Source organism: Pseudomonas hamedanensis, from assembly GCF_014268595.2.
Lineage (GTDB): Bacteria > Pseudomonadota > Gammaproteobacteria > Pseudomonadales > Pseudomonadaceae > Aquipseudomonas > Aquipseudomonas hamedanensis.
In genome coordinates this window covers 5,379,202-5,494,544 of record NZ_CP077091.1, presented here as the reverse complement: position 1 = coordinate 5,494,544, position 115,343 = coordinate 5,379,202, and the positions used below count along the sequence as shown (strand labels likewise).

105 protein-coding genes and 1 tRNA gene (2 of these 106 only partly in view) are annotated in these 115,343 nt (G+C 59.4%); 66 read left to right on the top strand and 40 right to left on the bottom strand.

What is annotated here, in order from left to right; genetic code table 11:
* Together ftsZ and lpxC are read left to right on the top strand one after the other, a co-directional pair.
* On the top strand, positions 1–424 hold the 3' end of the coding sequence (gene ftsZ / locus HU739_RS24005; protein ID WP_016986475.1) for a cell division protein FtsZ. Its footprint begins 773 nt before the window's first position; the window shows 424 of its 1,197 coding nt (coding positions 774–1,197); the start codon falls outside the window, past its left edge; its stop codon occupies positions 422–424.
* A gap of 112 nt (positions 425–536) precedes the next feature.
* Positions 537–1,448 carry a UDP-3-O-acyl-N-acetylglucosamine deacetylase gene (lpxC, locus tag HU739_RS24000; RefSeq protein WP_007939852.1) on the top strand — a complete coding sequence of 304 codons (912 nt, stop codon included), beginning with the start codon at positions 537–539 and terminating at the stop codon, positions 1,446–1,448.
* Positions 1,449–1,624: 176 nt separating this feature from the next.
* On the opposite strand, the gene HU739_RS23995 is transcribed toward lpxC, so the two are convergent.
* The 7 genes from HU739_RS23995 to HU739_RS23965 all read right to left on the bottom strand — a co-directional run bounded on the left by HU739_RS23995 (position 1,625) and on the right by HU739_RS23965 (position 11,590).
* On the bottom strand, positions 1,625–3,133 hold the full coding sequence (locus tag HU739_RS23995) for a sensor domain-containing diguanylate cyclase (RefSeq protein ID WP_186549017.1): 1,509 nt from the start codon (positions 3,131–3,133) through the stop codon (positions 1,625–1,627).
* A 124-nt stretch (positions 3,134–3,257) separates the two neighbouring features.
* Positions 3,258–4,574, bottom strand: coding sequence for an OprD family porin (locus HU739_RS23990; RefSeq protein WP_186549020.1), 1,317 nt, complete (start codon positions 4,572–4,574; stop codon positions 3,258–3,260).
* Positions 4,575–4,770: 196 nt separating this feature from the next.
* Positions 4,771–4,992, bottom strand: coding sequence for a hypothetical protein (locus HU739_RS23985; protein ID WP_186549022.1), 222 nt, complete (start codon positions 4,990–4,992; stop codon positions 4,771–4,773).
* A gap of 300 nt (positions 4,993–5,292) precedes the next feature.
* Entirely contained in the window at positions 5,293–6,657 is a 1,365-nt protein-coding gene (locus tag HU739_RS23980) for a heavy metal sensor histidine kinase (RefSeq protein ID WP_186549024.1), read from the bottom strand.
* On the bottom strand, positions 6,647–7,324 hold the full coding sequence (locus tag HU739_RS23975) for a heavy metal response regulator transcription factor (RefSeq protein ID WP_186549026.1): 678 nt from the start codon (positions 7,322–7,324) through the stop codon (positions 6,647–6,649). The genes HU739_RS23980 and HU739_RS23975 overlap by 11 nt, the downstream gene beginning before the upstream one ends.
* A gap of 7 nt (positions 7,325–7,331) precedes the next feature.
* On the bottom strand, positions 7,332–10,433 hold the full coding sequence (locus HU739_RS23970) for a multidrug efflux RND transporter permease subunit (protein ID WP_186549028.1): 3,102 nt from the start codon (positions 10,431–10,433) through the stop codon (positions 7,332–7,334).
* Entirely contained in the window at positions 10,430–11,590 is a 1,161-nt protein-coding gene (locus HU739_RS23965; RefSeq protein ID WP_186549031.1) for an efflux RND transporter periplasmic adaptor subunit, read from the bottom strand. The genes HU739_RS23970 and HU739_RS23965 overlap by 4 nt, the downstream gene beginning before the upstream one ends.
* A gap of 191 nt (positions 11,591–11,781) precedes the next feature.
* On the opposite strand from HU739_RS23965, the gene HU739_RS23960 reads away from it, so the two are divergent.
* From HU739_RS23960 to HU739_RS23950, 3 genes are all read left to right on the top strand, one after another.
* Positions 11,782–12,411, top strand: coding sequence for a nucleotidyltransferase domain-containing protein (locus HU739_RS23960; protein WP_186549033.1), 630 nt, complete (start codon positions 11,782–11,784; stop codon positions 12,409–12,411).
* The gene (locus tag HU739_RS23955; protein ID WP_186549035.1) at positions 12,374–12,793 is read left to right on the top strand and encodes a hypothetical protein; all 420 of its coding nucleotides are present in this window, start codon (positions 12,374–12,376) and stop codon (positions 12,791–12,793) included. The genes HU739_RS23960 and HU739_RS23955 overlap by 38 nt, the downstream gene beginning before the upstream one ends.
* Before the next feature lie 139 nt (positions 12,794–12,932).
* Complete coding sequence (locus HU739_RS23950; RefSeq protein WP_186549037.1) at positions 12,933–13,172, top strand: hypothetical protein; 240 nt, start codon at positions 12,933–12,935, stop codon at positions 13,170–13,172.
* Between the two features lie 136 nt (positions 13,173–13,308).
* Here HU739_RS23950 and HU739_RS23945 read toward each other — a convergent pair whose 3' ends face one another.
* From HU739_RS23945 to norR, 5 genes are all read right to left on the bottom strand, one after another.
* Entirely contained in the window at positions 13,309–14,058 is a 750-nt protein-coding gene (locus tag HU739_RS23945) for a YkgJ family cysteine cluster protein (protein ID WP_186549039.1), read from the bottom strand.
* Positions 14,059–14,141: 83 nt separating this feature from the next.
* The gene (locus HU739_RS23940; protein WP_186549042.1) at positions 14,142–14,468 is read right to left on the bottom strand and encodes a hypothetical protein; all 327 of its coding nucleotides are present in this window, start codon (positions 14,466–14,468) and stop codon (positions 14,142–14,144) included.
* Between the two features lie 150 nt (positions 14,469–14,618).
* Entirely contained in the window at positions 14,619–15,077 is a 459-nt protein-coding gene (locus HU739_RS23935) for a GNAT family N-acetyltransferase (RefSeq protein ID WP_186549162.1), read from the bottom strand.
* Positions 15,078–15,104: 27 nt separating this feature from the next.
* Entirely contained in the window at positions 15,105–16,007 is a 903-nt protein-coding gene (locus HU739_RS23930) for a chemotaxis protein CheV (protein ID WP_133338371.1), read from the bottom strand.
* A 239-nt stretch (positions 16,008–16,246) separates the two neighbouring features.
* Positions 16,247–17,806 (bottom strand): nitric oxide reductase transcriptional regulator NorR, encoded by a 1,560-nt coding sequence (gene norR, locus HU739_RS23925; RefSeq protein WP_186549044.1) that lies wholly within the window; start codon positions 17,804–17,806, stop codon positions 16,247–16,249.
* A 163-nt stretch (positions 17,807–17,969) separates the two neighbouring features.
* Here norR and hmpA point away from each other — a divergent pair, with 163 nt between their 5' ends.
* From hmpA to cyoE, 7 genes are all read left to right on the top strand, one after another.
* Entirely contained in the window at positions 17,970–19,151 is a 1,182-nt protein-coding gene (gene hmpA, locus HU739_RS23920) for an NO-inducible flavohemoprotein (RefSeq protein ID WP_186549046.1), read from the top strand.
* A 253-nt stretch (positions 19,152–19,404) separates the two neighbouring features.
* Complete coding sequence (locus HU739_RS23915; protein WP_186549048.1) at positions 19,405–19,914, top strand: disulfide bond formation protein B; 510 nt, start codon at positions 19,405–19,407, stop codon at positions 19,912–19,914.
* Positions 19,915–20,740: 826 nt separating this feature from the next.
* A complete protein-coding gene (cyoA, locus tag HU739_RS23910) occupies positions 20,741–21,682 on the top strand; it encodes a ubiquinol oxidase subunit II (RefSeq protein WP_024014231.1) in 942 nt (313 codons plus the stop codon).
* 3 nt (positions 21,683–21,685) lie between these two features.
* Entirely contained in the window at positions 21,686–23,716 is a 2,031-nt protein-coding gene (gene cyoB, locus HU739_RS23905; protein WP_186549050.1) for a cytochrome o ubiquinol oxidase subunit I, read from the top strand.
* A gap of 3 nt (positions 23,717–23,719) precedes the next feature.
* Positions 23,720–24,343, top strand: a complete 624-nt coding sequence (gene cyoC, locus HU739_RS23900) for a cytochrome o ubiquinol oxidase subunit III (protein WP_090286077.1) — start codon at positions 23,720–23,722, stop codon at positions 24,341–24,343.
* Positions 24,343–24,678, top strand: a complete 336-nt coding sequence (gene cyoD, locus HU739_RS23895; RefSeq protein WP_011335842.1) for a cytochrome o ubiquinol oxidase subunit IV — start codon at positions 24,343–24,345, stop codon at positions 24,676–24,678. Before cyoC ends, cyoD begins: the two co-directional genes overlap by 1 nt.
* A 10-nt stretch (positions 24,679–24,688) precedes the next feature.
* Positions 24,689–25,576 (top strand): heme o synthase, encoded by an 888-nt coding sequence (gene cyoE, locus HU739_RS23890; protein WP_186530385.1) that lies wholly within the window; start codon positions 24,689–24,691, stop codon positions 25,574–25,576.
* 144 nt (positions 25,577–25,720) lie between these two features.
* Here the strand turns inward: cyoE and HU739_RS23885 are convergent, their stop codons facing one another.
* Positions 25,721–26,905, bottom strand: a complete 1,185-nt coding sequence (locus tag HU739_RS23885; RefSeq protein WP_186549053.1) for an AAA family ATPase — start codon at positions 26,903–26,905, stop codon at positions 25,721–25,723.
* 340 nt (positions 26,906–27,245) lie between these two features.
* On the opposite strand from HU739_RS23885, the gene HU739_RS23880 reads away from it, so the two are divergent.
* Positions 27,246–27,737, top strand: a complete 492-nt coding sequence (locus HU739_RS23880) for a RidA family protein (protein WP_186530381.1) — start codon at positions 27,246–27,248, stop codon at positions 27,735–27,737.
* Positions 27,738–27,810: 73 nt separating this feature from the next.
* Here the strand turns inward: HU739_RS23880 and HU739_RS23875 are convergent, their stop codons facing one another.
* A complete protein-coding gene (locus HU739_RS23875; RefSeq protein WP_186549055.1) occupies positions 27,811–28,512 on the bottom strand; it encodes a hypothetical protein in 702 nt (233 codons plus the stop codon).
* A gap of 134 nt (positions 28,513–28,646) precedes the next feature.
* The gene (locus tag HU739_RS23870; RefSeq protein WP_186549057.1) at positions 28,647–29,573 is read right to left on the bottom strand and encodes a LysR family transcriptional regulator; all 927 of its coding nucleotides are present in this window, start codon (positions 29,571–29,573) and stop codon (positions 28,647–28,649) included.
* Positions 29,574–29,675: 102 nt separating this feature from the next.
* Here HU739_RS23870 and HU739_RS23865 point away from each other — a divergent pair, with 102 nt between their 5' ends.
* Entirely contained in the window at positions 29,676–30,857 is a 1,182-nt protein-coding gene (locus HU739_RS23865) for an aspartate aminotransferase family protein (RefSeq protein ID WP_186549059.1), read from the top strand.
* Here HU739_RS23865 and HU739_RS23860 read toward each other — a convergent pair whose 3' ends face one another.
* The 3 genes from HU739_RS23860 to HU739_RS23850 all read right to left on the bottom strand — a co-directional run bounded on the left by HU739_RS23860 (position 30,858) and on the right by HU739_RS23850 (position 33,924).
* The gene (locus tag HU739_RS23860) at positions 30,858–31,049 is read right to left on the bottom strand and encodes a type II toxin-antitoxin system Phd/YefM family antitoxin (protein ID WP_186549061.1); all 192 of its coding nucleotides are present in this window, start codon (positions 31,047–31,049) and stop codon (positions 30,858–30,860) included. It lies immediately after the preceding gene.
* Between the two features lie 166 nt (positions 31,050–31,215).
* Positions 31,216–33,135, bottom strand: a complete 1,920-nt coding sequence (locus tag HU739_RS23855) for an alkaline phosphatase D family protein (protein ID WP_186549063.1) — start codon at positions 33,133–33,135, stop codon at positions 31,216–31,218.
* A gap of 69 nt (positions 33,136–33,204) precedes the next feature.
* Complete coding sequence (locus HU739_RS23850; RefSeq protein ID WP_186549065.1) at positions 33,205–33,924, bottom strand: hypothetical protein; 720 nt, start codon at positions 33,922–33,924, stop codon at positions 33,205–33,207.
* Between the two features lie 226 nt (positions 33,925–34,150).
* Between HU739_RS23850 and HU739_RS23845 the strand changes: the two genes are divergently transcribed.
* Together HU739_RS23845 and HU739_RS23840 are read left to right on the top strand one after the other, a co-directional pair.
* Positions 34,151–34,906: a hypothetical protein gene (locus HU739_RS23845; RefSeq protein WP_186549067.1), complete on the top strand. Its 756-nt coding sequence runs from the start codon at positions 34,151–34,153 to the stop codon at positions 34,904–34,906.
* Between the two features lie 34 nt (positions 34,907–34,940).
* Positions 34,941–35,309, top strand: coding sequence for a PH domain-containing protein (locus HU739_RS23840; RefSeq protein WP_090286060.1), 369 nt, complete (start codon positions 34,941–34,943; stop codon positions 35,307–35,309).
* Between the two features lie 18 nt (positions 35,310–35,327).
* Here the strand turns inward: HU739_RS23840 and HU739_RS23835 are convergent, their stop codons facing one another.
* Positions 35,328–35,657, bottom strand: a complete 330-nt coding sequence (locus HU739_RS23835) for a hypothetical protein (protein WP_186549069.1) — start codon at positions 35,655–35,657, stop codon at positions 35,328–35,330.
* A 231-nt stretch (positions 35,658–35,888) separates the two neighbouring features.
* On the opposite strand from HU739_RS23835, the gene HU739_RS23830 reads away from it, so the two are divergent.
* Entirely contained in the window at positions 35,889–36,149 is a 261-nt protein-coding gene (locus HU739_RS23830; protein WP_186549071.1) for a DUF6429 family protein, read from the top strand.
* A gap of 340 nt (positions 36,150–36,489) precedes the next feature.
* Here HU739_RS23830 and HU739_RS23825 read toward each other — a convergent pair whose 3' ends face one another.
* Complete coding sequence (locus tag HU739_RS23825) at positions 36,490–36,699, bottom strand: hypothetical protein (protein ID WP_034128036.1); 210 nt, start codon at positions 36,697–36,699, stop codon at positions 36,490–36,492.
* 525 nt (positions 36,700–37,224) lie between these two features.
* Here HU739_RS23825 and HU739_RS23820 point away from each other — a divergent pair.
* The 3 genes from HU739_RS23820 to HU739_RS23810 all read left to right on the top strand — a co-directional run bounded on the left by HU739_RS23820 (position 37,225) and on the right by HU739_RS23810 (position 39,880).
* Complete coding sequence (locus HU739_RS23820) at positions 37,225–38,676, top strand: amidase family protein (protein ID WP_186549073.1); 1,452 nt, start codon at positions 37,225–37,227, stop codon at positions 38,674–38,676.
* Between the two features lie 75 nt (positions 38,677–38,751).
* A complete protein-coding gene (locus HU739_RS23815; protein ID WP_186549077.1) occupies positions 38,752–39,243 on the top strand; it encodes a DUF302 domain-containing protein in 492 nt (163 codons plus the stop codon).
* A gap of 64 nt (positions 39,244–39,307) precedes the next feature.
* Positions 39,308–39,880, top strand: coding sequence for a TetR/AcrR family transcriptional regulator (locus HU739_RS23810; RefSeq protein WP_186549081.1), 573 nt, complete (start codon positions 39,308–39,310; stop codon positions 39,878–39,880).
* 204 nt (positions 39,881–40,084) lie between these two features.
* Here HU739_RS23810 and HU739_RS23805 read toward each other — a convergent pair whose 3' ends face one another.
* The 4 genes from HU739_RS23805 to HU739_RS23790 all read right to left on the bottom strand — a co-directional run bounded on the left by HU739_RS23805 (position 40,085) and on the right by HU739_RS23790 (position 43,903).
* Entirely contained in the window at positions 40,085–40,360 is a 276-nt protein-coding gene (locus HU739_RS23805) for a hypothetical protein (protein WP_034128033.1), read from the bottom strand.
* Entirely contained in the window at positions 40,357–41,337 is a 981-nt protein-coding gene (locus HU739_RS23800) for an integrase domain-containing protein (protein ID WP_186549083.1), read from the bottom strand. Before HU739_RS23800 ends, HU739_RS23805 begins: the two co-directional genes overlap by 4 nt.
* 989 nt (positions 41,338–42,326) lie before the next feature.
* On the bottom strand, positions 42,327–43,655 hold the full coding sequence (locus HU739_RS23795) for a tyrosine-type recombinase/integrase (RefSeq protein ID WP_186549085.1): 1,329 nt from the start codon (positions 43,653–43,655) through the stop codon (positions 42,327–42,329).
* Between the two features lie 163 nt (positions 43,656–43,818).
* Positions 43,819–43,903 (bottom strand) — tRNA-Leu (locus tag HU739_RS23790).
* Positions 43,904–44,011: 108 nt separating this feature from the next.
* On the opposite strand from HU739_RS23790, the gene queA reads away from it, so the two are divergent.
* The 6 genes from queA (at position 44,012) to HU739_RS23760 (ending at position 50,116) form a co-directional block, all read left to right on the top strand.
* Positions 44,012–45,076 (top strand): tRNA preQ1(34) S-adenosylmethionine ribosyltransferase-isomerase QueA, encoded by a 1,065-nt coding sequence (gene queA / locus HU739_RS23785; RefSeq protein WP_186549087.1) that lies wholly within the window; start codon positions 44,012–44,014, stop codon positions 45,074–45,076.
* A 14-nt stretch (positions 45,077–45,090) separates the two neighbouring features.
* Positions 45,091–46,206 carry a tRNA guanosine(34) transglycosylase Tgt gene (gene tgt, locus HU739_RS23780; protein ID WP_160768392.1) on the top strand — a complete coding sequence of 372 codons (1,116 nt, stop codon included), beginning with the start codon at positions 45,091–45,093 and terminating at the stop codon, positions 46,204–46,206.
* Between the two features lie 43 nt (positions 46,207–46,249).
* Positions 46,250–46,588, top strand: coding sequence for a preprotein translocase subunit YajC (yajC, locus tag HU739_RS23775; RefSeq protein WP_016773317.1), 339 nt, complete (start codon positions 46,250–46,252; stop codon positions 46,586–46,588).
* A gap of 65 nt (positions 46,589–46,653) precedes the next feature.
* Positions 46,654–48,522 carry a protein translocase subunit SecD gene (gene secD, locus HU739_RS23770; protein ID WP_186549089.1) on the top strand — a complete coding sequence of 623 codons (1,869 nt, stop codon included), beginning with the start codon at positions 46,654–46,656 and terminating at the stop codon, positions 48,520–48,522.
* A gap of 9 nt (positions 48,523–48,531) precedes the next feature.
* A complete protein-coding gene (gene secF / locus HU739_RS23765) occupies positions 48,532–49,446 on the top strand; it encodes a protein translocase subunit SecF (RefSeq protein ID WP_186549091.1) in 915 nt (304 codons plus the stop codon).
* Positions 49,447–49,567: 121 nt separating this feature from the next.
* Positions 49,568–50,116, top strand: coding sequence for a glycine zipper 2TM domain-containing protein (locus tag HU739_RS23760; RefSeq protein ID WP_186549093.1), 549 nt, complete (start codon positions 49,568–49,570; stop codon positions 50,114–50,116).
* 245 nt (positions 50,117–50,361) lie between these two features.
* On the opposite strand, the gene suhB is transcribed toward HU739_RS23760, so the two are convergent.
* The gene (gene suhB / locus HU739_RS23755) at positions 50,362–51,180 is read right to left on the bottom strand and encodes a type III secretion system regulator SuhB (protein ID WP_016773320.1); all 819 of its coding nucleotides are present in this window, start codon (positions 51,178–51,180) and stop codon (positions 50,362–50,364) included.
* Positions 51,181–51,325: 145 nt separating this feature from the next.
* On the opposite strand from suhB, the gene trmJ reads away from it, so the two are divergent.
* From trmJ to HU739_RS23650, 21 genes are all read left to right on the top strand, one after another.
* Entirely contained in the window at positions 51,326–52,096 is a 771-nt protein-coding gene (trmJ, locus tag HU739_RS23750) for a tRNA (cytosine(32)/uridine(32)-2'-O)-methyltransferase TrmJ (RefSeq protein WP_126366138.1), read from the top strand.
* A 3-nt stretch (positions 52,097–52,099) separates the two neighbouring features.
* Positions 52,100–52,876 carry a serine O-acetyltransferase gene (gene cysE, locus HU739_RS23745; protein WP_186549095.1) on the top strand — a complete coding sequence of 259 codons (777 nt, stop codon included), beginning with the start codon at positions 52,100–52,102 and terminating at the stop codon, positions 52,874–52,876.
* 239 nt (positions 52,877–53,115) lie between these two features.
* Positions 53,116–53,607, top strand: a complete 492-nt coding sequence (gene iscR, locus HU739_RS23740; protein ID WP_186530338.1) for a Fe-S cluster assembly transcriptional regulator IscR — start codon at positions 53,116–53,118, stop codon at positions 53,605–53,607.
* A gap of 50 nt (positions 53,608–53,657) precedes the next feature.
* Complete coding sequence (locus HU739_RS23735; RefSeq protein WP_186549097.1) at positions 53,658–54,872, top strand: IscS subfamily cysteine desulfurase; 1,215 nt, start codon at positions 53,658–53,660, stop codon at positions 54,870–54,872.
* Between the two features lie 101 nt (positions 54,873–54,973).
* On the top strand, positions 54,974–55,360 hold the full coding sequence (gene iscU, locus HU739_RS23730) for a Fe-S cluster assembly scaffold IscU (RefSeq protein WP_003227907.1): 387 nt from the start codon (positions 54,974–54,976) through the stop codon (positions 55,358–55,360).
* Between the two features lie 23 nt (positions 55,361–55,383).
* Complete coding sequence (gene iscA / locus HU739_RS23725; protein ID WP_186549099.1) at positions 55,384–55,707, top strand: iron-sulfur cluster assembly protein IscA; 324 nt, start codon at positions 55,384–55,386, stop codon at positions 55,705–55,707.
* Between the two features lie 8 nt (positions 55,708–55,715).
* A complete protein-coding gene (gene hscB, locus HU739_RS23720; protein ID WP_016773325.1) occupies positions 55,716–56,237 on the top strand; it encodes a co-chaperone HscB in 522 nt (173 codons plus the stop codon).
* A gap of 51 nt (positions 56,238–56,288) precedes the next feature.
* Entirely contained in the window at positions 56,289–58,154 is a 1,866-nt protein-coding gene (hscA, locus tag HU739_RS23715) for a Fe-S protein assembly chaperone HscA (RefSeq protein ID WP_024014218.1), read from the top strand.
* Entirely contained in the window at positions 58,154–58,495 is a 342-nt protein-coding gene (fdx, locus tag HU739_RS23710) for an ISC system 2Fe-2S type ferredoxin (protein WP_041071821.1), read from the top strand. The genes hscA and fdx overlap by 1 nt, the downstream gene beginning before the upstream one ends.
* 14 nt (positions 58,496–58,509) lie before the next feature.
* Positions 58,510–58,710, top strand: a complete 201-nt coding sequence (iscX, locus tag HU739_RS23705) for a Fe-S cluster assembly protein IscX (protein ID WP_186549101.1) — start codon at positions 58,510–58,512, stop codon at positions 58,708–58,710.
* Between the two features lie 87 nt (positions 58,711–58,797).
* Positions 58,798–59,223, top strand: coding sequence for a nucleoside-diphosphate kinase (gene ndk / locus HU739_RS23700; protein WP_016773329.1), 426 nt, complete (start codon positions 58,798–58,800; stop codon positions 59,221–59,223).
* Between the two features lie 28 nt (positions 59,224–59,251).
* Positions 59,252–60,400 carry a 23S rRNA (adenine(2503)-C(2))-methyltransferase RlmN gene (gene rlmN / locus HU739_RS23695; RefSeq protein WP_186549103.1) on the top strand — a complete coding sequence of 383 codons (1,149 nt, stop codon included), beginning with the start codon at positions 59,252–59,254 and terminating at the stop codon, positions 60,398–60,400.
* 12 nt (positions 60,401–60,412) lie between these two features.
* On the top strand, positions 60,413–61,171 hold the full coding sequence (pilW, locus tag HU739_RS23690; RefSeq protein ID WP_186549106.1) for a type IV pilus biogenesis/stability protein PilW: 759 nt from the start codon (positions 60,413–60,415) through the stop codon (positions 61,169–61,171).
* Positions 61,171–62,211 carry a RodZ domain-containing protein gene (locus HU739_RS23685; RefSeq protein WP_186549108.1) on the top strand — a complete coding sequence of 347 codons (1,041 nt, stop codon included), beginning with the start codon at positions 61,171–61,173 and terminating at the stop codon, positions 62,209–62,211. Before pilW ends, HU739_RS23685 begins: the two co-directional genes overlap by 1 nt.
* Before the next feature lie 3 nt (positions 62,212–62,214).
* Positions 62,215–63,324 carry a flavodoxin-dependent (E)-4-hydroxy-3-methylbut-2-enyl-diphosphate synthase gene (gene ispG / locus HU739_RS23680; protein WP_003185136.1) on the top strand — a complete coding sequence of 370 codons (1,110 nt, stop codon included), beginning with the start codon at positions 62,215–62,217 and terminating at the stop codon, positions 63,322–63,324.
* Between the two features lie 22 nt (positions 63,325–63,346).
* On the top strand, positions 63,347–64,636 hold the full coding sequence (hisS, locus tag HU739_RS23675; protein WP_186549110.1) for a histidine--tRNA ligase: 1,290 nt from the start codon (positions 63,347–63,349) through the stop codon (positions 64,634–64,636).
* A 41-nt stretch (positions 64,637–64,677) separates the two neighbouring features.
* Positions 64,678–65,319 (top strand): tetratricopeptide repeat protein, encoded by a 642-nt coding sequence (locus HU739_RS23670; RefSeq protein ID WP_186549112.1) that lies wholly within the window; start codon positions 64,678–64,680, stop codon positions 65,317–65,319.
* Positions 65,312–66,463, top strand: a complete 1,152-nt coding sequence (gene bamB / locus HU739_RS23665) for an outer membrane protein assembly factor BamB (protein WP_186549114.1) — start codon at positions 65,312–65,314, stop codon at positions 66,461–66,463. Before HU739_RS23670 ends, bamB begins: the two co-directional genes overlap by 8 nt.
* Before the next feature lie 135 nt (positions 66,464–66,598).
* Entirely contained in the window at positions 66,599–68,071 is a 1,473-nt protein-coding gene (gene der, locus HU739_RS23660; protein ID WP_186549116.1) for a ribosome biogenesis GTPase Der, read from the top strand.
* Between the two features lie 291 nt (positions 68,072–68,362).
* Positions 68,363–69,511 carry a pyridoxal phosphate-dependent aminotransferase gene (locus HU739_RS23655; protein WP_186549119.1) on the top strand — a complete coding sequence of 383 codons (1,149 nt, stop codon included), beginning with the start codon at positions 68,363–68,365 and terminating at the stop codon, positions 69,509–69,511.
* Complete coding sequence (locus HU739_RS23650) at positions 69,499–70,290, top strand: amidohydrolase (RefSeq protein WP_186549121.1); 792 nt, start codon at positions 69,499–69,501, stop codon at positions 70,288–70,290. The genes HU739_RS23655 and HU739_RS23650 overlap by 13 nt, the downstream gene beginning before the upstream one ends.
* Positions 70,291–70,468: 178 nt before the next feature.
* Here HU739_RS23650 and leuA read toward each other — a convergent pair whose 3' ends face one another.
* From leuA to xseA, 3 genes are all read right to left on the bottom strand, one after another.
* Positions 70,469–72,148 (bottom strand): 2-isopropylmalate synthase, encoded by a 1,680-nt coding sequence (leuA, locus tag HU739_RS23645; RefSeq protein WP_186549123.1) that lies wholly within the window; start codon positions 72,146–72,148, stop codon positions 70,469–70,471.
* Between the two features lie 478 nt (positions 72,149–72,626).
* Entirely contained in the window at positions 72,627–73,448 is an 822-nt protein-coding gene (locus tag HU739_RS23640; protein WP_186549125.1) for a peptidoglycan DD-metalloendopeptidase family protein, read from the bottom strand.
* 3 nt (positions 73,449–73,451) lie between these two features.
* The gene (gene xseA, locus HU739_RS23635; RefSeq protein ID WP_186549127.1) at positions 73,452–74,831 is read right to left on the bottom strand and encodes an exodeoxyribonuclease VII large subunit; all 1,380 of its coding nucleotides are present in this window, start codon (positions 74,829–74,831) and stop codon (positions 73,452–73,454) included.
* A 178-nt stretch (positions 74,832–75,009) separates the two neighbouring features.
* Here xseA and HU739_RS23630 point away from each other — a divergent pair, with 178 nt between their 5' ends.
* The 4 genes from HU739_RS23630 to guaA all read left to right on the top strand — a co-directional run bounded on the left by HU739_RS23630 (position 75,010) and on the right by guaA (position 79,695).
* Positions 75,010–75,777 carry a sulfite exporter TauE/SafE family protein gene (locus HU739_RS23630; protein ID WP_186549129.1) on the top strand — a complete coding sequence of 256 codons (768 nt, stop codon included), beginning with the start codon at positions 75,010–75,012 and terminating at the stop codon, positions 75,775–75,777.
* Positions 75,778–75,913: 136 nt separating this feature from the next.
* Entirely contained in the window at positions 75,914–76,462 is a 549-nt protein-coding gene (locus tag HU739_RS23625) for a sugar ABC transporter ATPase (RefSeq protein WP_186549131.1), read from the top strand.
* 105 nt (positions 76,463–76,567) lie between these two features.
* Positions 76,568–78,037: an IMP dehydrogenase gene (gene guaB / locus HU739_RS23620; protein WP_186530299.1), complete on the top strand. Its 1,470-nt coding sequence runs from the start codon at positions 76,568–76,570 to the stop codon at positions 78,035–78,037.
* Between the two features lie 80 nt (positions 78,038–78,117).
* Positions 78,118–79,695, top strand: coding sequence for a glutamine-hydrolyzing GMP synthase (gene guaA, locus HU739_RS23615; RefSeq protein WP_123530493.1), 1,578 nt, complete (start codon positions 78,118–78,120; stop codon positions 79,693–79,695).
* Between the two features lie 88 nt (positions 79,696–79,783).
* On the opposite strand, the gene HU739_RS23610 is transcribed toward guaA, so the two are convergent.
* Both HU739_RS23610 and treR read right to left on the bottom strand, forming a co-directional pair.
* A complete protein-coding gene (locus HU739_RS23610) occupies positions 79,784–82,870 on the bottom strand; it encodes a membrane-targeted effector domain-containing toxin (RefSeq protein ID WP_186549134.1) in 3,087 nt (1,028 codons plus the stop codon).
* A 100-nt stretch (positions 82,871–82,970) separates the two neighbouring features.
* Positions 82,971–83,675, bottom strand: a complete 705-nt coding sequence (gene treR / locus HU739_RS23605) for a trehalose operon repressor (protein ID WP_186549136.1) — start codon at positions 83,673–83,675, stop codon at positions 82,971–82,973.
* Positions 83,676–83,910: 235 nt separating this feature from the next.
* On the opposite strand from treR, the gene treP reads away from it, so the two are divergent.
* From treP to tadA, 7 genes are all read left to right on the top strand, one after another.
* Positions 83,911–85,353, top strand: a complete 1,443-nt coding sequence (treP, locus tag HU739_RS23600) for a PTS system trehalose-specific EIIBC component (RefSeq protein WP_186549138.1) — start codon at positions 83,911–83,913, stop codon at positions 85,351–85,353.
* Between the two features lie 22 nt (positions 85,354–85,375).
* A complete protein-coding gene (gene treC / locus HU739_RS23595) occupies positions 85,376–87,022 on the top strand; it encodes an alpha,alpha-phosphotrehalase (protein ID WP_186549140.1) in 1,647 nt (548 codons plus the stop codon).
* Between the two features lie 104 nt (positions 87,023–87,126).
* Entirely contained in the window at positions 87,127–88,350 is a 1,224-nt protein-coding gene (locus tag HU739_RS23590; RefSeq protein WP_186549142.1) for a maltoporin, read from the top strand.
* A gap of 62 nt (positions 88,351–88,412) precedes the next feature.
* On the top strand, positions 88,413–90,935 hold the full coding sequence (gene ptsP / locus HU739_RS23585; RefSeq protein WP_186549144.1) for a phosphoenolpyruvate--protein phosphotransferase: 2,523 nt from the start codon (positions 88,413–88,415) through the stop codon (positions 90,933–90,935).
* Between the two features lie 2 nt (positions 90,936–90,937).
* Complete coding sequence (locus tag HU739_RS23580; RefSeq protein WP_186549164.1) at positions 90,938–91,228, top strand: PTS transporter subunit EIIB; 291 nt, start codon at positions 90,938–90,940, stop codon at positions 91,226–91,228.
* 117 nt (positions 91,229–91,345) lie between these two features.
* Complete coding sequence (locus tag HU739_RS23575; protein ID WP_186549146.1) at positions 91,346–92,722, top strand: multicopper oxidase family protein; 1,377 nt, start codon at positions 91,346–91,348, stop codon at positions 92,720–92,722.
* Entirely contained in the window at positions 92,722–93,219 is a 498-nt protein-coding gene (tadA, locus tag HU739_RS23570) for a tRNA adenosine(34) deaminase TadA (protein WP_186549148.1), read from the top strand. Before HU739_RS23575 ends, tadA begins: the two co-directional genes overlap by 1 nt.
* A gap of 508 nt (positions 93,220–93,727) precedes the next feature.
* Here the strand turns inward: tadA and cmoB are convergent.
* The 8 genes from cmoB to HU739_RS23530 form a co-directional block, all read right to left on the bottom strand.
* On the bottom strand, positions 93,728–94,684 hold the full coding sequence (gene cmoB, locus HU739_RS23565; protein WP_186552369.1) for a tRNA 5-methoxyuridine(34)/uridine 5-oxyacetic acid(34) synthase CmoB: 957 nt from the start codon (positions 94,682–94,684) through the stop codon (positions 93,728–93,730).
* The gene (gene cmoA, locus HU739_RS23560) at positions 94,681–95,460 is read right to left on the bottom strand and encodes a carboxy-S-adenosyl-L-methionine synthase CmoA (RefSeq protein ID WP_186552370.1); all 780 of its coding nucleotides are present in this window, start codon (positions 95,458–95,460) and stop codon (positions 94,681–94,683) included. Before cmoA ends, cmoB begins: the two co-directional genes overlap by 4 nt.
* Before the next feature lie 241 nt (positions 95,461–95,701).
* Positions 95,702–96,094, bottom strand: a complete 393-nt coding sequence (locus tag HU739_RS23555) for a protease inhibitor I42 family protein (protein WP_186552371.1) — start codon at positions 96,092–96,094, stop codon at positions 95,702–95,704.
* 617 nt (positions 96,095–96,711) lie between these two features.
* Positions 96,712–99,126, bottom strand: a complete 2,415-nt coding sequence (gene lon, locus HU739_RS23550; RefSeq protein WP_225922768.1) for an endopeptidase La — start codon at positions 99,124–99,126, stop codon at positions 96,712–96,714.
* Positions 99,127–99,808: 682 nt separating this feature from the next.
* Positions 99,809–100,183 (bottom strand): DUF6124 family protein, encoded by a 375-nt coding sequence (locus HU739_RS23545; protein ID WP_186552372.1) that lies wholly within the window; start codon positions 100,181–100,183, stop codon positions 99,809–99,811.
* Between the two features lie 354 nt (positions 100,184–100,537).
* Complete coding sequence (locus HU739_RS23540; RefSeq protein WP_186552373.1) at positions 100,538–100,990, bottom strand: hypothetical protein; 453 nt, start codon at positions 100,988–100,990, stop codon at positions 100,538–100,540.
* A 326-nt stretch (positions 100,991–101,316) separates the two neighbouring features.
* Positions 101,317–103,728, bottom strand: a complete 2,412-nt coding sequence (locus HU739_RS23535) for a glucose/quinate/shikimate family membrane-bound PQQ-dependent dehydrogenase (RefSeq protein ID WP_186552374.1) — start codon at positions 103,726–103,728, stop codon at positions 101,317–101,319.
* Positions 103,729–103,946: 218 nt separating this feature from the next.
* A complete protein-coding gene (locus tag HU739_RS23530) occupies positions 103,947–105,308 on the bottom strand; it encodes a carbohydrate porin (RefSeq protein ID WP_186552375.1) in 1,362 nt (453 codons plus the stop codon).
* A 334-nt stretch (positions 105,309–105,642) separates the two neighbouring features.
* Here HU739_RS23530 and HU739_RS23525 point away from each other — a divergent pair, with 334 nt between their 5' ends.
* Complete coding sequence (locus HU739_RS23525; RefSeq protein ID WP_016773359.1) at positions 105,643–105,873, top strand: VF530 family protein; 231 nt, start codon at positions 105,643–105,645, stop codon at positions 105,871–105,873.
* Position 105,874: 1 nt separating this feature from the next.
* Positions 105,875–106,507 carry a Pr6Pr family membrane protein gene (locus HU739_RS23520; RefSeq protein ID WP_186552376.1) on the top strand — a complete coding sequence of 211 codons (633 nt, stop codon included), beginning with the start codon at positions 105,875–105,877 and terminating at the stop codon, positions 106,505–106,507.
* Positions 106,508–106,600: 93 nt separating this feature from the next.
* Here the strand turns inward: HU739_RS23520 and HU739_RS23515 are convergent, their stop codons facing one another.
* Both HU739_RS23515 and HU739_RS23510 read right to left on the bottom strand, forming a co-directional pair.
* Positions 106,601–107,386, bottom strand: a complete 786-nt coding sequence (locus HU739_RS23515) for a siderophore-interacting protein (protein ID WP_186552377.1) — start codon at positions 107,384–107,386, stop codon at positions 106,601–106,603.
* On the bottom strand, positions 107,383–107,958 hold the full coding sequence (locus HU739_RS23510; RefSeq protein WP_186552378.1) for a PadR family transcriptional regulator: 576 nt from the start codon (positions 107,956–107,958) through the stop codon (positions 107,383–107,385). The genes HU739_RS23515 and HU739_RS23510 overlap by 4 nt, the downstream gene beginning before the upstream one ends.
* 497 nt (positions 107,959–108,455) lie before the next feature.
* Here HU739_RS23510 and HU739_RS23505 point away from each other — a divergent pair, with 497 nt between their 5' ends.
* The 6 genes from HU739_RS23505 to HU739_RS23480 form a co-directional block, all read left to right on the top strand.
* Complete coding sequence (locus HU739_RS23505; protein WP_186552379.1) at positions 108,456–108,941, top strand: CS1 type fimbrial major subunit; 486 nt, start codon at positions 108,456–108,458, stop codon at positions 108,939–108,941.
* 109 nt (positions 108,942–109,050) lie between these two features.
* Positions 109,051–111,573: a CS1-pili formation C-terminal domain-containing protein gene (locus HU739_RS23500; protein WP_186552380.1), complete on the top strand. Its 2,523-nt coding sequence runs from the start codon at positions 109,051–109,053 to the stop codon at positions 111,571–111,573.
* Between the two features lie 4 nt (positions 111,574–111,577).
* A complete protein-coding gene (locus HU739_RS23495) occupies positions 111,578–112,792 on the top strand; it encodes a hypothetical protein (protein WP_186552381.1) in 1,215 nt (404 codons plus the stop codon).
* 44 nt (positions 112,793–112,836) lie between these two features.
* Entirely contained in the window at positions 112,837–113,580 is a 744-nt protein-coding gene (locus HU739_RS23490) for a molecular chaperone (protein ID WP_186552382.1), read from the top strand.
* Positions 113,581–113,670: 90 nt separating this feature from the next.
* Positions 113,671–114,174 (top strand): CS1 type fimbrial major subunit, encoded by a 504-nt coding sequence (locus HU739_RS23485; protein ID WP_186552383.1) that lies wholly within the window; start codon positions 113,671–113,673, stop codon positions 114,172–114,174.
* 5 nt (positions 114,175–114,179) lie between these two features.
* Positions 114,180–115,343, top strand: the 5' portion of a protein-coding gene (locus tag HU739_RS23480) for a cupredoxin domain-containing protein (RefSeq protein WP_225922766.1). 87 nt of this gene lie beyond the right edge of the window; 1,164 of the gene's 1,251 nt are visible here — the first part of the coding sequence; its start codon is at positions 114,180–114,182; the stop codon falls past the right edge of the window.

Genomic DNA, 115,343 nt, shown 5'->3' with positions numbered 1-115,343 from the left:
ACGCGGCATCCTGGTCAACATCACCGCCGGTCCTGACCTGTCCCTGGGTGAGTACTCCGACGTTGGTTCGATCATCGAGGCCTTCGCTTCCGAGCACGCCATGGTCAAGGTCGGCACCGTGATCGATCCGGACATGCGCGACGAGCTGCACGTCACTGTGGTTGCCACCGGTCTGGGCGCGAAAATCGAGAAGCCTGTGAAGGTCATCGACAACACCGTTCACACCTCCATGGCTTCGGCTCAGGTGCAACAACCGGCTCCGGCCCGTCAGGAAGCGCCAGCGGTGAACTACCGCGATCTGGACCGTCCGACCGTCATGCGCAACCAGGCTCAGGCCGGTGCTGCGGCTGCCGCGAAGATGAATCCGCAAGATGACCTGGACTACCTGGACATCCCGGCTTTCCTGCGTCGTCAGGCCGATTGATGGAATGTATCAGGGCTATGAAGGTGATTGGTGTTCAGCAAAGGCATGGTCTGCTATCATCGCCAGCCTTTGTTGATACCAGTTCGCAATTTGCGCTGAAGCGGCCCAAGCCATGATTAAACAACGCACACTGAAAAATATTATCCGTGCCACAGGTGTAGGCCTGCATTCCGGTGAGAAGGTCTACCTGACCCTCAAGCCTGCGCCTGTCGACACTGGCATTGTGTTTTGTCGCGCTGACCTCGACCCTGTGGTGCAGATTCCTGCCCGCGCGGAAAACGTCGGTGAAACCACTATGTCGACGACGCTGGTCAACGGCGACGTCAAAGTGGACACGGTAGAGCACTTGCTCTCGGCCATGGCTGGCCTGGGCATCGATAACGCCTACGTCGAGCTCTCCGCGTCCGAAGTCCCGATCATGGATGGCAGCGCTGGACCCTTCGTATTCCTGATTCAATCGGCAGGCCTGGAAGAACAGGACGCCGCCAAGAAATTCATCCGCATCCTGCGTGAAGTGACAGTGGAAGACGGCGACAAGCGCGCCACTTTCGTCCCTTTCGAAGGCTTCAAGGTGAGTTTCGAGATCGATTTCGATCACCCGGTATTCCGGGACCGCACCCAGAGTGCAAGCGTGGATTTTTCCAGCACTTCGTTCGTAAAAGAAGTCAGCCGCGCCCGTACCTTTGGTTTCATGAGTGATATCGAGTACCTGCGCAAGCACAACCTCGCACTCGGCGGCAGCGTTGAAAACGCGATCGTGGTCGACGCGGATGGCGTGTTGAACGAAGACGGTCTTCGTTATGAAGACGAATTCGTCAAACACAAGATCCTCGATGCGATTGGCGACCTGTACCTGCTGGGCAACAGCCTGATTGGTGAGTTCAAAGGCTTCAAGTCCGGTCATGCACTGAACAACCAGCTGCTGCGCAAGTTGATTGAGCAGACAGATGCCTGGGAAGTGGTGACGTTCGAAGACGCCAGCACCGCACCGATCTCTTACATGCGCCCGGTTGCGGCCGTGTAAGTAAAAAACCTCTCTAGTTTTTTGAAGGCCATCCTCGGATGGCCTTTTTTTATACCTGTGGTTTTTGTGTTGATTGGGATGACGCTATCGCGAGCAGGCTCACTCCTACAGGGAAATGCATTCCAAGTGTAGGAGTGAGCCTGCTCGCGATAGGGCCGGTGAGGTCACCGCATCTCTCAAACCGACACCACGACCCGATTCCGCCCGCCTTCCTTGGCCTGATACAACGCCTTGTCCGCCGTAAACAGCAACTGCTCCAAGGTCATTTCGCTGGCCGATGTCCACGTCGCGATGCCGATACTCACGGTCATCGCCCGCTCAGCCCCATCGACCCACGGCAAGTTCTCCACGGCCTGACGAATCTGCTCGGCAATCTGTTGCGCGCCGGCACTGTCGGTTTCGGCGAGAATCACCGAAAACTCCTCGCCGCCGTAACGCGCCACCAGATCCGCCGGGCGCCGGACGTTTTCGCCGATGACCCGGGCCAGCGTCTTCAACGCCTGATCGCCAGCCTGATGGCCGTGCCGGTCGTTGAACGCCTTGAAGTGGTCGGCATCGATCATCATCACCGACAGCGGCTGGCCCGAGCGCTGGGCGCGGAACCACTCGTGACGCAACGTCTGATCGAGCATGCGCCGATTGGCTACGCCGGTCAGGTCGTCGGTGGCGGCCAGTTGCGCCAGTTCGCGCTCGGCGCGCTGGCGTCGGCGCAACTCGCGGGCCAGCAGCCAGGTCAGCCACAGCAGGCCCATGCACAGCACGCCGGTGGCGCCGCTGATCAGCAGGGCCGTGCGCCGCCACGTGCCGAACACTTCAGCGCTCGACAGCGCGACCATCACCGTTAACGGCAGATTGCCGACCCGTGAGTAGGTGTAGAGCCGGCGTTGTTCATCCATGCTGGACGTACTGGTGAAACTGCCGCTGCCATCGCGGTCGTTGAGAATCCGTATAACGTTGGGCCGATTGCCGAAGCTCTTGCCTACCGAGTCGCTCTGCAGGTACGGCTTCTGTGCGAGCAGAACGCCATCGCTGTTGATGATGTTGAGCGTACTGTCGGTGCCGATGTCGAGGCTTTTGAACAGGTCGTCGAAGTAATCGAGTTTCAACGAAGCGACGGCTACGCCAAGGAACTCACCGGTCTGCGAAGCAATGCGCCGGCTGAAGCTGATCCGCCACTGGTCAGCCTCGTCGCAGTCGCAACGGGTCTTGAACGGTCGGCTGATAAACATGCCCATGTCGCGGTTGAACGCATGGGCGAGAAAATAATCCCGGTCAGCGAAGTTGCCCGGTTTCGGTTCGATGCGCGAGGAGTCGGCGATCACCTCGCCGTGCTTGTCGAGCAACAGGATGTCGCCTTTGAAGCGTGCGGTGGTGGAGCGATCGAACAACGCCAGATGGCGGATCTGTGGCGAGACGTTTTGCAGTTCATCACGCTGGGCGGCGGCGATCAGGCCTTGCAGCGTCAGGTCGTACAGTTCGACGGTACGCAGCACATCGGCGTCGATCAGTTGCGCAATGGTGGTGGCGCGACGGGTGGCGGCGTCCTGTGCACTGGCGCGCTCGCGGATCAGCAGGAAGGTGACGATGCACACCATCGCAATCACGGTTAGCAGGCTGCCGCCGATCAACAACAGTTCGGGGCGACCGGTCTGGCCTGTGATGGACGGGGTGCGGTTGGCGATCATGATGGGGGGTTCGGTTGGAGTGGTTTCATAAGCTTAGTAGGTGCTGACGCCGGACAACCTTGTGGGAGCGGGCTTGCTCCCACAGGTACATCGCTCTGTCTGATAGCGTGGCGCAGCGCCGATCTTAGAAGACGTTGATCGGGTAGTCGATGATCACGCGGTATTCATCGGTATCTGAATCAATCGCGCCATAACCGTTGCCGCCACGGTTGGTCGCCCATTGCAGGCGCACCGCCAGGTCCTTTGCCTGGCCGCTTTGCACGACGTACTGCAAATCGACGTCGCGTTCCCAGTGTTTGGCGTTGCGGCCATCGGCGCTGTACCAGTTGGCATAGCCTTGACTGTCTGGATCAGCTTTGGTCAGGTCCAGCGTACCGCGCGAATAGGACAGCGCCGAGGTCAGCCCGGGCACGCCGACGCCAGCGAAGTCATAGGCATATTTGAGCTTCCACGAGCGCTCGTTCGGCCCGTTGAAGTCCGAGTATTGCTGGGAGTTGTCCAGATAAACGCTGTCGCCCTGGCTGATGTAGTCGAACGGCGTGTTGCCATTGACCCGCTGGTAGGCGGCGGTGACGCTGTGGTGGCCGATGCCGACGGTGAAATGCAGGCTGTAGGTGTTATTGTCGATCTCGCCGAGCAGCGCATCGCCGGTGTCCTGCGTGTGATAGACGTGCAGGCCTGGGTTGAGGCTGATCAGGTCGTTCAGTTGCCAGGTGTAGTCGAGGTCGTAATAGTACTGGTGCCAGATGTCTTTCAATTCGGACGCATATAGGCTGCTGGTCAAACCTTCGACGCCGCTCCAGGCCACGCCGGCCCAGTTCAAGTGCTGGCTCTCGGCGCCGTCCGCAAGCGTGCCGTACGAAGTGCCGATACGCGTATGCCCGCTCTGGTTGTAGGGTTTGGTGAAGCTGGCCTGGCCACCTTCGATCAGCCAGCCATCGAAGCTATGGTTGCTCAGGCTGACGCCGCGAAAAGTCTGCGGCAGCATGCGCGTGTCGCCGCCGGCGATCACCGGGTTGGTGAGGAACAGATCGCCGGCCTTCAACTCGGTGTCGAACGCACGCATCTTTAACGTCGCGCCCGCGGTGGAAAACGACCCCGGCGCTTTGCCGTTGCCATCGCTGATTGGCAGGATGCTCGAGCCGTCCGTGCCGCCGCCACCGTCGAGCTTCAGCCCGAGCATGGCGTGGGCATCCAGACCGAAGCCGACCGTGCCTTCGGTGTAGCCCGATTGAAACACGCCGAGAAAGCCCTGGCCCCACTCGATGTTATCGTCCGCCTTCTGCAGGCGGTTGCGATTCATATAGTAGTTGCGGGCGTTGAGGTTGAGGCTTGAGCCGGCGACGAAACCTTGCGCGGGGGATTCATCGGCGTGGGCGATGGGTGCAATCGTTGCGGCTATTGCAATGAACAGCGGAGTAAAACGGACTGGGTAACGCACGTGCAGTAGAGCTCCTTGGGTCAGCTGACACCTCAATGACTTGAGGTGTTGATGTTTCTTGTTGTTACAGACGAACCGGACGGCTTTCAGACCACAACGAAAAAAGGCCGCTGAACGGCAGCGGCCTGGAATGACGACGGTTGAACGGGAAGAGCCAAACAACCGCGTCGAGGGAAACGTTGGTGTGTTGCGCGATTCAGCTGTCGGTCTCGCTGGCTTGCGCCTGGGAAGTCGCAGCCTGCGGGGCTTGCGTGGCGTTTTGCGCCTTGGCCATCACCTCGGCCTGATGCTGGTCGAACGCCTGGGCGCGAGCGACATTGTGCGCCACGAACGCTTGCGATTCTTCAGCCATCGCCATTGGCGAAAGGATCAATGAGGACAAAACGAACGCGCTGGCAATACCCATACTGTTGGACATCTGGAAAACCTTCTTGCTTGGCAAGTGCTGTTTGGTGCGGGCAAAGATAAGGTTGCCGGGGCTGGTGAAACAGCGTGATTTTCATAAATGACTGTTACAGCACAAGCAAAGATCGGCACGGGGAACAACCCGGTCTGTGCGTAATGGTGGGCTGTGGCGAGGGGATTTATCCCCGTTGGGCTGCGAAGCGGCCCCAAGAATTCCAGCCTCAAAGATTCCTTAGACCTTGTGTACAGGATTTGCGACTGCTGCGCAGCCGAGCGGGGATAAATCCCCTCGCCACAGCGCTTGGCTGAGCATTCAGACCGGAAGGTGAATGCCAAAGGTATTCATGCCGCGGTCACTGCGCACAAACACATCCCCGCCATGCATCAGCGCAATCGCCTTGACGATCGCCAGTCCCAGGCCGTGGTTGTTGCCACTGTTGCTGCGCGACGCATCGACCCGATAAAAGCGCTCGAACAATCGCGGCAAATGCTCATTGGCAATCGGTGCGCCGGGGTTGGCGACACCGATACTCACTTGACGTTCCTGCACCTCGATCAGCACTTCGATCACCTGACCCGGCTCGGTATGCTGCACCGCGTTGCTGAGCAAATTGATCAACGCCCGGCGCAAATGCGCGACCTCGATCTGTACCTGCGCATCGCCGCTGACCTGCACTTGGACCTGCGCGTCCTCAAGGATGAAATCCAGATACTCCAGCGTCGTGGCTACCTCCTCAGCCAGTGACGTCGAGGTGAGTTTGGTCGCTTTGTTACCCTGGTCGGCACTGGCGAGAAACAGCATGTCATTGACGATCGAGCGCAGCCGCTCCAGCTCTTCAAGATTGGATTGCAGCACTTCGAAATAATGTTCGGCAGAACGGCCGCGGGTCAGCGCCACCTGGGTCTGGCCGATCAGATTGGTCAGCGGCGAGCGCAGTTCGTGGGCGACGTCGGCGTTGAACGATTCCAGCCGCGACCAGGCCAGTTCGACCCGCTCCAGCGTCGAGTTGAACGACTCGACAAACTGCTTGAGTTCCGGCGGCAACGGCGACAGACGCAAGCGCCCGGCTCTTAGCGGTGGCGCCAGCCGCTGGGCCTCTTGAGACAATTTGATCAGCGGCTGGAGGCCAATGCGCGCCACCCAGTAACCCAGCGCCGAGGCCAGCAGCACTCCGACAATCGCCAGGCTGATCAGGGCGATGAGTAGTTGATGCTGGGTCTGATGCAGCGTCTCGGTGTTGATACCGATCATGAAGCGCAGCGGCGGGCGCTGGTCCTTGGCCGGGAACTGACTGACCAGCACTTTCAGCGGGTAAGGCTGATCGGGCAGGTGCAGGTCATGCGTACCCAGCGGACCGTTGGCGGCAGCGCGGATCTGCGCAGTGAAATGGCCGTATTCATAGCGCGGATCGCCGCTGCTGATCCAGAAACTGATGCGCTTGTCTTCTTCGCCCAGCAGCTTGAGTTTGTTGTTGATCTTCACCCAATGCTCCGGCGTGCCGTAACGGCCGACGGTGGATTCGAGCACACTGTAGCGCGCGTCGAGCTCGGCTTCCGGCAGCAAACCCAGACCTTTGTCGACCTGTTGATAAAGCGCACCGCCAATCAACACAAACACCAGCAGCGCCACCAGCGTGAACATGCCGCTTAAACGCAAGGCAATCGAGTTACTGGACACCACGGCTCTCCAGCACATAACCCATGCCGCGAATGGTGTGCAGCAGTTTCTCGTCGAACGGCCCGTCTAGCTTGGCGCGCAGGCGTTTGATCGCGACCTCGACGACGTTGGCATCGCTGTCGAAATTGATGTCCCAGACCATTTCGGCAATAGCGGTTTTCGAGAGGATTTCGCCCTGGCGGCGGGCGAGGACACTGAGCAGGGAGAATTCCTTGGCGGTCAGGTCCAGGCGCGTGCCGGCGCGGGTGGCTTTGCGGCTGATCAGATCGATCCAGAGGTCGGCGATGGTCACTTGTACCGGTTCGTGGCCACCGCTGCGCCGGGTCAGCGCTTGCAGGCGGGCGACCAGTTCGAGGAAAGAAAACGGTTTGCCGAGGTAATCGTCGGCGCCGTCGCGCAGGCCTTTGATGCGGTCTTCGACGCGCTCGCGGGCAGTGAGCATGATCACCGGAGTCTGCTTGCGTGCGCGCAATGCCCGCAGCACGCCGAAGCCATCGAGGCCTGGCAGCATGACGTCGAGGACGATCACCGCGTAATCGCACTCCAGCGCCAGATGCAGACCTTCAACGCCATCGCGGGCGCGGTCCACGGTGTAGCCCTGTTCGGTCAGGCCACGGTGCAGATAGTCCGCGGTTTTTTCTTCGTCTTCGATAATCAGAACGCGCATGACCGCCTCAGTCTGTGGTCGCCAATGCCGGTGCAGGCAAAGGTTTTGGCCGGTGAAACAGCCGCTCGAGCCATAAGTATATGACCGGCGTGGTGAACAGCGTCAGCATCTGGCTGACCAGCAAGCCGCCGACCACGGCAATACCCAGTGGCTGGCGCAGTTCGGCGCCGGTGCCGTAGCCGAGCATCAGCGGCAACGCGCCGAGCAGGGCGGCGAGGGTGGTCATGATGATCGGCCGGAACCGCGTGATGCAGGCCTCGAAAATCGCCTCCTGCGGTGACAGCCCACGCTGGCGCTGCGCCTCCAACGCAAAGTCGATCATCAGGATGCCGTTCTTCTTGACGATGCCGATCAGCAGCACCAGCCCGATCAGCGCCATGATCGAAAAATCCTGGCCGCAGAGCCACAGCATGATCACCGCGCCCAGGCCTGCCGCCGGCAATGTCGAGATGATCGTCAGCGGATGCACGAAGCTTTCATAAAGCACGCCGAGAATGATGTACACCGCCACCAGCGCCGCCAGAATCAGCCACGGCTGGCTGGCCAGCGAACTCTGGAATGCCTGCGCTGCGCCCTGGAAGTTGCCGCTGATCGCGGTGGGCATGCCGATCTCGGCCTTGGCCTGATTGAGCAGAATCACTGCATCGCCCAATGCCACGCCGGGGGCGAGGTTGAACGACAGGTTGGCGGCGGGGAACATGCCGTCGTGGGCAATCGATAACGGGCCGATGGTCGGCGCGTCGAACCTTGCCAGCGCCGACAGCGGCACCATTTCCCCGCTGAGCGGTGAGCGCAGGTAGAAATAGTTGAGGCTTTCGGCCTTGCCGCGCTGTTTGGTATCCAGCTCCAGAATCACGTTGTACTGATTGACCTGAGTCTGGAATTCGTTGATCTGCCGTTGACCGAACGCATCGTACAGCGCCTCGTCGACATCGCTGGCGGTCAGGCCGAAACGCGCCGCGGCGCTGCGATCGATGTTGATGTGGGTGATGCTGCCGCCCAGTTGCAAGTCATTGGAAATGTCGCGAAACGCCGGGTTGCTGCGCAGTTTTTCGGTCAGGCGCTGGGTCCAGGTCGCCAGCGTTGCGCCGTCGTTACTCTTGAGTACGTATTGGTACTGCGCGCGGCTCGGGCCGGAGCTGAGGTTGATGTCTTGCCCTGCGCGCAGGTACAGAACGATGCCGGGGACTTTCATCAGTTGCGGGCGGATGCGGTCGATGAACTGGCTGGCGGAAACATCGCGGTCGCCGCGTTTTTTCAGGGCAATCCAGAAGCGGCCGTTGGCGATGGTCTGGTTACTGCCGGAGACACCGACCGAATGGGAAAACGCCTGCACCGCCGGATCGGCGGCGACGATTTCGGCCATCGCCAAGTGTTTTTTCACCATGTCGCCGTAGGAAATATCTGCAGCGGCTTCGGTGGTGCCAAGGACAAAACCGGTGTCCTGCACCGGAAAGAAACCCTTGGGGATAAAGATGTAGCCGCCGACAGCCAGCGCCAGCGATAAACCGAACACACCGATCATCAGCTTCTGATGGGCGAGCGCACGGCGCAGACCTTTTTCGTACCAGCCGAGCAAGCGTTCGCTGAAGCCGGGTTTGGCGTGGGCGTAATGCACTGGTTTGCGCATGAACAGTGCGGCAAGAGTGGGCGCCAGCGTCAGCGACACCACCACGGAAATCATGATGGTCGAGGTCGCGGTTAGGGCGAACTCCTTGAACAGTCGGCCGACCACACCGCCCATGAACAGCAGCGGAATAAACGCCGCCACCAGCGAGAAACTGATCGATACCACGGTAAAACCGATCTCGCCGGCCCCTTTGATCGCCGCCTCGCGCATGCCGTCGCCGGCCTCCAGATGGCGGTGGATGTTTTCCACCACGACAATCGCGTCATCCACCACGAAGCCGACTGCGACGACAATCGCCACCAGCGTCAAATTGTTCAGGCTGAAGCCGAGCACGTACATCAACGCAAAACTGGCGATCAGCGACACACCGAGCACCGCCGAGACAATCAGCGTTGCCGACAACTGGCGCAGGAACAGCGCCATCACCGCGACCACCAGCAGGATCGCGATCAACAAAGTGATTTCCACCTCATGCAGCGAAGCGCGGATGGTTTGCGTGCGATCGATCAGGGTTTTCACTTCCACCGAGGCCGGCAGCATCGCTTCGAGGCCGGGCAGGGCCGCTTGAATGCGGTCGACGGTCTCGACGATGTTGGCGCCGGGCTGGCGCGAGATCACCAGGTTCACCCCCGGCCGACCACCAGCCCAGGCCTGCACGTAGGCGTCTTCTGCGCCATTGACGACTTTAGCGACATCGCGCAGGTGAACCGGGGCGCCATCCTTGTAGGAAACGATGAGTTGGCTGTAGTCCTCGGGATGGAACAACTGGTCGTTGGTCGACAGTGTGGAAATACTCGATTCACCGTACAGCGCACCTTTCGCCAGGTTGAGGCTGGTCTGCTGGATTGCCAGTCTGATGTCAGCGAGGGTCAGCCCAATTGCCGCGAGTTTGTCCGCCGACGCCTGCACCCGAATCGCCGGACGTTGCTGACCGGTGATGTTGATTTGGCCTACGCCGTCGATCTGACTGATCTGACGGGCGAGCAGGGTTTCCACCAGGTCACTGAGTTCGGTGCCGGGCATCTGTGTCGAGCTGACGCTGAGGATCAGCACCGGGCTGTCGGCCGGGTTGACCTTCTTCCAGGTTGGCAGCGTCGGCATGTCCTTGGGCAATTTGCCGGCGGCGGTATTGATCGCTGCCTGCACTTCTTGGGCGGCGGTGTCGATGCTTTTGTCGAGGGTGAACTGCAGGGTCAGCAGGGTTGAGCCCAAAGCACTGCTCGAGGTCATCTGCGTCATGCCGGGGATGGCGCTGAATTGCACCTCCAGTGGCGTGGCCACCGACGAGGCCATGGTGTCGGGGCTGGCACCGGGCAACTGCGCCGAGACCTGAATCGTTGGAAATTCCGCTTCCGGCAGCGGGGCAATCGGCAGGCGCGGGAAGGCAACCGCTCCGACCAGCACCAAGGCAATCGTCAGCAGAATCGTCGCCACCGGGTGATCGATGCACCACGTCGAGATGCCCTTGTGCGGGGTCATGGCTTCGGCTCCGCCTGCACCACTTGCGGCGGCTCGGTCATGACTTGCACAGTCGAACCCGGTTTGAGCCGCGACTGGCCGTCAGTGACCAGCACGTCACCGGCGTTGACGCCCTTGATGATGTCCTGACCGCTGCCCTGATAAACCATCTGCACCGGTACGGCTTCAACCTTGTCGCCGTTCACGCGATACACAAAATGTTGCTCCAGGCCGCGTTGTACGACGGTGGGCGGAACGACCAGAGCATCTTTATCCACAGCCGTCTGAATCTTTACCGTCACCAGCAAACCGGGCCAGAGCTTTTGGCTGGCATTGGCGAATTCAGCCTTGGCGCGAAGGGTGCCGGTGTTGGCGTTGATCTGGTTGTCGATCAGGGTCAGATGACCTTCGCCGAGCAGGTTGGCGGTTTCGCCATCCGTGTCGGCGCCGATGTAAGCCTTGACCGGCGCTTTCTGTGGGTCGTTGAGCAAGCCTTGCAGGGTCGGCAGCATTTGCTGCGGCAGGGAAAACTCGACGGCGATCGGGTCGATCTGGGTCACGGTAAACAGGCCCAGGGTGTCGGTCATGCGCAGGAAATTGCCTTCATCAACGGTACGAATACCGACGCGGCCGGTGACCGGGGAGCGAATCTGCGTGTAGGACAGTTGCACTTGAGCGGCGTCGATGGCGGCCTGATTACCTTGAGCCGTGGCCTTGAGTTGATTGACCAGGGCTTGTTGCTGGTCGTAGGTCTGCTTTGAAACGCCGTCGTCGACGCTGAGCAGCTTGTAACGCTTGAGGTTGAGCAGGGCAACTTGCAGTTGCGCCTGGCTTTCGCCCAGTTGCGCGCGGGCCTGATCGAGGCTGGCGCGGATCGAGCGGTCGTCGATGGTGGCGAGCAGGTCGCCTGCTTTGACCAGTTGGCCTTCCTTGGCGAGTATTTTGGTCAAGATCCCGTCGATCTGCGGACGCACCACAACGCTATGCAGCGAAAGCACCGAGCCGATGCCGCTGGTGTAGCGGGCGACGTCTTTGGCGCTGACCGTCACTACCCGCACCGGGATGGCGGTCGGACTGGCCAGTTTGGCCGGGGCGGGTTTGAGCGCGTACCACAGGCCGGCGGCGGCCAGCAGGATCAGGAAAGTGGCGAGCAGGATTTTGTTTTTCTGAATGGACATGCGCGGCGCCGAAGTCTGGAGTTTGGGCAGATTGACCAGTTATAAACCGGTCAGGCGGTCGGCAGGGTGACGGCTGGCTGTCAGGATTGTCAGTTTCCGACGTTAATTGCAGTGGCTACGATTACCGTTGAGTTGATAAGTCCCTAAAAGGGACCTATCGTTCCTGTTTTGGGACTCTTCGGTTTGCGCCAGTGGAAAACCTTTCTTTAAGCGAAGCTCTGTTCACCGCCACCCAGCAAAAAGTGTTGGGACTGTTGTTCGGCAAGCCTGACCAGACGTTCTACGCCAACGAAATTGTGCGCTGGGCACAGGTTGGCAAAGGCGGCCTGATGCGTGAACTCGATCGATTGCAACGAGCCGGGATTCTCAGCATGACGCGAGTGGGTAACCAGACCCATTACCAGGCCAACCCCGCATGTCCTATCTACGCGGAGCTTCTGGGCATCACGCGCAAGACATTCGGTTTTGCCGAGCCTCTTCGTCAGGCATTAGAACCGTTTGCCGAACATATCACGTGGGCGTTCGTGTATGGCTCCATCGCCAAAAACTCGGCGAACACACTCAGTGACATAGATCTCATGCTGATTGGCGAAGGCCTGCACTACAGTGAGTTGATGGAGCGATTCATGCCGTTGGAGGAGCAATTGGGGCGTCCCATCAACCCGACGCTATACACCCCGCAAGACTGGGCCAGGAAGCTGGCGGCACAGAACAGTTTTGTCATGCGAGTGATGCAGCAGGAAAAAATCGATCTGTCAGGGGCAAACCCTTTGGAGTCCAAGGATGGGCAGCAACGAGAGTCTGGAGAATCTTCTACGTAGCGGTGTACTGAAAGCGGAGCCACCTGACCGCAAGGAGTGTGAGGGGCTGATGCGCTCGGCTCTGGATAGGCTCAAGGATGCGCACACCTGCACACTGTCGTTTTCCAGCCGGTTCGATTTGGCCTACAACGCCGCTCACGCGCTGGCGCTGACAGCTCTTCGCTTGAGTGGCTATCGATCGGACAAGCGCTATCTGGTATTCCAGTGTCTGATCCATACCACTCAAAGCAGCAAGGTTCAGGTGCGATTGTTTGCGCTGTGCCATGAGCGGCGCAATCTCGCCGAATACGAAGGCTATATGGATGAAGATGACGCGCTTCTTGAGCAGTTGCTGGAGAGCACCTCGCAATTGTTGAGTGACGTTCAACAACGCATGAACTGAAATATCATCACGCAGTGACAATGCTTGGCAGCCGTTCAGCGCATCCCGCAAATCTCCAGGTGCCGAGCCATGGCGCACAGGTATACTGCGCGCCTTTGCGGCTCACTGATCGGGCCGACTTTTTGTTCCCGGAGCTTTTATGACTTCCCCGACCCAACCGTCGGTTGACGACGCTGTGAGCGACGTCCCGGCTGAAGTGGCTGACGCCAGCGAAACCAAAGCCGATATCCCCGCGTTCAAGTTCCCCTTCAAACCGGGCGAGCTGGCGTCGGCGAAAGGCTCGAATCAGCCGTGGTACAAGAATGGTGCGAAGAACGGCCACACCAAGACCCCGGGGATGGCACCGCCGGGGACGCGTCGGTCGATGGGTAAGCGCTGATATTCGCAAGTGACCGTGTCTTTGCTGGCCTCTTCGCGAGCAGGCTCGCTACCACAGGTTTTTGTGCTCGCCGCAGATCCAATGTGGGAGCGAGCTTGCTCGCGAAGGCGGCAGCCGCTACACCACGAATGTCAGATCAAGCCGCGCGCAATGAAATAAACGCATAGGTCAGCGCCGGCTCAGTCACCACCTGCCCACCCGCGGCCAGCACTTGCCCCGCTACATCATCGCCGGATAAATGAAACAGCCAGTCGCTCTGTTCAGGCGTCAGCGGCTGCGCGGTCACTTGATCAATCACCGTGGCAAACGCATCCATGTTCGGCAAGTACGCGGTAAACCCGTCCCCCTTGAGCGCCGTGGTACGAATCCCCAGCCTTGCACAGATCGCATCCTTGAGCTGAATGTCATCCCGGTCCGCCTGCCGTGAGCGCTGGATCAGCGTCAGCAGTTCCTGATCGACCAGCTCGCCGCCAACGATCAACGCCGGCCCCTGTTCCCAGGACTCGGGCGGGCAATCCTTGGCTGCGGGGTTGAGCGGGATGTGCGGATTGATTTCCGCCGGGTAAATCCGGCACACCAAGGGGCGCCGTGCATAGATCCGGCAGCGTTTGTCGTCGTCAAGATTCCGGCAGGGGCCGACGTTGTAGGCTGCGAAGGTGATTGCTACATGCGCATCTGTGGCCCCACTGCGCACCACCACCGAACGGCGTTCGGCATGTTCGCGTTGCTGCGCCTGCAAGCCCAGGCCATTGCCGAGAAACGCCTCGACCAGGACGATCACCTGACCGCCATCCGCAGCCCACATACGGGCTTCGGTCAAGGTCAGCGGGACATGGTGGTCGGTGCAGCACTTGCCGCAGCCTACGCAGGAAAACGTCGTATTCATTGAGCGATCTGTCTTCAATCAAGGTATGAAACGGTGGCGGAAAACCACCGCACAGACGCGGATCGAAGCAAGTTATGCGCCACTCAACGGGTTTTCGCGGTTGGACGGATCGAGTCCCACTCGGTAACGAAGGCGGTTTTTGACTGTTTGTTGTACAGGCACAGTTCGCTGCCTTGCTGGCCTTTCATGTGTTTCTGCGGGTACTGGCCTTGCAACAGCACGGCGGTGTAGCCGACGCGATCATCGAATTGCGCGGGTGTGCCGACCGGTTTGACGTTTTTCAGGTTGCTGGCCTTGGTGCAGCTGGCGAGCACGGTTTTGTCGTACGCGGCCCAGGCGTCTGGGCTGGAGGCATGGGCCTGGGGGGCGAGGGCGGTGAGGGCGAGCAGGGCCAGGGTGACGGTTTTCATGGTAAGGGCATCCTTGGTCGTGAGTGGCCAGGGTTGGAGTATGCCTGAGGGTTGGAAGTTGCCTGTGCCGGCGTCATCGCGAGCAGGCTCACTCCTACATTTGAAATGCGTTCCAACTGTAGGAGTGAGCCTGCTCGCGATGGCGCTGGATCATTCAGCGACCATCTCCCGTCGAACCACGTACATCCCGACACTTTCATACAACCGCTGCGCCCGCAGGTTGTTCTCCAGCACTCTCAAATCAACAAACCCTTCGCGCCGTTGCTCGAACACCTTGAAGGCATGCAGCAGTAACACCCGTCCAAGCCCGCGGCCCTGCCAGCGCGGATGCACCACCAGATTCTTGATATACGAACTGGTCCAGCACTGCGCTACACCAACGACGCCCCCGGCATCGCAAGCAACGAAACACAACGCCGGATCGTATTCAGGATCGCTGAGAAACCACTGCTGCCAATCGTCCAGCCGCGGCACACGACCGCCGCCGTCGCGCTGCCCGAGTTGCATCAACTGATGCACCGCTGGCGCCAGTTCAGCGCAGTAAACGGACAATTCGATACCTGACGGCCATTGCGCATCCGGCACGCCTGCATCCAGGTCGCGCCGCATCAGAAAGCAAAACGTCTCGGCCAAGACTCAGTGACCGTTGGCCGCGACGTGTTTGGCCGCTTCGATCAATCGTTGGGTCAATTCCGGCGAGGAGAACTTGGTCAGCACGGCGTTGGCCCCGGCCAGCCGGGCTTTTTCGCTGTTCATCGCGCTGTCTAGCGAGGTGTGCAGCAGCACGTACAAATGGGCGAAATCCGGGGTTTCACGCAGGGTGCGGGTGAAGGCGTAGCCGTCCATCTCGGACATTTCGATGTCAGAGACAATCAAGTTGATCTGCTGCGCGGTGCCTTGCAGGTCGAGCAGGCAGTCGATGGCTTCCTTGGCGCTGCGCGCGGTGTGGCATTGCAGGCCGAGGTTGCGCAGGGTGTGCACCGATTGCTGCAGCGCCACCTGGCTGTCATCGACCACCAGAATCCGCGCATTGCCGAGGACTTCGGCGTCTTCCATGGACAGGTCGGTCGGGGCCATTTCGATCTGCGCCGGGGCGATGCTGTGGATGACTTTTTCGATATCCAGCACTTGCACCAGTGTGCCATCTACCGAGGTCACGCCAGTGATGTAAGCGCGCGAGCCGCCGGAGCCGAAGGGCGGCGGCTTGATGTCGGTGGTCAGGCAATGGACGATCTTGCTAACCGCCTGCACATGCAGGCCCTGCTTGGAACGGCTGACGTCGGTAACGATCAGGCAGCCGCCGTTCGGGTCTTCCAGCGGGCGCTCGCCGATGGCGCGGCTCAGGTCGATCACGGACAACGATGCACCGCGCAGGGAGGCGATGCCTTTAACATGCGGGTGCGACTCCGGCAGCTTGGTCAGCGGCGGGCAGGGGATGATTTCACTGACTTTCAGCAGGTTGATCGCCATCAGCTTGCCGCTGCGCAAGGTAAACAGCAGAAGCGAAAGTGAATCTGCGCGGGCTTTGGTGGAGGACATAAGAACCTTCTGTGGAAAAAGGTGATGGGCGAGGATGGAAATCGCCAGAAACCATTGATGCCGGGTTATCGGCGTCAAAAGGTGGGGCTTTAGGTCAGTTGTCGGCAGGAAAAAAACATCTGTGGCGAGGGGATTTATCCCCGTTGGGTCGCGTAGCGGCCCCAAAAGAGGGACTGCTGCGCAGTCCAGCGGGGATAAATCCCCTCGCCACAGGTCATCAAGCGAGCTGTAAGGTGGGGTTATTTCATTCCTAACCGCTTGGCCATCCGCCCAAGGTTCGCTCGATCCACGCCCAGTTCGCGCGCCGCACTGGCCCAATTATCCTGATTACGCTCCAGCGCTGCGCTGATCAAGCGCCGCTGGAACTCATCGGTGGCACTGCGCAGATCCCCGCTGATCATTGGCATCTCGTCAGGCAGACCCGCTGGAGCCGGCTCAGCCAGGTTATCCACAACCTCACGCGGCAGATCCAGATCTGTCGCGCTCAAGCTGAGAATCTTCGGTCGCACTTTGCAATTGCCCAGCGCCTTCAATGCACTGCGCCCGATCAGGTGTTCCAGTTCGCGTACATTGCCCGGCCATGCGTAGGCGAGCAGCGCCTCCTGGGCGTCGGCGGTCAGGCGCAGGCTGTTGAGGCCCATGCGCGAGCGATTCTGCTCAAGGAAAAAACCGCTGAGCAACAAGACATCGCGCCCGCGATCGCGCAGCGCCGGCACTCGCAGCGGGTACACGCTCAAACGGTGATAGAAGTCGGCACGGTAACGCCCGCTGCGCACCTCTTCGGCCAGATCGCGGTTGGTTGCCGCAATCAAGCGCACATCGACCTGATGCTCCTTGTCCGAGCCCAGTCGCTGCAACTGGCCGCTTTGCAGCACGCGGAGCAATTTAGCCTGCACGGTCAGCGACAATTCGCCGACTTCATCGAGAAACAAGGTGCCGCCATTGGCCAGTTCGAACTTGCCGCGGCGGTCGCTGGTGGCGCCGGTGAAGGCGCCGCGCACATGGCCGAACAACTCGCTTTCTACCAGCGTGTCGGGCAGGGCGGCGCAGTTGAGGCTGATGATCGGCTGGTTGGCGCGCGGCGAGGCGGCATGGATGGCTTGGGCGACGAGTTCTTTGCCGACGCCCGTTTCACCGGTGATCAACACGGTCAAGTCGCTGCCACCGACCAGATTGATTTCTTCGATCAGGTGTTTGTGCGCCTTGCTTTGGCCGATCATCTCGCGGTGCTGCTGGCCGCTGGCCTGGCGATAAACCTCGGCGCGTTGATGCTCGTCTTCGGCGCGAATCGCCAGGCGCTCGATGCGCTCGGCGGCGTTGACCGTGGCCGCGGCGAGGCTGGCGAAGGCTTGCAAAGCATCGAGTTCGATCGGTTCGAAACGCTCCGGGTCCAGCGCATCGAGAGTGATCAGGCCCCACAGCTTTTCATCGACAAATAAAGGACAGCCGAGGCAGTCGTGCACTTCAAGGTGCTCGTCGAGCCCCTCGACCAGGCCGTCATAAGGGTCGGGCAAGTCGCTGTCGGCGGCGAAACGCGTCGGCCCGGCACCGGCCAGAAGAGTCTCGAAACGCGGGTGCTCGCTGACCTTGAAGCGCCGGCCCAGAGTGTCGGTGCTTAAACCGTCGACCGCCAGCGGCACCAGGGATTCGCCATCCAGACGCAATAACGCCGCCGCATCGCAGGGCAACAGCGCGCGCATGGCTTCCAGCAGACGCCGGTAGCGCTCGCCCTCGGGCAGCTCACGGGACAGGTCAGCGACCAGGGGCAGCAAGGTGGTAAGTAACGATTTGGCGATCATGGGCTGCTAGTCAAAAAGACACGATGTAGTCGAGATGACTATACGGCGTATCGAGTCGATATGACTACTCCATACTTAACCTGTTGATATACAAAGATTATTTAGTTGGCACGAAACCTGATACCGCTAAAGCAACTTTTCAAGAAAGCGCAGGAGTCACCTTATGCTTAGCGTTCAGGATCGTGCCATCATCAAATCCACCGTGCCTCTGCTCGAAAGCGGCGGTGAGGCGTTGATCACTCATTTCTACCGGATGATGCTGTCCGAGTACCCCGAAGTGCGCCCTCTGTTCAACCAGGCTCACCAGGCCAGTGGCGACCAGCCACGGGCGTTGGCCAACGGCGTCTTGATGTACGCCCGTCACATTGATCAGCTCGACCAGTTGGGCGATCTGGTGGCGAAGATCATCAACAAGCATGTGGCCCTGCAGATCCTGCCAGAGCATTATCCAATTGTCGGTGCCTGCCTGCTGCGCGCCATTTCCGAAGTACTTGGCGACGAGATCGCCACACCCGAAGTGATGAGCGCCTGGGGCGCGGCGTACGGGCAATTGGCCGACATCCTGATCGGTGCGGAAAGCGCCATTTATGACCAGAAGGAACAGGCCGTCGGCGGCTGGCGCGGTGCGCGGGAATTCATCGTCGCGGCCAAAGTGCAGGAAAGCGCTGAAATCACCTCGTTCTATTTCGAGCCGGCGGACAAAGGCCCGATTCTCGCGGCTGAACCGGGTCAGTACATCGGCATGCAACTGTTCCTCGACGGCGAAGAAATCCGCCGCAATTATTCGTTGTCTGCATTGGCGAACAACGGTCAATACCGGATCAGCGTCAAGCGCGAGCCGGGTGGTCGCGCATCGAATTACTTGCATGATCAACTGCACGTGGGTGACAGCATCCAACTGTTCCCGCCGTCGGGCGAATTCACCCTGGCCGCCAGTGACAAACCGCTGGTGCTGATCAGCGGTGGCGTCGGCATCACTCCGACTCTGGCGATGCTCGAAGCGGCGCTGGCGACCGAGCGCCCTGTGCACTTTATCCACTGCGCGCGCAACGGCAGCGTTCACGCGTTCCGTGATTGGGTCGACGGCCTGGCGGCGCGTCATCCACAGCTCAAGCGCTTTTATTGCTACGCCGAAGACGATGGCGCGAGCCCGGCAGCGGACAGCGTCGGTTTGCTCAGTCGGGAACAGCTCGGTGAGTGGCTGCCGGCGCAGCGGGATGTCGATGCGTACTTCCTTGGGCCGAAAGGGTTTATGGGCGCGATCAAGCGACATCTGAACGCGCTGGGCGTGCCGGAACAGCAAAGTCGCTACGAGTTCTTTGGACCAGCGGCGGCGTTGGAATGATCTGAGACCGAGTTGTCTCGTTCGCGAGCAAGCCCGCTCCCACAGTGGATTGGCGTCGAGCACAAGTCTTGTGTAAGGCGCGGTCCAATGTGGGAGCGGGCTTGCTCGCGAAGCAGGCGCCTCGGATCGGAATCATGAGCGCTGCCGCAAGGTTAATCATTCCTTAACCGCTCTATCGTTTATTGCCCCGGTGTAGACTTGCGACAATTTCAGCCGCCGGCCGGCTGGACCATGGACTAACAAGGGAAAGGCAATGAGCGAGGAAACGATTCGATTGGGCCGTGAGCGGCGTTATCTGGTGTTGCTGGGAATTATCTGCCTGGCGCTGATCGGTGGCGCGCTGTACATGCAGATCGTGCTTGGCGAAGCTCCCTGCCCGCTGTGCATTCTGCAGCGGTATGCGTTGCTGCTGATCGCCGTGTTCGCGTTCATCGGCGCGGCGATGCGCAGCCGTCGCAGCATCACCGTGTTCGAAACGCTGGTGGTGATTTGCGCGATTGCCGGGGCCGGTGTCGCCGGGCACCACGTGTACACCCAGTTCTATCCGGCGGTCAGTTGCGGCGTCGATGTGCTGCAGCCGATTGTTGACGATCTGCCGCTGGCGAAAGTCTTCCCGCTGGGTTTCCAGGTCGACGGTTTCTGCTCGACGCCGTACCCGCCGATCCTCGGCCTGTCGCTGGCGCAATGGGCGCTGGTGGCGTTTGTGCTGGTGGTGATTCTGGTGCCGCTGCTGACCTCGCGTAATCGAAAAGCGCTGCGCTGAGTCAACTTTTCAGCAGAGGTGCCGATAAACAAAACGCCCCGATTTTCCGTGATGAAAATCGAGGCGTTTTGCATTTCAGAGCGTTGGTGAAAGCGCCGTGACGAACGGCAATGAAGTGTGCGGCAAGTGTGCGACATGTTGTCACACGCGAGCTGTCACAGGGGCTGGCGAAGCGCTCGATTGCTCACCTGTTACATAAAAACATTGGCCAGTTTCGACGTTTTCGGGCTTTAGGACGCATGTCCCGGATCAGGCAGTTTTAACAGCCTCGGGCAATCGGCCAAAACCCTTGGATCATCGGGCTTTGCGCCAATCATGCAGTCGTAGCAGGGTGGCGGAGCTGTCTGATTTGAGGCGGTTACACCTACAAATTTTGACGTTTTTGTTGAGAAACGATTTCGATAACATGGGCGACTTTTGCAAAAATGGCGAGGGATTGTTGCTCTGAGTGATAAAAATTATTTCGGGATAAGACATGGTGTATAGGGCGCTACCTATCTACAATCGCCCGCACTGAATTCCCGGCACTGTTCAGCCTTTATTAAGGAACTGATCAGGAGGTCGGGTGTCGAGCGAGCCGCGAGGCTTTCGAGACACCCAGGTGTCGGTGCCTTCCAACTTTCCGCACCAAATGGAATTGGTCTGTAACAAGGCCTTTGACCACGAATTCGAATAAGAACTGAACGCTGTCCCAAGGTTTTGTCGAGCGGCTGACGCGCGACGGGCGGCCCTTATTCAATCCAAAGAAAATGCCAACCCTTGGCAGGGTGAAGTGTTGGCGATCAAAACCCAACTGCATTGCGCAAGCTGCTTTAGAGGTCGTGAGATGAGTAAAAACAGGTACCCCAGATTACTAGGCCTAGTGCCGCTGCTCGGCACGTTGCTGCTGGGAGGCTGCAACATGACCTTGCTCAATCCAACGGGCCAGGTCGGCCTGGAACAGCGCAACCTGATCATCACCGCCACGCTGCTGATGCTGTTGGTCGTCGTGCCGGTCATCGTCATGACCTTCCTGTTTGCCTGGAAGTACCGCGCTTCGAACAAGAACGCTGTCTACACGCCGAAGTGGTCGCACTCGACCAAGATCGAAGTGGCCGTATGGACCATCCCGGTGCTGATCATCATCGCCCTGGGCTACATCACTTACATCTCGACTCACGAGCTGGACCCGTATCGTCCGATCGAGTCTGACGTCAAGCCTGTGACCATCGAAGTCGTTGCGCTGGACTGGAAGTGGCTGTTCATCTACCCGGAACAAGGCATTGCCACGGTCAACAAGATCGTGTTCCCGGCGCACACCCCGATCAACTTCAAGATCACCTCTGACGCTGTGATGAACTCGTTCTTCATCCCGGGTCTGGGCGGCCAGATCTACGCGATGGCGGGCATGCAGACCAAGCTGCACCTGATCGCCGACCGCAACGCTGAAATGGACGGTATCTCCGCCAACTACAGCGGTGCCGGTTTCACCGGTATGAAATTCAAGGCTATCTCCACCACTCAGGAAGATTTCGACGCCTGGGTAAGTGAAGTCAAGAAGTCACCTAAACAGCTTGATCAAGCTGAATACGCGGCCCTTGCCAAACCGAGCCAGAACAACCCAGTCGAGCTCTACTCGTCGGTCACGCCGAACCAGTTCCAGATCATCGTCGACAAGTACGAAGGTATGAAGCCGGGCAAGCCGCTGAAGCACGAGAAGAAAGAGAAAGAAGTGGCGGCCACGGATATTGACGCGGGTTCGCATTCAGCTGCCGGGGCAGAGGAGTAAACGATGTTTGGTAAATTAAGTTGGGAAGCAGTCCCATTCCACGAGCCGATCGTGATGGTGACCATCGCCATGATCGCCCTCGGTGGTCTGGCGCTGTTCGCTGCGATCACTTATTTCAAGAAGTGGACGTACCTGTGGACCGAGTGGCTGACTTCGGTCGACCACAAGAAGATCGGCGTGATGTACATCATCGTCGCCATGGTCATGCTGCTGCGCGGCTTTGCCGACGCGATCATGATGCGTACCCAGTTGGCCATGGCCACCGAGGGTTCGCCTGGCTACCTGCCACCTGAACACTATGACCAGATCTTCACCGCTCACGGTGTGATCATGATCATCTTCATGGCGATGCCATTCTTCACCGGCCTGATGAACCTTGCAGTGCCGCTGCAGATCGGCGCGCGTGACGTTGCGTTCCCGTTCCTGAACTCCCTGAGCTTCTGGCTGCTGGTTTCCGGCGTTGTGCTGATCAACCTGTCCCTGGGCGTCGGCGAATTCGCCAAGACCGGCTGGGTTGCCTATCCACCGCTGTCGGGTCTGCAATACAGCCCTGGCGTGGGCATGGACTACTACATCTGGGCGCTACAGCTATCCGGGTTGGGTACAACGCTGACGGGGGTCAACTTCCTCGCCACCGTGCTGAAAATGCGTACCCCTGGCATGAAGCTGATGGACATGCCGATCTTCACCTGGACCTGCACCTGGGCCAACGTTCTGATCGTGGCTTCGTTCCCGATCCTGACCGCGACCCTGGCACTGCTGACCCTTGACCGTTACATGGATTTCCACATTTTCACCAATGAACTTGGTGGCAATCCGATGATGTACGTCAACCTGTTCTGGGCGTGGGGCCACCCTGAGGTTTACATCCTGATCCTGCCGGCCTTCGGCATCTTCTCGGAAGTGATCTCGGCCTTCACCGGCAAGAAGCTGTTCGGCCACCACTCGATGATCTACGCCTCGGGCGCGATCTCGGTGCTGGGCTTCATGGTATGGCTGCACCACTTCTTCACCATGGGTTCGGGTGCAAGCGTCAACGCCTTCTTCGGTCTGGCGACGATGCTGATTTCCATCCCGACGGGTGTGAAGCTGTTCAACTGGCTGTTCACCATCTACCAGGGCCGTCTGCGTTTCACCAGCCAGGTGCTGTGGACCCTGGGCTTCATGGTGACCTTCGCCATCGGCGGCATGACCGGCGTACTGCTGGCCATCCCGGGTGCTGACTTCGTGCTGCACAACAGCCTGTTCGTGATCGCGCACTTCCACAACGTGATCATCGGCGGTGCGGTATTCGGTTACATCGCAGGCTTTGCGTTCTACTTCCCGAAAGCGTTCGGCTTCAAGCTGCACGAAGGCTGGGGCAAAGCAGCGTTCTGGTTCTGGATCTCGGGCTTCTTCGTCGCGTTCATGCCGCTCTACGCACTGGGCTTCATGGGCATGACCCGTCGTCTGAACGCCACCACGAACCCTGAGTGGGTACCGTACCTGTACGTTGCCATGTTCGGTGCGGTGATGATCGCTGTCGGTATCGCCTGCCAACTGATCCAGCTGTACGTCAGTGTGCGTGACCGCAACAAGCCAGAGAACATGTGCGAACACGGCGACCCGTGGAATGCACACACCCTGGAATGGTCGACCTCGTCGCCACCACCGTTCTACAACTTCGCTGTGCTGCCTAAGGCCGATTGCATCGACCCGTTCACCGAAGCCAAGGAAAACGGTACCGCGTACCAGCGTCCGGCCAAGTACGAGCCGATCCACATGCCGAACAACACCGCCACTGGCGTGGTGATGGGCGCGCTGTTGACCGTCTTCGGTTTCGCGATGATCTGGCACATCTGGTGGCTGGCAATCGCGAGCCTGGTGGGCACCGTCGTTTACTTCGTGATCCACGCTGCACGTGACGACCAGGGCTATATGGTTCCGGTTGAAACGATCGAGCGTATCGAAGCCGAGCAGCACAAGCGTCTGGTCGCGGCAGGGAAAATCCCGGCCAATGCCACCCGTGTTGAAACCTCGTTGGAACAGGCTTAAACCATGTCGAACTTAGTGACCAATGTTGGACACGCCCATGGTGACCATGGGCACGATGACCATCACCACGACTCGGGCGAGATGACCGTATACGGTTTCTGGCTCTACCTGATGACCGACTGCATTCTGTTTGCGTCGATTTTCGCGGTGTACGCAGTACTGGTAAACAACGTTGCCGGTGGCCCGTCGGGCCACGACATCTTCGAACTGCCTTACGTGCTGGGCGAAACCGCTCTGCTGTTGTTCAGTTCGATCACCTACGGCTTCGCCATGCTGGCGTTGTACAAAGGCAAGAAGCAGGCGGTCCTGGGCTGGTTGTTCATGACCTTCCTGCTCGGCGCGGGCTTCATTGCCATGGAGATCAACGAGTTCCACCTGCTGATCTCCGAGGGCTTCGGTCCTAGCCGTTCGGGCTTCCTGTCGGCGTTCTTCACCCTGGTCGGTACTCACGGTCTGCACGTTTCGGCCGGTCTGATCTGGATGGGCGTCATGATGTACCAGGTCAACAAGCATGGCCTGACGGCGACCAACAAGACCCGTCTGAGCTGCCTGAGCCTGTTCTGGCACTTCCTGGACGTGGTGTGGATCTGCGTATTCACCGTTGTTTACCTGATGGGGACCCTGTAATGGCTAATGCACACTCCCATGACAGCCACGATGCTGGCCACGGCAGCGTAAAGTCGTACGCCATCGGCTTCATCCTGTCGGTGATCCTGACTGTGATCCCGTTCGGCCTGGTGATGTACCCGACCCTGCCGAAGTCCACCACGCTGGCGATCGTTCTGCTGTTCGCAGTGATCCAGGTGATCGTTCACCTGTATTACTTCCTGCACCTGGACCGTTCCATTGCACAGCGTAACAACGTGATCGCGTTCGTCTTCACGGCGATTGTGATCGTGCTGCTGGTTGGCCTGTCGCTGTGGATCATGTTCAGCATCCACACGTACATGATGGCGAAGTGAGGTAGACCCGATGTCGCTCAAGCACTTTATCCAAATCACCAAACCGGGGATCATTTTCGGTAACGTGCTTTCTGTGGCAGGCGGGTTCTTCCTGGCCTCGAAAGGGCATGTCGATCTGGCGGTGTTTCTGGCCGCCATGATCGGTACTTCCCTGGTCGTGGCCTCCGGTTGCGTGTTCAACAACTGCATCGACCGCGACATCGACCTGAAGATGGAACGCACCAAGAACCGTGTGCTGGTCCAGGGCCTGATCTCCCTGAAACTGGCACTGGTTTACGCGACCATTCTGGGTGTTCTCGGCGTTGCGTTGTTGTACAAGGTGGCCAACCCGTTGGCCGCGCTGTTCGCAATCATCGGCTTCGTGATCTACGTCGGCTTCTACAGCCTGTACCTCAAGCGCAAGTCGGTTCACGGCACGCTGGTGGGCAGTCTGTCGGGCGCCATGCCGCCAGTGATCGGTTACGTTGCCGTGACCAACAGCTTCGACATGGCCGCACTGACCCTGCTGGTGATGTTCAGCCTGTGGCAGATGCCGCATTCCTACGCCATCGCGATCTTCCGCTTCAACGATTACCTGGCCGCATCGATTCCGGTGTTGCCAGTGAAGCGCGGGATTCAAGTGGCCAAGAAGCACATCCTGCTCTACATCCTGGCGTTCCTCGTGGCGACCTTGATGCTGACCTTCAGCGGCTACGCCGGCATGAGCTACCTCGCCGTCGCCGCGGCCATGGGCATGTACTGGTTGTACATGGCCTGGACCGGCTACAAGGCAGTGGATGACACAGTCTGGGCACGCAAGCTGTTCGTGTTCTCGATCTTCACCATCACTGCGTTGAGCGTCATGATGTCCCTGGACTTCAAGGTGCCGGGCGAGCTGCTGCTGACGTACGCGCCGTAAGGTTGCAGGCTTCATGAAAAACCCCGCACATTGAGAGATGTGCGGGGTTTTTTGTTGGCTGGCTTTAGGACGTGCCGATTTGCTTGCTTCTTGGTCCAGCAGCTTGTCGCGGTGGCTTGATGGGTGTGTAAGCTAATCCCACATTTATGCAGGTGGTGAGACAGTCACCCGTCTCATGAACTCATCAAACAGCGGAACGGTGAATGCTATGAGCGCATATTCCGGACTGTAGATCATGCCCTTTTTGATCAGGCTATCGCGTACCGGGCCCAGGCTCGTAGCGTTTCGCCCCAGCGCTTTAGCTACATCGGCAGAGCGTTGTGGTCCTTCTCCCAACTCGGCAAGACAACGCATGTATTCCCTTTCAGCCGGCGTGGTGCGATCAAAGCGGACCCTGAAAAAAGACTCGTCAAGTTTACGGATGCTTTCCTCTGTCGCTGCCTGCGCATCTGCCTCGGTTATGGACTGTTCTTTGGCAATGTTCCAAGCGGTATAGCCCCACTCCTGCAAAAAATAGGGATAGCCGTGGGTTTTCTCAAAAATCTCGCGCAATGCGCCGTCAGAGATGCTCGCGCCTTCTTCTTCAACAGGATCACGTAAGGCTTTCCAGGCATCTATCTCTAATAGAGCGCCCAGACGAGGAAACTCGAATAGTCGCTCAGCATAACTTTTGGCATCGCCCGCTTGCCCCGCAAGCTGCGGGAGACCCGCACCAAAAAGGATCAGAGGCAGAGCAGCCTGATTAACTGCGTGGATGCCGCGGATAAGCGCGCCCAGCTCGTCTTTGGAAAGATACTGTAATTCATCAATCAAAATGGCGACGGGTGTCCCTGCGTCCCTTGCCGCCTCCGCTGTTGCTATCAGGACGTCACGCAGATCATCTTCCAGATTGCCACTGTCGGCATAGCCAGCTTCGGAGTCTCCGCCAAGCGTAACTTCGGCCCCACCCGCTGCAATAGTGATATTGCCGATAAAGCTACGAAGTATGCGTATCCCTCTTTTGACCGCCTCGACCGTGCTCTGCACTCGGTCCAAACGCAATAGCACGCGGCGTAATACCGGAATCAGAAGCTGTTTCAACTCAGCTCCATCGTGAGCCTCCTGCATTTCGGCGAGATAACCCAATGCTAAAGCCCGGTCTTTGATCTGATTCAGGAGTACCGTTTTTCCGACACCGCGTAAGCCTAATATCATCAAGGATTTGGCGTGCTTGCCGCGCTTCGTGCGCGCCAATGCAGTATCTGCCGTTTCCAGTACTTCCGATCGCCCCGCTAACTCCGGTGGGGAAACACCTGCTCCGGGGTTGAATGGGTTGGTATTCTTGTCCACAGCTTGATCTCATATGGAAATATTCATACTTATAGTGATAAATCGCTATAACTGCAAATAAGTAGCTAAAGTACTTAGCACCAAGGCTGATTGCTTGGTTCGTTTCCCTATGACACTAGGTTTGCTGTCGGATGGAGACAATCGTAGCGATGTGCCCGCTCGACTGGCTTTAGTGTGGCGGGAGAGCCGAAGTGCTTTAAAACCGGCCTCTGTATAGGCTGGTTGCTCAGTGCAGGTAAAAGACCTAAATTTGGATCCAGGTATGTCATCTGCACGTCCGCGATCCTGATGCGGGCTACAACTGGCTAAACAATTGGCTTAACTCAAAAGGCTGGGCGCAATGACCGAACGGATGACCTGCGATGAGCGCTTTATCGCCCTGGCCGAAGAACTGAACTACGACATCTATGGCGAGAACACCGCCGGTGGCAATTACGCGCCGCTGATTCGTCATCACGATGAGCTGTACATCAGCGGCATGGTGCCGCGGGTCAATGGCAAGATTCTGTACCCAGGTCGGGTAGGGCTGGAGTTGAGTCTCAAGGACGCGCAAGCTGCCGCGAGCATCAGTGCAATGCGTTGTCTGGCGCTAATTGTCGATGCGGTGGGCTCGCTGGACAAGATCCGTGCATTGTTGCGGGTCACGGTGTATGTGAAATCGACCGCAGATTTCGTTGACCTGAGCGAAGTGGCCAATGGCGCTTCGGATGTGTTCAGCCATGTACTGGGGGACGCCGGGCGGCATACGCGCACGACCATTGGTGTGTATCAGTTGCCGAAGAATGCGGCGATTGAAGTGGACATGATTGCGGCGTTGCATCCATCGGCTTGAGGTCGTAGCGGCTCAAACAAAAAGCCCCGCCTGATCACTCAGCGCGGGGCTTTTTCGTGAAGCGCTCGTCAAATTACTGCGCCGCGATGCTGTACCCGTCAAACGCGGTCTGCTGTTGCAGCGCGGTGATGATGTTCTTGCGGTTCACCGCCTGTTCCGTGCCGGCGTTATCGACGAAGGTTTCGCTTTCCAGCTCGGCTTCATCGCCTTCGCCCACGAAGGTGAAGCCCAGAAATTCCAGCGCCTCACGGTCGACGTTCAGACGCGAACGCGGGGTGCGCATTGGCAGGGTTACGCTGGCGCCGTCCTTGCTGATAGTGAAAGTTTCCACTTCTTTCTTCTTCGCAGCCTTGCTCTTGCCGCCGCTCGGATTGCTGATCGCCTGATGGGTCTGGTTCAGCACTTTCAGCGCCAGACCATAAACGATTTCCTGAAACGCCGGATCGTCCTTGAAGCTGGACAGAATGCGGCCGATCGAGAACTTGCTGCTCAGATCCTCCAGCGCGGCGATGTCCGCTGCCTCTGCATCCTTCAGACGCTTGAGTTCGCCCATCAGCTCGTACGCCTTATCGTCATCAAAGCTGTCATGCGCCTGGCGGATCGCCGCACGCAACTCGCGGATCTGGTCGCTTTCGCGGGTCGACTGGAACGCGTCCAGGACCATCTCGCTGATGATTTTGGCTTGTGGCAGGTGTTGTGAAAGATTGATGGAGTTTTCGTATTCCGCTTTGGACGACTGGGTGACTACGGATTCAGCGGTGTTGAAATCGGACATTGAAATTTCACTACTTTTTAACTTGGGTTGAGACGAGAAAGCACGAGGTCTTTTTCAGGCCGACTAATTTAGGGGAGCGGGGCGGCGTTGTCACGGAGCAACGGTCTGGTGGTCGGGTTTTTTCAATGGCCCGGTCATTTCCCGTTCATGGCATCTTGCGGCTTGCCCCATGTGCGCATCGCAAACTCGACAAACCGTCTCAGCTTCGGCAGTCGATAGCGATCCTGCGCATACAGCAGGTGCATCGGCCGGCTCGGTGGTTGGTAATCGGCCATGACCTTGACCAGTTTGCCGTCGCGCAGATCCTGTTCCACCAGCGCATCGGGCAACATCATGATCCCCATGCCATTGCGTGCTGCCTGGTGCAAGCCGGCAGAGCTGTTGATCAGCATCGGCCCGCTCACGTCGACGAGCACTTCGCCTTCCGGGCCGCTGAGGCGCCAGCGTTTTTCCACCGATTGCCAATCGTCGCCGGCAGGGTAGGCGAAGGACAGGCAATCGTGTTGCTGCAGGTCCTGTGGCGTGTGCGGCATGCCGCGTCGCGCGATGTACTGCGGGGAGGCGCAGACCGTCAGGGTGTAGTCGATCAAGGGCCGGGCGATCAGGTTGGATTGGTCGAAATTGCCCAACCGGAACGCGACATCGAGGCCGTTCTCCAGCAGATCCGGGCGGCGGTTGGTCAACACCACGTCCAGTTTTACTTGCGGATACAGCAAGGCATATTCGCTGAGTGCTGGGGTCAGTCGTTCGACGCCAAAGGTCAGCGGCGCGGCAATACGCAGCAAGCCGCGCGGCTCGTCCAGCGCTTGTTCGGCAAGGCGCTCGGAGTCGGCCACCAAGCCAAGCACTTCCAGGCAACGCTGATAATAGACACTGCCGAATTCGGTCAGGCGCTGGCGGCGCGTGGTGCGTTGCAACAGTTGTACGCCGAGCCGTTGCTCCAGCGCGCGCAGGTGATTGCCGACCATCGTTGTCGACATTTCGCACTCCGAGGCGGCTGCCGTCATGCTCCCGGTTTCGACCACTTTGACGTAGACGCCCATCGACTGGAACAGGTCCATTATCAAGCTCAGCTTTTAAATGATTGAAGTTTTCGTGAGTTTATCCAGCTCAGGTGGCTAACCATACTGCAAACACACCGACCTGCACTGGAGTTTCGCGTCATGACCGTCGCCCTGATGAACACCTACCAACCCCTGGCCCTGAGTTTCACCAAAGGCCTGGGCACGCGCCTGTGGGATCAGGCGGGGCGTGAATATCTGGATGCGGTGGCCGGTGTTGCCGTGACCAACGTCGGCCACTCGCATCCGCGCATTGTTTCGGCGATCAGCGAGCAGGCGGGATTGCTGCTGCACACCTCCAATTTGTACAGCATCGACTGGCAGCAACAACTGGCCAAACGGCTGACGGCGTTGTCGGGCATGCAGCGGGCATTCTTCAACAACTCCGGCGCCGAAGCCAACGAGACAGCACTGAAACTGGCGCGACTGTACGGCTGGCGCAAAGGCATCGAGCAGCCGCTGGTGGTGGTCATGGCCAACGCTTTTCATGGCCGCACCCTCGGCACTTTATCCGCCAGCGATGGCCCGGCGGTGCGCCTGGGTTTCAACGAACTGCCGGGGGATTTCGTCAAAGTGCCGTTCGGCGATCTCGCTGCGCTGGAGCAAGTACAGCGCAAACACGGGGCGCGCATCGTGGCGATTCTGGTCGAACCGATCCAGGGCGAAAGCGGCGTACAAATCGCACCGCCCGGCTACCTCAAAGCCTTGCGTGAACTGTGCAATCGCCACGGGTGGCTGCTGATGCTCGATGAAATTCAGACCGGTATTGGCCGCACCGGGCGGTGGTTTGCCTTTCAACACGAAGGCATCGTTCCCGATGTCATGACCCTGGCCAAAGGCTTGGGCAACGGCGTGCCGATCGGCGCCTGTCTGGCACGCGGCCACGCGGCGGATCTGTTCACCCCAGGCAGCCACGGCAGCACTTTCGGCGGTAATCCACTGGCTTGCCGGGTCGGCTGCACGGTGCTGGATATCATTGAAGAACAAGGTCTGCTGGAGAATGCGCGGGTGCAGGGCGAGCGGCTGTTGGAACGCCTGCGCGCGGAACTGGCGGACAATCCGAATGTGCTGGCGACTCGTGGGCAGGGATTGATGATCGGCGTCGAGCTGAAACAACCGGTACGCGACCTGACGCTGATTGCGGCGCGGGATCATGGCTTGTTGATCAACGTGACTCGGGGCAAGACGATACGGTTGCTGCCACCGTTGACGATTGATGAGCGGGAGGTGGGGATGATTGTCAGAGGGGTTGGGCGTGCGTTGTCTTCAGCTCCATCTGTGTAATCACTGCTGCGGAGTGTCTGGTAAGTGCAGCGAGTTGGCCGATCGCAAAAGTGACTCATAATCAGCCAGACCTATCATCACAACCGGTTCGGCGCTGCGCCTGGTAATCAGCACCGGTTCGCGATCATTGGTTACTTGGTCCATCGATATTGTCAGGCGGGCTTTGGCTTTGCTGAAGGTGGTGGTTTGCATGATGTAGGTCTGCGGTTGGTACACAGTGAGGTCGACTGTGATTGCGCCCAGTATCACTCAAGCACTTCGGAGACGTTTCCGAGAGACTTGTAATCCTTATCAGCTGTAATTGTCAGCAGGTGGAATGCCCGTTGTCAGGCACCCCACCTATGCCCGGAACGTGGCATCAATCCCGCTCATCCCCCAACTCCGGCGCCAACATCCTCGTCTTTATCGCCCCATTCGAATTGTGCTGAACAATCTCGCTCGGCTGCCCCTGTTCATTGAAAAACACCTGTCCAATCCCCGCCGAATTCCACAGCCGTTCCCCGGCCTCAGCGTGTTCCGGGGTGTACGGGACAATGCGCATCAGTCGGCGTTTGGTGAACCAGTTCAACGGTGAACGCGGTGAGTAGAGCCAGCGGTTGAGGCGGTCGAACCATTCCAGCAGCGTCGGTGGAAACTCGTTCTTGATACCGCTGCTGGTGATCTGCCAGATTCGCGGGCCGGCCTTGCGGTGTCGGATCAGGACTTCGTAGACAAAGGAATAATGCACATCGCCTGACAGCACCACGTAGTTCCCCGGTGTACGCGAGTGTCGGAAAATATTCAGGATCACCTGTGCCGCGCCGCGATGGGCCATCCAGTTTTCCGCATCGACCAGCAGTGGATAACCGCACCAGCTGAAAACCTTTTGCACGGTTTCAATCAGCTTCACACCAAAGATCGGCGCCGGCGAAACGATAATTGCTGATGGGTGATCGAGCAGTTCCTGCTGCAATTCGCTCAAGGCTTCCCAGTCGAGCAGGCCCGACGGTTGCTTGAGGGCCATTTCGCTGCGCCAGCGCCGGGTGCGCGTGTCAATCACCACCAATGCCGGACTGCTCGGCAGCACGAAATGCCACTGCTGAAAACGCAGCAACTGATCAATCAGATCATCCTGCACCGGCATGTCCAGATAGCCGTCATCGCCGCTGGCGCTCAGCTGCACGGTTTGCGCCAATACATTCTTGAAAGCATCCGGGTTATTGCCCCAGCCCTGACACAACAAATAAGCAATCAGCGCATTGCCGATGATGCGCTTGGAGAACGGATGGCCGTAGGCGGTTTCCTCCCACTGCGCGGATAGATTCCAGTCATCGGTGATGTCGTGATCATCGAAAATCATCAGACTCGGCAGATGCGCCAGTGCCCGGGCGACGTTGCCAAGGCCAGCCTTGAAAACATCGATGCGCGTCTGTTCGAGGGTGTAACGCTTGAGGCGTTCGGGTGTCAGCGTTGGCGCGATCGGGTTGATTAGCGTCCAGGGTGTCGGCGACCAGACCAGCATGTACATCGCCATGACTTCGGCGAACGTCACCAAGTGGTTGTCAGCGCTGCTGCTGGTGAAAATCGGCTTACGCGCGCCGCCGAAAAATCGCTCGCGCAAAGTCTCGTTGCTTTCCAGCGCCGGTAACAAATCCGCACGGTGGTAGTAACTGGCCGGGTGCTCGTAGAGCTTGGCGCTGTCGCTGACCACGGCACCGTCAAGGTGCTCATCGAACAGACCCAGGCGCTCGATCAAGGCATGAATCGCCCGCAACATCGGCCCGGCGACATCGTCGGCGTAGACCTGATCGCCACTCATCATCAGCAGCGCCGGACGTTGTTGCGCGTCGGTTTCGGCGGCCAGCAATTGATCGACGCAGAGCAAACCATCGGTGGCCGGGTGATGCGGCTTGCGGCAGGAGCCGTGCAGCAGTTGATCGATCCGTGAACGCACCACAAGGTTGGCTGAGGTGGCGCCGGCGTAAAGCAGATGCGGCGCCCATTCCGCGATGCCGTTGCTGCCGTCGATCAGCAGGTCGTAGTCGATAAGAGTGTCGCAGGGCAGGGCGCTTTCCAGTTGAACGTCGATCAAATGCACGAACGCGCGACGACCTACGGGAATGACCGTGCATTTCCCCGCATTGAGGGGAATGTCTCCTACACCTTGCAGGCGCAAGGTCAGCGACAATTCACGCGTGCCCACCAGCCACAGCACCACGCGCGTCGGCTCCAGTCGCCGCAGCAGCGGGCCGGCGACAACGGCGGGCAATGGGGTCAAGTCATCAAGTGTTCGGGACATCCGCTTCAAGCTCTGGGTGCACAGCCGGCGATGATAACGCAGCCGGCGCCCGGAACGCTTAAGCGAGGCTTAAGTCGAGGTTTTCTGCAGATTCAACGCCAACAATCGCCACTCGCCTGACGACGCTTGCTCCTGCACCGAGCAGTCGAAACGGTAGGTGACATCGTCGCCATTCATGTTGCGCGCGGTCACGCTGTTGCTGAAGCTGTAGACCTGATCCTTGAAGCGCCTGGTAGTCAGCAACTGGCTGTCAGCGAAACGCGCCGAGGCCGGGAAGCGCAAAGCGCTGGTCACCAACGGGCTGCACATGACATAGGCGAGCATCGACTTGTCGCTGTCCGCATCGTGGCCGAGCTTTTTACTCAGAGCGGTAAGCGCTTTGCGACCCTCGGCATCACTTTGCTCCAGCACGGTTTGCTCCGCGATCGACTTCGGCGCTCGGCTGGCGTAATTCGGTAACAGGGCTGACTCGGGAGGCGACGGTTGATTATCAGGCTCGATAGGCGAAAAAGTCGGCACGGCAGCAAGTTGAGCGGCGCTCGATTCGCTTTCAGGCAGCAGAGAAGTCGGCTCGACGTTCTGTGCCACGATGCTCTCGGGATGCTCGTCTTTATACGCGGAGGGAAACAGCGACAGCGTGATCGACAGCACCACCAGACCCACAATGAAACCACCTGCCGCGCCAACGATATTGCCGTAGAAAATATTCCAGCTACCGCGGTTCTTCACCACCCAGCGCCACATGAAACCCCAGACAGCGACGAACGCCAGAAAACGCAGAAACTCCATTTGATCCTTTCCTTACCTTTCAACAATCCAGGCGCGATGCGAGACGAACATGAGCGCCGACGATGCGCGGCAAGATAGCAAAACGGACGCGTCGTCCGGTTACGGTTGCGGAAAATAATTCGCTGCCAGAAACATCAACGTGACCATCCCGGCGGCAATGAGTGGACGGCACGATAGCAAAATAGTAGCGTCGCGCCACTTTCTTCATCTGCGTAATGGACTACACATGCACACGTTCTCGTCAGTCTCGCGTCTGATTTGCGCGATCATCTTCTCTGCCCTTACCACCCCGGCTTTTGCCTACTGGGAAGAAACTCCCGAAGTCGCTTGGAAGGGCTACCTCTCCGATTGTCACAATTATCAGGACGCGTTGAGCAAGGTTCAAAACGGGGCCATGACTGCCAGGGACGCGATGATCCGAATCGATAGCTTGAACCGCACTGTTTTCGTCCATCGCGATCAACTCGCTCAGGCAAGCCTCGACTCTCCCGATTATGCCCGTTGTGAAAACGTCATTGCCCAAGCGACCGAAATCTGGAACAGGGAACATGACGTCCAGGACAAAGAGATTCAACAGCGATACTTCGAGGCTCAGGCCGAGCACGTAAAGTCACCGGAATACCAGCGCGCTCGCGCTCTCGGCTTTAGCGACGTCGGCGGACTGGGCAAGCTCAAAGAGCTCGCCGAGGATTCGGAAACGGATGGCGAAGCGTATCTGAAGACACTGATGATCACGGTCGATTGGGGGTGCGGCCGACATTTTCGCGCCGTGCGATACGTCAAACCCTACGTGATCTACACCGCCCATCCCGATGAGGGCAGCTGCGCAGTCTATAAAGAGGTCGCGGTGCTGGGCGCAGACGCGGTGGAGCAAGGCGAGACCATCGATCGCGACGCTATTTTCCAGTACATGGGATGGAAAAAACTGACCGGGCCGGGCGGGTTTCCGCTCGACATCCGCGTCGTCAAAATGCGCAAGTAATCCGCAGGTTTTTCTTCAGCCAGAGGACGGACAGATGATTGACTTCAACAACAAAGGCTTCTTCAAACTCAAGCAGAACGATGAATACGCCGAGCGCGTTACCGCGCTCTTGCTGGAAGGCGAACAAGTCATCGACGCCTACAAAGCCATGCGCGACGGCGTGGTGTTCACCAACAAACGCATTATCGCCGTCAACGTCCAGGGCATCACCGGCAGCAAGAAGGATTTCACCTCGCTGCCCTACAAGAACATCGTCGCCTACTCGGTAGAAACCTCAGGCACGTTCGATCTGGATTCGGAACTGGAAATCTACTTTTCGTCGCTGGGGAAAGTGAAATTCGAATTCACCGGCAAGACCTCGATGGTGGAAATCTCGAAGTACATTTCCAGCTATCTACTCTAAGAACCCACCGCGCGGCACTCAAAGAATGTCGCGCAAATACCCCTTCAGCGCGAGGAGCGGCTGACCCAGTTGCTCCAGCGAGCGCGCCTGACCAAACTCCGCCGACAACTTGTGCAACTCCCGCCCCAACGGCTTCTCGACTCCGCCCAGCGCATCCATCGCCAGGTTCAGGCATTCGTTCAGCTTGAACTGAATGGTCTGGACATCGCCGCGTTTGACCAGCAACTCGAACACATCCTTCTGGTAGTCGCCCATGACCATGTCATCGCGCAGGATCGGGCTCAGGCCCTCTTCTTCGTAGGCGAGTTTGAGGGAGAAGAGGGCGACGGTTTCCAGTGAGGTTTCCATGGGTGTCTTGTCGTGTGAAGTGGAGGACTTGGAACCAATGCACGTACGAAAGACCAGTGGAGGTCTGCCGCGCGAGCGCGATTATACGGGCGGTGAATGCATTCAGGGCAACGAGCAATCGGTCAGCTTGCGTGGTTGCGGGATCTACACTCACAGCCGCTGGCGCAGCATTGACATCCACTTTGATACGGCGCTTTGATGACAAAGGCCTGAACATCAGCGGAGACCATCATGGAATACGACACAAAACTGATTGACGACGCCGTCCTTGCCCTCTTGGCGGCTTACAGCTTCAACGACGGCAATGCCTGGAAAGGGTACGACTTCGAAATCATGAACCGTTTGCACGAGCAGGATTTGATCAGTGATCCGGTTAACAGGAACAAGTCGATCTGGCTGACGGAAGAAGGGCTGGAGCGGGGGCGGGAGATAGCTGAGCGGATGTTTGGAGCTAAGGCTGAGGCGGGAAAGGCATCAGACTCTGAGAGCTGACCTGGAAAGCCCGCACGGCAAAATACCACTTTCTTCCAGACGAAAAAAAGGCCCTGCTTTCGCAAGACCTTTTTCTCTGTGTTGGTGGTGCCCGAGGGAGACTCGAATAATAGCATAAATGTATAATTAACATAGTTTTTTGCATGTGTACACTTCCACGTTGTACCGTGAAGTGTACATCCTACCTGCCTCCATTAAGGACTGGTATGGATGGAAGCTTGATAGGATTTCTCCATCCAATTTCCGACGAGCTGTGAAGAATATCTACAAAAAACTGGTTACGGATAGACTCCCTGGTCTACCAAAAAATGCCGAACCGACACATGGCGAACTTTCGCGATTAGTCGGGCGTCATGAGCACAGCAAGCGTTATCTTGATGAACTCCTCGTTTCGATCGATCGTGTTCAGGGCGCCCCGAACATTGTCGGCGACGTCCGCCGATCCGCGCATCTCTACCCAGTTCGAAAGCTCCATGATGGCGGCCTCCAGGGCGAGCTGGTTTTCGTTGATCTTAAATAGCAGGGAAGGGAGTAAGTCTGAGTTTGGCATTGTGCAATCCTCCGTGAAATTTTCAGCGTAGCAGGGGGATTACTGACCTCGGTAGGGAGTTGCGCATGGTCGGAAGGACGCCGGGAGGAGGGTGCATCCACAGTCGATTGCTGCCAGTCACGAAGGGCCGCAGTCGACCCAAAGCGGTCAGTCGTGACAGTTAAAAAGCGACCGATTGCTGCCTGTAACATTGGGCAGAATTCGACCATAGCAGACGGTCAAAGGGCCGATACGAGCCCGACCAATAATCGCAGAAGCCGTTGAAAATGGCGCTGACGCGCTCAACGTTTGTCTTTTCAACCTCAGACGCAATCGATAGATCAACAGCTTGGTCTGCACCTCACCTTTTGCACCAAAGGCTAAACCTCCTTTTCGCGGTGAATTGAACCCTAGGCATTCGAGCCTTGTCAGGCATCTCTCTTTGGATTACGATCGTAATGTAGAATTACAGTCGTAATTCAAAGAGGTCTCCGTCGCTTGAAAACAGGGACGGTTCCGATTGATTCAGTCACGTGAGGATTCGTCATGCAGGAAATATCCGAAATTCAAAAAAGTGATGAGGCTGAGGGCTTCGCTGTACTCGGCGTCGCAGCGGCAGCTCAGGCCATTCGCAAAGGTGAAATTTCATCTGAAAAGTATGCAAGCGCTCTACTTCAGAGAGCCCAAGACCATTCCGACTTACAGTCCTTTATTACGATAGATAAGGAAGCTGTGCTCGAGTCCGCAAGGGCTGCGGATAAGGAGCGTGCACGAGGTACGTCGGCTCCTCTGCTCGGCGTTCCAATTGCGATTAAAGACAGCTATCTCACCCAAGGCCTGCGAACGACTCTAGGTGTATCTACCCTCGAAAAGTTTGTGCCAGAGCAAGACGCCGACATTGTCAAAACAATGAAAGACGCCGGCGGTATTGTTTTTGGCAAGAACAACCTCGTCGAAATGTCCTTCGGCTTGACCGGTAACAACGGCCCTTACGGTCAAGTGAAGAACCCTCATAGCAAGACTCATGTGTCGGGTGGCTCTTCCAGCGGAGCAGGCGCGTCCGTTTCTGCGCGTCTCGTGCCAGCGGCCTTCGGCGGCGATACGATTGGTTCCATTCGAGTACCCGCATCTCTTTGCGGGGTAGTCGGCTTCAAGCCGACTACAGGGCGTTGGCCCCGTGATGGCGTCGCGCCTATCTCCCATACCCTCGACACTACAGGCGTATTTGCCCGTAATGTAGAAGACTGCATTCTGATCGACGAGGTTATAGTCAAGAATGAGGCTCCGAGTAATTTTGATCAGACTAATCTGGTTGGGGCGAGGTTCGCATATGCGCCTCGACAATATTTTGAGCTCATAGCTCCAGATGTTGAGGCGCAATTCAAAGAAACTGTTCGTCGGCTGCGCGATGCCGGCGCTGAAGTTGTTGAAGTCGATCTAGGAAATGACTTTTCCTCACTCGCACTGACGGCGACTTGGAATATTTTCTTCCGCGAGACCCAAGAGGCGGTCACAGGCTTCCTGCGTCAAAACAACATCCCGGCCACCTTCGAGGAAATTTACTCGGGACTGAAACCTGGTCTGAAAGAAGTATGGGGGCAACTTGTTCTTAAGAATGGACCAGGATTTCTCCCTGCGGAGACTTATGACGCCGCCTTGGTTGAGCGCTTGGAAATCAAGCGCCGTTTCGACCAAGCATTTCTGAGCAGCGGGGCTGAGGGCCTGATCTTTCCAACAACCCCGTGCACAGCACCATTGATCGAACATCAAGAACAGTTCTTCATCTCTGGTCAGGAAGTCAGTTATCTAGTGCTGGCTAACCACACCATTCCCGCGAGCGCTGCAGGTATCCCAGGCATCAGCCTTCCAATCGGCGTGTCCAAAGACGGCCTGCCTATTGGTCTTGAAATTGATGGCCCTTATGGTCGAGATCGATCCCTGCTCCACGTTGCGCGTCGAGTCGAAGCGGCCGTTGGCGTGCTGACCTCGCCGATCTGATTTTTGAGCGATCGCATTCAAGTGATCAGGCGTAACGAGCCTATGTAGCTCTATCACTCTATAGGATCAGTAAAAATGGAAAATCAAACTTCCTTCATGAAAACGATTGCTGTCGAGCATGTCACGATTCAATCGAGCAACTCATTCGCCGTCGTCAAGGCCAAACTTGAACGGTTAATCCCTCGGATCGACGACGGCATTTTCACGCTGCTACGGTATGGAGAAACCATCCGCGCATTGAAAGAGCTTGAAGCTCTACCAGCGTTGTCCATCTTTGGAGTTAGAGATCACGGCGCGTTGCTGGGAATCGCCGGGCTCCAACGTCACGCGATTCAATACGACATTGGAAATCCACTCACGGCATCCAAAATGTCGCGGCATCATATCTCCGCCTCGTTGTACGCCCCCATTCGCGTGCTTTTACGCGAAGACGCAAATGGAGTGGTCGCCTTCGAGTACGACCGTCCGCTCTCCGTTTTTGGCCAATTCGGTAATAACAAGGTCGACGCGGTTGCGCGTAAACTTGATGAGGACTTGCAAGCGGCACTGGTAGCCGCAGTATCGTAAACAGAAGGAACGCGGAAATGGGTGTGCTGCCCGGTTCCAGGTATCCGATGATAGGTAAATTAAAATGCGCTTTGATAAAGGCCATAAAGAAAACACGCGGAAACGCATCATTGACATTGCGTCTAGACGCTTTCGCAAAGATGGGATTTCTGCATCTGGTTTGGCCGGCATCATGGCTGAATCGGGGTTGACGAAAGGTGCCTTTTATCCGCATTTTGATTCGAAGGATGCCTTGGTCCGGGAAGCACTCGCTAACGCATTGGCTGAGCAGCTTGGAAATATGGTTAATGCCGCTGCCGGGTCGATTGGTATTGAAGATGCCATTCGGCGATACCTGAACACATCACACCTGAAGGGATACGAGGAAGGATGTCCTTCTGCAGCTTTACTGCCTGAAATAGGTCGCCAGCCAGATCTGACAAAGGAAGCCTATGAAGAGGGCCTGGTCGCGTATGTTCGAAGCCTCGCAGCGTTATTCCCAAATCCAAAGTCTGAACACAATCAAAAACGGGCGACGGCGGTTTTCAGCCTTATGGCCGGCACGCTTCAAATTGCCAGGGCAGTAGCTGATCCACTGCTAGCTGAAGAAATTTTAGAGGGTGGGGTGCAAGCAGCACTGATATTAGTCGAAGCTTGATAAGCACGCGTGACCATTTCACCTGTTGCCCAGTCCTGTTTGGTTGAAATGTGCTGTCACGATTGGCAGGCGACATGCACGGGCTTGCATAGCGGTTTTCGACCTAAGCCTCGAAACCTTAGCGCTGACTGCCAGGGTATGATTTCGTATTCGTTCTAATATGAAAGAGCAAATGTCCGTTCTTGGCCGTTTTCTGACCTTCGCTTAGGGGGTGAACTGCCAGGATTTTCCTAGACGATGAGTGAGTAATTGCATGGTCAGCAAATAGTAATAGCGCGTCGATTCAGTGCGCTTGTTTAGATGGTGATTCAAAAACCATGCAAGGTGTTTTCTCTGCCAGGTCCATGGGTTGTCGCATTGCCAGCGCTCAGCGATCGCTGTTTGGATAGTCTTCGCCTGACGCAGGTGGCGTTGGCGTGTGGTGTGTGACCCGGTCAAGACGCCCGCCAGGAACAGCTCCATATCGAATGCCGTGTTCATGCTCGACCACCAATGTAAGCCGATACCACGCCGATACGGCCGTGCCCCAGCTCATAGCTGATTTGTACTCGGGCCTCCTGATCGAGGTGTCGGTTGAGCTGATAGCAATGGCCACCGTTGATAGGCGCGGGATGATGGGTGATTTGCTCGTAACGTTCGCACGCATAGGCTGCCCGCAATTCGTGGAAGCCTTTGAGGTTGTACTGATGGAGGATGTCCCGTGCAGGGCCGACGATTCCCTGCAAGAAATCGAGGTAGCGTTCGTTCGGTGCAAGCAGGTTGCGGCTATCGTCGGGCGAGACCTTTTCGGCAAACCTCAGTGCGTCACGAATATGATCATTCTCCCTGATCCAGCGAGGTGCTGACACGCCTGAACGGCCACCTTTGGTACCGTCCTGGATGTTGATCTTGCCGTATTGTTCGGCCTCATGCTTCAAGCGCGGAAGGTCGGCCAAAATCGCCTCGCGTAAGCGCATGCCTGTGGCTCGGGCCAGCTGCACGATGGCGGCGGCGCGCGGCAGTTGGTGTTCGCAGAGCGCCTCGACGATCCGCTTCACCTGTTCACGATCCTGGCCTTGCGGGGTTGCTGTGCGGACGGTTGTGCGCTGCAGTCCTAAAGCCTTGCTCGGACTCGACACCTTCACATACTGATCACCTCGCAGCGCGGCCATGGTCCGATTCACACTGGATAATCGGTTTTGCGCAGTCGCGATAGAGAGCTCACCTTGTTCAACTTGCTGGCGCAGATACCCGGCGTAGTCCAGCAAGGTCTGCCGATCAATTTGTCGCGCATCGTTAAACCCTGGTCCATCCTCCGACCGACACCAGCGTACAAACGCCTGCCAGCGATCACTGTGCGCCTTGACCGTGCCGTAATGCCCACCGCCGAACATGTCTTTCAACGCCTGCGGCCCGGCGTAGCTCAATTGCCGGCCATAGCCAAAATTGCGCCCATCCCGTTTACCGACCAGCGCCATGATCAAACTCCTCTCGAAGTCAAAACGTTGAAGCTTTTCCCCACGTCATCCCGCCAAGAATGTTGAGTGTTATCAGGGATCAAGGCCCCTGCGACCTGTGAGGGTTGTCCACTAACGCGGGACTGTCGGCTCTTTACGACCGGGAGCTTGGGCATCTCATGATCTGGCCTCCTGAACACCGTTACCGGTGGGCGGGTGGAGGCTGCACTGGCTGACGAGGCCAGTGTCGCGAGATCCTGAGTCAGGTGAAGGCAGTGAAGCGATGACCGGGGCATGCCTGACTGTCAGTCAGGTGCAGTCCATTCCGTAGGCTGCGGCACCATCATCTGCATCGCCGTTGCTGGTGATTTCGGTGTTTGTCACGCCGATTGTCACGAGGGGAAATGCCGCAAAGCCTTGTACGAGATGGGCTGCAGCAGCGGTAGGAGCGCCCGTCTCTTTCCGGAAGAAAGAGACGGGCGCAGGTTGGCGCAATGAAATGGCCAAGCGGATAGGTTGCTGCAGGGCAGCTACGAATGGGTGTGAGTTGCCGCAGTGGCCACTCTGGTAGAAGTAGGCATCCATCACATCGCTGTGACTGTGCGAGCTGCCGGACGCTCATCGCACTTTGGGAGAACCACCACGGTGTGGCGTAGCCTTAAAGGTTCTGGCTACCTGAGTTGCTGTCAACGACAGCGCTTTGCCCGATCTTTTTTACGCCTGTGGATAATTCGGGTCAAGGCTCGAATTATCCGGAGTTCTGCGGCGGTGGATGAAATTATCCACCGGTGGAAATCCGTGGTTTTCCACAGATAGTTGCGTGGGTTTTAGATTTTTTAAGTGAGGTCCATCCAAGCAGGGCGGCTTTGCAGCCCTGTTTGGGTGGACCCGCGTGGAAGGCTGGGCTGTGGAGATCTCACCGACTTACCAGGTGTTGGAATGCGCCACGGTAGTTTTGCAAGGCGATGATGTTGTCGTCGACCGGGTCGAATTGGTGAGGCGTCACGTGATCACTGAGTCGCCGTTGAGTCTGTCTCGATAGGCAACTTTTGGAGGTGATCATCTTTGTGTGCATGGGATGCTGTTAGAGGCGGTGCAGAAGGGCGTGCGAGGAACTGATTAACGCGAGTATCAAATTGATCGCGAAGGTTGGCTGTAATGCCTTCTTTGAGGGCGTCGAGATAGTCTGCATACCACTGCATCATGATCCGACGTTGCGGCAGGTATAGGGCTTGATTGTACTCGCCAGAGATGCCGCCCTCGACGTGAGCCAGCTGGCTTTCGACATGGTCCTTCAGCCAGCCATGTTCTCGCAGCAGCGTGCTTGCGGTATGACGAGTGCCATGGCTGACGAGTCGTCCTTTATAGCCGATCTTGGCGAACACCAGGTTGATCGTGTTTTCACTGATGACTGGCTGCTTTTCACCATTGCCTGGGAATAGATACCGACTGCGGCCAGTGCTTTGGTTCAGTTTGGTAAGCATGGCGATCAATTGATGAGGTAGAGGGCTGACGTAGTCTCTGCGCATCTTCATGCGGGCGGCCGGGATGGTCCATATCCCTTCCTCAAAATCGATTTCCTCCCATTTTGCGTAGCGAACCATGCCGGGGCGGCTCGCTGTCAGAATTGTCATCCATGATGCAACCCTCGCTGGTAGCCGGCTGGTGGTCTTGCTTAAGGCCCGGAGAAACTCAGGTAGTTCGTGTTCGTGCAGATGCGGGTAGTGTTGAGTGGGCGGTGGGGCTATCGCAATGGCATGGAGTTCGGAGGCTGGATTGTGTTCGCACAGGCCGCGTGCAATGGCTTGACTGAAAATCTGTTTCAGCCAGGTCCGGGTCTTGTCCGCAACATTGAAGGCGCCTCGTTTTTCGATGCAGGCCTGCAGTTTTGCGCAGTCGCTTCGCGTGATGAGCTCCAGTTGCTTCTCGCCGAGAGCGGGCAGTAGATCCTTATCGAGATAGTCGCGGATCTTCTTCAGCGTCGCGCTGCTGCGGCCGGAGTCCGATTTGAATTGGTACCAGTACTCCGCGGCTCGCCTGAAGGTGTTGAGCCCGGCCTCCTGCTGTCGCAGTTTGTCATCGCGGCGTTTGGCGCCGGGGTTGGTGCCTTGCTTGAGTAGGTTGCGGCATTCTGCGGCTCGTTCACGGGCTTCCTGCAAGGAGATATGCGGATACACACCCAGTGACATGCGCGCCGCCCGCCCCTGATAGGTGTACCGGAAGTGCCAATACTTGCTGCCGTTGGGTTTCACCAGCAAGGCAAGACCCGAACTATCACTCAACGTGAACGGTCTGTCGGCAGGCTTGGACGCTTTGATTTGCAAGGCGGTCAATGGCATCGCTGTACACCTCCGGTTCTCGAACTGGAATATGTACAGAAAATGTACCAAAAAGAGGCTGGCTTGCAAGAGATGGGGGTGGAACCCCAGAGACCAAAAAGCCCGCAGTTAGCGGGCTCTAGAGGTGTTACGTAGACGCTGGTAGTCGTCTATGTACTGCAAATGGTGCCCCGAGGGAGACTCGAACTCCCACTCCTTTCGAAAACGGATTTTGAATCCGCCGCGTCTACCAATTCCGCCATCAGGGCTCAATGGCGGCGAAGTATAGAGAGGTGATTACCGTTGGTCAATCACGTTTCATGGTCAATTTTCGATATTTCCGCTAGACTTTCCGGCCCTGCTAGACGAACCACATCATGCGCGTTGCTGACTTTACTTTTGAGCTTCCCGATTCGCTGATCGCCCGCCACCCGTTGGCCGAGCGTCGCGGTAGTCGCCTGCTGACCCTTGATGGGCCGAGCGGCGCTCTGGCACACCGTCAATTCACTGATTTGCTTGAGCATTTGCGCCCGGGCGATTTGATGGTGTTCAACAATACCCGGGTGATTCCGGCGCGGCTGTTCGGGCAGAAAGCGTCCGGCGGCAAGCTGGAAATTCTTGTCGAACGCGTGCTTGATGCGCACCGCGTGCTGGCTCATGTGCGTTCCAGCAAGTCGCCGAAGCCGGGTTCGAAGATCCTTATCGACGGCGGTGGCGAAGCCGAGATGCTCGCGCGTCACGATGCGTTGTTCGAGCTGGGTTTTGCCGAGGAAGTGTTGCCGCTGCTCGACCGCGTCGGGCACATGCCGTTGCCTCCTTATATAGACCGCCCGGATGAGGGCGCGGATCGCGAGCGTTATCAGACCGTGTACGCCCAGCGTCTGGGGGCGGTCGCGGCGCCGACGGCGGGGCTGCATTTCGATGAGCCGTTGATGCAGGCGATTGCCGCCAAGGGCGTCGAGACTGCATTCGTTACGCTGCACGTCGGCGCGGGGACGTTCCAGCCGGTGCGTGTCGAGAAGATCGAAGATCACCACATGCACAGCGAGTGGCTGGAAGTCGGCCAGGATGTGGTCGATGCCGTTGCCGCGTGCCGTGCGCGGGGCGGTCGGGTGATTGCTGTGGGCACGACCAGTGTGCGTTCGCTGGAGAGTGCGGCGCGCGATGGTGTGCTCAAGCCGTTCAGTGGCGACACCGACATCTTTATCTACCCAGGCCGGCCGTTTCATGTGGTCGATGCGCTGGTGACCAATTTCCATTTGCCGGAATCCACGCTGTTGATGCTGGTTTCCGCGTTTGCCGGTTATCCCGAAACCATGGCCGCCTACAAGGCCGCCGTTGATAACGGTTACCGCTTTTTCAGCTACGGTGATGCGATGTTCATCACCCGCAATCCCGCTCCAACTGCCCCTGAACAATCAGGCCCAGAGGAAACACAATGAGTCGCGAATGTCGAATGTCCTTTGAGCTCCTGGCCACCGATGGCAAGGCCCGCCGTGGTCGCCTGACGTTCCCCCGTGGCACCGTCGAGACCCCGGCGTTCATGCCGGTCGGCACCTACGGCACGGTCAAGGGCATGTTGCCGCGTGACATCGTCGCCACTGGCGCGGAGATCATTCTGGGCAACACCTTCCACCTGTGGCTGCGTCCTGGCACTCAGGTGATCAAGGAGCACGGCGACCTGCACGATTTCATGCAGTGGAAAGGCCCGATTCTTACCGACTCCGGCGGCTTCCAGGTGTTCAGCCTCGGCGCGATGCGCAAGATCAAGGAGGAGGGTGTGACCTTCGCTTCTCCGGTCGATGGCGCCAAAGTGTTCATGGGCCCGGAAGAGTCGATGCAGGTGCAGCGCGATTTAGGTTCCGACATTGTGATGATCTTCGACGAGTGCACGCCGTACCCGGCTGACGAAGACGTCGCACGCGTGTCGATGGAGTTGTCGTTGCGCTGGGCCCAGCGTTCGAAGAATGCCCATGGCGATAACACCGCCGCGCTGTTCGGCATCGTTCAGGGCGGCATGCATGAAAATCTGCGCATGCGCTCGCTCGAAGGTCTCGACAAGATCGGCTTCGACGGCCTCGCCATCGGCGGTCTGTCGGTGGGCGAACCGAAGCATGAAATGATCAAGGTGCTGGATTATCTGCCGGGCCAGATGCCGGCTGACAAACCTCGTTACCTTATGGGCGTTGGCAAACCGGAAGATCTGGTTGAGGGTGTGCGCCGCGGGGTGGACATGTTCGATTGCGTGATGCCAACCCGTAATGCCCGCAATGGGCATCTGTTCATCGATACCGGTGTGCTGAAGATCCGTAACGCGTTCCATCGCCATGATGAATCGCCGCTGGATCCGACCTGCGATTGCTATACCTGCCAGAACTTCTCGCGTGCTTATCTGCATCACCTGGACAAGTGCGGCGAAATGCTCGGCAGCATGCTCAATACCATCCACAACTTGCGCCATTATCAGGTGCTGATGGCTGGTTTGCGCGAGGCTATTCAACAGGGTACATTGGCCGCCTTTGTCGATGCCTTTTACGCCAAACGCGGACTTCCCGTCCCGCCTTTGGACTGAGTTTTCTGACCCCAAGATTCAACATTTGCAACTGGAGTGCTAAATGAGCTTTTTTATCTCTAACGCCATGGCTGACGCAGCTGCACCGGCTGCTGCAAGCCCAATGGGCGGCGGCTTCGAGTGGATTTTCCTGGTCGGCTTCCTGGTCATCTTCTACCTGATGATCTGGCGTCCACAGGCCAAGCGCGCCAAAGAGCAGAAGAACCTGCTGAGCAGCCTGCAAAAGGGTGACGAAGTTGTGACCACTGGCGGCATCGCCGGCAAGATCACCAAAGTTGCCGATGACTTCGTGGTGCTGGAAGTGTCCGACACCGTTGAAATGAAGTTCCAGAAAGGCGCCATCGCCGCCACGCTGCCAAAAGGCACGCTGAAAGCGATCTAAGAGCAACAACTTCTACTCAATCGACGGGGCGCGCAAGGCGCCCCGCGTTCATAACGGGCGGCGTGATGCTGAACAAATACCCTCTGTGGAAATACATTCTGATCCTGGCGGTGCTGGCGGTCGGTCTGATTTATTCCGCTCCCAATCTTTATCCTGATGACCCGGCCATCCAGGTCAGCGGTGCAAGCACTGCGCTGCAAGTCAATCAGGCTGATCTGGATCGTGTGAGCACGGCGCTCAAGGAATCCGGCATCAACGTCAAGGCTGCGACGCTGGCGGCCAACGGCAAGGGCGGGCTGATCCGTCTGACCAAGGCTGAAGACCAGTTGCCGGCCAAGGATGTTGTGCGCAAGGCGTTGGGTGATGACTACGTCGTCGCGCTGAACCTGGCACAGACCACTCCGCAATGGCTGCGCAATCTGGGCGCGCACCCGATGAAGCTGGGTCTGGACTTGTCCGGTGGTGTGCACTTCCTGCTCGAAGTGGACATGGACAAAGCCCTCGATGCTCGCCTGAAAGTCTACGAAGGCGACGTCAAGAGTCTGCTGCGCAAAGAGAAGCTGCGCTATCGCAGCCTGCCGCAACTGGGCGGCGCCATTCAGTTGGGCTTCAGCGATGAAGATTCCCGCGAACAGGCCCGTGCGCTGATCCGCAAGAACTTCAACGATTTCGACATTGTTCCGGCCGACCTCAACGGTCAACCGGTGCTGCGTCTGGCGATGACCCCGGCCAAGCTGGCGGAAATCCGTGAATACTCCATCAAGCAGAACCTGACCACGGTACGTAACCGCGTCAACGAGCTGGGTGTTGCCGAACCGATCGTTCAGCGTCAGGGCGCCAACCGCATTGTGGTTGAGCTGCCGGGCGTGCAGGACACGGCCGAAGCCAAGCGTATCCTCGGCAAGACGGCCAACCTCGAGTTCCGACTGGCTGCAGAGCCGGGCGCTTCGAAAGCCACTTCCGAATCGTTCGAATTCCGTGAAGGCAACCGTCCTCCGGCGCAGATCGAACGTGGTCTGATCATCACCGGTGACCAGGTCACTGACGCCAAGGCCGGTTTCGGCGAGCACGGCACGCCTGAAGTGAACATCCGTCTGGATGGCCACGGTGGCGAATTGATGAGCCGCGCGACCCGTTCCAACGTCGGTCGCAGCATGGCGGTGATCTTCATCGAGCAGCGTCCGGTCACCACTTACACCAAACAAATGGTCAACGGCGTCGAGAAAGACGTCGCGGTGCAGACGTTCAAGGAAGAGAAAAAAATCATCAGTCTGGCGACCATTCAGTCGCCGCTGGGTGCGCAATTCCGCATCACCGGCCTGAACGGCCAGGGCGAGTCCTCTGAACTGGCGCTGCTGCTGCGTGCCGGTGGTCTGGCCGCACCGATGTACTTCGCTGAAGAGCGCACCATCGGCCCAAGCCTGGGTGCTGACAACATCACCAAAGGTATCGATGCGTCGCTGTGGGGCATGCTGTTCGTGTCGTTGTTCATCATCGCCATCTACCGCTTCTTCGGCGTCATCGCCACCGTCGCGCTGGCGGTGAACATGGTGCTGCTGCTGGCCTTGATGTCGCTGCTCGGCGCCACGCTGACCCTGCCGGGTATCGCCGGTATCGTCTTGACCATGGGCATGGCGGTCGACGCCAACGTACTGATCTTCTCGCGGATTCGTGAAGAGATCGCCGCTGGCATGACTGTGCAGCGGGCAATCAACGAAGGCTTCGGCCGGGCATTCACTGCGATTCTCGACGCCAACCTGACCACACTGTTGGTCGGCGGCATTCTCTTCGCCATGGGCACCGGCCCGGTGAAGGGCTTCGCAGTGACCATGTCCCTCGGGATCTTTACCTCGATGTTCACGGCCATCATGGTGACCCGCGCAATGGTCAACCTGATCTTTGGCGGACGTGACTTCAAGAAGTTGTGGATTTAAGGGGCTGCCATGTTACGTACAATCAACTTCATGGGCGTTCGCAACTTCGCGTTCGGCGTCACGGTTTTCCTGACATTGCTGGCCTTGTTCAGCGTCGCCACCAAGGGCATGAACTGGGGCCTGGACTTCACCGGCGGTACGCTCATCGAGCTGACCTACGAGCGTCCGGCGGATGTCACCAAGGTGCGCGAGCAACTGGCGACTTCCGGCTACCACGACGCCGTCGTGCAGAACTTCGGTGCGACCACCGATCTGCTGGTGCGTATGCCGGGCGAAGATCCGCAGTTGGGTCATCAGGTAGCGGAGGCGCTGCTGAAAGTCGGCGGCGACAACCCGGCGACCGTCAAGCGCGTCGAGTTCGTCGGCCCGCAGGTCGGTGAAGAACTGCGCGACCAGGGCGGCCTCGGCATGCTGCTGGCGCTCGGCGGCATCCTGATCTACCTGGCCTTCCGCTTTCAGTGGAAATTTGCGGTCGGCGCCATTGTTTCGCTGATTCACGACGTGATCGTGACCATCGGTATTCTGTCGTTCTTCCAGATCACCTTCGACCTGACGGTGCTGGCGGCGGTCCTGGCGATCATCGGTTACTCGCTGAACGACACCATCGTCGTGTTCGACCGGGTGCGTGAGAACTTCCGTGTCCTGCGCAAGGCGACGCTGATCGAGAACATCAACATCTCGACCACGCAAACGCTGCTGCGCACCATGGCCACGTCGATCTCCACATTACTGGCGATTGCGGCGCTGCTGTTCTTCGGCGGTGACAACCTGTTCGGCTTCTCCATCGCGCTGTTCATTGGTGTATTGGCGGGTACCTACTCGTCGATCTACATCGCCAACGTGGTGCTGATCTGGCTGAACCTGACCACCGAGGATCTGATTCCTCCGGCCAACACCGAAAAGGAAGTCGACGACCGTCCATAACGGCGATCGTTTTTCCGGCTGTCAGCCCAAGAAAGGCGCGAGTTGAACTCGCGCCTTTTTTTATGCTCCAAGGCTGGGAGAAGCGCGGGCTTGTCCCGTATGTGATGGTCAGGAGGTTCATGTGAACAAGTCGATGCTGGTTGGTGCGGTATTGGGTGCTGTCGGTGTGACTGCCGGGGGTGCTGTTGCCACCTACAGCCTGGTTAAAAGCGGCCCTGAGTATGCGCAGGTACTGGCCGTGGAACCGGTCAAGACACAGATCAAGACTCCACGTGAAGTGTGCAAGGACGTGACGGTCACTCGTCAGGCGCCTGTGAAGGATCAGCATCAGATCGCCGGTACGGTGGTCGGTGCACTGGCAGGTGGTCTGCTGGGCAATCAGATCGGCGGCGGCACCGGCAAGAAAATTGCCACGGTAGCCGGTGCGGTCGGTGGCGGTTATGCCGGTAACAAGGTGCAGGAGGGCATGCAGGAACGTGACACCTACACCACCACGCAAACCCGCTGCAACACGGTCAATGACATCAGCGACAAGGTGGTCGGTTACGACGTGCGCTACTCGCTCGATGGCAAGGAAGGCAAAGTGCGGATGGATCACGATCCGGGCAACCAGATTCCGGTCGACAAGGAAGGCAAGCTGATCCTGTCGCAGAATGAGCCGGGTCAGTAACGACCGACTGTTTACAAGAAGCACCCTGCGGGGTGCTTTTTTGTGCTCGCGATTCAAGCAGCGCCGCAATCCCCTTGTAGGAGTGAGCCTGCTCGCGATAGCTATTTATCATTCAAAACAAGTGGTGGCTGAAACACCGCTATCGCGAGCAGGCTCACTCCTACATTGGGTTTGTGGTGTGTTCAGGCAAATTGCAGGCATAAAAAAAGCACCCCGAAAGGTGCTTTTGTCGTTCCGCGAAAAGCTTAACGCTTCAGCGAAGCCGGCAGGTGCGGCTGGATCGCCGTCAGGACTGCCTTGAAGCATTTGGTGTTGCCGGCAACGATGTGACCTTTTTCCAGGAAGTCGTGACCGCCGGTGAAGTCGCTCACCAGTCCGCCGGCTTCTTGAATCAACAGGGCGCCCGCCGCCATGTCCCACTCGGACAGGCCCGATTCCCAGAACGCATCGAAACGACCGGCAGCTACATAAGCCAGGTCCAGGCTCGCCGAACCGGCGCGGCGGATGCCGGCAGTCTGGCCAACCAGGGCGCGGAACATGCCCAGGTAGTTGTCGAGGTTGTCCATCTGGTCGTCACGGAACGGGAAACCGGTACCGAGCAGGGCGCCGTCGAGGCTGGTGCGACCGCTGACGCGCAGGCGACGACCGTTCAGTTGAGCGCCGCGACCACGGCTGGCGGTGAATTCTTCCTGGCGAACCGGATCCAGAACCACGGCGTGTTCCAGGCGACCACGGTATTTGCAGGCGATGCTGACGGCGAAGTGAGGAATGCCACGGAGGAAGTTGGTGGTGCCGTCCAGTGGATCGATGATCCACAGGTACTCTTCGCCTTCGATGCCGGTGCCGGCGTGCAGGCCGGTCTCTTCACCCTGGATCGAGTGATTTGGGTAAGCCTTGCGCAGGGCATCGATGATTTTCTGTTCAGCGGCGCGATCGACCTCGGATACATAATCCTTGGCGTCTTTTTCGTCGACCTTGATGGTATCCAGGCGCTCGATGGAGCGGAAGATCAGTTCACTGGCGCTGCGGGCGGCGCGCAGCGCGATATTCAGCATGGGCTGCATGGATGTGTCACCTAAGGTTGTTAAAGAAAGCCGCGCATTCTATCAGAACTTTTCTTCAGGTGAAGGACGCTGTTCGCTTTCATAGCTTAACGGTAGGCTGTTCTGTAAGATTTGCCCCCCTTTCCTGTGTCCGAGAGCGCCTCCCTTGCTGCAGAACATTCGTGTCGTCCTGGTCAACACCAGCCACCCCGGCAACATCGGCGGGGCCGCGCGCGCCATGAAAAACATGGGTCTGTCGCGACTGGTGCTGGTCGAACCGCGGCTCTTTCCGCACCACGAGGCCGATGCCCGCGCCTCCGGTGCGGGGGATATCCTTGAAAACGCGCAAGTCGTCGCCACCTTGGAAGATGCCCTGGTCGGCTGCAACCTGGTGCTTGGCACCAGCGCCCGTGACCGGCGTATTCCCTGGCCGCTGCTCGATCCGCGCGAATGCGGCAGCAAAGTGGTCGAGGAAGCCGGGCAGGGCGCAGAAATTGCCCTGGTGTTCGGCCGTGAAGACTCCGGCCTGACCAATGAAGAGCTGCAGCGATGTCACTTTCACGTACACATCCCATCTGACCCGACGTTCAGTTCGCTGAACCTTGGGGCGGCGGTGCAGGTGTTGAGTTATGAAGTGCGCATGGCCTGGCTGGCGGCACAGGGTCAGCCGAGCAAGATCGAGAAAGAAGAAGTGGCTTCGGTGAAAAGTGCCGAGCTGGCGACCATGGATGAGCTGGAGCGATTCTATGAGCATCTGGAGCAGACGCTGGTCGCCATCGAATTCCTTGATCCGGAGAAACCGCGACACTTGATGGCGCGCCTGCGCCGGTTGTACGGACGCAGCTCGGTCAGCCGGGCGGAAATGAATATTTTGCGTGGCATCCTCACGGAAACCCAAAAAGCGGCCCGTGGCGAGCTTCTGAAGCGGAAGGACTAAATGATGTTTGAGCGTTTGCGTGAAGATATCCAGAGCGTATTCCATCGAGACCCGGCGGCGCGTAACGCTTTTGAAGTCCTGACCTGCTACCCCGGCATGCATGCGATCTGGATTCATCGTCTGGCCGGCATGCTTTGGCGCAACGAGCTGAAATGGCTGGCGCGACTGGTGTCGAACTTCGGTCGCTGGCTGACCGGGATCGAGATCCATCCCGGTGCGAAAGTCGGGCGGCGTTTCTTCATCGACCACGGCATGGGCATCGTGATTGGCGAGACCGCCGAAATCGGCGACGACGTGACTATCTATCAAGGCGTGACCCTGGGTGGCACCAGTTGGAACAAAGGCAAGCGCCATCCGACGCTGGGCGACGGCGTGGTAGTCGGTGCTGGTGCCAAGGTGTTGGGGCCATTTACGGTGGGTGCCGGCGCCAAGGTCGGCTCCAACGCCGTAGTGACCAAAGAAGTGCCGCCGGGCGCCACCGTGGTGGGGATTCCGGGGCGGATCATCGTCAAGACCGATGAAGAGCAGGACGCCAAGCGCAAGGCCATGGCGGAGAAGATTGGTTTCGATGCCTACGGTGTCAGTGAAGACATGCCCGATCCGGTGGCCCGCGCCATCGGCCAGTTGCTCGATCACCTGCAAGCGGTGGACGGTCGGTTGGAAGGGATGTGCGGCGCGCTGAAAGATCTGGGCAGCAATTACTGTGCGAAAGATCTGCCTGAGCTGCGCGAAGAAGATTTCGCCAGTGTGAAGGGCAAGGATCAGAGTCAGGCCAGTTAAACCGAGCCGTTGCTATCGCGAGCAGGCTCACTCCTACAGGGGAGCGTATTTCAAATGTAGGAGTGAGCCTGCTCGCGATGAACGATGGCTCGGTATCACTGGCTGTCCACAACCCGTCTTTGCTATAGTGCGCGCGCTCTTTTGCGGGTAAACCCGACTAAAGCACTAGGTCTTATAGTTGACTTAAATGCTCGGGAATTGCATACTCCCGCCCATTCCGAACTCCGTGGTAACTGTCCATGCGACTGACTACAAAAGGCCGATACGCCGTGACCGCCATGCTTGACCTGGCGCTGCACGCGCAGCACGGGCCGGTGTCTCTGGCCGATATCTCCGAGCGCCAAGGCATCTCCCTGTCCTACCTCGAACAGCTGTTCGCCAAGCTGCGCCGCAGCAACCTGGTTTCCAGCGTTCGCGGTCCGGGTGGTGGCTACCAATTGTCCCGCGAGATGCAGGGCATCCAGGTCGCCCAGGTGATCGATGCGGTGAATGAATCGGTCGATGCGACCAAGTGCCAGGGCCAGGGTGATTGCCATTCCGGCGACACCTGCCTGACCCATCATCTGTGGTGCGACTTGAGCCTGCAGATTCACGAATTTCTGAGCGGTATCAGCTTGGCCGACCTTGTGACTCGCCGTGAGGTACAAGAAGTGGCCCAGCGTCAGGACCAGCGCCGTTGCAGCAGCAAGGCGCCACGCCTGGACAAGATTGAAGCGTCCGCCGTCGAATGACAGCCGAAGAGCTACCCGCGGCACGCCAGCCCTGATTTAGGAGATAGTCCATGAAATTGCCGATTTACCTTGATTACTCTGCAACCACCCCGGTTGATCCGCGTGTTGCGCAGAAAATGAGTGAATGCCTGCTGGTCGACGGAAACTTCGGTAACCCGGCGTCCCGTTCCCACGTGTTCGGCTGGAAGGCTGAAGAGTCCGTCGAAAACGCTCGCCGTCAGGTGGCCGATCTGGTCAATGCCGACCCGCGTGAAATCGTCTGGACCTCCGGTGCGACCGAGTCCGACAACCTGGCTATCAAGGGCGCGGCACATTTCTATGCCTCCAAGGGCAAGCACCTGATCACCAGCAAGATTGAGCACAAGGCTGTCCTCGACACCATGCGCCAGCTGGAGCGTGAAGGTTTCGAAGTGACCTACCTCGAGCCTACCGAAGACGGTCTGATCACCCCTGCAATGATCGACGCGGCACTGCGCGAAGACACCATTCTGGTGTCGGTGATGCACGTCAACAACGAAATCGGCACCGTCAATGACATCGCCGCCATCGGCGAGATGCTGCGCGCCAAAGGCGTGCTGTTCCATGTCGACGCCGCTCAGTCCACTGGCAAGGTCGAGATCGATCTGCAGAAACTGAAAGTCGACATGATGTCGTTTTCCGCCCACAAGACTTATGGCCCTAAAGGTATCGGCGCGCTGTACGTCAGCCGCAAGCCGCGTGTGCGCATCGAAGCGACCATGCACGGCGGCGGTCACGAGCGCGGCATGCGTTCCGGTACCCTGGCGACCCACCAGATTGTCGGCATGGGCGAAGCGTTCCGCGTGGCTAAAGAAGACATGGCCGCCGAGAACGTGCGCATCAAAGCCTTGAGCGACCGTTTCTACAAGCAGGTCGAGCACCTGGAAGAGCTGTACGTCAACGGCAGTCTGACCGCCCGTGTTCCGCACAACCTGAACCTGAGCTTCAACTACGTTGAAGGCGAGTCGCTGATCATGGCGCTCAAGGATCTGGCGGTATCGTCCGGTTCGGCCTGCACCTCGGCGTCGCTGGAGCCTTCGTACGTACTGCGCGCCTTGGGCCGCAACGACGAACTGGCACACAGCTCGATCCGCTTCACCTTCGGCCGTTTCACCACCGAAGAAGAAATCGACTACGCCGCGCAGAAAGTCTGCGAGGCCGTTACCAAGCTGCGCGCTTTGTCGCCGCTGTGGGACATGTACAAAGACGGCGTCGATATCTCGAAAATCGAGTGGGCGGCACACTAACTATAGAAGCCGCCGGATACAGACCCTGTAGCGACGCGGCGATTTACGCAGCGCAGTTGCAGGGCCTCAAGAGCGGCCCTGATGAGTGAGGATTGAGAATCATGGCTTACAGCGAAAAGGTCATCGACCACTACGAAAACCCGCGCAACGTCGGCAAGATGAACGCGGAAGATCCTGATGTCGGCACCGGCATGGTCGGCGCGCCGGCGTGCGGCGACGTGATGCGTCTGCAGATCAAGGTCAACGATCAGGGCGTTATCGAAGACGCCAAGTTCAAGACCTACGGTTGCGGTTCGGCAATCGCCTCCAGCTCCCTCGCTACCGAGTGGATGAAGGGCAAGACCCTGGACGAAGCCGAAACCATCAAGAACACTCAGCTGGCCGAAGAACTGGCCCTGCCGCCAGTGAAAATCCACTGCTCGGTACTCGCTGAAGACGCTATCAAGGCGGCTGTTCGCGATTACAAGCAGAAGAAAGGCTTGATCTGATCCGCGTTAGGTAAGGAGTTTCCATGGCTATCCAGATGACAGAAGCGGCTGCTCAGCATATTCAGCGCTCTTTAGCAGGGCGCGGTAAGGGCGAGGGTATCCGCTTGGGTGTTCGCACCACGGGCTGTTCCGGTCTCGCCTATGTACTGGAATTCGTCGACGAAGTGGGTGAAGAGGATCAGGTGTTTGAAAGTCATGGTCAGAAAGTGATCATCGACCCGAAAAGCCTGGCCTACCTGGACGGCACCGAGCTCGATTTCGTCAAGGAAGGGTTGAACGAAGGCTTCAAGTTCAACAACCCCAACGTGCGCGGTGAATGTGGCTGCGGCGAAAGCTTCAACATCTGAGGCTGGTCGTGGGTATTCCTTGTCATTTCGCTTTATTCGAGCTGCAACCGAGCTTCCGCCTGGATCTCGAGCAGTTGGCCACGCGCTATCGTGAGTTGGCGCGCGGCGTTCATCCTGACCGCTTTGCCGACGCTTCCGAGCGTGAGCAGCGCTCGGCGCTCGAGCAATCGGCGCGGCTCAACGACGCCTATCAGACGCTAAAGAGCCCGGCCCAGCGTGCACGCTATCTGCTGAAAATCAGCGGGCATGAAGTGCCGATGGAAGTCACAGTCCACGATCCCGAGTTTCTTTTGCAGCAGATGCAATGGCGCGAAGAACTCGAAGATCTGCAGGACAGTGCCGACCTCGACGGTGTCGCGGTGTTCAAGCGTCGCCTGAAAGCAGCTCAGGAACAACTCAACGAAAGCTTCGCAGCCTGTTGGGATGATGCGGCACAACGCGAGCAGGCCGAACGCCTGATGCGGCGCATGCAATTCCTCGACAAGCTCACCTACGAAGTGCGCCAGCTAGAAGAGCGCCTCGACGATTAACCCAGTGCTGCCCTGATTGCACGCCTGACAGACAGATAAGACCTGATCACCATGGCTCTACTGCAGATCGCCGAACCCGGCCAAAGTCCTCAACCGCACCAGCGCCGTCTGGCTGTGGGGATCGACTTGGGTACTACCAATTCGCTGGTCGCTGCGCTGCGCAGTGGTCTGTCCGAGCCGCTGGCCGACGCCAACGGGCAGGTCATCCTGCCGTCCGCCGTGCGTTATCACGCCGACCGCGTCGAAGTCGGCGAGTCGGCCAAGCTGGCCGCAGCCTCCGATCCTCTGAACACCGTGCTGTCGGTCAAGCGCTTGATGGGTCGTGGTCTGTCCGACGTCAAGCAACTGGGCGAGCAATTGCCGTATCGCTTCGTCGGTGGCGAATCGCACATGCCGTTCATCGACACTGTGCAGGGCCCGAAAAGCCCGGTCGAAGTCTCCGCCGATATCCTCAAGGTCCTGCGTCAGCGTGCTGAAGCGACTTTGGGTGGCGAACTGGTTGGCGCGGTGATTACCGTTCCTGCCTATTTCGACGATGCCCAGCGCCAGGCCACCAAGGACGCAGCCAAACTCGCCGGTTTGAACGTATTGCGTCTGCTCAACGAGCCGACCGCCGCAGCCGTGGCTTACGGTCTGGATCAGCACGCCGAAGGTCTGGTGGCGATTTACGACCTGGGCGGCGGCACCTTCGATATTTCGATTCTGCGTCTGACCGGCGGTGTGTTCGAAGTACTCGCCACCGGCGGCGACAGTGCGCTGGGCGGCGATGACTTCGACCACGCGATTGCCGGCTGGATCATCGAGAGCGCCGGCCTGTCCGCCGATCTCGACCCGGGTGCACAACGCAATCTGCTGCAAACCGCTTGCGCGGCCAAAGAAGCCCTGACCGATGCGGCCAGCGTTGAAGTGGCTTACGGCGACTGGAAAGCGCAACTGACCCGTGAAGCCTTCGATGCGCTGATCGAGCCGATGGTCGCGCGCAGCCTGAAAGCCTGCCGCCGCGCCGTGCGTGATTCCGGCATCGAGCTGGAAGATGTCCACGCCGTGGTCATGGTCGGCGGTTCGACCCGTGTGCCACGCGTTCGCGAAGCGGTTGCCGAAGCCTTCGGTCGTCAGCCATTGACGGAAATCGACCCGGATCAAGTGGTGGCCATCGGGGCCGCGATTCAGGCTGATACCCTGGCCGGCAACAAGCGCGACGGCGGCGAATTGCTGCTGCTCGACGTGATCCCGCTGTCCCTGGGGCTGGAAACCATGGGCGGCCTGATGGAGAAGGTGATTCCGCGCAACACCACCATCCCCGTCGCTCGCGCCCAGGATTTCACCACCTATAAAGACGGCCAGTCGGCCATGGCCATCCACGTCTTGCAGGGCGAGCGCGAGCTGATCAGCGACTGCCGCTCCCTGGCACGCTTCGAATTGCGCGGTATCCCGGCGATGGTTGCCGGTGCAGCGAAAATCCGCGTGACCTTCCAGGTCGATGCCGACGGTCTGCTCAGCGTGTCTGCCCGTGAGTTGGGCTCGGGCGTTGAAGCGAGCATTCAGGTCAAGCCGTCCTACGGTCTGACCGACGGCGAAATCGCTAAAATGCTCAAGGATTCGTTCCAGCACGCCAATGACGACAAGGTCGCCCGCGTTCTGCGCGAGCAGCAAGTCGATGCCCAGCGCCTGCTCGAAGCCGTGCAGGGTGCTCTGGATGCGGATGGCGAGCGTTTGCTCGACGCCGAAGAGCGCATGGTCATTGAACTGCAAATGCAGGAACTGGCCGAACTGATGAAAGGTACCGATGGTTACGCCATCGAGCAGCAGACCAAGCGTCTGTCGCAAGTGACCGATGCTTTTGCCGCCCGCCGCATGGATCTGACGGTGAAAGCCGCTCTGTCGGGGCGCAACCTGAATGAAATCGAGGATATCTGATGCCGCAGGTCATTTTTCTGCCCCACGAGAAGTTCTGCCCTGAAGGCATGGTGGTCGAGGCTGAGCCCGGCACATCGATTCTCGAACTGGCCCATGAACACCACATCGAGATGGAAAGTGCCTGCGGCGGCGTCTGCGCCTGCACCACCTGCCACTGCATCATCCGCGAGGGTTTCGACTCGCTGGAAGAAGCTGACGAGCTGGAAGAGGACTTCCTTGATCGGGCCTGGGGTCTTGAGGCGCAATCGCGTCTGGCCTGTCAGGCCATCGTTGGGGAAGAAGACCTCACCGTCGAGATTCCGAAATATTCGCTTAACCATGCGGCCGAAGCGCCGCACTGACTGGTAAGACTGTCATGAGCTACGGTTGGAATGATGTTCAACGCATTGCCGAAGAGCTGGCCGAGGCCCACGCGGGGCTCGATCCGTACTCGGTAGGTTTCGTCCGTCTGCAGCAGATGATTCTTGAACTGCCAGACTTCGATAGCACTTCTGGCCGTGTCGGCGAGAAGGTGCTCGAAGCGGTTCAGGAGCTTTGGGCCGCAGAATTGGACTGATCGTCTCGCAGGTTAGGCAATACCCAAGAACCCGCGTATAATTCGCGGGTTTAATTTTTCGCAAATTACCGTTTCTGGAGTTACACCATGGCTGTTCAACGTACTTTCTCCATCATCAAGCCTGACGCCGTTGCTAAAAACGTGATCGGCAAGATCACCACTCGCTTCGAAGACGCTGGCCTGCGCGTTGTAGCTTCGAAACTGAAGCAACTGTCCAAAGCCGAAGCCGAAGGCTTCTACGCTGAGCACAGCGAGCGCGGTTTCTTCGGTGACCTGGTTGCGTTCATGACTTCCGGCCCGGTTGTCGTTCAGGTTCTGGAAGGCGAAAACGCTATCGCTCGCAACCGTGAGCTGATGGGCGCTACCAACCCTAAAGAAGCAGCTCCAGGCACCATCCGCGCTGACTTCGCTGAATCGATCGACGCCAACGCCGTTCACGGTTCGGACTCCGAAGCTGCTGCCGCTCGCGAAATCGCTTACTTCTTCGCAGCTACTGAAGTAACCACTCGCTAAGCATTGCTTGAAGAGTGAAGGTGAATCCATGACGACATCGACTGTTAAAACAAACCTGCTGGGTCTGACCCAGCCGGAAATGGAAAAATTCTTCGACTCAATCGGGGAGAAGCGTTTCCGTGCCGGTCAGGTAATGAAATGGATTCACCACTTTGGCGTCGATGATTTCGACGCCATGACGAACGTCAGCAAGGCCTTGCGCGACAAGCTCAAGGCTATTGCTGAAGTGCGTGGTCCGGAAGTGGTCAGCGAGGACATCTCCAGCGACGGCACCCGTAAATGGGTGGTGCGCGTGGCGTCCGGCAGCTGCGTCGAGACCGTGTACATTCCCCAGGGCAAACGCGGCACGTTGTGCGTTTCGTCCCAGGCAGGCTGTGCCCTGGATTGCAGTTTCTGCTCCACCGGCAAGCAAGGCTTCAACAGCAACCTCACCGCCGCCGAAGTCATCGGTCAGGTGTGGATTGCCAACAAATCTTTCGGCAGCGTCCCGGCCACCGTCGACCGCGCCATCACCAACGTGGTGATGATGGGCATGGGCGAGCCGTTGCTGAACTTCGACAACGTCGTCGCCGCCATGCATCTGATGATGGACGACCTCGGCTACGGGATTTCCAAGCGCCGCGTGACCCTGTCCACCTCGGGCGTGGTGCCGATGATCGATGAGCTGGCCAAGCACATCGACGTATCCCTGGCGTTGTCCCTGCACGCACCGAATGACGCATTGCGTAACCAATTGGTGCCGATCAACAAGAAATATCCGCTTAAGATGCTGCTTGAGTCGTGCCAGCGCTACATGTCCGCCCTTGGCGAAAAACGTGTGCTGACCATCGAGTACACCTTGCTCAAGGACATCAACGACAAGGTTGAACACGCCGTTGAGATGATCGAGCTGCTGAAGAACATTCCATGCAAGATCAACCTGATTCCGTTCAACCCGTTCCCGCATTCCGGGTACGAGCGGCCAAGCAACAACGCGATCCGTCGTTTCCAGGATCAGTTGCATCAGGCCGGTTTCAACGTCACTGTCCGCACCACCCGTGGTGAAGACATCGACGCCGCATGTGGTCAATTGGTAGGGCAGGTGCTGGATCGCACCCGTCGCAGCGAACGTTATATCGCCGTGCGCGAGTTGAGCGCCGACAGCGATCTGGCACAGAACGCCGCGAACACTAACTAAGAGAGGATCTCTATGTCCCTGCGCTTTGCGCTGCTGTTGCTGTTGGCCAGCCTGTGTGCTGGTTGTGTCCTGTCGGGTGACTACAACCCGATGAAGACCAGCAAGGGCCGCGATGAAGCGCGGGCTGCCTACGTGCAACTGGGGCTGGGATACCTGCAGCAGGGCATGACCGAGCGTGCCAAGGTGCCGTTGAAGAAAGCGCTCGATCTGGACAGTTCGGACCCGGACGCCAATGCAGCCCTGGGTCTGGTGTTTCAGGCCGAAATGGAGCCTGCACTGGCCGACGAGCACTTTCGCAAGGCCTTGTCCTCACGTCCCGCCGATGCGCGCATCCTCAACAACTACGGCAGTTTTCTCTACGAACAGCAGCGCTACAAGGAAGCCTACGAGCGTTTTGAACAAGCGGCCGCCGATACCCTGTATCCTGAGCGTTCACGGGTGTTCGAAAACCTCGGCATGACCGCCGCCAAGCTTGGCCAGCGTGATCTGGCGCAGCAACAGCTGGAAAAAGCCCTGCGTCTGAATCGTCAACAACCACGCGCATTGCTGGAAATGGCTGAGTTGTCCTTCGAAGACAGGCATTATGTGCCCGCGCGTGACTATTACGACCGTTTCAGCCAGTTGACCGAACAAAATGCACGTAGCCTGTTGCTCGGCGTTCGGCTGGCAAAAGTGTTTGAAGATCGCGACAAGGCCGCCAGTTACGGCCTGCAATTAAAACGACTCTATCCCGGTACGCCGGAATATCAGCAATACCTGTCGGAGCAATGATGAAAGCGGCGCATCCCGAAGTTGTAGCAGCGAATCGCGTTAACCCCGGTGAGACTCTGCGCCAGGCCCGCGAAAGCAATGGCTGGTCGCTGGCCGAAGTGGCCCTCAAGCTCAACCTCACCGTGACCTCCCTGAGCAATCTTGAAGCCGGCGCGTTCGACAAGCTGCCGGGGCATACCTTCGCTCGCGGTTACATTCGCGCCTATGCCAAATTGCTCGGCATGGACCAGACCGTTCTGGTTCAGCAATTCGACCAGTCCACCGGCACCGATTCCCAGGGCAGCAACGTTCATGCTCTCGGCCGCATCGAAGAGCCGGTGCGGGTTTCCCACACCATTTTGCGCATTGTCAGCCTTCTGCTGCTGGTGGCGGTCATCGGCGGCGGTTTCGTCTGGTGGCAGGATCAGACGTCGCTGAGAAGCAAGGACCTGACGACGCTGGCGCCTGAACACGTCGAAGTCGAAGGCGCGGACGGCACCACCCAGATTCATCCGATCGACGAGCCGGAAGACCAGGCCGTCGCCGAAAATCAGGTCGACGGCTCCACCGCTCTGGCGCTGCCGCAGTCGGAAACCAGCGCCGAATCGACGGGCGCCGAGCCTGCCGCGCCGGCAACCGGCGCCGCGACGCCTGCACCGACCGCACCGTCTGCTCCAGCCGCAACCCCAGCCGCTCCGGTGGTCGCCGCACCTGCGACGCCTGTCGCCCCGGCGCCTGCGGTGCCGAACGCGCCCGCGCCCGCCGTGACCGCCCCGGTGGCTCCCGCTCCAGCCGCGCCTGCGGCGGCGCCGGTCGCCGGCCAGGGCCAGGTTGCGGTGCAATTCGTCGCCGACTGCTGGACGCAAGTCACCGATGGCAGCGGCAAAGTCCTGTTCAGTGGTCTCAAGCGTAAAGGCGACAGCCTGGCCGTTGCCGGCAAGCCGCCTTTCGCTGTTCGCCTGGGCTATGCCCGTGGCGCACAGGTCAGCTACAACGGCCAGGCGGTCGATGTCGCTCCGTTCACCAGTGGCGAGACTGCTCGCCTGAAGTTGGGTCAATAAGTCATGCACGGCGAATCTCCAATCAAACGTCGCGAATCGCGCAAGATCTGGGTCGGTAACGTACCGGTGGGCGGCGATGCGCCGATCGCTGTGCAGAGCATGACCAACAGCGACACCAATGACGTGGCCGCCACCGTTGCGCAGATCAACCGTCTGGAAGCTGCCGGCGTCGACATCGTGCGTGTCTCGGTGCCGGACATGGACGCCGCCGAGGCATTCGGCAAGATCAAGCAACTGGTCAAGGTGCCGCTGGTTGCCGACATCCATTTCGATTACCGGATCGCCCTGCGTGTCGCCGAACTCGGTGTGGATTGCCTGCGCATCAACCCGGGCAACATCGGTCGTGAAGACCGCGTGCGTGCCGTGGTCGATGCCGCCCGCGACCGTGGCATCCCGATCCGCATCGGCGTCAACGCCGGCTCGCTGGAAAAAGACCTGCAAAAAAAATATGGCGAGCCGACCCCGGCCGCGCTGGTCGAATCCGCCTTGCGTCACGTCGAACACCTCGAGCGCCTGAATTTTCAGGACTTCAAGGTCAGCGTGAAGGCCTCCGACGTGTTCATGGCCGTCGAAGCCTACCGCCTGCTGGCCAAGGAAATCGTCCAGCCGCTGCACCTGGGCATCACCGAAGCCGGTGGTTTGCGTTCGGGCACAGTGAAATCCGCCGTGGGCCTAGGTATGCTGCTCGCCGAAGGGATTGGCGATACTATCCGCATCTCGCTGGCGGCCGACCCGGTCGAGGAAGTGAAAGTCGGTTACGACATTCTCAAGTCTTTGCATCTGCGTTCCCGTGGCATCAACTTCATCGCCTGCCCGAGCTGCTCGCGGCAGAACTTTGATGTGGTGAAAACCATGAACGAGCTGGAAGGGCGCCTTGAAGACCTGCTGGTGCCGCTGGATGTCGCGGTGATCGGTTGCGTGGTCAACGGCCCCGGCGAAGCCAAGGAAGCCCATATCGGCTTGACCGGCGGCACGCCAAACCTGATTTACATCGACGGCAAGCCGTCGCAGAAACTGACGAATGACAATCTGGTGGACGAGCTGGAAAGGCTGATCCGCCAGAAAGCGGCCGAAAAGGTCGAAGCTGACGCTGCGGTTATCGCGCGTGGCTGATCGAACGAATTAAGGAATCTTTGTGAGCAAGTCTCTGCAAGCCATTCGTGGCATGAACGACATCCTGCCCGAACAGACCCCGCTGTGGCGTTATTTCGAGAGCACTGTCGCGCGTCTGCTGGATAACTACGGTTACAAGCAGATCCGCATGCCGATCGTCGAGTTCACCGAGCTGTTCAAGCGCTCGATCGGTGAAGTGACCGATATCGTCGAAAAAGAGATGTACACCTTCGAAGACCGCAACGGTGACTCCCTGACCCTGCGTCCGGAAGGCACCGCGGCGTGCGTGCGTGCCGTGCTTGAACACGGTATTACCGGTGGTGGCCAGGTGCAGAAACTCTGGTACATCGGCCCGATGTTCCGCCACGAGCGTCCGCAAAAAGGCCGTTATCGCCAGTTTCACCAGATCGGTCTGGAAGTGTTCAACCTCGACGGTCCGGACATCGACGCCGAGCTGATCATCATGACCTGGCGCCTGTGGGGCGAGCTGGGTATCCGTGATGCGGTCAAGCTCGAACTCAACAGCCTCGGTACCAGCGAGTCCCGCGGCCGTTATCGTGAAGCGCTGGTCGAGTACCTCTCGGCGCACCACGACAAGCTCGACGAAGACAGCCAGCGTCGCCTGAAGACCAATCCGCTGCGCGTGCTCGACACGAAAAATGCCGACACCCAGGCCGTGCTGGTCGATGCGCCGAAAATGGCCGACTATCTGGACGACGAGTCCCGTGCCCACTTCGAAGGCCTGAAGGCGCGCCTGGATGCCGTTGGCATTCCTTACGTGCTCAACCCGAAACTGGTGCGCGGCCTCGATTACTACAGCAAAACCGTATTCGAATGGGTCACCGACAAGCTCGGCGCCCAGGGCACCGTCTGCGCGGGCGGCCGTTACGACGGTCTGGTCGAGCAGATGGGCGGCAAGCCGACCCCGGGCGTGGGTTTCGCCATGGGCATCGAGCGTCTGGTCTTGATGCTCGAAACCCTGGAGCAGATCCCGGCGGAAATTTCCCGTCAGGTCGACGTTTACCTCTGCGCCTTCGGTGAAGAGGCCGAACTGGCCGGCCTGGCGCTGGCCGAACGGGTTCGCGATCAACTTCCAAACCTGCGCCTGCAAGTCAATGCCGGCGCTGGCAGCTTCAAGAGCCAGTTCAAGAAGGCCGACAAGAGCGGTGCGCTGTACGCGCTGATCCTCGGTGACGACGAAATGGCCGGGCAAGTGGTAGGTTTCAAACCCCTGCGTGGCCAGGGCGAACAACAAAGCATTGCCTGGGATGCGCTCGCCGCTCACCTGGCCACCTGCGTCGTGCAGGGTTGAAGCTGTCTTAACAGCCGATTTAGCGATTAAGGAGTATTGGGGTGTCGAGTACCGAAGACGAACAGTTGGCGGATTTGAAGGACTGGTGGACACGCAACGGCAAACCTCTGGTCACCGGCGGCCTGTTGGCGCTGGTCATCGTGTTCGGCTGGCAGGCTTATCACAAGTATCAGGGCAACCAGTCGCAAGGCGCTTCGGTGCTCTATCAGCAACTGCTGGAAACCACACTGACGCCTGACGGCAAGCCTGATGCCGCCCGCGTTGCGGATCTGGCCGGCAAGCTCAACAGCGAGTTCGGCGGCACTGCCTACGCGCAGTACGGCAGCCTGTTCGTCGCCAAAGTTGCGGTCGACAGCGGCAAGCTGGACGACGCGGCGACCGAACTCAAAGCCATCGTCGACAAACCGGCCAACCCGGCGCTGGGCGAAATTGCCCGTCAGCGTCTGGCGCAGGTGCTCGGCGCGCAGGACAAGGCCGAAGACGCCCTGAAACTGCTCGATGGCGACGCCGACCAGGCGTTCCTGGCCACTCGCGAAGAACTCAAGGGCGACCTGTTGGTGCGCTTGGGCCGGACCGATGACGCGAACAAGGCGTATCAAAAAGCCAAGGCAGCACTGTCGGATGAAGCGGCGGTCGGTGGCCTTCAAATCAAGCTCGACGACCTGGCCAAAGGGGATGCGTGACGTGATCCGTTGGAAGCATGCAGCATTGCTGGCTCTGGCCCTTCTGGCCGCGGGTTGCAGCAGCAACAGCAAGAAAGAATTGCCACCGGCCGAACTGACCGACTTCAAAGAAGAAGTCGTTCTGCAGAAGCAGTGGAGTCGTTCGATCGGTGACGGTCAGGGCGAAACCTACAACATGCTGGTGCCGGCGATCGACGGTGACACCATCTACGCGGCCGATGTGACGGGCGTGGTGATGGCCATGGATCGCAGCAACGGCGACGTGAAGTGGGACCAGGATCTGGAACTGCCTGTCTCCGGTGCCGTGGGCGTTGGTTACGGCCTCGTACTGATCGGTACGCTGCGTGGCGAAGTCGTCGCTCTGGACACCAGCAACGGTGAAGAGAAGTGGCGTGCCCGCGTCAACAGTGAAGTCCTCGCGCCGCCAGCCAACAACGGCGACGTGGTCGTGGTGCAGACCCAGGACGATCGTCTGATCGGTCTGGATGCGGCCACCGGCAACCAGCGCTGGGTGTATGACAGCACCCCGGCGGTACTGACCCTGCGTGGCACCAGTGCGCCGCTGGTCACCAACCGCCTCGCGCTGGCCGGCCTGTCGACCGGTAAAGTGGTCGCGCTGGACATCTCCAACGGTGTGCCGGTGTGGGAACAGCGCATCGCCATTCCGCAGGGCCGTTCGGAACTGGAGCGCGTGGTCGACATCGACGGCGGCCTGCTGCTGTCCGGCGGCACTCTGTACGTCGCCAGCTATCAGGGCCGCGTCGCGGCGCTTGATGTAGAAAGCGGTCGTCAACTCTGGCAGCGCGATGCCTCGAGCTACGCCGGTATTGCTCAGGGTTTCGGCAGCGTCTACGTAAGCCTGTCCTCGGGCACCGTTGAAGGTGTCGACGAGCGTTCCACCACCGCGCTGTGGAGCAACGATGCGTTGGCTCGCCGTCAGCTGTCGGCTCCGGAAGTGTTCTCCAGCTACGTAGCTGTGGGTGACCTGGAAGGTTATCTGCACCTGCTGAGTCAGGTCGACGGTCGTTTCGTCGGTCGCGAGCGCATCGACAGCGACGGCCTGCGTGCCCGTCCGCTGGTGGTGGGCGACACGATTTATGTGTATGGCAACAGCGGCAAACTGGAAGCCCTGACCATCAAGTAACAACTATGCTTGGGGTTGATCCCCAAGCGGCCCTGCATCAGCAGGGTTTGCAGCGCCCCCGGGTGTTGCCCCGAGCACCAGCCGCTGCCTCGCAGCGGCTTTTGTATTTTCTGAAATAACGCAGTGGAGAGCCGCATGGTTCCCGTAATCGCCCTGGTGGGCCGACCGAACGTCGGCAAGTCCACCTTGTTCAACCGCCTGACCAGGACTCGCGACGCCATCGTCGGCGACTTGTCCGGTCTGACCCGTGATCGCCAGTACGGTGAGGCCAAGTGGCAAGGGCGTTCCTACATTCTGATCGACACCGGCGGTATCTCCGGTGACGAGCATGGTATGGACGAAAAAATGGCCGAGCAGTCGCTGCTGGCCATCGAAGAAGCCGATGTGGTGCTGTTTCTGGTAGATGCCAAGGCCGGTTTTACCGCTGCCGACCAGATGATCGCCGAGCATTTGCGCAAACGTAACAAGCGTTCCCACGTGGTTGCCAACAAGGTCGACAACATCGACCCGGAAATGGCCCGCGCCGAATTCGCCCCGCTGGGCATGGGCCACGCGATCCCGATCGCTGGTGCCCATGGCCGTGGCATCACGCAATTGCTGGAAGTCGCCCTTGGCGATTTCCCGCGCGATGATGACGAGCTGGCTGAGGGTGAAGAGGAAGAGGTCGTCGCCGAAGGCGAGGAAGCCAAGCGCATTCCTGGCCCGAGCGAAAAAGACGGGATCAAGATCGCCATCATCGGCCGTCCGAACGTCGGCAAGTCGACCCTGGTCAACCGCATGCTCGGTGAAGACCGGGTAATTGTTTATGACCAGCCCGGCACCACCCGCGACAGTATCTACATCCCGTTCGAACGCAACGAAGAGAAGTACACGCTGATCGACACCGCCGGTGTGCGCAAGCGCGGCAAGATCCACGAAGAAGTCGAAAAGTTCTCCGTGGTCAAAACCCTGCAGGCGATCAAAGACGCCAACGTGGTGATCTTCGTCATGGACGCCCGCGAAGGTGTGGTCGATCACGACCTCAACCTCCTGGGCTTCGCGATCGAATCCGGTCGTGCACTGGTTATCGCGATCAACAAGTGGGACGGCATGACGCCGAGCGAGCGCGACTTCGTCAAGGTCGAGCTGCAACGTCGGCTGTTCTTCGTTGACTACGCTGACATTCACTTTATCTCGGCACTGCACGGTACTGGCGTGGGCAACCTCTACGCCTCGGTGCAGAACTCGTTCAAGTCGGCGGTCACCCGCTGGCCGACCAACCGCCTGACCCAGATTCTGGAAGATGCGGTCGGCGAGCACGCGCCACCGATGGTCAACAATCGCCGGATCAAGCTGCGTTACGCTCACTTGGGTGGCGCTAACCCGCCGATCATCGTGATCCACGGTAACCAGATCGAGAAAGTGCCGAAGTCGTATGTGCGCTATCTGGAAAACACTTACCGTCGTGTGCTGAAGCTGGTTGGTACGCCGATCCGCATCGAGTTCAAGGGCGGCGAGAACCCGTACGAAGGCAACAAGAACACGCTGACCGACCGCCAGGTCAACAAGAAGCGTCGCTTGATGTCGCACAACAAGAAAGCCAGCAAGAAACGCCGCGACAAGAAGTGATCCGAGGCCCTGCACAATTTTGTGTGGGTTTTTTGTGGCGAGGGGATTTATCCCCGATGGGCTGCGCAGCAGCCCCAAAACCCGTGTCCGCGGTGTATCAGTCAAACCGCATTCAACGGGTTTGCGACTGCTTCGCAGCCGGAACGGGGATAAATCCCCTCGCCACAGGATTGGGTTTGTTCAATGAGAGAAGGGCGCCGTCTGGCGCCCTTTTTTTATGGGCGCCGGATGGGCTATCCTCGGGCTCTCCCGCGCCGTCGTCAGAGCCGGGTGTTGAGCAGAGAACCCCCGATGATCACCAGCAAGCTGCCGAATGTCGGCATCACTATTTTCACGCAGATGTCTCAGCTCGCGGCGCAGACCGGCGCGATCAACCTGTCCCAGGGTTTTCCTGATTTCGATGGCCCGCAATCGTTGCGCGACGCGGTGGGTCGGCACATCGCCAGTGGCCATAACCAGTATTCGCCGATGACCGGCTTGCCGGCGTTGCGTCAGCAGATCGCCGCCAAGATCGCGCGCAGCTATGGCGTGAATGTCGATGCCGACCATGAAGTGACGGTGACGCCGGGCGCGACCCAGGCGATTTTTTGTGCGATTCAGGCGGTTATCCACAGCGGTGACGAAGTCATCGTTTTCGATCCGGCCTATGACAGCTACGAACCCGCGGTGGAATTGGCCGGTGGCCGTTGTGTGCATGTGCAACTGGGGCTGCAGGATTTCTCTATCGATTTCGATCAACTCAGCGCTGCGCTCACCCCGCGCACGCGGATGATCATCCTCAACACCCCGCACAACCCAAGCGGTGCGCTGATCAGCCGTGCCGAGCTGGATCAACTGGCGGCGTTGATCCGTGATCGCGACATCTATGTGATCAGCGACGAAGTGTACGAACATCTGGTATTTGACGGTGTGGCGCATGTCAGCGTGCTGGCCCATGAAGAGCTGTATCAGCGCGCGTTCGTGGTCAGCTCGTTCGGCAAGACTTACCACGTCACCGGCTGGAAAACCGGCTACGTCGTCGCACCGCCAGCGCTGACCGCAGAGTTACGCAAAGTGCACCAGTACGTCAGTTTCTGCGGCGTCACTCCGCTGCAATATGCGCTGGCCGATTACATGGCCGAGCATCCGGAGCACGTTGAAGAACTGCCGGGTTTCTATCAGGCCAAGCGCGATCTGTTCTGCGATCTGCTGGCGCCTTCGCGCTTCAGCTTCACCCGGGTCGCCGGCACCTATTTCCAGTTGGTCGATTATTCGCAGATTCGCCCTGATCTGAATGATGTCGACATGGCAATGTGGATGACCCGCGAGCACGGTGTAGCGAGCATTCCGGTGTCGGTGTTTTACCAGAATCCACCGCAAGGCCAGCGCCTTGTGCGCCTGTGCTTTGCCAAACGCGAGGAGACGCTGCGTGAAGCGGCGGCGAAACTATGCGTGATCTGAGTGCGTTGCCCGATCTGACCCTGGCGCTGATCCAGACCAGCCTGGCCTGGCATGACCGCCAGGCCAACCTTGAGCATTTCGAGCTGTTGCTGGAGCAGGCCCGGGGCGCCGACCTGATTGTCCTGCCAGAGATGTTCACCACCGGGTTTTCCATGGAATCGGAAACCCTCGCCGAAGCCGAAAACGGTCCGACCAGCAAATGGCTGCGGGCGCAGGCGGCGAAGTTCGACGCAGTGATCACCGGCAGCGTGATCATTCAGGCGGCCGACGGTAGCCATCGCAACCGCTTGCTGTGGGCGCGGCCGGACGGTGAAGTGCTGCACTACGACAAGCGTCACCTGTTCCGCATGGCCGGCGAACACAACCACTACACCCCCGGCGAGCTTCAGGTGCAGTTCGAACTCAAGGGCTGGCGGATTCGTCCGTTGATCTGCTACGACCTGCGCTTCCCGGTGTGGAGCCGCGATGCGCAGGACACAGATCTGCTGCTGTACACCGCCAACTGGCCGGGCGCACGGCGCTTGCACTGGAATCGTCTGTTGCCGGCACGAGCGATTGAAAATCTCTGCTACGTGGCGGCGGTAAATCGCATCGGCAGCGATGGCAAGGGTTTCGCTTACACCGGTGACAGTCAGGTCCTGGACTTTCAGGGCGAGACCTTGCTGGCGGCGGGGGAGGCGGATGGCGTGTTCAAGGTGGTGCTGGAGGCGGCGCCGTTGGCGGCTTACCGTGAGCGCTTTCCGGCGAATCTGGATGCCGATACCTTCGAATTCACCTGATTTTTTGTTGGCTGAGCTGGCCTTATCGCGAGCAGGCTCACTCCTACAGGGGCACGCATTCCAAATTGTGGGAGCGAGCCTGCTCGCGAAGGGGCCGGTGAATACGGCACAAAAACGTCAGGCAAAAAGAAAGGCCCCGGAGCTCACACTCCGGGGCCTTTCGCATTGCTGCGGTCGATTACGCCGCTTTCGCCTCAGGCTGGCTCAGCGAGCGGTTCAATGCGCTGAACAGGGCCTTGAAGCTCGCCGTGGTGATGTTTTCATCAATGCCCACGCCGTGCACCGCACGTTCACCATTCACACGCAATTCGATGTAAGCCGCGGCTTTGGCGTTGGTGCCTGCGCCGATCGCATGTTCGTTGTAGTCCATGATCTCCACTGGAATCGGCAGGCCGGCGACCAGTGCTTCCAGCGCGCCGTTGCCTTTGCCGCGCCAGTGCAGGTTGGTTTCGCCCTGACCTTGGCTGGCCACTTCCACTTCGACGGCGCTGTTGCCGTTCTCTTCCTGCAGGCGATGGCTGACCAGCGCGTACGGGGTGTTGGCTTGCAGATATTCACTGATCAACAGCGAGTGAATCTGCTTGGCGGTCATCTCCAGGCCCAGGCGATCGGTTTCACGCTGCACAACCTGGCTGAATTCGATCTGCATGCGACGCGGCAAGCTGATGCCGTATTCCTGCTCCAGCAAATAAGCGATGCCGCCCTTGCCCGACTGGCTGTTGACGCGGATCACTGCCTCGTAGCTGCGGCCGATGTCGGCTGGGTCGATCGGCAGGTACGGCACTTCCCACAGGGTGTCCGGTTTCTGCTGGGCGAAGCCTTTGCGGATCGCGTCCTGGTGCGAGCCGGAGAACGCGGTGTGCACCAGGTCGCCAACGTACGGGTGACGCGGATGCACCTGAATCTGGTTGCACTCTTCGACGACTTTGCGCACGCCATCGATGTCGGAGAAGTCCAGCTCAGGGTCGACGCCCTGGGTGTACATGTTCAGCGCGACGGTGACGAGGTCGACGTTACCGGTACGCTCGCCGTTGCCGAACAGGCAGCCTTCGACACGGTCGGCGCCGGCCATCAGGCCCAGCTCGGTGGCGGCCACGCCAGTGCCACGGTCGTTGTGGGTGTGCAGGCTGATGATCACGCTGTCACGGCGGTTGATGTTACGACCGAACCACTCGATCTGGTCGGCGTAGACGTTCGGTGTTGCGCATTCAACGGTGGCCGGCAGGTTGAGGATCATCTTGTGTTCAGGTGTCGGGTTCCACACCTCGATCACGGCGTCACAGACTTCCTTGGCGAATTCCAGCTCGGTGGCGCTGAAGGTTTCCGGCGAGTATTCGAAGGTCCACTCGGTTTCTGGCTGCATGGCTGCGTACTTGACGAACAGCTTGGCCGCATTGACCGCGATGGCCTTGATGCCGTCCTTGTCCTGGTTGAAGACGATGCGACGGAAAGAAGGCGAGGTGGCGTTGTACAGGTGCACGATGGCTTTCTTCGCCCCGCGCAGGGATTCGAAGGTGCGCTCGATCAAATCTTCGCGGCCCTGGGTCAGCACCTGAATGGTGGTGTCGTCCGGGATGTGGCCTTCTTCGATCAGGGTACGCACGAAGTCAAAATCGGTTTGCGAAGCGGCCGGGAACGACGCCTCGATTTCTTTCACGCCCACCTGCACCAGGGTTTTCCAGAAGCGCAGCTTCTTCGCCGCGTCCATCGGCTCGATCAGCGACTGGTTGCCGTCACGCAGGTCGGAGCTGCACCAGATCGGCGCGGCGTCGATGGTTTTCGACGGCCAGGTGCGGTCCGGCAGGTTGATGACGGGAAACGCGCGGTATTTCGAAGACGGGTCTTTGAGCATGCTCATCGGGAAATTCCTTGTTGTCTGGGCCGAAAAGAGGCGGCCTGCCGGTTGAACGTATGTTCTTGGAAAAGCGTGGGACGAGGCGCAGCGATTCAGCCCGGCAGTCGTGCACTGACGAGGCACAGGCTGCGGTGCTGGCGAAGCTGAATGAGGGTGTGAGAGGTTTTCATGGCCTCAACCCTAACCTTGAGGGGGAAGGATGGCAAGCAGTCGAAAAAAATTGAGAGGAATACCCGAAAAGCGGTTTTTTGCGCGATTTTATTGTGCTTGATGGCTGGGATTGTCGTTATTTTTGCGTGGGGTTCGATTGGGGCGCAATCGAGCGGGCGGTGTGTCATGGGGCCTTGTGGTGTTGGTCAGGACGCCTTCGCGGGCAAGCCCGCTCCCACAGGTTATTCGGGTGTACATAAAATTTGTGTACGACACGGACACTGTGGGAGCGGGCTTGCCCGCGAAGAGGCCAGCAGCCTCGACACAACGATTACGGTTGGAACGCACCAATGAATATCGCCGGATCCACCCGCGCATCATTCAGGCTGACGTTCCAGTGCATATGCGGCCCGGTCGCCCGCCCTGTGGCGCCAACCTTGCCCACCACCGCGCCCCGGGCCAGTTGCTGGCCGTTCTTCACGTCGATCTTCGACATATGGCAGAACATGCTGATAAAGCCTTGGCCATGGTCAACAAACACAGTGTTGCCATTGAAGAAGTAGTTGCCGATCAGAATCACCTTGCCGGCCGCTGGCGTCTTGATTGGTGTCCCGGCCGGTACCGCGAAATCAAGCCCGGCATGGGGATTGCGCTCTTCGCCATTGAAGAAACGGCGCACACCGAACTTGCTCGACAGCGGGCCGTTGACCGGTTTGTCCAGCAGCAGGTTGCTCGGCGTGTTCGGGCTGAAACTGCGGTAAGCCTTGATCTGCTCGGCCAGTTCGCCCTCGATGCGCTTGAGGTTGTTGGCGTCTGGATTGACCTGTTGTTTGTTCTTCAGGGTGATGTGCTGTTCCGGGTATTCCTTGCTGCCGACGGTGAACGGCAGCGTGCGGCCAGCGCTATTGATTTGCTGGGCGCCCGGTTTGACCGTCAATGGCACGCCGACGATCGCCAGCCAGTTGTTCTGCTCTTTCACCACCAGTACCGGTCTGCCCTGATAAGTCGCCTTTGGGGCCTGTGCGGCCGTGCCCAGATCGACCACTGCAACGCCGCCCGGCACCGGTTTGTTCAGCAGCCGGGTGATGTAACTGTCGGCGTGGGCGTTGAAAGACAAACAGAGCAACAGCAGTGGTGCGAGAAAACGCGGCATGGATCAGTCCAGTAAAGAGAGGGTGACGGGCGTCAGGTGATTGTCCTCGACGCGCACTTGCAGTTCGCCTTCGCCCAGTTTGGCTTTCAGGCGCTGGCCGGTGTGGGTCTGGGCAGCGTTGCGGATCGCGTGGCCGCGCTCGTCGAGCAAGATGCTGTAACCACGACCGAGAGTCGCCAGCGGGCTGACTACGTGCAGCGTCTGCATCTGGCTGTGCAATTGCTGACGACGGTTTTTCAGACCTTCGCGCATGGCTCGGGGCAAGCGGTCGGCGAGGCTTTCGAGGCGCTGGCGGAGCATCGCCAGTTGCCGCCCCGGGTGTTGCCCGGCCAGGCGGGTTTCCAGACGGATCAAGCGTTCGCGACGGGTGTTGAGGCTGCGCTCGAAAGCCCGGCGCATGCGCATGTCCAGATCATCCAGACGTTGCGCTTGCTGGCGCAGACGTTCGCCGGGATGCCGCAGGCGCCGCGCCATGCCTTCCAGACGCAGGCGATCGCGCATCAAGCGATCACGCATGCGCATGACCAGGCGGCGATGCAGGCTTTCAACCTGACGGATCAAATGGCTGGAGTCCGGGGCGAGCAATTCGGCCGCCGCCGAGGGCGTCGGTGCCCGCACGTCGGCGACAAAGTCGCTGATCGATACGTCGGTTTCATGGCCGACCGCGCTGACAATCGGCGTCACACAGGCATCGATCGCGCGCGCCACGGCTTCTTCGTTGAAGCACCAGAGGTCTTCCAGTGAGCCGCCGCCACGGGCGAGGATCAACGCATCGAAGCCGCGGGCGTCAGCCATTTTCAAGGCGCGGACGATTTGCGCGATGGCCTCGCGGCCCTGCACGGCGGTCGGAATCAACGTCAGTTGCACCTGCGGCGCGCGGCGGCGGAATACGCTGATGATGTCGCGAATCACAGCGCCGGTCGGCGAACTGATGATGCCGATGCGCTGCGGATGGGCCGGCAGCGGCACTTTGCGTTCGGCACTGAACAGGCCCTCGGCACTGAGCTTTTCCTTCAGCGCATCGAAGGCCAGACGCAGCGCACCGTCACCGGCCGGCTCCACGGTGTCGAGAATCAGCTGATAGTCGCCGCGGCCTTCGAACAGCGAAACCTTGCCGCGCACCTTGACCGCCAGACCGTCCTTCAACGCCTGGCGCACCCGCGCGGCGTTCTGCCGGAACAGCGCGCAACGCACCTGCGCGCCGCTGTCCTTGAGGGTGAAGTAAATGTGGCCGGACGCCGGGCGGGCGAGGTTGGAGATTTCGCCTTCGACCCAGATGTTGCTGAACACGTCTTCGAGCAACACCCGCGCGCGGCCGTTGAGCTGGCTGACGGTCAGGACTTCACGGTCCAGGCCAAGTCTTGCAAAGGGATCTTTAATCATGGGGCGCAGTTTAAAGGCATTTGCCGTCGGATCACCACCGATCCCCCGTAGGAGTGAGCCTGCTCGCGATAGCGGTGGGTCAGCAAACATTGATGTGTCTGACCCACCGCTATCGCGAGCAGGCTCACTCCTACAGGGGGATGTTACAGTCAGCCCAGTCTTATAAAGGATGCGGACGATGAGTGTGATGGAGCTGTTGGGGGCGTGGTCGTGGGGGGCCGGCGGCTGGGCAGTGGTCGGATTGGCTATCGCAATGGCCTACATCGTCTTCGGCATCGCCGGTTTCGGCACGGCGCTCGTCGCGGGGCCGATTTTGATTCTGTTCATGCCGTTGTCGAAAATCGTGCCGCTGCTGGTACTGCTGGATTTCGTTGCGGCGTTCGGCAATCTGTTGCCATCACGGCGAGACGTCGCCAAGCCCGAATTGCTCAGGCTATTGCCGTGCATGGCGGTCGGCTGCACCTTGGGGGTGATCTTTCTGCTCAATCTGAAATCCGATCTGCTGCTGTTGTTGATGGGGCTGTTTATCAGCGCCTATGCGGTTTACAGCCTGTGGGTCAAAGTGCGGCCGGCGCAGTTGTCGGCGGCTTGGGCAGTGCCGATGGGCACCGTGGGCGGTTTGTTCGGCGCGTTGTTTGGCAGTGGTGGCTTTCTTTATGCGATCTATCTGAACAGCCGTCTGCCGAAGGAAGCGGCGCGGGCCACGCAAAGTGCCTTGATCAGTTGCAGCACGGTGGTGCGATTGGGCCTGTTCGTCATTGCCGGCGTCTATGCCGAGCTACCCTTGTTGATGTTGGCGCTGTGTCTGTTGCCGGCCATGGCACTGGGCTTGTGGATTGGTCGGCGGCTGACCATGAAATTGTCGCGCGAGGCGTTTGTGCGTCTGGTGACGTGGCTGGTGCTGGCCAGCGGGGTTGCGTTGATCGTGCGCTACTTCAGCACTTGACCGGATTTTGACAGGGATTAAGCTGCCGGCCTTTGAGGCGGCTTCGCGAGCAGGCTCGCTCCCACAGGGGACTGCATTCCAATGTGGGAGCGAGCCTGCTCGCGAAGGCGTCAGAAGCCATACCGCAGGACTTTCCATGAACTCGCAAAGCATCATCGTCCCGAAAATCTCCACCCTGCCGGTCCACGAACCCCGGGCGCGGGCGATCGTGCGCTGGCTGGTGCGCAAGAACATCATCGAAGAGCAACTGACCACCTGCGGTCGCACCGGCAACCGCATGGCCCATGCGATCGCCGATGGCGCCCGTGCCGTGGTCCTGCATCCTGAAGCGCTGCCGTTCGGCGAGCCGATCAATGGCCTGGAGATTGTCACCAAGCGCTGCATCTATACCCCGGCGAAGGGTTTTCTCGAAGAGGCGGGTTGCGCCGAGTGTCGTCGTGAAGTCGGCGAAGCCTTGTTTGAAAGTCTCGAAGAGTGGATGCCGGGTCGCACCGACAATTTCACCTGCCCGGAATGCGGGCATGAAGACGACATCAACGGTTTCCTGTTCTTGCAGGAATGCGCGTTTTCCAACCTCGGCTTTATCTTCAACAATTGGCTGGAGGCGGGGTTCAAGCAGAGCTTTATCGACGAGTTCGCCGACTGGCTCGATCAACCTGTCTCGTGGGTCAAGGTGGAGCTGTAGGGCCGGGCTTTTCCGTACATCAATTAAGCTGAGTTTTACATTGAACAGCAGGGGGTGTCTGACTATAATGGCGCGCTTCCATTTTCCCGCTCGGGAGCCCCCGCGATGCTGCGTATCAGCCAAGAAGCTCTGACATTCGACGACATTCTCCTAGTGCCCGGTTATTCCGAGGTGCTTCCTAACGAAGTCAGTCTCAAGACCCGTCTTACCCGTGGCATCGAACTGAATATTCCTCTGGTTTCTGCTGCAATGGACACCGTGACTGAAGCCCGTCTGGCAATCGCCATGGCTCAGGAAGGTGGCATCGGCATTATCCACAAGAACATGACCATCGAGCAGCAAGCTGCCGAAGTGCGCAAGGTCAAGAAGTTCGAAGCCGGTGTGGTCAAGGATCCCATCACCATCGAGGCCGATGCCACGGTGCGTGATCTGTTCGAACTGACCCGTCTGCACAACATTTCCGGCGTTCCGGTTCTGCACGATGGCGACCTGGTCGGCATCGTCACTTCCCGCGACGTACGTTTCGAAAACCGTCTGGAAGCCACTGTCCGCGAAGTGATGACGCCTAAAGAGCGTCTGGTCACGGTCAAGGAAGGCGCCGACAAGAACGACGTGCGCGAACTGCTGCACAAGCACCGCATCGAGCGCGTGCTGATCGTCGACGACAAGTTCGCCCTCAAGGGCATGATGACCGTCAACGACATCGAAAAAGCCAAAGCCTACCCGCTGGCCAGCAAGGACGATCAAGGTCGTCTGCGCGTCGGCGCTGCGGTCGGCACCGGTAAAGATACCGGCGACCGCGTGACCGCATTGGTCAATGCCGGCGTGGACGTGGTGGTGGTCGACACCGCGCACGGTCACTCCAAAGGCGTGATCGACCGCGTACGCTGGGTCAAAGAAAACTTCCCTGAAGTGCAGGTGATCGGCGGCAACATCGCCACCGGCGCTGCCGCCAAGGCTCTGGCCGAAGCGGGCGCCGACGCAGTCAAGGTCGGTATCGGCCCGGGCTCGATCTGCACCACCCGTATCGTCGCCGGTGTCGGCGTGCCGCAAATCAGTGCCATCGCCAACGTCGCCGCCGCCCTTGAAGGCACCGGCGTGCCGTTGATCGCCGACGGCGGTATCCGTTTCTCCGGTGACCTGTCCAAGGCCATCGTGGCCGGTGCGTCCTGCGTGATGATGGGCTCGATGTTCGCCGGTACCGAAGAAGCGCCGGGTGAGATCGAGCTGTTCCAGGGCCGTTCGTACAAGGCGTATCGCGGCATGGGTTCGCTGGGCGCCATGTCCCAGGCCCAAGGCTCGTCCGACCGTTACTTCCAGGATTCCTCGGCCGGTGCCGAGAAACTGGTTCCGGAAGGCATCGAAGGCCGCGTGCCATACAAAGGCACCCTGAGCGCGATCATTCACCAGTTGATGGGCGGTCTGCGTTCCTCGATGGGTTACACCGGCAGCGCCGACATCGAAGAAATGCGCACCAAGCCTGAGTTCGTGCGGATCACCGGCGCCGGCATGGCCGAATCCCACGTACACGACGTGCAGATCACCAAGGAAGCGCCAAACTACCGCGTAGGTTGAGGCTTCCAGCAAAACGTTTAATCACCGGGGCTGTTCATTCAGCCCCGAGTTGTTTCTGATTCACTACATGAGAATGAGTCATGGCCCTCGACATTCACGCTCACCGCATCCTGATCCTCGACTTCGGCTCGCAATACACCCAACTGATTGCCCGCCGCGTGCGCGAGATCGGCGTGTACTGCGAACTGCACCCGTTCGACATGGACGAAGATGCGATCCGCGAATTCGCCCCTAAAGGCGTCATCCTCGCCGGTGGCCCGGAGTCCGTGCACGAAGCCAACAGCCCGCGCTGCCCGCAAGCGGTATTCGACCTGGGCGTTCCGGTCTTCGGTATCTGCTACGGCATGCAGACCATGGCCGAGCAACTGGGCGGCAAGGTTGAAGGTTCCGAACTGCGTGAGTTCGGCTACGCCCGCGTTGACGTGGTCGGCAAGAGCCGCTTGCTCGACGGCATTGAAGACCACATCGACGCCGACGGCCTGTTCGGTCTCGACGTATGGATGAGCCACGGTGACAAAGTCACCAAGATGCCGGAAGACTTCCACATCCTCGCCAGCACCCCGAGCTGCCCGATCGCCGGTATGTTCAACGACGAGCGTGCTTACTACGGCGTGCAGTTCCACCCGGAAGTGACCCACACCAAGCAGGGCGGTCGCATCCTGTCGCGCTTCGTTCTCGACATCTGTGGCTGTGAAGCCCTGTGGACGCCGTCGAAGATCGCTGAAGACGCCATCGCCAACATCCGTGCCCAGGTTGGCACCGACAACGTCCTGCTGGGGCTGTCCGGCGGCGTTGACTCCTCCGTTGTGGCGGCCCTGCTGCACAAAGCCATCGGCGACCAACTGACCTGCGTCTTCGTCGACAACGGCCTGCTGCGTCTGCACGAAGGCGAGCAAGTGATGGCGATGTTTGCCGAGAACATGGGCGTCAAGGTGATCCGCGCCAACGCTGAAGAGCAGTTTCTCAACAACCTGGCCGGCGAAGCCGATCCGGAGAAGAAGCGCAAGATCATCGGCCGCACCTTCATCGACGTATTCGATGCCCAGTCCAACAAACTGGAAAACATCAAGTACCTGGCGCAGGGCACCATCTACCCGGACGTGATCGAGTCGGCTGGCGCGAAAAGCGGCAAGGCCCACGTGATCAAGTCGCACCACAACGTGGGCGGTCTGCCGGAAGAAATGAACCTGAAACTGGTCGAGCCACTGCGCGAACTGTTCAAGGACGAAGTCCGTCGTCTCGGCCTGGAACTGGGCCTGCCGTACGACATGGTCTACCGTCACCCGTTCCCGGGCCCGGGCCTGGGCGTGCGCATCCTCGGTGAAGTGAAAAAGGAATACGCCGACCTGCTGCGTCGTGCCGACCACATCTTCATCGAAGAACTGCGCAAGGCCGACTGGTACCACAAGGTCAGCCAGGCGTTCGTGGTGTTCCAGCCAGTCAAATCGGTGGGCGTGGTCGGTGATGGCCGTCGTTACGCCTGGGTTGTGGCCCTGCGTGCCGTAGAGACTATCGACTTCATGACCGCGCGTTGGGCACACCTGCCTTACGAACTGCTGGAAACCGTGTCCGGCCGCATCATCAACGAAATCGAAGGCATCTCGCGCGTTACCTACGACGTGTCGAGCAAGCCGCCGGCGACGATTGAGTGGGAATGATCCTGCACATGCCCTGATGGCGTGAGTGCAGGCAGACAATGGCCGCGTGAAACTCTGTTTCACGCGGCCTTTTTTATTGTGATTTGGCTCAGTCAGGAAGGCGGCTCTGCAGCGTCAGCCCGGTCTCGGACAAACGGTTAGACAAATCCTTCAGGCTGCTAAAGACGATGTTGTTCACCCGTGGCCAGGACGGTCGGTGGAGAGACACTCGGCCGCCGCTCAATTGCGTCACCGGCGTGCGCTGAATCATGCCCTGCTTGCTGCGGTGCACGAGGGTATAGCTGTCGCCGGTTTTCTTAAACATGTACATGCCGCGTCGGTGCAGCAGGTTTTCCAGCGACTGCTCGGTCCAGTTTACCGGCTGTGCTGGTACCCGCAGACGCAAATCGGCACGTAGCAGGTCCGGACCGCCCTGGCGGACTGTGCCACCGGTAGAGGTGCCTTGAGGTACTTCGGTGCCCGGGTCGGCCTCGATACCCAGATCTTCACCAAGCCCCACTTCCTCGATTCGCAGGCCGATCCCTCGTTTGATTTCGCTGAGTCCCGGCATACCTCGGAACGCATTGGTGTTTTGTGCATCGGTCAATACGATCCATTTTTGCGGCGCATTGAGCAGGGCGTCGCCGGTCATGATGTCGCTGGCCAGGTAGGTGCCGATGATTTGCTCATCGGTCGGGGGCAGGGGTGTCTTCATTTTGTAACTGGCTGCGCAATCGATGGCCTGCACCCTGATCCCGTTCGCCTTGGCGGTTCTGACCAGCTCCAATGGCGTAAAACGTCCTTCAGGGTCGCTGCCCAGGCTGCTCAGGTATTCCTCAAGGTTTTCGGACATTTCGCCACTGGTGAAATAGCGATTCAGTTCCACCTGCGCGAAGTCGCTGAGCAAGCCGCGCATGTAAAGGGTTTTTGCGTGCCGCGCGAGTGACGGCATGCTTTCCATCAGCCAGCGCAGGCTGGCGATGCGATCGGGGGTTTGCCCGATCACCAGCCCTGAGGCGGCCTCATAGACCTGATCGATAAGCTCGGCATTTGGCATCAACCGGCTGACATCCGGTAGCGCCGGGCGCTCCGGTTCGATCGTTCTGGGCATGTTCTGGAAAAATTTTATGGCCGAGGATTGCAGTAACTGGCGTTTATCGGCCGCATACGCCTCGAACGGATCTTCAATCTCGATACCGCCAGCGCCGTCGGGCTGCATGACAACATGGGTTTGCTCCAGATTCATCGCCCAGGCTTTGAGTGATCGGCGCACCGTCGGGTCGATGTCGTAGGAAGACCGCACGACCCGTGGGGGCCGTAGTTGCGAAGATTGCGGCAACTCCACCGCAGGGGCTTCGACTTCAGGCGGGACGAGCTCGAGGGTGTCGAGTTCGATGTCTGGCGCGCACTGCTTGCCGACGCATTGACCGCCGCCCTTGAGGCCCAGGGCAGGCATGCGCTCCCACAAACCTTCGCCATTAAGGCGAACCGGCAATGCGTGAACGAGTTGGTTGGGCCTTGCCGGGTCGACAATAGCCCAGTCGCCTGCACCGCTTGAATCGGCGAACCAGCGCACGTAGTACGGTGTGTCATTCATCAGGATGGCATAGGGCGGATCGCTGTCGAGACGGTAGATGCCGGCGAATTTTCCGGCTTCTTCACCGGGCGCCGTGCCATCAAGCAGCTCGTTGCATTGATAGCGTTCGGGCACCGGCACCAGTGTGCCGCTCGCTGCCGGTGCGGGCGAGGTTTGTTCGACGATCGGCAGGGGTGTTTCGAGGTCTTCCGGCGCGCGGATTTGTGCCTGCTCAACCGTGGTGCCGGACGTATTCAGCGCGTTGCTCATCTCGGCCATTTCCGCGGCTTCGGCCGCTTCAACCTGCGCTCCCACCTCCAGCATCGGGCCGGTTCCTGCGAGCAACGGAAGGTTGAACAACAGGTTGATACCACTTACCACTGCGCCCAGCACGCCGGACTTGCGCTCCGCCTTGCTCTTGCCATTTTCCGCCTGGTCGATATTCAGGCCCATGCTGGCAACCGTAGCGCCAATCACCGGCAGCGCCACCGGCCAGCCGACGACTGCCATCGGGCCAAAAACCTTGAGGCCTGCGCTCAGGTAACCGATCCAGAGTTTCTTGCGCAGATCGGCGTTGGACGTCAGGGTCAGGTCGGCTTCAGCGAACATCGCGAGGCGGGTGTTATCGCGCAGCCAGGTGAATGCATCGCCGGCAAGCACAAGGTTTTTCCGATTGATCAGATGATGATCGGCACGCCCCCAGGTGCTGACCAGCCGATTCATCAGATCGGTCAGGTTCTCGGTCAGTTGTTGACGATCGGCGAGGGAGAAATGGTTCAGGAAGGACGCTCGGCGGGTTGCGTCGTTCATCTGTTCGAGCACCCACCAGTGCAACGCTGAAGGCGTCGCCTTGACGACGAACGCTTCGGTGTCGCCTGGCACATACAGGATCTGCCGGCCGTCGGGGGCGACGATGCGTAGCAATTGAGTTGCCACAGAGCCGTCAACATCGAAGGCACGGACGTCGCCTTTTGTCGTGTGGGCGGTCTGCAACATGTTCAGGGTGACGGGCCAGCTTAGCTCGCCGATCACAGAACCGGTCAGCCATTGAAAGTCGCTGTGGCTAATGTATTCACGTTCCAGCGCCTGTACTGCCTGGATGAGGAAGTTGCACTTGGCCAAGGTGCGGAAGTTATCGGCGTGGCTGTCCCAGAAAGAACTCAGTTCATCGCGGTAATGAGCGCTGAAATCGAGGCTCCAGAACGCCTTTAATACTTCACTGCCATGCAGGCGCACCTCGTTGCGCTCACTGAAGTTTTCGGCGTCCGGCCCTTCGCTGTAGAAGCCGCCATACAAGTCCAGGAGGTCGGCGTTGTCCTGGTCGGTGGCACGAAAGCGATGAATCACCAGTTGCGTGAGAGTCGTCGATTCGTAGGGCTTTTCAAGGCTGTGTTCCCAGCCGGTAAACGACCGGGTGCTGCTTTGGGCTGTCTTGAAACGGTGGAAGTAAACACGGTCCGGGTCGTGCTCGGGCAAGCCTTGGTCTTGCAGTAACTGGCGGGCGACTTGCTGCGCTGCATCGTGCAGACCGGGGCAGGCCTGCACGAGCGAAGCAGCAATTGCCTCGAGGGCGGCTTTGTCGGTTGCGTTGGGCAAGGGGCGCGGTGTGGTGATGTTCATGCTTCTCCATCCTTGAGAAATGAAGCCTGAGCATGTCCGATTCACCCACCGAGGGTGCATTAACTATGTACCGCAGATGGCCGGTCGAAATGTGCGGGGGTCAGCGCCGCGCCACATCAGAAAAATAAAATTTATCCAGCGTATGCCGCGATTCGGTGTACTCGAATTGCCGGCCGTCCTGCAGGAAGGTCTGGTTGCTGACCACGATGACATGGCTCTGCCCGTCGAGGTCCAGATGCTGCTGGTCGTCCTTGCTGCACGGCACCGCTTCGATGGTGCGCTGGGCGTAGGCGATCTGCAGTTGCAGGGTTTGTTCGATGTGCGCGTAGATCGAGTGTGCGGCGATGTCTGCAGTCAGGTCGGGAATCACGGCGCTGACGAAGTGATTGATGTCGAGGATGACCCGTTTGCCATCGATGCGCCGCACGCGCTTGATTCGGGTGATCGGGCTGCCGGGTTCGGCATGGATGTGTTCGAGCAGCGCACCGTCCAGCGGAACCTGGCACATCTCGACCACTTCGGTGCTGACATCGTTGCCCAGGCGCGGGTAGGTCTCCTGGAAGCTGACGATGCCGCCGAGCTGGAATTCGATCGGATGGGTCGACAGCACGAACGCGCCTTTGCCGTGAATTTTCTGGGCGAAACCGCGTTCCTGCAGCAACTCGATGGCTTTGCGCACGGTGCCACGGCTGGCCTGATAAGTGCCCATCAGTTCGGTTTCCGAAGGCAGCCGTGCGCCGCGCTCCAGACGTTCAGTGGTGATGCTGGCAAGCAAATCGCTGTAGATCTGGTTGTATTTGCTCATTGGGTGGACTCTTTGCTGGCACTACTCAAACGTCGAACCTTAAGGGCAGGGTAGGGGTTTGTCCATGTGAATGACGGAAAACATCTTAGGTCAAAGTAGGAAAAATCGTCGCTGATCCGACGTTTATCGGCAAACACAAACTCGTACAGACGAGTTGTTGCATAAACTCGTACAGACGAGTATTTTTCGCTTCTGCGTGCTGCCTATAACAACAATCCACGACGGAAGAACGAGCATGAGCCACGATTACCCCAACATTGCCCGGGAGCTGCTGAAAAGCCTCGGTGGCAGCGACAACCTCGAACAGGCTGCGCATTGCGTGACGCGGTTGCGCCTGGCGCTGAAGAACCCCGCGTTGGTCGACGCTGCCGCGCTCAACGTGATTGATCTGGTCAAGGGCTCGTTCTTCACCGGCGGGCTGTATCAGGTGGTGATCGGGCCGGGGGAAGTCGAAAAGGTCTACGCCGAATTGCGTAACCAGACCGGTCTGGCCGCTTCGACCATTGCGGACGTTAAACAGAAAAGCGCCGAGAAGATAAACGCCATGCAGCGTCTGGTGCGGGTGTTCTCCGACGTGTTCATGCCGATCCTGCCGGCGCTGATCATCGCCGGCCTGTTGATGGGCATCAACAACCTGCTCGGCGCCAAGGGCATGTTCATCGAGGGGCAAACCCTGCTCGATGCCTACCCGAATCTCGACGGGCTGTGGAGCCTGATCAATCTGATGGCCAACACCTCGTTCGTGTTTCTGCCGGCGCTGGTGGGCTGGTCGGCGGCCAAGCGTTTCGGCGGCAGCGAAATCCTCGGCATCGTCCTCGGCCTGATGCTGGTGCACCCGGACTTGCTCAACGCCTGGAACTACGGCAAGGCTGTCGCCGGTCTCGACGGGCAGCAACTGCCGTACTTCGACATCCTCGGCCTGTTCCAGGTGGAAAAGGTCGGTTATCAGGGGCAGATTCTGCCGATCCTGCTGGCGGCCTACGTGATGAGCGTGATCGAAAAATGGCTGCGGGCGCGAGTGCCCAATGCGGTGCAATTGCTGGTGGTGCCGATCACTACCATCGTTGTTACCGGCGTGCTGGCGCTGGCGATCATCGGCCCGGTAACCCGGCATATCGGTATCTTCATCACTGAAGGGCTGGTGATGCTGTTCGATCTGGCACCACTGGTAGGCGGGGCGATTTTCGGCCTGCTGTATGCGCCACTGGTGATCACCGGCATGCACCACATGTTCCTCGCGGTCGATCTGCAACTGATCTCGACCCAGGGTGGAACCTTCATCTGGCCGATGATCGTCATGTCCAACCTCGCGCAGGGCAGTGCCGCGCTGGCGGTGTTCTGGATGACGCGCAACGCGCGGGATAAAAGCATGGCGTCGACCTCGGCGATTTCCGCCTATTTCGGCATTACCGAGCCGGCGATGTTCGGCGTCAATCTGCGCTACAAGTTTCCGTTCTACGCCGCGCTGGCCGGCTCGGCGCTGGGCTGCATGTTCCTGTCGCTGAACAAGATCCAGGCCTCGGCCATCGGCGTCGGCGGCCTGCCCGGATTTATCTCGATCATCCCGCAGTTCATTCCGATGTTTGTCATCGGGATGCTGATCGCCATGCTGGTTCCGTTTGCCCTGACCTGCGTGCTGAGCATGAAGATTGTCCGGCCGGGCTACCGGGTCGCCTGAAATCCAACCAAGGAATTGCGTCATGCAAGACTGGCAACGTTCGGTGATCTACCAGATCTACCCGAAAAGCTTCCACAGCCACGCCGGCAACGCGACCGGCGATCTGCTCGGCATCGTCGCCAAGCTCGATTACCTGCAATGGCTGGGAGTCGATTATTTGTGGATCACGCCGTTTTTGCGTTCGCCGCAACGGGACAACGGTTACGACATCAGCGACTACTACGCCGTCGATCCGAGCTACGGCAGCATGGCCGATTGTGAATTGCTGATTGCCGAAGCGGGCAAGCGCGGGATCAAGCTGATGCTCGATATCGTGGTCAACCACACTTCGATCGAACACGTCTGGTTCCAGCAGGCGCGCAGCAGCCTCGATAATCCTTACCGTGACTTCTATATCTGGCGCGATCAGCCGAACAACTGGGAATCCAAGTTCGGCGGTTCGGCCTGGGAGTACGAAGCGCAGACCGGGCAATATTATCTGCACCTGTTCGACCACACCCAGGCTGACCTCAATTGGGACAACCCGAAGGTCAGGGACGAAGTGTTCAAGATGATGCGCTTCTGGCGCGACAAGGGTGTCGGTGGCTTTCGTCTGGATGTGATCAACCTGATCTCCAAACCGGCAGATTTTCCAGAAGATGACAGCGACGGTCGGCGTTTCTACACCGATGGGCCGAACGTGCATGAATACTTGCAGCAGATGCACCGTGAAGTGTTCGAAGGTCACGACCTGATTAACGTCGGCGAGATGTCCTCGACGCGTCTCGAGCACTGTATCCGCTACTCGAACCCGCAATCGAAAGAGCTGTCGATGACCTTCAATTTTCATCACTTGAAGGTCGATTATCCGAATCTGCAGAAGTGGGTGCGCGCCGACTTCGATTTCCTCCAGCTCAAGCAGATCCTCTCGGACTGGCAAACTGGCATGCAGGCGGGGGGCGGCTGGAATGCGTTGTTCTGGTGTAACCACGATCAGCCGCGGGTGGTCTCGCGATTTGGCCATGACGGCGAGTACCGCGAGCTCTCGGCAAAGATGCTTGGCACCGCGTTGCACTTTTTGCAGGGCACGCCGTTTGTGTATCAGGGCGAAGAGCTGGGCATGACCAATCCGGGGTTCGAGAGCATCGAGCAGTATCGCGATGTCGAGACTCTGAACATCTTCCGACTCAAGCGTGAAGCGGGGGTCAACGACGTCGACAATATGGCGGCGATCATGCAGAAGTCCCGCGACAACGGGCGCACGCCGATGCACTGGCACGCCGGGCACAATGCCGGTTTCAGTCGCGGCGAACCTTGGATCGGCGTGCCGGCCAATGCCGCGCAGATCAACGTCGCGCATCAGCTGCACGACCCGGACTCGGTACTGCATCACTATCGACGGCTGATCGCCTTGCGCCGCAGCGAAGCGCTGATCTGCGACGGCGTCTATCGCCAGTTGCTGCCCGAGCACCCACAAATCTGGGCATACCTGCGCGAGGGGGAGGGTGAGCGCCTGTTGGTGGTGAACAACTTTTATGGCGGCCCGTGTGACGTCGAGTTACCGCCGGTGATCGACGAAACGCAGGCGCAGCGACTGTTGATCAGCAACTACCCGGACTGTCCGCTGCGCACGCGACATCTGCGCTTGCGACCTTATGAGTCGTTCGTGGTGCACCTGACCGATCCGTGATCGATAACTGAAAAAACAACCTTTTTGAAACACGCAGAACACTGCGCGGGGGACTTTTGCGCGCCGAATTCCTGCAACCACACAATAAAAACAACGGGTGGCATATGAAAACAACAATAAATCACAGCCTGGTCGTTGCCGGTTTTTGTCTGGCAGTTCCCACTTCTTCGCATGCACTGGAATTCGGCGGCTACTTGCGCAGCGGGGTCGGTACGTCGCTCAACAGCAGCGGCCAATCGTGTTTCCAGCTACCCGGTGCGCAAACCAAATACCGCTTGGGCAACGAATGCGAGCAGTACGGCGAACTGGAGCTGCGCCAGGACCTGTACACCCTCGACGATGGCTCGGTGTTGAGCGTCGACGGCATGGCGTCGCTGTATAACCGCTACGACCGCAGCCTGACGTTCAAGGAGGACAACGGCTCGATTCGCTTACCGCAGGCTTACGCGCAATGGTCGGCCATGCCCGCGCTCAACGGCGGCTCGCTGTGGGCCGGACGCCGCTACTACAAACGTAACGACATCCATATTTCCGATTTCTACTACTGGAACCAGAGCGCTACCGGCGGCGGTATCGAAGACGTGTTGATCGACGGCTTGAAATACAGTTACGCCTTCTCGCGCAAGGACAATCTTTATCAGAAGGATTACATCAACCGGCATGACTTCAACGTTGGCGGTTTCAACAGCAACCCGGGCGGCGAACTGGAGTTCGGCCTGAGTTACATCGACAAGCCCGACCGCCGCGATGCGCACCGCGGCTGGGCCATTACCACGCAACATGTGCAGCAGAATTTTCTCGGCGGCAAGAACAAACTGGCTTTGCAATACGGTGAAGGCCCCGGCACTGGGCTGGGCTACACCGGCGACGTGATGCTCGACGACCGCAACAAAAGTTATCGCATCGTCGAGTTTTTCGACTGGCAGCTGACACCGCGTTTCGGCGGACAGGTCGCGGCGGTGTATCAGAAAGACATTCGTGCGGACGGTGCCGACCAGAACTGGATCTCCCTGGGCGTGCGCCCGACCTATGCGCTGACCGAGCAATTCAAACTGGTGAGCGAACTGGGCCATGATCAGGTCGACGCGCCGGGAGGCACGCGCAAACTGAGCAAGTTCACGTTCGCCCCGACCTGGTCACCCAAGGGCCCGGAATTCTGGGCCCGCCCCGAGGTGCGGCTGTATTACACCTATGCGAGCTGGAACGAAGCCGCCAAGCGTGCGGCCAACCAACTGGCCAAAGGTTCGGCGTTGTCCGACACCGGTGCCTTCGGTCGCGCGCGGCACGGCTCCAACATCGGCTTGCAGGTCGAATACTGGTGGAAGTAAGCGATGCCGACGGTGTTTCGCGCACCGTCGGCCCTTCAAAGAACGAACAAGCAGGTGATGTCATGGCCGTACCCCAACAATTGCAACTGCTGGCGCCGTTGTCCGGCGTGCTGATGGCGCTGGATCAGGTGCCCGATCCGGTGTTCGCCGGTCGGGTGATCGGCGATGGGCTGTGCATCGATCCAACCTCGTCGACGCTGTGTGCGCCGCTGGCCGGGGTTGTGAGCGACATACAGGCCAGCGGGCACGCCGTTACCGTGACCAGTGATGAAGGTGTGCAGGTGCTGATGCACATCGGCCTGGACACGGTGAACCTCGCCGGCGCGGGTTTCACTCCGCGCGTCGAAGCGGGCCAGCGGGTCGAGGCCGGGCAGGCGCTGATCGACTTCGATGCCGATTACATTGCCCTGCATGCACGCAGTCTGCTGACGCTGATGCTGGTGGTCAGCGGTGAACCGTTTACTTCGCTGGTCGGGACGACAGGGCTAGTGCAAAGCGGTCAGCCAGTGCTGAGTGTCGGCAGCGCCGGAACGGCCAGCGTGACGCCGGAAATGCCCAAAGGTGAAGCGCTGTTCTCCCCACCGATCAGCCTGCCCAACCCCAATGGACTGCATGCGCGACCAGCGGCGGTGTTCGCCCAGGCGGCCAAGCGCTTTACGGCGACGATCCATCTGCACCGGTTGCAGGCGCAAGCCAATGCCAAGTCGCTGGTGGCGATCATGGCGTTGCAGACTGGCCCCGGCGACAGCGTGCAGGTGAGCGCGCAGGGGGAGGATGCCGAAGCCGCCCTCGACACGCTGACCCGGCTGCTGGCCGAAGGCTGCGGCGAAAACGTGCCGGTGCCGGTCGCAACCAGCGAACCGGAACTGCCCAATGTGCTGCGTGGGGTGTGTGCTTCGCCCGGTTCGGCGTTGGGGCAGGTGGTGCAGATCGTGGAGCCGACGCTCACCGTCAACGAGTTCGGTGCCGAGCCCGCCGTTGAACGGGCGGCGCTGACCGATGCCCTGGTGGAGGCCGACATGGCTTTGCAGCACCTGTGCGACACGGCCAGTGGTGAAGCGCAGGCCGAAATCTTCAAGGCGCATCAGGAGTTATTGGCGGACCCCAGCCTTCTGGATCAAGCCCTGGCCCTGATCGATGAGGGCAAAAGCGCGGCGTTTGCCTGGAACACCAGCACCGAAGCGACAGCGGCGATGTTCCGGTCGCTGGGCAGTGCTTTGTTGGCCGAGCGGGCGGCGGATCTGGTCGACGTCGGCCAGCGCGTCTTGAAATTGCTTCTGGGTGTGCGCGAACAGACGCTGGTGTTGCCGGACGACGCCATCCTGATTGCCGATCAATTGACCCCGTCACAGACCGCCGGGCTGAACACAGATAAAGTGCTGGGATTTGCCACGGTCGGCGGCGGTGCCACCAGCCACGTGGCGATTCTTGCGCGGGCCTGTGGCTTGCCGGCAATCTGCGCGATGCCGGTGCAGATGCTCGCACTGGCCGACGGCACCCAGGTGCTGCTGGACGCAGACAAGGGCGAGTTGCAGCTGAACCCGAACGCTGAGTCTATTGATCAGTTGCGCGCCCGGCATGAACGGCAACGGCAACGCCATCAGCATGAACTGGCGCAGGCAACGCTCGCCGCGTGCACCCGCGACGGGCAGCACATCGAGGTGACCGCCAACGTGGCGTCACTGAGCGAAACCGCCCAGGCCATGGACCTCGGCGCGGGCGGCGTCGGGCTGTTGCGTTCTGAGTTCCTCTACTTGGACCGCCATCAGGCGCCCAGCCATGACGAGCAAGTGTCCACCTACAGCGCCATCGCTCGCAGCGTCGGTCCGTCGCATAATCTGGTGGTGCGCACCCTCGACGTCGGCGGCGACAAACCATTGGCCTATGTGCCGATGGACGCAGAGAGCAATCCCTTCCTCGGCTTGCGCGGCATACGTCTGTGCCTGGAGCGCCCGCAACTGTTACGTGAGCAATTGCGTGCGGTGCTGGCCTGCTGTCAGCTGACGCGCTTGCACATCATGCTGCCGATGGTCACGCAACTGTCGGAGTTGCGGCTGGCGCGGCAGATGCTCGAGCAAGAAGCGCAGGCGCTGGGCCTGGCTGAAATGCCGAAACTGGGGGTCATGATCGAAGTGCCAGCGGCGGCGCTGATGGCCGATCGCTTTGCCCCCCATGTCGACTTTTTCTCCATCGGCACCAACGATCTGACGCAATACACCCTGGCCATGGATCGCGATCATCCGCGCCTGGCCAGTCAGGCGGACAGCTACCATCCAGCGGTGCTGCGCCTGATTGCCACGACCGTGCAGGCGGCGCATGCCCACGGCAAATGGGTCGGGGTCTGCGGCGCCATGGCTTCCGAGCGTCTGGCGGTGCCGCTGCTGTTGGGCTTGGGCGTGGATGAACTGTCGGTGAGCGTGCCGTTGATTCCAGCGATCAAATCAACCGTGCGCGAGCTGAATCTGTCCGAGTGTCAAACCATCGCCCGGCAGGTGCTCGACCTGGAAAGTGCCGAGCAAGTGCGTGAGGCGTTACGCCTGCACAGCGAAGCGATTGCCGACACCACACGGATTCTGGAGAACTGATGATGTTCGATAAGTTGCAGCAGGCATTCTGGAAAGCGCTGACGCCGGATCTGGTGGCAGACGAGCCGAAAACGCCGACCGAGCCGGCCGTCGGCTTGAGCGCTGAAATCGTCGCGGCATTGGGCGGCGCGGATAACCTAAAGTCGCAGCAGGCGGTGGCGCTGACGCGGGTACGGGTGGAGCTGGCAGACGTCGCCTGCGTTGATCGTGAGGCATTGAGCCTTGCCGGTGTCGCCGGGGTCATGGCGCTTGCGGGCGGCGTTTTGCACCTGATTACCGGCCTGCGGGAATAAGCCAAAGCAGGCGTGCGGCCCCAGGTCGCCCTTACTGTTTCTCAACTGCGGGTGTATCGTATTCGCCTTTTACGGGCCCCCCGGGGCCTGTCGCTGATACGTGAGGTAGTTGAGTTCATGTCCTTTACCCGTCGCCAAATCCTCGGTGGCCTGGCCGGTCTTGTTGTCGTTGGCGTTGGCGCGGGGGGCGCATCGCGGTACTGGCTGGGCAAAATGGCCGACGGCGAGGCCGGTCACGACTATGAACTGATCGCCGCGCCGCTGGATGTGGAACTGGTGCCTGGCCACAAGACCCAAGCCTGGGCGTTCGGCCCGTCGGCGCCGGGCACCGAGCTGCGCGTGCGTCAGGGCGAATGGCTGCGGGTGCGTTTCATCAACCACCTGCCGGTGGCGACGACGATTCACTGGCACGGCATCCGCCTGCCGCTGGAAATGGACGGCGTGCCCTACGTCTCGCAACTGCCGGTGCTGCCGGGCGAGTATTTCGATTACAAGTTTCGCGTGCCGGATGCCGGCAGCTACTGGTATCACCCGCACGTCAGCAGCAGCGAGGAACTCGGCCGTGGCCTGGTCGGGCCGCTGATCATCGAGGAGCGCGAGCCGACCGGTTTCAAGTACGAGAAGACCCTGAGCCTGAAGAACTGGCACGTCGATGAGCAAGGTCAGTTCGTAGAATTCAGCATCCCGCGCGAAGCGGCCCGTGGCGGTACTGCCGGACGTCTGTCGACAATCAATGGCGTGCCGTTGCCGGTGATCGATCTGCCGGCCGGGCAGATCACTCGGGTGCGTTTGCTCAACCTCGACAACACCCTGACCTACCGCATCAACATTCCCGGCGTCGAAGCGCAGATCTACGCGCTGGACGGCAACCCGGTCGAGCCGCGCCCGTTGGGTAAGGAATACTGGCTCGGTCCAGGCATGCGTATCTGTCTGGCGATCAGGGCCCCGGCGGCCGGTGAAGAACTGTCGCTGCGCAACGGCCCGGTGCGTCTGGGCACGCTGCGTTCAGTCACCAACACCGATGCGCCGACTGACTGGCCGAAAGCCCTGCCGGCCAACCCAGTGGCCGAGCCGGATCTGGCCAATGCGGAGAAACTCAACTTCAATTTCGAATGGGTCGGCTCGGTGTCGGTGAACACCGAAAACGGCAAGCCGCCGAGTCTGTGGCAGATCAACGGCAAGGCCTGGGACATCACCGACAAGACCTGTGCTGACCGACCTATTGCCAGCCTGAAACTGGGCCAGAGCTATATTTTCGAACTGAAGAACATGACCCAGTACCAGCACCCGATCCACCTGCACGGCATGAGCTTCAAGGTGATTGCGTCGAACCGGCACAAGGTCGTTCCGTACTTCACCGACACCTATCTGCTGGGCAAGAACGAGCGCGCGCAAGTGGCGCTGGTGGCGGATAACCCGGGGGTATGGATGTTCCACTGCCATGTCATCGACCACATGGAAACCGGCCTGATGGCCGCGATCGAGGTGAAGTGATGCGCCAGATTCGCCCGGCGGCGATCATCGACCGCAGCCGCGACCGCGACTTCATGCGCGAAGCCCTGATCCTCGCCGAACAGGGCGCTGCGCTTGGCGAAGTGCCGGTGGGCGCGGTGCTGGTGCAGGACGGCGCCATCATTGGTCGCGGTTTTAACTGCCCGATCAGCACCAGCGACCCGAGTGCCCACGCCGAAATGGTCGCGATCCGCGCCGCCGCGCAGGCAGTGGATAACTATCGCCTGCCGGGCAGCACCCTGTATGTGACGCTGGAACCGTGCAGCATGTGCGCCGGACTGATCGTGCATTCGCGAGTGGCGCGAGTGGTGTATGGCGCGCTGGAGCCGAAGGCCGGGATTGTGCAGAGTCAGGGTCAGTTTTTTACCCAGGGCTTTTTGAATCACCGGGTGCTGTATGAGGGCGGGGTATTGGCTGAAGAATGTGGCGCGGTGTTGACCGAGTTCTTCCGCGCCCGCCGAGCGAAACCCGCTGAATAAACACCGCCCCCTGTAGGAGTGAGCCTGCTCGCGAAAGCGTCAGCAATTACAACATCGAGGGTGTCTGACACACCGCTATCGCGAGCAGGCTCACTCCTACACAGGGCCGCATTTCAACGGCAGTAATGCAGTCAAATTGTGGGAGCGAGCCTGCTCGCGATAGCGTCGGTACATTCAGAATGAATGGTGACTGACACACCGCCTTCGCGAGCAGGCTCACTCCTACACAGGGCCGCATTTCAACGGCAGTAATGCAGTCAAATTGTGGGAGCGAGCCTGCTCGCGAAAGCGTCGGTACATCCAGAATGAACGGTGACTGACACACCGCCTTCGCGAGCAGGCTCACTCCTACACGGGGCCGCATTTCAACGGCAGTAATGCAGTCAAATTGTGGGAGCGGGCTTGCTCGCGAAGGCGTCGGTACATTCAGAATGGAGAGTGACTGACACACCGCCTTCGCGAGCAAGCCCGCTCCCACAGGGGGATCTCCATTGTTCGGGAGATTGGGTTATTTCTTGGCGACGATCACCGCCCGCATCGGCGCCGGCAGTCCTTCAATGGTTTTGCTGTGATCCTCAGGATCAAGAAAATCTCTCAGCGACTGATACTTCATCCACTCCGTCCCGCGCTGTTCTTCCACCGTCGTGGTGCTGACATCCACGCAACGAATATCGGTGAACCCGGCCCGGCGCAGCCACAACTCCAGTGCAGGCACCGACGGCAGGAACCACACGTTGCGCATCTGTGCGTAGCGATCTTCCGGCACCAGCACTTGATGCTTGTCGCCTTCGACCACCAGGGTTTCCAGCACCAGTTCGCCGCCCTTGACCAGGCAGTCCTTGAGCGCCAGCAAGTGCTCGATCGGCGAGCGACGGTGATAGAACACGCCCATGGAAAACACCGTGTCGAAGCCTTCAAGGTTCGGCGGCAGGTCTTCGAACGGGAACGGCAGATGCCAGGCGTTTGGCTCGGACAGATAGCGTTGCACCGCCTGGAACTGGCAGAAGAACAGCCAGTTCGGGTCAACGCCAATCACGCTGTCGGCGCCCGCACCGAGCATGCGCCACATGTAATAGCCGTTGCCGCAGCCGACATCGAGGATGCGCTTGCCTTTGAGGTCCAGATGCGGAGCGACCCGCGACCATTTCCAGTCCGAACGCCATTCGGTGTCGACATGCACGCCGAACAGATCGAACGGTCCCTTGCGCCACGGCGACAGGCCCATCAGCGCGGTGCGCATCTGCACGCGCGTCTCGTCGTCGCAATCGGTGTCGAGCTTCAGGCCGTTGAGCAAGTCGATTTCGCTTGGCTGAATCTTCGGCAAGGCATCCAGCGCACTCTGCCAGCGCTCCAGATCGCCGTGGCCTTTCTCCATTTTCTGGTCGAGTTGTGCCTGCAAAGTGTTGGCCCATTCGGCCAGCGGTGTACCGGCCAGACGGCGGGCGAGGGGGGACAGGTCAATCATGGCAAGGCAATCAACGAGGCAAAGTTAAGACACTGGAACCACGGCACGACTTTCGAGAACCCGGCGGCCAGCAGGCGTTCGCGGTGTTCTTCGAGGCTGTCGGGCTTCATGACGTTTTCGATGGCGCTGCGCTTCTGGGCGATTTCCAGTTCGCTGTAGCCGTTGGCGCGTTTGAACGCCACGTGCAGGTCGGTCAGCAGCGCGTGTTCTTCGGCATCGTTGAAACGCAGTTTCTCCGAAAGAATCAGCGCGCCGCCGGGTAACAACGATTGGCGAATGCGCGAGAGCAACGCGGTGCGCTGATCCGGGGCGATGAATTGCAGGGTGAAGTTCAGCGCCACCACCGAGGCGGGCTGGAACTCCAATGCGAGGATATCGCCCTCAATCACCTCGACCGGCAGCAACTCCTGAAACATCGAATCCTGACCGTTGAGATATTCGCGGCAACGCTCGACCATCGCAGCCGAGTTATCCACAGCGATCACCTGGCAACCGTCGGTGCGCACATGGCGGCGCAGGGCTTGGGTCACTGCACCCAGCGACGAGCCGAGGTCATAGAGCACGCTGTTGGGCTGGGCGAATTGCGCGGCGAGCACGCCGAGGTTTTCGACGATGGTCGGGTAACCCGGCACCGAGCGCTTGATCATGTCCGGGAACACCCGCACCACGTCTTCGTTGAAGGCGAAGTCAGGCACCTGGGCCAAGGGCTGGGCGAAAAGGCGATCGGGTTCTTTGCTCACGGCGGTTCCGGCGGTGTCGGTGGAAAAGGCCGGCATTTTAGCCAAAGTGGGGCGCGGATGCTTGGGTTGTCTGATAAAGCACCCGTGCGAAACGTGAGATGCGCCTGTGTGGCGAGGGAGCTTGCTCCCGCTGGGTTGCGAAGCGACCCTGAACGCGGTGCACGCGGTACTGCAGGGCCCCTTCAAACACCGGTTCTGCGGCTGCTGCGCAGCCGAGCGGGAGCAAGCTCCCTCGCCACAAAAGGTCAGCGCTGGGTCTGGAAGAGCGCTGAGGCAATCAATTTACCGAGATGGCGCAGTCAAAGGTTTCCACTGGCAGCACTTCCGGTGCCCACGGTTGTTGCGAGGTCAGGCGCAAACGCCCGGTGCCGGCCGCGAAGGCCTGGAAGCGCCAGGTCGAAACGCCCGCCGCACCGACCACGCCGGCATCTTCCGGATTGCTGTAAACCTCGGGACTGAGCGTGCGCAACACGCCGCCCGCCGAATCCTGAATCGCCCAGCGGTAGCCGGTGGTCGGGTTGCTCGGCAGCGTAATGATCAGGTTTTGCCCGGTGCTGAGCCGCACGGGGCATTCGCTTTGTTTTTCCACGGTCACGTTGTGTTTCGGTTGCGTGGCGCAGGCGGCCAGCAAGGAAAGGGCGAGGGGGAGAAACAGGCGAGTGGGGGACATAAGATCAGCAGCTCCGGCGGTAACGACGAACGGCGAGCATAACTGATGAGACAAATTGTGACCAAGTCCGAGCAGGTCCGCTAACGTCGAGTTCGATCTTTATAGGATCAGTATGGCCAGGAAAATCAAGATCACAGTTAATTCGATATTTCCTGTTAAGGATGTCCAGGTAGGAAGTGAAAGTTCCCTGCTGGGCGTACTGGGTTCCACCTATGTTGAGGTAGAACACTTGTTGTAAATACTTACCTTTCTCGAACACGTGATCGCCGTTAGGCGTTAACGAGTCAATGGTAAGGCGGATTGCGTGTTGATTCGGAAACCCCCCTTCTTTAGAGCCTTCGATGGTTATGTACTGGCCATTCGTCACTTCTATACGGTCGACCTCGAAGAGCAGTACGCCCTTTTTAGTTGCTCTGAAATTACCGGGAAGACGCGATCGCCTTGGCATAATGAGTTCCCTCAATGAGTCGCTTCGAGAGGGAAGTTTGAGGGGCGGTCTGACGAGGCGCCACTGGTAGACTTGACAGGTTTTTATTGTTTTTTGCGATAGGTTTTGTCGCATCTGGTTATAGAGATAACAGGGCATTGCCAAGAGGCGATGCCCTGTTTGCATCGGGTTAGAACAAGATTTTCGCCACGTCCGCAAACTTCTTCGCGAAGTGCACGGTAATCCCTTCCTTCAGATAATCCGGCAACTCTTCAAAATTACCCCGGTTCGGCTCCGGCAGAATCAGCTCGAAAATCTTCTGCCGCCGCGCCGCGATCACTTTCTCGCGCACCCCGCCAATCGGCAGCACATGCCCGGTCAGTGTCAGTTCGCCGGTCATCGCCACGCCTTTTTTCGGTGGCTGGTTACGCGCCAGAGACAGCAAGGCACTGGCCATGGTCACGCCGGCGCTCGGGCCGTCCTTGGGTGTTGCGCCTTCCGGCACATGCAGGTGGACGAAGGCTTCGTCGAAGAACTTCGCATCACCGCCGAACTGCTTCAGGTGCGAACTGACGTAGCTGTAGGCGATTTCCGCAGACTCTTTCATCACATCGCCCAATTGCCCGGTGAGCTTGAACCCACGGTTGAGCGCGTGAATGCGGGTGGCTTCGATCGGTAACGTCGCGCCGCCCATGCTGGTCCAGGCCAGACCGGTAATCACGCCGGTGCCGGACAGCACCTGTTCGTTGCGAAACACCGGGTGGCCCAGCGAGGCTTCAAGGTCTTTCGGCCCGAGCTTGATTACTGCTTTCGGGTCGTCTATCAGTTTCATCACCGCTTTGCGCACCAGTTTGCCCATCTGCTTTTCCAGCTGGCGCACCCCGGCTTCACGGGCGTAACCGTCGATCAAGGCTTTGAGCGCGGTGTCGCTGATGCTCAGGCTGCCCTTGGACACGCCGGCCTTTTCCAGCATTTTCGGCCAGAGGTGACGCTTGGCGATGGCGACTTTTTCTTCGGTGATATAGCCCGACAGACGAATCACTTCCATGCGGTCGAGCAACGGTCCGGGGATCGAATCGAGGGTGTTGGCGGTGCAGACGAACAGGACTTTCGACAGGTCCATGCGCAGGTCGAGGTAGTGGTCGAGGAATTCGACGTTCTGTTCCGGATCGAGGGTTTCCAGCAGCGCCGAGGCCGGGTCGCCCTGATAGCTCTGGCCCATCTTGTCGATCTCGTCGAGCATGATCACCGGGTTCATCACTTCGACGTCTTTGAGCGCCTGCACCAGTTTGCCCGGCTGTGCGCCGATGTAGGTGCGACGGTGGCCCTTGATCTCGGCTTCGTCGCGCATGCCGCCGAGGCTGAAGCGGTAGAACGGTCGGCCGAGGGATTCGGCGATGGATTTGCCGACGCTGGTCTTGCCCACGCCCGGCGGTCCGACCAGCAGCACGATGGAACCGCTGATTTCGCCTTTATAGGCACCGACGGCGAGGAATTCGAGGATGCGATCCTTGATGTCGTCCAGGCCTGCGTGGTGCTTGTCGAGGATTTTGCGCGCGTGCTTGAGGTCGAGTTTGTCCTCGCCGTACACGCCCCACGGCACCGAGGTGGCCCAGTCCAGATAGTTGCGCGTCACCGCGTACTCTGGCGAACCGGTTTCGAGAATCGACAGTTTGTGGGTTTCTTCTTCGAGGCGTTTCTGCACCTGCGCCGGCAGCACTTTGCCTTCCAGGCGCTGCTGGAATTGCTCGAGGTCGGCGCTGCGGTCGTCCTTGGTCAGGCCGAGTTCCTGCTGGATGACCTTGAGTTGTTCTTTGAGGAAGAACTCGCGCTGATGCTCGCCGATCTTGCGGTTAACTTCGGCCGAAATCTCTTTTTGCAGGCGCGCGACTTCGACTTCTTTGCGCAGCATCGGCAAGACTTTTTCCATGCGCTTGAGCATCGGCACGCAGTCGAGCACTTCCTGCAACTCGGGACCGGTGGCAGAGGTCAGGGCGGCGGCGAAATCGGTCAGCGGCGACGGGTCGTTGGGGCTGAAGCGGTTGAGGTAGTTCTTCAGCTCTTCGCTGTACAGCGGGTTGAGCGGTAGCAGTTCCTTGATCGCGTTGATCAGCGCCATGCCGTAGGCCTTGACCTCGTCGGTCGGCTCGGTGGGCTGGTGCGGGTATTCGACTTCGACCAGATACGGTGGGCGGTGGTGCTTGAGCCAGGTCTTGATGCGTACTCGGCTCAGGCCCTGGGCGACGAATTGCAGTTTGCCGTTCTCGCGGCTGGCGTGGTGGACTTTGACCAGCGTGCCGTATTCGGGGAGGGCGCCGGTGTCGAAGTGGCGCGGGTCTTCCTGGGGTGTGTCCATGAAGAACAGGGCCAGGGAGTGGTGTTCGGATTTGCTGACCAGTTCGAGGGTTTCGGCCCACGGTTCTTCGTTGACGATGACCGGCAGGACCTGCGCCGGGAAGAACGGGCGGTTGTGGATCGGGATGATGTAGACCTTGTCCGGCAGGTTTTGCCCGGGCAGCGCCAGGCCGGTGCCCGAGGAGGTGTGTTCGATGTGGTCGGTTTCGTAGTCGTCGTGGTTGTCCGGGCGATCTTGCTGGTCGGTCATGGGGCACCTGCGCAATGGGGTATGGGTCTTAGATGGGGCAGGGGTGGGGTGGTTTCAATGGGGCGGGAGTGTTTCTGCTTGTGTGTTCAGGGGATGGACAGTTTTTTGACCTTGGCGGCCTTTGGGCCGGCCATGCCTTGGGTGGTTTGGGTGTATATCCGTTTCTGTGGGTGTTGCTGATTACGGTTCCGCCCTTACGGCGGGTCACCTTTTCCAGACGCCGAAAAGGTAACCGAAAAGGCTTGCTCCTGCGTTCGGCCCTCGCAGGCTCGGGTTCCTTCGCTGCGGGATTGATCCGGGCGCAGCGTTTCCGGTTTGCTTCGCTGCACCTCCTTCCGCTGTGTTTGGCTGCGCCAAACGGTCGCTGCGCTCCCACGCCCGGATCAATCCCTCCACTCAGCCTTCCGACGTCGCCCGTGGATCAAGATCAAGAGCGGTACTCGAGCTTGCGCTCATTGTTGAGTGGGGCGGCTTCGCCGCGGGCAGCTGCGCTGCTTTGCTTTTGCTTTGGCTTTTCTGTGGGAGTGAGCCTGCTCGCGATGGCGGCCTGCCAGCCGACCTGTCCTCGCTGATGTACCCGATTCAACTGTAGGAGTGAGCCTGCTCGCGAATGCGGTGTATCAGGCACCATAACGACTGAATGTGCCGACGCCTTCGCGAGCAGGCTCGCTCCCACAGGGATTTAGCTGTGTGCCGTGGATTGGGGGATTTCGTAGTTGTCCAGCACGCGATTCACCGCCAGTTCGGCCAGCATGATCACTTGCTGGATTGCCAGAACGGTATGCCGCTGAGGGCTGTCCACATAGGCGGCAATGTCACTGGCCATCACACTCGCCGACGCGAGGGATTCGCACGCATGGGCCAGCAGGCTTTCGTTGTCCTGATCCGGGGTGACCTGGAACATGGTGCTGGGTTTGTGGGATTTGTCAGGGCTGGCGGGTGGCTTCAGGTAGTGGTCCAGCGCGCGCTCGGCGGCTTCGTGAAGTTTTTTGGATTCGGGGGATTGATACGGGGAAGTGCTTTCGGTTTCGGGTGGATTGGGTGTTGGTTTGAACATAGTGACGCCTCAGGTTAGGGGCCACTTCTCAAAATTGCCGCGACGCAATCTGAGGGTGGCAGCTGTACGCAGGTTCGCGGACCGACCTGAGGCATTCGGCATACCCGAAGGTATCCCGCGTACAGCCACCATGAATAACTGCAAGCAGCTGTTCGGTGGCGGCGATTATGCCTCATAACCCGGGCCGCGACGCCCGGTCGCTGAATTGGCAGCGACCCTACGAGCCTATCCAGCGCATTTCCCAAGCACAACCGACGCGACCTGTCGGAAAACTCCGCGCAACCACCAGATCTGTAGGACAAGCACTTTTCCCACAGTCCGAAAATAACCCAATGACTGAACCTGACCTGCTTGCTAGAGGGGGTAAGTCAGCTCTCGGACAAGAAACCATCCGCCGCCGGTGAGTTCACGTGTTTCATCACCGTGGCGTGCCTTGCCGGAAAGTTGAAAGTTATCGAGGGAGTAGCGATACAGGCTGGGATTGAGTTGAGTTACGGCAACGCTGGAACGGGATGTCACTTCGTAGTCATAAGGCTGGGCACCCCGTTCGGTAACAACATATTCTAAGTAGCCAGAGATTGATGGATCCAGCAGGGTGCGAAGCGAGATAGAGAGTTTTCGTTCGCTCGATGAACCGTGGTTATCTTCGAAAGTGAAACTGTAACCGCCAAGCGGGTTGAAAGATGCCGAAATTCTGCTCGTCAGAAAGCTTGCCAGATCGACCGACGTGCCGCCAATGATGCCTTTTACAGCAACGTTAAGCGTACCTCCTACCCAGACTGCCGGGGATGCGTTTGGATTTGTCATTGGGAGGCTCCTTGTGACTGATGTCTTAAGACCAGGAAGTCTGCGGGGGGCGCTCAAAGCGGTGAACTGTCATATCTGACAGGTTTTTATACTTGTTCGCGATGGAACCTGTTGATATGGGTTATATGGCGGGGGCAGGGTTGATCAGGGTATGGGTGGCCCTGCTCGCGAAGGCGCTGTGTCAGTCCCGCTCAATATTGGATGTTCCGACGCCTTCGCGAGCAAGCTCGCTCCCACAGGGCTTGAGTTCAGCGTGAAAATCAGGCTCACAAAAAAAGGCGATGCCCCCTGCGGGACATCGCCTTTTCATTACCAGCAGCTAACGCTTATTCCGGCAGTTTGTACGCAATGATGTAGTCACCCATCTTGGTGCCCAGCGAGCCGTGGCCGCCGACAACGAGCAGCACGTATTGCTTGCCGTCCTTGCCGGTGTAGGTCATCGGGGTGGCCTGGCCACCTGCTGGCAGACGCGATTTCCACAGTTCTTTACCGGTATTCACGTCATAGGCGCGCAGGTACTGGTCGAGGGTGCCGCTGAGGAAGGCGACGCCGCCGGCGGTGACGATCGAGCCGCCCATGCTCGGCACGCCCAGGGTGAAGCCGATCGGGATCGGCGAGCTGTCGCGGCTGGTGCCGTTCTTGCGTTTCCACACGACTTTGCCGGTGGTCAGGTCGATGCCGGCGACGTAGCCCCAGGCCGGGGCCTGGCACGGTACGCCGAGAGGCGACATGAACGGGTGCATGATTACCGCGTATGGCGCGCCTGTGTTGGGCTGCACGCCAGCGGTTTCGCTTTCGCGCTTGCTGTCGGCGGCGACTTCGGCGCGCGGCACCATTTTCGACACGAAGGCCATGTAGTTCGGGCTGGTGAACAGCATCTGGCGAACCGGGTCGACCGAGACGCCGCCCCAGTTGAACACGCCGACGTTGCCCGGGTAGATCAGGCTGCCCTGTTCCGATGGCGGGGTGTACTGGCCCTCATAACGCAGTTCCTTGAACTGGATGCGGCACAGCATCTGGTCGAACGGGCTCGCGCCCCACATGGCTTTTTCGGTCAGTTCCGGGGCCAGCAGGTTGAGGTCCGAACGGGCCTGGGTCGGGGCGGTGTGGTCGCCTTTCACGGCGCCTTGCGGAACCGGGATCTCCTTGATCGGGATGATCGGCGTGCCGTCACGACGGTCGAGAACGTAGAGGCTGCCCTGCTTGGTCGGAGCGATCAGCGCAGGTTTCACGCCGTCGGCGGTTTTCATGTCGAGCAAGGTTGGCTGGCTGCCTACGTCCATGTCCCACAGGTCGTGGTGGGTGAACTGGTAGTTCCAGCGCACTTTACCGGTGGCCAGGTCCAGCGCGACGATACCGGCGCTGAATTTCTCGGCGCCCGGGGTGCGGTTGCCGCCCCACTGGTCCGGGGTCTGGTTGCCCAATGGTAGGTAAACCATGCCGAGTTTTTCGTCGACGCTGGCCAGCGACCACATGTTCGCCGAGTTGCGGCTGTAGGTTTCGCCCGGGGCCAGAGGCTCGGTGGCGTCTGGCTTGTCGCTGTCCCAGTTCCAGACCAGGTGACCGTCGCGCACGTCGAACGCGCGGATCACGCCCGATGGCTCGTTGGTCGATTCGTTGTCGGTGACGTGACCGCCCATGATCACCAGATCACGGGTAATCGCCGCGGGCGAAGTGGAGTAGTAGCCGCCGGCGGTGAACGGGCCGATGCCCTGGGTCAGGTCGACCACGCCGTTGTTGCCGAAGCCTTCGCAGATTTTGCCGGTGTCGGCATTCAGTGCAATCAGGCGGGCATCAGCGGTGGGCAGGTACAGACGACGCGGGCAGGCCTGAGCAACGGCTTTACCCGCTTCGGAAATCACTGCAGAGCCGGCGTTTTCAGACTTGGCATAAGCCGCTTCGTCGTAGTACGACACACCACGGCACGTCATGTGGGCAAAGCCCTTGAAGCCGACCGGGCTCTTGATCTGCGGGTCGAAGCGCCACAGTTCTTTGCCGGTGTCCGGGTCCAGTGCCAGCACTTTGCTGTGCGCGGTGCAGGCGTAGACCATGCCGTTGGCTTTGAGCGGGGTGTTTTCGTTGGTCAGCTCGACCGGGTCATCCGCGGTCGGCAGGTCTCCAGTCTGGATGCGCCAGGCTTCTTGCAGCTTGCCGACGTTCTGCGGGGTGATCTGCTTGAGCGGCGAGTAACGGTCACCGAATTCGGTGCGACCGTAAGCCTGCCAGTCGCCATCGGGCATGGCCGGCGCGGTGCTGGTCATGTCTGCGGTGTCGCGGCCCAGTTCGCCGAAGGTTTCGCCCGGGTGGGTGAACAGGCTGGCCAACGCGGTCACGCCGGCCAGGATCACGGCGACGGTCAAACCGCCGGTGCCGATTTTCGCCGGGCCGTTGAGCAGCAGCGGACGACGGAACCACGGCAGCAGCATCACGAAGCCGAGGACAAACCACAGCGCCAGACGCGGCACCAGTTGCCACCAGTCCAGGCCGACTTCCCACAACGCCCACACGGTGCTGGCAAACAGTACGATGGCGTACAGGCCCAGCGCCGCGCGTCGGCGCATCAGCAGCAGAATGCCGGTCAGGGCGATGCCGATACCGGCCAGCAGGTAGTACAGCGAACCGCCGAGCGTGCTCAGCTTGATTCCCCCGGCCAGCATGGCCAGGCCCATCAGTAACAGCAGGATGCCGAGCAGGCCCGGTAGCAGACGGCCCCGACTCGAAGCACTTTCGGTGCTCATAGTGTGATTCTCCGTGACGTTTATGTAGTCCCGCGCTGTAGTCACTTTAGATGACGATTTGGCGTGGGCATGGTTCAGTTGAAAAACTTGTTCGGCTAACGAAATGCATTTGTGTAGGAGTGAGCCTGCTCGCGATAGCGGTTTTTCAGCCACTGGAGAGGTCGCCTGGAACACCGCTATCGCGAGCAGGCTCACTCCTACAGGAGGTTGCGTATTCTTTAGAACGACGACTGGATCTTGATTCCGCCGATCAGGGCGTCGTCGACGTCGTTCACGCCACCGGGGTGGCGGATGTATTGCAGGTTCGGGCGTACGGTCAGCCAGTTCGTCACGTGCACGCCGTAATACAGCTCGGCGCTGTATTCGGTGTCCTGCGGTGGCAGGAAGGACGGATCGTCGTAGTCGTAGACGGCATTGGCGCGGTTGCTCATTTCGGCGTTTTTGCGATAGGCCGGGTTGACGTGCACGCGGGCGAGGGCGAAACCGATGTCATCCTTGGCGCGGGCATCAAACGGGCCTTTGTAGGTCAGGCCGGCCTGCACGTAGTTGTCGATGGCGTTGGTTTTCTTGTCGTGCATCGTCGCGTTGGCGAACAGGCTCAAGCCACGCGAGTTGTCGCTGGCGACGCTGGTGACCTGCTGCTGCACGCCGAGCCACACGCCATGCTTGCTCGACGCGCTGCGGTAGGCTTCGCCGCTGAGGGCTGCCGGCTGGCCGTTCTGGTCTTTATAAACATCAGCGGCCTTGGCGTTGCTGTAGTAGTAGCCGGCGCGGTATTCGCCTGGCAGGCCGTTGAGCTTCGGCGTCCACACCAGCTCGATCGGCAGGATTGCGCCTTGAGTGCCGCTGCCGCTGAGTTTGAAACCGTTGCCGCGATCCAGGTTCGACGGATTCTGCTCATAGGCGCCGACCTGCGCGTACAGCTCCGGCGTCAGGTGATATTTGACCCGCAGCGCCCATTGGCTGACCGGCCAGTTGTACCAGATGCCGCCGACCCAGTTACCGACCTGCGAACCGCAGAAGGCCAGGTTTTGGAAATCGCAGGGGAAGCTGTTGAAATCTTCGCCTTCGCCGAAACGGCCAACCTTGATGTCGAGCTTCTGGTCGAGGAATTTCTGCTGGTACCACATCTGCGTCAGGCGCGTGGTCTGGCCACGGCCCCAGACTTCCTGCGCCGAGGTGAAGCCGCCGACGCGCGGGTCGTTGATGCGGTCGTTGCTGATGTTGTTGCCGCTGCGTTTGGTGAGGGTCAGTTGAAACTCGGCGCCGTCCCAGCCGAGGATTTTTTGCAGGTCAAGATGCGTGCCGAGGCCGAACTGATCGCTGTAGCGCGCGGTGCGGTCGTGGTCATAGCCGCCGTGCAGGTTACTGCCCATTTCGCCGGTGTAATCGAGCTTGAAGTCGTAGCCTTTTTCCGAAAGCTCTGTGCGCGTGCCGTTCCAGTCACCGAGCATCCACGGTGATTCACTGTCGAACGCCGGAGCGGCTTGAACACAAGTGGCGAGGCCCAGGGCGGTGCAGCCGCCAAGGGTGCGCAGGATTGAGATAGCGCTGTCTCGGGGTGAGGAAAAATCAGGCATGAATAAGTCTTTTTTTGGTGTTTTTCGGGTGCGATTGCGGCGCTTCAATATGACGCAGGCAGTGAAGCGTTTAAGCAGAAGGGCGGCAGGATAATGATCTGTTACAAAAAGACAAAGGCCTTTTATAAACATGCATCCTTTCGGATTTGGTAACAGTGCGAAAAGATCGCAGCCTTCGGCAGCCCCTACCTTGAAATGCGTACAACCTGTAGGAGCTGCGAAACGCTGCGATCTTTTGACCTTGACCTACATTTGCAGGAAGGCCTTCCACCCGATCATCCCCTCGGCTAAGGTGCGCGGCTTTAAGCATTTCCACTTCGTCCAAAGGCCCGGCATGAACGAACAATCCCCCGATCCGCTGCACGGCGTGACCCTTGAACAGATCCTCAACGCACTGGTGACTCACTACGAGTGGTCGGGGCTGGCCGAGCGCATCGACATCCGTTGCTTCAAGAGCGATCCCAGCATCAAGTCGAGCCTGACCTTTCTGCGTAAAACCCCGTGGGCACGGGAGAAAGTCGAGCGTCTGTACGTGAAGCTGATGCGCACCAAGCGACCGCTCTGACATGGACAGCGCAAGGCGGCGACGCTTGATCACCTGCCTGGCCGTGTTGGGCTGGACAGGACTGGCGATTCAGTTGTACCTGATTTTTTTCGCACGATTGAGCGTCGGCGCCAGCCTGCTGGGCGGGCTGGTGAGCTTCTTCAGCTACTTCACCATATTGACCAATACGCTGGCGGCGACGGTGCTGACCTGTGCCGTGACTGATCGCGAATCCGCCGTGCGGCGCTGGTTTCGAAAGCCTTGGGTGAGCAGTGGAATTGCCGTAAGCATCGCAGTGGTTGGATTGGCCTACAGTCTGCTGCTGCGGCATCTGTGGCATCCCGAAGGTTGGCAGTTTGTCGCTGATGAACTGCTCCACGACGTCATGCCGTTGCTGTTTCTGGGCTACTGGTGGTGGTGCGTCCCCAAAGGCACCTTGCGCCTGTGGCACTTACCGGTGTGGTTGATTTATCCGCTGGTGTATTTCGTCTACGCCTTGCTGCGCGGGCATTTGCTTGGCGCGTATGCGTATCCGTTCATTGATGTGGCAGTGTTGGGTTATCCACAGGTGCTGGCGAATGCCGGCGGGATATTGGTCGGGTTTGTGCTGGTGGGCCTGCTGGTGATAGGTCTGGATCGCCGAAAATCATTGTAGGAGTGAGCCTGCTCGCGATAGCGGTCTGTCATTCACAGTTGCATCAACTGATAGAGCGCTATCGCGAGCAGGCTCACTCCTACAGGTGGAGCATTACTCTTCGTCAGAGCCTTCGGCGCGCCAGTAACCGACAGCCTTGATGAACTGTTCATCCAGCCCATGCTCATCGATCAGCACACGGCGAATCTGCCGCGAAACCCTGGTCTCGGTTGCCACCCAGGCATACAGATTGCCCTTGGGCACTTGCAACTGTCTGACGGTGGTCAGCAGGTTGTCCTGGCCACCTTCACGCAGCACCCAAATCACGTTGACCTGCGCGGCACTGTCCAGCTTTTGCTGCTCGGCACCGTTTTCCACTTCAATCACCACCAGCGCCTTGCGATTCGCCGCCAGACCTTCGAGGCGGCGGGCGATGGCGGGCAGGGCGGTTTCGTCGCCAATCAACAGATAGCTGTCGAAAATGTCCGGCACGATCATCGAACCGCGGGGGCCGCCGATGTGCAGAAACTGTCCGGGCTGCGCCTGTTCCGCCCAGGTCGAGGCAGGACCGTCGCCGTGCAGGACAAAATCGATGTCCAGCTCCATTTTTTCCAAATCGTAACGGCGCGGTGTGTAGTCGCGCATCTCGGGCAACGGCCCGTTGTCCTTGCCAGCGCCGAGTACCAGGGTCTCCAGCGCCGCTGCCTGCTCGGCGTTCTGCGGGAACAGCAGTTTGACGTGATCGTCCGTGCCCAGACTGATAAATCCGGCCAATTCCGGCCCGCCGAGGGTGATGCGGCGCATGCGCGGGGTCAGGTCGGTGACGCGCAACACTTGCAGCTTGCGTCGTTTGATCTCGTGCATCACGCGGTGGATGGTTTGGCTATCGACTGCAGTCATTCGGCTTTCTCCGGGGCAGGTTGAACGGCAGGGCCGTCGACGATGGCTTTGGCGGTGTCGTTGAGCAGATCGCGTACACGCAGGATTTCTGCCGCGCTCCAGCGTCCGTGATGCATCTGCAGGGCATGGCGCAGGTTATGCACTGCTTCATGAATTTCCGGCGGGCGGTCGTGGCCGCGCAGGGAGCGCTTGCTGACCTCGATGCGCATGCGCACGCCGTCGAGCGCCACGGCCTGTTCGCTTAACGACAAACGACCGGTGTCGGTGACGCGGTAGCGTTTTTTGCCACCCTCGGCGTCGCCGGCAATCAGGTCGCTTTCTTCCAGAAAGGTCAGGGTCGGGTAGATCACGCCGGGGCTCGGGCTGTAGGCGCCATCGAACATGCCTTCGATCTGGCGGATCAGGTCGTAGCCGTGACACGGCTGTTCGGCGATCAGCGCCAACAGCAGCAGTTTCAGATCACCGGGGGCGAACACTCGCGGACCGCGCCCGCCGCGCTCGCGGCCGGGGCGTTTTTCGAAGCCGTCGCGGCCATCAGCGTGTTCGCGGTGGGGGGAATGAGGGTCTCTCATTTTTCGCTTTCTCTCGTCGTGTTTAGATACAACTTAAGATATATCTTAAAGCTCGCGCAAGGCCTTTTTCCTCTGATCCGAACGCGCCGGACGAGCGGTTGGCCAGCTTGAACGCAACAATTTATTTTCCGAATCAATAATTCTGCGGCGTAACCCGAGAGTTAAAGTTAACGCTCTAGTTGTCGTAGAGCTTGTATTCTAAACAGTGCTAAGTTGGCATGCCTGTTGATTAAAGTTGCTGCATGGTTTTTTCCGGATAACTGTATGTAGGGGATAACTTACAGTTACTTTTGCAAGTCTCTGTTTTTCAGTCTTTTTTCTGGCGGGATCAAGGGGTGTTGGGCTACGTGGTTGTCGGAAGTTGCCTGCTTACATTCCAGAGGTAACAGTCGATCATGCCCCGGCGTTGAAGGTTCGAATTGATTTGTCTCAACTAGAGATACGGTCGGTTGGAACTTTGAATGAACTCCCTTATAGACAGAAACAGGTACTGACCGATGTTCAAGAAACTCGCAATCGCTGCTCCTCTGGCACTGGCCATGGCTTCCACTGGCGCGTTCGCCGCCGGTGAAGCTGCGCACTCCATCAGCCTCGTCGCTCACGTGCCGACCAATGGTTTCTATATCGTTCCAACCGACCCTGATCTGGTCAACAAAGACCAGGACATGAGCTATCAGCCGGCGACCGGCAAGATGCGTGACGTGACCGGTTTCTTTGACGTGCGCAACAACAGCGGTTCGGTTCACGCCAGCCTCGACAGCGTGCCGAAGTTGATCTCCGGTTCGAGCAGCATCGATCTGCAAGTGGCGATCAACAACAAGGTTTTGACCCTGACGCCACAGGAAATCGTCGGTGAGGCTGAATCCGACGTGAACTACCGTGCGCCGCTGAAAATCAGCGCCGTTGGTAACACTTTCACTCCGGGCGATTACACCGGTGTGGTTGCGATGACTTTCGACGCCGTTCCTCCGGCTGGGCCTTGATCGGCCCATTCGGCCTTCAACCCTGACGGTAGTCAGCGTTTACCGATTGGGGCAGACAGCAATGTCTGCCCCGTCGGACTTCCATCCTTCGTAACCAGAGTAAGAGTTCATGTTCCCGATGACACCCATCGCGGCTGCGCTTGCGCTGTTGTTTTGTGCCAGTGCAGCCGTGGCTTCCAATTCCGCTGGCACGACGCCTCGCAGTCTGCTGGCGCAGGCCAAGGGCTTGCCAGCTGATTTCGAGGAGCATTTCTTTGATGTGCCGCTGGCGGTTCGAGTCGAACTCGATCAACAGCCGCTGGGTGAGGCCATGGTGGTGCTGTCGCGCGATGATCGCATCACCCTGCTCGAATTCACCGACACCAGCGAAAACCGTTTTGGCCCCACCGAGCGGGAAAAATGGGCGAGCGTGCTCAAGCCCGGCGTACCGTTGGGGACGTGCAGTAGTGCCTGTCCCGAGCAGTTGCTGGCGGTGCACTACAACCTGGAAAACTCGACGGTGTCGATCCTCACCGAAAACGCCGAGCGCGACGCTTCGGTCAAGCGCTATTACGAGCAGCCCAACGGCGGCAGCAGTGGTCTGATGGTGCGTAACCAGCTCAACCTCAATGGCGGCCAGGAACAGGATCTGGGCGGGCGCTTCGGCCTGGAGGCTACCGGCAGCCTCGGCAACTGGAGCCAGACGCTCAACCTGCAAGTGGCGCGCCTCGGCGGCCCGGACGACAAGCTCTACCATGCCGTGCACGAACTCCACACCCAGCGCGAACTGCAAGGCAGTTTTTTCCGTCTGGGCTATTTCACCCCCAATTCCGAAGGGCTGACGCGCCAACCGCGTACGTTTGGCACCAGCCCCGATACCGCCGTGGGCATCATGTACGGCAGCTCCGACAGTCTGGCCATCAACTCGCCGATGCCCAGCGTGTACCCGATCTATGTCACGGCCAACCGCCAGGGTTCGGTGGAAATCTGGCGCGATGGCCTGCTGATCAATACCCAGTCAGTGCCCGCCGGTTTGCAGACCCTCGACACCCGTCCCTTGCCGGGCGGTATCTATGAAGTGGAAGTGCGCCTGATCGAAGACGGCCAGATCACCTCCACCACCCAGGAGTTGGTGTACAAGCCCAACAACTGGCGCAACCTCGATGACCGCTGGCGCTACAACGTGTTCGCCGGCGAAGAAAGCAAGTTGCTGAGCAACTGGGACACGCAATCCAGTGGCAGTCCGACCGCGGGCGCGGCCGTCAATTACCTGCTGCATCCGCGGGTGATTCTCGGGATGTCGGCGCGGCAGATCCGCGAAAAACTGCAATACGGCACGTCCATCGACTGGACGCTGGCCAACCACATCAGCCTGTACGCCAACGTCTACAAGACCGAGGACTACGGCACCGGACTTGACCTGCAAAGCTTGTATAACTACGGCGCCGGCAGCATCGTGATCAGCCACAACCGCAGCTGGCTCGACACCACGGACACCTACGACACCCTGCCCGATGGCACCCGGGTACGGCCGCGCAATGTGTTTATCGGCCAGACCAGCAATTCGTCGCTGGCGCTCAACCATCGGGTCAACAGCAAGAGTTCAATCAACGCTCGGGTGTCGCACAGTGAGGGCAATGTCGAGGGCTTCGGTGTCGACATGGGCTGGACCCAGCGCACCGAGCTGTTCGGCAGCGATGCCAGCTGGCGCTTGTCGATCTTTGATCGGCCGGGCAGCTACAGCAGCGGCGATGCGCGCAATCGCGGGGTCGACCTGAGCGTCAACCTGGCGCTCGGCGCGCCGGGCCAGCAGATCACCGGCAGTATCGGTTCACGCACGGCGCGTGACGGCGCGCGCGACAACAATGCTTCGCTCGGCTGGCGCAGGGATTTCAAAGACCACGTGCTGCAGAACGTGTCGGTCACCGCGCTCACCGACACCTATGGCGTGGGCATGTCCAGCCTGGCGAACTTCCGCACCGACACCGTCGGTGGCGATGGCTTTGTCCAGCGTTCGTCCTACAACGGCAATTTCACCGGTGGCCTCAACCTCGACAGCACGCTGGTGATCGGCGGCGAGCAAATGCTCATGACCAGCCAGAGCGAGGTGCGCGGCGCGGGGATGATTGTCGATGTCGAGTCGGACATCGAAAACATCTTGCTGCGTGCCGACGATTACAGCGGCGGCAGTGCGGCGTTGAAACCGGGGCGCAATTTCATTCCGATCACCGCGTATCAGAACAGCTCGGTGAGCTTCGATTTCGAGGGCAATAACGTCCCGGCCGCGACCATCGAACCGGCGCGTACCCGCTATCACCTTAACAAGGGCGGGGTGGAGTATCGCAAGGTTCGCGTGATGAAAACCCTGACGGTGCTCGGGCGTCTGGTCGATGCACAAGGGCTGCCGCTCAAGGGCCACCATGTGATCAACCATGCCAGCCGCGGCGTGACCGAGGTCGATGGCTTTTTCTCAATGGAGATGAACGCCGGCTCGCCGACCCTGGAAGTGCGCCAGGGCAATCAGTTGCTGTGTCAGTTCCGTCTCGACGCCGACAGCCATCGGCGTGAAAACAATGTGTTGATGATCGGTGACCTGCGTTGCACGCCAGACACTCTGGCCGACGTGACCTCCACTGAGCAGAAGGCGGGTTGAGTCGATGAAATTGTCCACGACAGTCCTTGGGGTGTGCCTGGCGCTGGCGATGCCCAGAGCGGAAGCGGCGACCCAGGAAATCCGAGCGTTGTTCCAGCCGGATCCGTCCCAACCGAGCAAAAATGTATTCGTCAACAAGACACCGAACAGTGGCTACTGCGCGTCGTATCCGGGTGAATGTGAGCAGAACAGCATGTTCAGCATTCAGTTGCCGGTTCTAATGTCATCCCAGGCACCCTTGCAGCCGGGGGATGCGATCCCGATCAGGGTGCCTGCAAACTGGCGGCAATTGACGGTTACCAATGCCGACACCCAGGAAACCGAAGTGGTCGAGGTGCGCATTACGGGCATCGGGTCCAATTTCATCCTCAGTCATACCGCCGCCGAGCTGACGGGAGAGACCAACAATCTCACCGCGCATCAGGCGTTATGGGAGGGTAGCAGTTGGGTCTATGCGCCCGCTCCGTGCCGGTATAGCGGAGTCGGTTTCTACGGCAGCCAAACCTATCGTTTTTTCTGGAAAGCACCGGTTGAAGCAGACTGCACCAAGGTGGCGCGGTTCACCATTCCGCAGATGACGTTCAACACCCTGGATTTTGCCTATGAACTGCGCACCCCCAATCCGCTGGGGATGTCTTCCGGACTTTACACCGGGTCGATCAACTACACCCTCGGTCCCGCCGGCGATTTCACTTTCGGGTCATCGTTCATGCCCGATGACAGCAACCTGACCCTGGATTTCGTGCTGGATGTGCAGCACACCCTGAAGGTCGAGCTGCCACCGGGTGGCAATAGAGTTTCGCTGGAACCCGCAGGCGGGTGGGCGCCATGGATCGAGAGCGGGAAAAAACCGACCGAGATTTTCCGCGATCAGCCGTTCTATCTGTCGGCGTCGTCGCGCTTCAAGGTCATGTTGCTGTGCAATTCCCCTGGGGGCAACACCTGCCGGCTGAACAGCCCCAAGGGCAACACGACCGACATTCAGGTGGCCATCACCTTACCGCCGGGCATTGCCGGCGCTGGCGGCTACAACGTCACCCGGATGCCATTGCAATACAACAACTGGGTGGGGCCATTCCAGCCCGGACTGTACGTTGATCGCAAGGTCGGTTCGCTGAACTTCTACATGACGCCGTTTGCTATCAACTTTCTGCTCAAACCCGGCGTGAACGACAAGCTGCGCGGCAATATCACCATTATCTGGGACTCGGAAGCGTGAGCGTTCCGGGCTGGCCCTTTTCAATTCTTGTGGAGTCGAAAACGATGAACCGTGTTTTTTTGCTGGGCCTGCTCAGTGTGTTTTGTCTGACCGCGCAGGCCGGTCCGCAGATCAATGTCGGCACCGTGTACGACTATCTGGACGCTGACAAAAGCACCTACCTCAAGCGCGTATTCAACAGCGGCGACGCCACCGCGTTCGTCAAGGTCAACGTGCTGGAGATCATCTACGACGCCAACGGTCAGCCCAAGGAAATTCCGGTGGAGGCCGCCGCCGACGGCGCTTCGCGCAACGGCGTGATGGCCAGCCCGGCGCGGCTGATCGTGCCGGCCAAGGGCATGCAGGGTACGCGATTGTTGTACATGGGCGAGCGTGACCGCGAGCGCTATTTCCGCGTGCGGTTCGTGCCGGTCGTGCCGGAAAAGGAAGACGAGTTTGCCGTCAGCGGCGAAGAACGTGAGGACTACAAAAAGACCCTTACCGCCGGGGTCAACGTGATGACCGGTTTCGGCACGATCTTTTTCGTGCGGCCGAAGGATGCGCGTTTTGCCACGGTCATCAATGAAACCGACAAGCGTTATGAACTGCGCAACGACGGCAACACCGTGGTGATCGTCGACGAGTTCAAAAGCTGCTCCTTGACCAAGGAAACCGATTGCGGCGCGACCACCAAGCACCATGTGCTGGCCGGCAAGACCTTCTCGTTCGACAAGGAAAAGGGCCGCGAATACCGCTTCTTCTTGATCGAAGGCAACGACAAGAAAAACCTCAGGATCACCAGCCGCTAACGCAGTCCGGTGCGAGCCAACAGTCTCGCCACAGGTGCCGTGGCGTGTTTGCGCCGGGCCTGCCTTTCATTGACGCAACGGGTAACGAACATGATCAAGCAATGCACCGTCGTCGCGCTGATGGCCGTGGCGGCACTGACCGCCAGCGCTGCCTGGGCGGCCCGCGAAGAACACACCTTCGAAGTGTCCCTGACCATTCCCAGTCGGCCGTTTTACGTGATCCCGGCGGAGCCGGACTGGATTCATCGCGCGCAACGGCTCAACTGGGATTACCCCACTTCCACCTTGAGCAGCGTGCAAAAGAACTTCGACGTGCGCCATGACAGCAGCGCAATCGAAGCGCGACTGGAGGCCGAACCCTATCTGTCCAATGGCCGCCCCGAGGACGATATCAGTCTGCGCGTGACCTTCAATGGCGTTGAACTGAGTGCGGCGATGACGCCGCGGCAAGTGCTGACCCGCGAAGAAGCGGCGGCGGGCAAACGGGTGATGCTGGAGATCGCCCCGATCAAGCCGGCCGCTGGGTACCGCCAGGGAGACTATGCCGGCAATGTGCTGTTGCTGTTCAATGCCCAAACCCCGGATGCGGGATGACACTGATGAAATTTCACAAACAAGGCCGGCGCATGCCTCGGGTCAGCCAATGTCTGGCGTTGCTCGCGGTGATGAGTACCACCGGGGTGCAGGCGGCCAATCAGGAAATCCGTGCGCTGTTTCAGCCCGACCCGTCCCAGCCGAGCAAGAACCTGTTCGTCAACCAGACGCCCAACAGTGGCTACTGCGCAAGCTATCCTGTGCAGTGCGCCAATGCCAATATGTTCAGTATTCAGTTACCCGTCCGTTTTGACTCAAACCGCGCGATCGTACCGGGGGACGATCTTTCGCTGCGGGTTCCCGTGGCCTGGCGACGGTTGACGGTAACCAACACTGATACTCAAGAGACAGAGGACGTCGAGGTACGCATTACCGGCATCGGCTCGCGGTACATCCTGAGCAACACCGTCGAGGAGCTGACCGGAGTGGTTCACCCTTCCGGCCATGACGTGCTCTGGACATCCCGTGCCGGCTGGCTTTATGCCCCTGCGCCCTGTCTGGGGACCGGCGTGGCCGGGTATACCGCCACCCTTTATCATTTTTTCTGGCGGATGCCGGTGGAAGCGGCCTGCACAAAAACAGCAGCCTTCGGCATTCCCTCCATGTACTTCCAGGGCATCGATATTGCTTACGAACTGAAAACTCCAAATCCGTTGAGCATGAGCAGCGGCCTATATACCGGTTCAATCACCTACACCCTGGGGTCCAGCGGCGATTTCCAGATGGGCTCGATGATGGATGCGGATGACGACAGCCTCACTCTGGACTTTGTCCTGGACGTACAGCACACCCTCAAAGTCGAAATTCCGCCGGGGGGCAACAAGGTCGTGCTGGAACCCGAGGGCGGATGGCAGGGTTGGCTGGAACACGGCCGCCGGCCGACACGTCTTTACCGTGACCAGCTCTTCCATATCTCCGCCTCGTCGAAATTCACCATGAAGATCGAATGTGAGCACGACATGGGTTTTGGTAACGGCTGCGGGATCACCGACCGCGAAACGGGCTACGTCGGCGCCGTGAACGTCAGCGTCAGCCTGCCCAACGGACTGACCGACAGCACCGGACAACCGGTCCGGCGCATGCCATTGCGCCTGACACCGAGCAGTCCGTTTCAACCCGGTATCTACGTTGATCGCAAGCCCGGAACGCTGCATTTCGAGGTCGACCAG

Coding starts and splice junctions, on each gene's coding strand:
- lpxC (WP_007939852.1), top strand. CDS start 537: ATGATTAAACAACGCACACTGAAAAATATTATCCGTGCCACAGGTGTA.
- HU739_RS23995 (WP_186549017.1), bottom strand. CDS start 3,133: ATGATCGCCAACCGCACCCCGTCCATCACAGGCCAGACCGGTCGCCCC.
- HU739_RS23985 (WP_186549022.1), bottom strand. CDS start 4,992: ATGTCCAACAGTATGGGTATTGCCAGCGCGTTCGTTTTGTCCTCATTG.
- HU739_RS23975 (WP_186549026.1), bottom strand. CDS start 7,324: ATGCGCGTTCTGATTATCGAAGACGAAGAAAAAACCGCGGACTATCTG.
- HU739_RS23970 (WP_186549028.1), bottom strand. CDS start 10,433: ATGACCCCGCACAAGGGCATCTCGACGTGGTGCATCGATCACCCGGTG.
- HU739_RS23965 (WP_186549031.1), bottom strand. CDS start 11,590: ATGTCCATTCAGAAAAACAAAATCCTGCTCGCCACTTTCCTGATCCTG.
- HU739_RS23955 (WP_186549035.1), top strand. CDS start 12,374: ATGGGCAGCAACGAGAGTCTGGAGAATCTTCTACGTAGCGGTGTACTG.
- HU739_RS23950 (WP_186549037.1), top strand. CDS start 12,933: ATGACTTCCCCGACCCAACCGTCGGTTGACGACGCTGTGAGCGACGTC.
- HU739_RS23945 (WP_186549039.1), bottom strand. CDS start 14,058: ATGAATACGACGTTTTCCTGCGTAGGCTGCGGCAAGTGCTGCACCGAC.
- HU739_RS23940 (WP_186549042.1), bottom strand. CDS start 14,468: ATGAAAACCGTCACCCTGGCCCTGCTCGCCCTCACCGCCCTCGCCCCC.
- HU739_RS23935 (WP_186549162.1), bottom strand. CDS start 15,077: ATGCGGCGCGACCTGGATGCAGGCGTGCCGGATGCGCAATGGCCGTCA.
- HU739_RS23930 (WP_133338371.1), bottom strand. CDS start 16,007: ATGTCCTCCACCAAAGCCCGCGCAGATTCACTTTCGCTTCTGCTGTTT.
- norR (WP_186549044.1), bottom strand. CDS start 17,806: ATGATCGCCAAATCGTTACTTACCACCTTGCTGCCCCTGGTCGCTGAC.
- hmpA (WP_186549046.1), top strand. CDS start 17,970: ATGCTTAGCGTTCAGGATCGTGCCATCATCAAATCCACCGTGCCTCTG.
- HU739_RS23915 (WP_186549048.1), top strand. CDS start 19,405: ATGAGCGAGGAAACGATTCGATTGGGCCGTGAGCGGCGTTATCTGGTG.
- cyoA (WP_024014231.1), top strand. CDS start 20,741: ATGAGTAAAAACAGGTACCCCAGATTACTAGGCCTAGTGCCGCTGCTC.
- cyoB (WP_186549050.1), top strand. CDS start 21,686: ATGTTTGGTAAATTAAGTTGGGAAGCAGTCCCATTCCACGAGCCGATC.
- cyoC (WP_090286077.1), top strand. CDS start 23,720: ATGTCGAACTTAGTGACCAATGTTGGACACGCCCATGGTGACCATGGG.
- cyoD (WP_011335842.1), top strand. CDS start 24,343: ATGGCTAATGCACACTCCCATGACAGCCACGATGCTGGCCACGGCAGC.
- cyoE (WP_186530385.1), top strand. CDS start 24,689: ATGTCGCTCAAGCACTTTATCCAAATCACCAAACCGGGGATCATTTTC.
- HU739_RS23880 (WP_186530381.1), top strand. CDS start 27,246: ATGACCGAACGGATGACCTGCGATGAGCGCTTTATCGCCCTGGCCGAA.
- HU739_RS23875 (WP_186549055.1), bottom strand. CDS start 28,512: ATGTCCGATTTCAACACCGCTGAATCCGTAGTCACCCAGTCGTCCAAA.
- HU739_RS23870 (WP_186549057.1), bottom strand. CDS start 29,573: ATGGACCTGTTCCAGTCGATGGGCGTCTACGTCAAAGTGGTCGAAACC.
- HU739_RS23865 (WP_186549059.1), top strand. CDS start 29,676: ATGACCGTCGCCCTGATGAACACCTACCAACCCCTGGCCCTGAGTTTC.
- HU739_RS23860 (WP_186549061.1), bottom strand. CDS start 31,049: ATGCAAACCACCACCTTCAGCAAAGCCAAAGCCCGCCTGACAATATCG.
- HU739_RS23855 (WP_186549063.1), bottom strand. CDS start 33,135: ATGTCCCGAACACTTGATGACTTGACCCCATTGCCCGCCGTTGTCGCC.
- HU739_RS23850 (WP_186549065.1), bottom strand. CDS start 33,924: ATGGAGTTTCTGCGTTTTCTGGCGTTCGTCGCTGTCTGGGGTTTCATG.
- HU739_RS23845 (WP_186549067.1), top strand. CDS start 34,151: ATGCACACGTTCTCGTCAGTCTCGCGTCTGATTTGCGCGATCATCTTC.
- HU739_RS23840 (WP_090286060.1), top strand. CDS start 34,941: ATGATTGACTTCAACAACAAAGGCTTCTTCAAACTCAAGCAGAACGAT.
- HU739_RS23835 (WP_186549069.1), bottom strand. CDS start 35,657: ATGGAAACCTCACTGGAAACCGTCGCCCTCTTCTCCCTCAAACTCGCC.
- HU739_RS23830 (WP_186549071.1), top strand. CDS start 35,889: ATGGAATACGACACAAAACTGATTGACGACGCCGTCCTTGCCCTCTTG.
- HU739_RS23825 (WP_034128036.1), bottom strand. CDS start 36,699: ATGCCAAACTCAGACTTACTCCCTTCCCTGCTATTTAAGATCAACGAA.
- HU739_RS23820 (WP_186549073.1), top strand. CDS start 37,225: ATGCAGGAAATATCCGAAATTCAAAAAAGTGATGAGGCTGAGGGCTTC.
- HU739_RS23815 (WP_186549077.1), top strand. CDS start 38,752: ATGGAAAATCAAACTTCCTTCATGAAAACGATTGCTGTCGAGCATGTC.
- HU739_RS23810 (WP_186549081.1), top strand. CDS start 39,308: ATGCGCTTTGATAAAGGCCATAAAGAAAACACGCGGAAACGCATCATT.
- HU739_RS23805 (WP_034128033.1), bottom strand. CDS start 40,360: ATGAACACGGCATTCGATATGGAGCTGTTCCTGGCGGGCGTCTTGACC.
- HU739_RS23800 (WP_186549083.1), bottom strand. CDS start 41,337: ATGGCGCTGGTCGGTAAACGGGATGGGCGCAATTTTGGCTATGGCCGG.
- HU739_RS23795 (WP_186549085.1), bottom strand. CDS start 43,655: ATGCCATTGACCGCCTTGCAAATCAAAGCGTCCAAGCCTGCCGACAGA.
- queA (WP_186549087.1), top strand. CDS start 44,012: ATGCGCGTTGCTGACTTTACTTTTGAGCTTCCCGATTCGCTGATCGCC.
- tgt (WP_160768392.1), top strand. CDS start 45,091: ATGTCCTTTGAGCTCCTGGCCACCGATGGCAAGGCCCGCCGTGGTCGC.
- yajC (WP_016773317.1), top strand. CDS start 46,250: ATGAGCTTTTTTATCTCTAACGCCATGGCTGACGCAGCTGCACCGGCT.
- secD (WP_186549089.1), top strand. CDS start 46,654: ATGCTGAACAAATACCCTCTGTGGAAATACATTCTGATCCTGGCGGTG.
- secF (WP_186549091.1), top strand. CDS start 48,532: ATGTTACGTACAATCAACTTCATGGGCGTTCGCAACTTCGCGTTCGGC.
- suhB (WP_016773320.1), bottom strand. CDS start 51,180: ATGCAGCCCATGCTGAATATCGCGCTGCGCGCCGCCCGCAGCGCCAGT.
- cysE (WP_186549095.1), top strand. CDS start 52,100: ATGTTTGAGCGTTTGCGTGAAGATATCCAGAGCGTATTCCATCGAGAC.
- iscR (WP_186530338.1), top strand. CDS start 53,116: ATGCGACTGACTACAAAAGGCCGATACGCCGTGACCGCCATGCTTGAC.
- HU739_RS23735 (WP_186549097.1), top strand. CDS start 53,658: ATGAAATTGCCGATTTACCTTGATTACTCTGCAACCACCCCGGTTGAT.
- iscU (WP_003227907.1), top strand. CDS start 54,974: ATGGCTTACAGCGAAAAGGTCATCGACCACTACGAAAACCCGCGCAAC.
- iscA (WP_186549099.1), top strand. CDS start 55,384: ATGGCTATCCAGATGACAGAAGCGGCTGCTCAGCATATTCAGCGCTCT.
- hscA (WP_024014218.1), top strand. CDS start 56,289: ATGGCTCTACTGCAGATCGCCGAACCCGGCCAAAGTCCTCAACCGCAC.
- fdx (WP_041071821.1), top strand. CDS start 58,154: ATGCCGCAGGTCATTTTTCTGCCCCACGAGAAGTTCTGCCCTGAAGGC.
- iscX (WP_186549101.1), top strand. CDS start 58,510: ATGAGCTACGGTTGGAATGATGTTCAACGCATTGCCGAAGAGCTGGCC.
- ndk (WP_016773329.1), top strand. CDS start 58,798: ATGGCTGTTCAACGTACTTTCTCCATCATCAAGCCTGACGCCGTTGCT.
- rlmN (WP_186549103.1), top strand. CDS start 59,252: ATGACGACATCGACTGTTAAAACAAACCTGCTGGGTCTGACCCAGCCG.
- pilW (WP_186549106.1), top strand. CDS start 60,413: ATGTCCCTGCGCTTTGCGCTGCTGTTGCTGTTGGCCAGCCTGTGTGCT.
- HU739_RS23685 (WP_186549108.1), top strand. CDS start 61,171: ATGAAAGCGGCGCATCCCGAAGTTGTAGCAGCGAATCGCGTTAACCCC.
- ispG (WP_003185136.1), top strand. CDS start 62,215: ATGCACGGCGAATCTCCAATCAAACGTCGCGAATCGCGCAAGATCTGG.
- bamB (WP_186549114.1), top strand. CDS start 65,312: ATGCGTGACGTGATCCGTTGGAAGCATGCAGCATTGCTGGCTCTGGCC.
- der (WP_186549116.1), top strand. CDS start 66,599: ATGGTTCCCGTAATCGCCCTGGTGGGCCGACCGAACGTCGGCAAGTCC.
- HU739_RS23655 (WP_186549119.1), top strand. CDS start 68,363: ATGATCACCAGCAAGCTGCCGAATGTCGGCATCACTATTTTCACGCAG.
- HU739_RS23650 (WP_186549121.1), top strand. CDS start 69,499: ATGCGTGATCTGAGTGCGTTGCCCGATCTGACCCTGGCGCTGATCCAG.
- leuA (WP_186549123.1), bottom strand. CDS start 72,148: ATGAGCATGCTCAAAGACCCGTCTTCGAAATACCGCGCGTTTCCCGTC.
- HU739_RS23640 (WP_186549125.1), bottom strand. CDS start 73,448: ATGCCGCGTTTTCTCGCACCACTGCTGTTGCTCTGTTTGTCTTTCAAC.
- xseA (WP_186549127.1), bottom strand. CDS start 74,831: ATGATTAAAGATCCCTTTGCAAGACTTGGCCTGGACCGTGAAGTCCTG.
- HU739_RS23630 (WP_186549129.1), top strand. CDS start 75,010: ATGAGTGTGATGGAGCTGTTGGGGGCGTGGTCGTGGGGGGCCGGCGGC.
- HU739_RS23625 (WP_186549131.1), top strand. CDS start 75,914: ATGAACTCGCAAAGCATCATCGTCCCGAAAATCTCCACCCTGCCGGTC.
- guaB (WP_186530299.1), top strand. CDS start 76,568: ATGCTGCGTATCAGCCAAGAAGCTCTGACATTCGACGACATTCTCCTA.
- guaA (WP_123530493.1), top strand. CDS start 78,118: ATGGCCCTCGACATTCACGCTCACCGCATCCTGATCCTCGACTTCGGC.
- HU739_RS23610 (WP_186549134.1), bottom strand. CDS start 82,870: ATGAACATCACCACACCGCGCCCCTTGCCCAACGCAACCGACAAAGCC.
- treR (WP_186549136.1), bottom strand. CDS start 83,675: ATGAGCAAATACAACCAGATCTACAGCGATTTGCTTGCCAGCATCACC.
- treP (WP_186549138.1), top strand. CDS start 83,911: ATGAGCCACGATTACCCCAACATTGCCCGGGAGCTGCTGAAAAGCCTC.
- treC (WP_186549140.1), top strand. CDS start 85,376: ATGCAAGACTGGCAACGTTCGGTGATCTACCAGATCTACCCGAAAAGC.
- HU739_RS23590 (WP_186549142.1), top strand. CDS start 87,127: ATGAAAACAACAATAAATCACAGCCTGGTCGTTGCCGGTTTTTGTCTG.
- ptsP (WP_186549144.1), top strand. CDS start 88,413: ATGGCCGTACCCCAACAATTGCAACTGCTGGCGCCGTTGTCCGGCGTG.
- HU739_RS23580 (WP_186549164.1), top strand. CDS start 90,938: ATGTTCGATAAGTTGCAGCAGGCATTCTGGAAAGCGCTGACGCCGGAT.
- HU739_RS23575 (WP_186549146.1), top strand. CDS start 91,346: ATGTCCTTTACCCGTCGCCAAATCCTCGGTGGCCTGGCCGGTCTTGTT.
- tadA (WP_186549148.1), top strand. CDS start 92,722: ATGCGCCAGATTCGCCCGGCGGCGATCATCGACCGCAGCCGCGACCGC.
- cmoB (WP_186552369.1), bottom strand. CDS start 94,684: ATGATTGACCTGTCCCCCCTCGCCCGCCGTCTGGCCGGTACACCGCTG.
- cmoA (WP_186552370.1), bottom strand. CDS start 95,460: ATGCCGGCCTTTTCCACCGACACCGCCGGAACCGCCGTGAGCAAAGAA.
- HU739_RS23555 (WP_186552371.1), bottom strand. CDS start 96,094: ATGTCCCCCACTCGCCTGTTTCTCCCCCTCGCCCTTTCCTTGCTGGCC.
- lon (WP_225922768.1), bottom strand. CDS start 99,126: ATGACCGACCAGCAAGATCGCCCGGACAACCACGACGACTACGAAACC.
- HU739_RS23545 (WP_186552372.1), bottom strand. CDS start 100,183: ATGTTCAAACCAACACCCAATCCACCCGAAACCGAAAGCACTTCCCCG.
- HU739_RS23540 (WP_186552373.1), bottom strand. CDS start 100,990: ATGACAAATCCAAACGCATCCCCGGCAGTCTGGGTAGGAGGTACGCTT.
- HU739_RS23535 (WP_186552374.1), bottom strand. CDS start 103,728: ATGAGCACCGAAAGTGCTTCGAGTCGGGGCCGTCTGCTACCGGGCCTG.
- HU739_RS23530 (WP_186552375.1), bottom strand. CDS start 105,308: ATGCCTGATTTTTCCTCACCCCGAGACAGCGCTATCTCAATCCTGCGC.
- HU739_RS23525 (WP_016773359.1), top strand. CDS start 105,643: ATGAACGAACAATCCCCCGATCCGCTGCACGGCGTGACCCTTGAACAG.
- HU739_RS23520 (WP_186552376.1), top strand. CDS start 105,875: ATGGACAGCGCAAGGCGGCGACGCTTGATCACCTGCCTGGCCGTGTTG.
- HU739_RS23515 (WP_186552377.1), bottom strand. CDS start 107,386: ATGACTGCAGTCGATAGCCAAACCATCCACCGCGTGATGCACGAGATC.
- HU739_RS23510 (WP_186552378.1), bottom strand. CDS start 107,958: ATGAGAGACCCTCATTCCCCCCACCGCGAACACGCTGATGGCCGCGAC.
- HU739_RS23505 (WP_186552379.1), top strand. CDS start 108,456: ATGTTCAAGAAACTCGCAATCGCTGCTCCTCTGGCACTGGCCATGGCT.
- HU739_RS23500 (WP_186552380.1), top strand. CDS start 109,051: ATGTTCCCGATGACACCCATCGCGGCTGCGCTTGCGCTGTTGTTTTGT.
- HU739_RS23495 (WP_186552381.1), top strand. CDS start 111,578: ATGAAATTGTCCACGACAGTCCTTGGGGTGTGCCTGGCGCTGGCGATG.
- HU739_RS23490 (WP_186552382.1), top strand. CDS start 112,837: ATGAACCGTGTTTTTTTGCTGGGCCTGCTCAGTGTGTTTTGTCTGACC.
- HU739_RS23485 (WP_186552383.1), top strand. CDS start 113,671: ATGATCAAGCAATGCACCGTCGTCGCGCTGATGGCCGTGGCGGCACTG.